Here is a 115343-nt window from a genome sequence, read left to right on the forward strand (position 1 = left end):
CTTGGTTTGTTTGTGGTTTAAATTTCTAACAAAACTTACATAGTCTTATTATTATTTAAACGATTAATCAATTTGCTCTTTTGAGCTTATTGAATTAACCTGCTGTTCAATTTTCAAAGTTCATTTTTGTCTTATAAAATTACGACTAGAAAATTATATCATTTTTTTTATTCTCTGTCAATACTTTTATTTTTTCTTTACTTTTCCATTTTCTAACTAATTTTAGTAAAAGAAATATAGTTTTTCTTAAAGACAAGTAATATAATATCATCATACACTCCGACTGTCAATAACTTTTTACATTTTTTTTATTACTTTTTTTCTTATCAAAATATTATTCTTTTTTATCATTTTTTTGTTCGTTATTTTCAAGATTACTTCGTTTTTTCCCCTTATTTTTATAATAAGGTTCGTATTTTAATATTCTTTATGATAATTTTCAATCTAATTTCACTATACAAAACTTCATCGTTGTTATAAAATAAATACTATAAATAATGTAATATATATGATATGTACATATATTCTCGTATGATAAATATATCTTTTTATATATTAATAGATATATTAATATATATATTAATATATAATTATGTATTATCGTATGTCAATGATATGTTTCTACATAATTATGTATTATCGTATGTTAATGATATGTTTCTACATAATTATGTATTATCGTATGTTAATGATATGTTTCTACATATTATGTATTATCGTATGTTAATGATATGTTTCTACATATTATGTATTATCGTGTGTTAATGATATGTTTCTACATATTATGTATTATCGTATATCAATGATATATCTCTACATAATTATATATTATCATATAGCAACGATATCTTTTTACATATCATATATTAAAAGCGTGCTTGTTTATATATCATAAACACAATAAACATAGGCAAAACATTGTTAGGAGGAGAAATATGTTATCATCAAGATTAAAAAACGTGACTCCATCGGTCACTGTTGCAATAAGCTCGAAAGTCAAAGAATTAAAAGCAAACGGTGTTGAAGTTATAAATTTGAGCATCGGTGAACCTGATTTCACTATACCAGATAAAGCAAAGGCATATGGAAAGAAGTCACTAGATGAAAATAAAACAAAATACGACCTTGTTCCTGGATTAATTGAACTAAGAAAAGAAATATGTAAGAAATTAGACAGAGAAAATAATATCTCATATACTCCAGATCAAATCGTTCTTTCAAGTGGTGCTAAAAACTCAATCACAAATGCTATTTTAGTACTGACAGATCCAGGCGACGAAGTTTTGTTGCCATTACCTTACTGGGTTAGTTATTCTGAGATTATTAAAATTACCAATGCTGTTCCTGTAGAAGTTCCTACTTGCAAGGATAATAATTTCAAAGTAACAGTCGAGGATATAAAAAAATATGTAACTGAGAAAACAAAAGCCATTGTAATTACAAACCCTTCCAATCCAACTGGTTGTGTATATACAAAAGACGAATTATACGAAATCGCAAGCTTCTGTTTACAGAAAGGTATATATATTTTGGCAGACGAAATTTACGAGAAAATTAGGTTTAACGATTCTTTCGTTTCTATCGCTTCATTAAACGAAGAAATTAAAAATATCACTATAACTATTAATGGCTTTGCAAAGTGTGCTGCTATGACTGGTACTAGACTTGGTTATACCGCTTCTAATACAGAGATAGCAAAAGGTATGTCTACAATCCAAAGTCACATAGTGTCGCATCCATCACTTACAGCTCAATACATTGGTCTTGGCGCACTATTAGAGTGTGAGGAAGATATGCAGCATATGGTTGAAACATACAAGAAAAGATGCACCTTAATAACTGATAGATTGGACAAAATAAACAGCATTAGTTATGTTGAGCCATCTGGAGCATTTTATATATTTATTGATCTTTCCAATATAAAGAAGAATTTTGACTACAAAGAAAGTTTTTCTGTTGAATTTTGCGAGAAATTCCTAGAAGCAGAAAAAGTTGCAGTCGTTCCTGGAAAGGCATTTGGTATCGATGAATACATACGAATATCTTATGCTTGTAATGAATCAGAGTTTATGGAAGGAATAAATAGACTAGAAAAATATATTAAGAATTTCATATAACACTTATATAACACTTACATATAGCCCAAAACTATACTTTAATTTATTTATACTTATTGTAAATAGATTAATAAGTAGCTTTTTAGGGCTATTTTTTGTAGAAAATCTTTTATTCCGACAAATTTATTTCATTTTTTTAAGAAAAATAGAAACCACCATACGAATATTATCGTAGAAGGGAGGCTGATGAAAATGCAAAACATTGATGATAAGGACATATATAAAAGACTTTTAAATGGCGACGAAAGTGCTTTGGTGGAAGTAATTGATTGTTATGGATCATTAGTCAAAAAGATCATAACATATAAACTAAATGCACACAAAGACCTGCAGGATGAATGTTTAAATGATGTGTTCTTAGCAATTTGGACAAATATTTCATCTTATGACTATAAAAAAAGTAGCCTTAAAAATTGGATTATCGGTATTACACGTTACAAAACAGTAGACTATCTCAGAAAGATTTATACTATCAATAAAAATCATTGTTTAAGTAAATCAACATGGTCAAACGAAAATTTATCATATACTGATGAAAATTTAGAAAAAATACATAGTTCAATAGAAAAGGAACTTGAACAAATTTTATCTCCATTATCTGAAATGGAAAAAGAAATTTTCATATCTAGGTATTTGGAAGGAGCTTCAATTGATGAAATATCTGTAAAATCATCTTTGACTAGTAAAGAGATTTATAACAAACTATTTTACTCAAAAAAGAAAATAAAACGCAAGTTAAAAAATGTAGTAAATTTTAGAAGAATAACAGGAGATGAATCAAATGAAAGACAATAAAAACATATACAAACTTATCAATGAAACTAACCATCTTAACAATATTTTAGACGAAATTGAATCATACAATAAAACAAGAAAAGATAGTGATTCAAAAAATTTCTTAGAAAATGATGATTCAAAATTTGCCCTAACTGCTGAACAAAGAAATAGAATACTCCAAGATTTTAGGAGCAAAAACAAATATTTTCAAAATAGGAACGAAAACAAAACTACTAAAAAAAACATTGCAATAATTGGCACTCTGGTGGCATCATTAATTGCGGCTTTTTACATTCATGGTAATAATAGTGTATATGCTTTTATTCAAAATACCATAGACAATATACAATTATCACTGAGCCAAGTATTTCAAACATCTAGTTCTTCAGACGAATATTCAATAAAATACATGGGAAATTCTGAAAAAATAGAAAAGTATAGGATTAAAGTGGATAAAATTTTGGTGGATTCTCATAAGGTATATGTCAACACACTAATAGCTATTCCCTATGATAAAAATACAGTCATACATTATGTATCTTTAAATGGTATAGATTTTCTGATTAATGGCAAACATCTTGGAAATGACAGTGGTATGAGCGAGAATAATAAATTCATTTGCAATACCGACGACGGATACCAAATATTTTCACACAATATAATTATAGATTTATCTGAAAGATATAACGAAAAAATAGATAATATCACATTTAACACCAACGGAATCCATGTGGAAAGTTACAGTAAAAATGTACTCACAAATGCTATGAAAAAATATATTGAAAATAATGATATAAAAGCCTTAAATAAGACTACAGATTCCGACAAAATTATCATTAAAAAAGATAAATTTATAAGTTTTAAAATAGAAAATAAAAATATAGAGTTAAGTACTGATACAAAGGAAATCAGAAAAGGTATTGTCTTTACCAGCTCAGATAATAAGTTCATTTTTAAGAATATATCCTATAATAAGCTTGGAGCCCAAGCTGTACTTTATCAATATTCTAATAACAAAAAATCCTCTTCACATCCTTTTGTTATCGCTTCCGATGATAAAGGTAACAAAATTGAGTTAAAATATTATGTCGGCAACGGAACTGATAATAATGCCATTAAATATGTTATGTCAGCAGATAACAATAACACTGATGTGATGCTATCCACTTTTATGATGAGTGAAAAAATAACTTTTCACCTATTTGAAGAAAAAGAATCACGTAAATTTGAAGACTATGATTCAATAGATAGTAAAGAATTTTATAAAAAAACACTGAAAACTATTATTGATGAAAATATCTTTGTAGATTCTCTTGGTCCGGAAATTTATAAAACATCAAATACTAAACTGGATAAAAGAGCAAGAAATTCAAGAAAAATAGGTGAAATTATTATTGACACATCAACAGGAGATTATAAAATAAAATATTTTTAATAATTCTATTAACTCATCGCTTTTTATGTTGCAATAATATAAATAGATTACTATTCGATAATTTAAAAGACCCTCAATTGTTAGAATTAAATCCTAACCTTTGGGGGTCTTTCTAGTCAAAAATCAAGCTCGCTATCTTCTACAACAAAAGCGCCTATCTATTTAGACAAAAAATCTATTGCAAATTGAGCGTATAGGTTCATTCCAATCTGAAGGGAATCTTCATCGATATCAAATCTATCATTATGATGTGCCGCATTAATACACTTTTCATCATTTCTAATCCCAACAAAGGCAAATACGCTTGGTACTCTCTGGGAAATATACGCAAAATCTTCCCCACCGGTAGTTTTTTCATACTTAACAATAGAGCTTTCTCCATACAATTTTATAGCAGAATCTCTTAATATGTCAGACATTTTTCCATCATTTACCAATGGTGGTGTTGCTCTATCCATTTCAAGAACGCCTTTTGCACCATAAGCATCACAAGTACCTTTTATTACCCTTTCTAATTTCTCTGGTATACCTTTCCATACTTCATCACTAAAGGATCTAGATGTACCCTCCAAAACAGCCTCGCCTGCTATTACATTAAATCTAGTCCCAGCTTCCATTTTTCCTATTGTAACCACCAATGAATCTAGAGGATTAGTATTCCTACTAACTAAGTGTTGAAGATTCATAACAACTGATGATGCAACAACAACTGCATCTATTGTGTCACTAGGCATAGACCCATGACCTGACTTTCCTTCTATAGTTATTTTAAAAAAGTCAGCCGCCGCCATCCTCGGACCTGATTCTAGAGAAATTTTACCACTCTCAACACCTTGCCAAAGATGAATACCAAAAGCACCTTCCACTCCATCTAATAATGGGTAGTTATCCAATACGTCCTTTGCACCCTTTGCAACTTCTTCGGCATGCTGGAAAAATAGGACTACCTCTCCATCAAAATAATCCTTTACCTCATTTAATATATGTGCAGCACCTAGCAACATTGCAGTATGTCCATCATGACCGCAAGCATGCATTAAGCCTTCCTTTTGAGATTTGTAGACAACATCATTTTTTTCAACAACTTCAAGTGCGTCCATATCAGCTCTCAAAAGAATCTTCTTTCCGTCATTTTTACCCTTTATTCTAGCAACCACTGCTACATCACAAACAACCTCATACTCAATCCCAAGCTTATCTAGTTCACTCTGCACAACCTTTGAAGTATTAAATTCACAAAAACTAGGCTCCGGATTCATATGAAAATATCTTCTTTTTTCTACTACATAATCTCTATATTTATCAGAAATACTCTTTATATCCATAATATCAACTCCAATCCATAATCATAAAATCACACAATCAATATGCTACATTACAAAAATTGGTTAATTCTATCCCAACATTCCGGCGAAAATCCCGCCTATTATTACTGAAGCAATTGTAACTGAAGTGAATCCACCTATCAACATCTTTGGCATCATAATATCTGTCAAATATTTAATTTCATCTTCATCATCCGTCAAAGATTTAATAGCCTCAGTTGTTAGAATAAAGTTTGGAGGAAATCCGTATAAAGCATTTAAAGCTATTGGCAACGACATATACTTTGATTCCTTCAATAGTTTTCCTGCAATAAAGGCAAAAATAACCAACCCAACTACACCTATTACTATTATTCCAATAAGTGGTGCTGCAACAGATGCCAACATTTGCGGAGTAGCCTTACTCAAGCCTTCAAAAATAAATGCCATCAAACAGGTCATTGTCCATCCAAAAGCATTTGCTTTATTCAAAGGCTTTCTATCCACCAAACCTATTTCCGCTGCTATAACGCCAAACACCAAGCAAGTTACAAGTGGCGATAATGCTTTTGGATTATTAAATACATTAGTATTGATAAACTTCGTAAATATATCTGCCAACCATGCAACAAAAGACAACTTTAACAACACCATATATGTCGTATCATATTTTTCTGGTAGCTGTGGGATCAACGTTTTTTTGATAGTTTGGTCATCACTAACCGAGCTTATTTGTTCACGCTCTCCTTTTCTATAACCCTCAAGAAGTCTGTTTCCTTCCTTTTTTAGTAAAACTGCAGTTAAAGGATAACCCACAAACCCCTGTACTACATAAACAAGAATTGCAACAACAGCCAAATTTGTGTTACCCACAGATTCAGCGGCTTCCTTCATAAGTATCGCTGCGACAATACCACCCGTCAAAGGAGGCGCTCCAACTATTGCCGTATCTCTACCCAACACCATTACACCAACAGTCATCAAAATAGCAAGTATACCAACTATACCTGCAAGTGATATGAGTACTGTTTTCCATTGTGCAATAAGCTCCTTGATATTCATCAATGTTCCCATATGCACTATCAACAAATACATAACTAATCCGGCAACAGGTTGCCCAAGCGTGGCTATTGTAATCATGTCCTTAGGAAACACAAACCAAAATCCAACTAAAAAAATAATCGCAGTTGCAAATACCGATGGGACAAAGGCCTTTGTTTTTGCAGACACAACATCTCCTATAGCCATGGAGAAAAGAACACATACAAATGCTAATATTGCTGTCATCGTCATAAAAATACCTCCTCTTATTTATATATTACATAATATATTAACGCTAATATAAATAATTTTCAAGAATTTTCAGGACTAATGTTTTTATTTTTTTCTTTCATCTTTTATTATTTTTCCATCACTTATCGTAATAACTCTATCCGCTTGTTTTGCAATATTTTCATCATGAGTAATCATAACTAATGTTTGATTTAATTCGCTTACTGTATTTCTTAAAAGCCTCATTACCTCTTCTGTAGTCTTGCTATCCAGATTTCCAGTTGGTTCATCAGCAAATATTACAGCTGGTTTGTTTGATAATGCCCTTGCTATAGCAACTCTTTGCTGCTGTCCCCCAGATAATTCATTTGGAAATTTTTTGAGCTGATTTTCTAAACCAACCTTTTTGATTATATCCATGATATATTTTTTATCTTCCTTTTTACCATCTAGTTGTATTGGCAATATTATATTATCGTAGACATTAAGAACCGGAATAAGATTAAAGCTCTGGAATATAAAGCCAAATTCTTGCCTTCTTATTTTTGATAATTCATCATCATTTAGGCGATATATATTCTTGCCACCCAACATAACCTCTCCATCTGTTGGTTTATCTAATCCGGCTAAGCAATGTAGTAAAGTACTTTTCCCAGATCCACTTGTCCCCACGACCGCCATAAATTTACCTGGCTCAATTTCTAAACTAACATCATTTAGTGCTTTTACAAGATTACTATCTTTCCCATAATATTTTTTTAAGTTTTTTGCAAATAAACTCTTCAAATCAATCCCTCCCTTTATTTTTTATATTTTTATATATTAAAATTATTTATGGTACGAAAACTCTCTGTATTTTTCAGCCGTTGCTATAAAGTAGCATCCAAAAAATATTATAAAAGGAACAAAAGAGAGTACTACTAATTTATAATAATTTATGTATAGCTCTGTATTACTAAAAACTTTTTTCAAAAATAAATAATCGTCCAGTATTTTGTACAGTGTTAATGATAAAGTAATAATTGATGAGATAAGCCCATATTTCAAGCCTTCTAAAATATACATTTTTCTTACAGTAGCTCTTGAAGCCCCTACACATCTCATCACTAAATTTTCATTTTTTCTCATTAAAAATATTATTTTCAGTGATGAGAAAATTGAAAATACTGATACCAAGCCAGTATAAATCAAATTTGTATATATTTCAAAAAAAATCTCTTTTTCACGGTTTTGTTCATCTCTTTCACTATTTATATCATTAAATTCATACTCACTGCCTATTAATTTTCTTAAATTTTCATAAATTATTTTCCTATTATCATCTGAATCAAAAGAAATACTATTGTATCGTATGTATCCATACATCTTTTCATATTCTTTTGGCTCAATGTAAATACCCGCTACCAATTCTCTATTTCTCAAATATGTACTTAATTTTGCTGAATCAACAAATCCAGCAACTTGAACTTTAATATCACTATATTTAATATTATCACCTCTTTTAATCGGTATCCTTAGGGTAATATAATCTCCAGCATTCATTTTTGTGTATATATCTTCATATTTATTATTATATCTATAATAGAACTTATCTTTCAAATATACCTTTGGGAAGTTACTATCATCCTTTTTTATCGTATTATATATGATACTATTTTTTGTTAAATAACTTTTGTCAAAACATAATAAAGAAAACTCAAACTCTTTATTTCTATTGAAATCGTTGTTGTATAATTTGCTAAATTCTCCTCCTTTACTTATATAAATAATATTAGAACTATTTATAGGTAATAAATTTTTAATTGACCTCAATTTGCTCATTCTCAATATATCATTAGATGTAAAACCATAATCTGGAATATAATAATCATATTTATTAATTGAATAATTTCTATTTGCATACATCGTTGATATTCCAGATTGGCTTGCATTACTATAACTATGTTCATACGCATTTTTCACATAAATATAATTTGATATCGGTAATGCCAAAAGTATTACCGGAACAATTAAATAAACGATATATTTTCTTAAATTAATACTAGAAACTTTTCTTATCACAGATTTCCTATTAATTAAAGAAACCATTATTATTCTATCAATCATTTTTTCAATAGAGCTTTTATTATTTGCAGCCATTCCACGATTGACTTTTAATAACTGGTAGATAAAGGCAATTAAAGCTGGTATCGTAATTATCTTAAGTGTATATATAGAAAAATAAATATCGTAATGAATATGCTTAGGTATTATTTTAAACAAATCTGAACTCGCTAATGTATAGTTAGCATTATTAATTAGAAATAATGATAAAAGCAATCCCAAAATTGTTCCTATTAACAAAGCAAATATACCTATAACAATGCCTTCAGATGCCAGCAATAGCATTATTTGATTTTTACTTCCTCCAACGACTCTCAACAATTTCATATCATCAATTCTTTTTTTTGAATAAATAATCATAGTGATTGTACTAAATATAATTCCTGAAAAAACGAGATTTTCAAATCTTGGGTTATCAAGCTTTCTGTTACTTATGAAAGTAGTCGTCTGTAAAATATCTCTGTTAAAATTTAATTTTTCTGGATTTATGCCTAATAGAGCAATTAGTTTGTTAGTTTCATAATCCAAATTTTTATATTCACTATTAAAATTAATAAATACCTTGAATAACCTGTTTTTTTCTGAAATTATATCACTATCGAGATTTACAAAATACTTGTCTTTTGAAGTATATCTCATTAATTTATTATCTAAAATCCCTACTACTTTTATCTTAACGCTCTTTTTATGTAAATTGGTAACGCCATTGTCATTTGTTTTGTAATATATGTCACCTTTTAAAACATCTCCGACCTTATATTTATTATTAATATTAAAAACTAGTGCTTCATTTTTATTTAATGGATACTTACCCTCTATTAATTTAATTTTATTTAAATCTAGAATACTCTTATTATAACCTTCAATCTCAGTAATTTTTCCATTATTTTCATCAACAAAATTTTCGAACGATAAGGCATAAAATATACTTTTTACATTATCGGTGTTACTAATTTTTTTCAATTCTTCACTTGTAATACTTTCTCCTTTACAGCCATATAAGGAACTATATTTTTTTTGAAACTGGTAGTGGTTTATATATTCACTATGCTCTGATAGCATTATTGCAAATGAACCAGCAACTGATATACTCATTATAAATATTACAAGTGAAATAATTTTTATATTACTTTTTAAATATGCCTTTAATAACTTTTTCATAAGATTTATGTCCTTTCTTATTTTTAAAACAAGACTCCGATAAAATCGATTTCCAAAAATCTTGCTGAAATTATTATACTATTTTTTTTAGAGTAAATTATCAATCTGTTATGAATGGTATAAAAAGTGTCACAAACGGCACATTAGGATTTCTATCACAATTTCATTCTTCAAAATAAAAAAGGGATTGCTTCTAATTAATAATAGTTGCCATCCCTTTTGTCCTGCCTTAATATTTAATTTGGATAAATCAAGAAAGGACCTCTCATGAACAATAATATCATAGAAATAATATTAAATAAAGACAAAAACACTAATTATCAACGTGATTTTGACGACATTAATAATGAGTATATAATAACTGTCGAAAAAGCTGTAACACCGAAGTACTGACCGGTTTGCAATACAAAAATATACTATAAGGGAATTAGAACTCGAAGAGTTAGACATCCCATTTTAAAATGGTAATGTTGAATATCTAATCTGTGATATGTATAAACCATATTTTAACTATGTAAAAAAATGTTAATCCTAAAGATTGATACATATTTGAAGGGTTTATACAGGAAATATAATGATATTTATCAAGATAGGCTGTTTGAATTGAAGAAAGATAATCCTTATGCAAAGCTACGAATAGAAAAATAAAGGATTTAAAGAGGCATTCAAGAGGATTTAATGGCTTTACACATATTAGAAATAGATTTCTATTCTCTGAAAATGAAAATTCCACTATCAGGAATTGTTCTCTTAAAATGAAGGATATTAGGCGATCACCTGGTAAAAAACGTGGAAAATATAAAAGAAGGAATATATAATATATTTATATTATTAACTAAAGTATGATTTATCCCTAAATTACTTAATAACCTGCAAAAATGCAGGTTATTAAGATAATAAAGTATCATTTTTTTGATTAATTTCTCAAAATTAAAACACTAAAATATATTTTTTTACAAAAACCGATGTTTTTCTGTTTTTATTTTAGCCAAACCCTCAAAGTTGTCCCCCAAAGTTTTTGGAGTTTCCCTCAAAGTGTTTGATTATCCATTTTTTTTAATAGCGCTGATGGTGTAGTTCTTAAAACTGGTGTATTAATTATACTGTTTTCTTTATCACTAATTAAATTTTTTAAATCTCTTGAAGTATTTTCATTATCATTTAAGCTCTTAATATCTTAATCAGAAAAATTTGATGAAATAATCTGACTCATTATATCAAGTAAATCTATCTTATCAAAATCCACATTTTTAGTTAAATCATTCAAATTTTCAGATAAAAATTTAATATTTTCTTTCTTTGAAACCTGACCATTTTTTTTATTATTTATCAGATAATTACTAAGCTGAGCTTCCTTAAAAACTGTATCAACGAAACCTCCATCAAAATCTATTAATGCTTTTGACCTATTTAAATATTCTAATAAAGAAATTTGCATTTTCAGCTTATCTACATCTGATAAATTAGGATACTTTTTATCAAAATATGAAACCAAACCATCTTCACGATTAAAAGCTTCATCCCATAAAATATTGTATTTTTTACCAATATCATATAAGGTTAGATTTTCTTTTAATAGTTCATCTCTTTGCTTTTCATACTTATATACCTCAGATGTGTCCAAGCTTTGATTTAATGTTTCACGAGATTCTATTTCATCAGAATAGGAAATAGAAAAAAAAGAAACCATAGAAATCAATATGCTCACAGAAACTAACGAACCTACAATCTTGTTTTTCATATTTATTCCTCCTTATCACAAATTACGATAGAATAAAATAAATTTTAAGCAATCTATATTTTGACGCTAATTTATCATATTAATTTATATTTGTCAATATTTTTTTTAAAAATGTAGTGTCAACTTTTTATGGAGTTTTTTCATCCTAATTTCCAAAACAGCTAATTTTCGTTCCTCCTATTGATTTAACTACTTTTTATGATGGACTAGATTCGTCGAAGATGAAGTTTGGATTATCGAAGATATCCCAAGTTATTTTTCCTCTTCTATCTACAATATTTTCTAATTCTTTATTTTTTTCCCTCAAAAATTCTTTTATCTATTTTTTTTCCCATTCTTCTTATACACTCTTAAATAGCTTAATTTTCCAAGTGTTTCTTTTCCCCATCCCATCGGAGGCCTACTAAATCGTTCTGATAATACATGACTTATTTGACCCTCTGTACAGCTTCCTGGCACTTCTAACGTATATCTCTATTCACTATCCCTTCCCAGTTGTTTATTATGTATTTACATACATTTTCAAATCTTTTCTTTGAACTTTCATCTTCAAATGCTGGTTTTTAAAAAATATATGTCCAAGGTTTATCCCTGTATCTATTATAGCTACTTTCAATTTTTTCATACTTAGTTCTTACTCCTATTAGTTTTATAAAATAATACAAGTAAAAGTGGTATAATATTAACTAAACATATACCTATGAAATTTGTATAATTATATATATTTTTTATACCCTCATAGGAAATACCTCTACTGTAATACACAAAATCTTGTGATAATTTAGATAGAACAAATGTCCCTAATATTAATAAAACAGACAATAGTATCCATTCTAATATCAATATTTTATATATCTGCTTTTTACTAGCACCTAATTTTCTAATGGTTAATATATCATTTTTATTTATCTCATATAGTGATGATATACTATTAGCTGCAAAAAATAATATTGCTACAACTAAAGATACAATAACGGATATACTGAACACCATTTTTCTACTATTAATTTGACTTATTTGATTAGTTTCACTTCTTACATTTCTTGTTATTATGTTTTTTCTACCAATAAAAACTTTATCAACCTCTTTATACAAGTTGTCTATGTTATATCCATTTGACATATATATATTCAAATTTCTATAATCATATGTTTTGTATATATCATTGAACTTATTATCTGTTATAATTATATTCAATGATGGATTAGTTCTTTCTCTAGTGTTTTCAAAATATGAGCCATATGCTATTCCCACAACTTTAAATTGATTTATTTTATATTTATTAAAATCATCGTTTAAATTATAGTAACTATTTTCAATAATCTTAGACTTTGGAGTCATAATCTTCAAAGTATCTCCAACCTTTATGTCTATTACATTTTCTCCATAAGGAAGATTTTTAAAATTATTTTTATCTGTTTTTGGTATTACTAGAATTGCATTATTCCCCTTCTTCAAAGCTTCTAGATTAAAATTGCCACTCGTTTTAAAATTCTTCAACTGTTTAAAAGAATTGTCATTATATGCCCTTACACTTCCTTTAACAATTCTTTTATGAAGATTTTTATTTGTTCCCATATACTCTTTCCAATAATTATCCTTTGAATTTTCATTGAGATTAGAAAAGTATTTATTGTTTACTTTCCATTGATCTTGAAGTATAATTTTTCCTGGTATTAATCTGCTATGATCGATACTCTTTATACCATCAACTTTTTTAAGTTTATTTAAATCTTCTCTTGATATTGATTTATTTAAATTATTATCTGTTGCCGCAACCTTTATGTCAGAATAGGAATACATATCCCACACCATCATTTTTTCTTGTTCTGCACTTAAGAAATCATTAAATCGAATTAGCAAAAAATAAGAGGATAGCATGGATAGCGTTACTACCATAATTAATATTGTAGATATATCCTTAATAATATAATTTAGATATATATTCCTAGTAAATTTATATTTTTTCTTCAAATTATAACTAGTTATTATTCCAGAGACTATATTATTATTTTTAATCTTTATATAAATAAGGAAAGAAATAATAACTACAAATAATAACATTACTAAAAGACTTAAAAAAATCTGTTTATTGTTAACAATTAAATTTAGGTTTGCAGTACTATTATGTAGATATATATTCTCTGTATTGATGAATTTTATTTTTCTAACAACGGCTTTGGTAAAGATGTCGTTTATTAAAAATCCTAATGGAATAGCAGATATATATAGCATAATCAATTCATACAAAATGCTCTTAAATACAAAAAATTTATTTGCACCTAATGCTTTTATAAGCGAATATATCTTAATTCTTTCTCGAATACTCATATTAATAATAGAATAAATAATTAATATGCATAATATTGAAAAAACTATTCCTTTAAAAATATTATTGATATCCAGAGAAGTGCTTAAATTCTCATTCATTTCTTCTGGTGAAGACGCATTCATAATAATATTTCTTTTATCTATTCCATATTTCTTCTCATATCTATTCAAAACTGAATATAAATCCGTCCCTTTCTTATATTCTAATTTTATTTTGAATTTGTTACTTTTATTAAAATTAATATCTTTATATATGACTTTTAGTCCAATATTTTTATTTGCAGGTATATCATTGATTATCCCACAAATATTACATTTCTCATTTATTATATTCCCTTTTTCATTTTTATAAACAACATTCACTTCTTGATTAATATTTGGCTTTAAACCCAAATATTCTAATGTCCACTTTTCTAAAATGATATCGTTTTTCTTTTGGAAAAAGTTGCCAACAATAAATTTTGATGTTGATAATAAGTTATCATAATTAGTTCCAATTACTTGATATAAATATTTTTCATCCTTCGATACTCCTATAAAATTTTCTAAGCCTAAATTACTAATATTTTTATCTTTTTCTATATTAGAATATTGTTTGGAATTTGAATTAGCTATTATAATGTTGTATGGACTATTCTGATATTTTTTTTGCAGCGTTTCTATATTAGATATAGTTTCTATTAGAGAGTTAGAAATTATAATAATAGCAATACAAACTAAAAAAGAAAAATAAATAAAAAACGATTTAATTTTATTACCACGAATATATTTTAATACAAAACGCATATATTTTTACTCCCCCATTCTATTTTTTTAATTATTTCCCTACCAATTTTTCACACCTAGAATTTATATCAAATAAAGAATTAAATATCGCCAAGATTAGCAAATTCTATTATTGACTTAAATATAACGCATAAATTAATGCATGTCAATTACTGCTCTATTTTTTTATTTCAAAAACTCCATACTTATTTTACACTAACTCTTATTCGAGGTGCATAACTAAAATCTATGTGCGAAGTTTAAGTAATTTATTCAAAAATACTTCTCGATTATTTATAAACAGTTCCATTTTCACCAACAAAAAAAGTAATTCTATTATTAAAACTAAAATCTTCTAGATGTTTTAATGCATCTATATTTCTTAAATACGAATCTTTGGGAATTATATCCCAATCAATATGTACTTTCCGAATATAATTATCGTTCAATTTGTTCTCCTTTTCAATAGCTACATAATTTATTGATATAAACTTAATATGTAATTTACCATATTTTCATCAACCAGTTTCTTATATCTAAAAACTTTATATCCTATCAGTTGCTTCAATGTTTCTTGATAAAAATCTTCGTTATCCATCTAATTTTAATCACCTCAAGAAAATTTTTTTATATTTGAAAAAGTGGCATGAATAAATCCATACCACTTTAACGCTATTTTTTGACCATGAATTCGCTTTTAATTTGCGTAGGTGTAATCACCTCAATGACGAAAACTCAAGTGATTTATCAGACGAACAACCCATTATTCCATACTACTAAATACTCTTTGTGTCAAAAATGTTGTCTTTTTGATTTACGAAGTCCTACAAGTCTTGATTTTCCTCATCTTTTTTGCCTATAGGCTTCATTGTAGGAAATAACAGCACATCTCTAATAGATGGTGAATTAGTAAGTAGCATTATCACTCTGTCGATTCCTATTCCAAGACCACCAGTTGGAGGTAGTCCAACTTCCAATGCATTCAAGAAATCTTCATCCATTTCAAATGCCTCATCATCCCCAAGCTTTCTCTTTCTTTCTTGATCTTCAAATCTACCTCTTTGGTCGATTGGGTCATTTAATTCTGAGAACGCATTGGCCAGCTCCCATTTATTTGCAAAAGCTTCAAATCTATCCGTTCTTCTTGGATCTTCCACATTTCTTTTTGCCAACGGAGACACTTCCACTGGATGATGAGTTATAAAAGTAGGCTGTATCAATTTATCTTCTCCAAATTCTTCAAAGAAAGCATTGATTACCTCTCCACGTCTCATTCCAGGAGTAATTTCAATCCCCTTTTCTCTGGCGATTGCCAAAGCATCTTCATCAGTATCTATTTTTGAAAAATCCACTCCAGTGTGCTCAAGAACACATTCTTCCATAGTCATTCTCTTCCATGGAGGAGTAAAATCAATTTCAGTACCCTGATAATTAACCTTCATACTACCTGTTGCAACCTCTGCCATATGAGATATTACATTTTCTGTAATTTCCATCATATCTTTATAATCGGCATATGCCTGATATAGCTCAATCGCAGTGTACTCTGGATTATGCTTCATGTCCATACCTTCATTTCTGAACATTCTTCCCATTTCATATACCTTGTCGAATCCACCTACTATCAATCTCTTTAGATATAGCTCGTTTGCAATTCTCAAATACATCGGTATATCCAGTGTATTGTGGTGCGTTATGAAAGGTCTTGCGTTTGCACCACCTGCAATAGTATTTAGTATAGGAGTTTCGACTTCTAAGAATCCCAAATTATCCAAATAATTTCTCAGTGCTTTCAAAGCCTTTGTTCTTGTTAAGAACGCTTCCTTTACTTCTGGATTCACTATTAAATCCACATATCTCTGTCTATATCTTAAATCTATATCTTTCAATCCATGATATTTTTCAGGCAATACTTGAAGTGATTTAGACAATAAAACTATCTTCTCTGCGTGAATAGAAACCTCTTCAGTTTTTGTTTTGAACACAAAACCTTCTATTCCAACTATATCACCCATATCATAAGTCTTGAATAGTTTATAGTCGTCAACACCAACGTCATCTCTTTTTACATAAACCTGTATTCTTCCATTCTGATCCTGAAGATGCATAAATGAAGCCTTACCCATTATTCTTTTTGACATAATACGCCCAGCCACACAGACTTGCTTTCCTTCAAGAGCTTCAAAATTATTCTTTATTTCATCTGAATGATGTGTAACATTATATTTACTTATCTTGTATGGATCATTACCTGATTCTTGAAGATTTTTTAGCTTGTCTCTTCTTACCTGTAATACTTCACTCAGATTAATTTCTTCTACATTTTCTGGCTTGTTATTTTCCATTTTTCCCTCCATAATACTATCTCTTTATCTCTAGTACTTTTAACTTTATTATTCCATCAGGAACAGTAACTTCAACTATATCTCCAACACTTCTATTTAACAAAGCTCTTCCAACTGGAGATTCGTTTGAAATTTTAAATTCATATGGATCTGCTTCTGCACTACCAACGATTGTATATTCTATCTCTTCATCAAATTCTTCATCATAAATTTTTACAATTGACCCTATTGTTATTACATCCAAGTCTACGCTGTTTTCATCTATAATAACAGCATTTCTAATCATATTTTCAAGAACTATTATTCTTTCTTCAAGTGTAGCCTGTTCTTTTTTAGCTTCATCGTATTCTGCATTTTCAGAAAGGTCACCAAAAGAAATAGCTTCTTTCAATCTCTCTGCAACTTCTTTTCTTCTAGTCGTTTTTAATACTTCTAATTCTTCTTCTAATTTATCAAAACCCTCTTGAGTAAGAATAAACTCTTTGCTCTTATTTTCCTCCATGTTATACCTCCGTACCTATACTAAAATATCCGATATATTATATGCTAAAATTGACTATTTGTCAATATTTTTAACGTTTTTATCACTTCTTCTGGATCCTCCAGCTTATTTATTTTGTCTCTTATTCTAGCCGAATTTTTCATGCCTTTTAAATACCAGCCAATATGCTTTCTCATTTCTCTAACTGCCACATACTCACCATGCTCCTCTATAGCCAATTTCATATGGTCAATAGCCACTCCAATCTTCTCGTCTGTAGTAGGCGGTGGCAATATTTCTCCTGTTTTTAAATAATGATTTATCCTTTCAAAAATCCAAGGATTGCCTTGAGCACCTCTTCCAATCATAATTGCATCACAGTTAGTATCATTCTTTATCTTAATTGCATCCTCGATACTTGTAACATCACCATTTCCAATAACAGGTATATCCAAATTATCTTTTATCAGCTTTATTATGTCCCAGTCAGCATTCCCCGCATAATATTGCTCACGAGTTCTACCATGAATCGTTATAGCATCCACACCTACCTCCTGAGCTATAAGAGCAATTTCAAGAGCATTTACAGAGTTATCATCCCAACCCTTCCTTATTTTCAGGGTCACCGGCTTGGAGGAGTTTTCAACCACACTGCTCAATACTTTCTTGGCTAATTCAGGGTTTCTCATCAATGCCGAGCCATCTCCATTTTTCACAACTTTTGGAGCAGGACATCCCATATTTATGTCTAGTATCTCATTAGGATAGTCGTTGAGTATTTTTGCTGCCTTTCCCATAAACTCTGGCTCAGAGCCAAATATTTGCACTGCTACAGGATGCTCCTCATCCATTATATTCAGCATTTTTTTTGTGTTAGCATCATCGTAGCATAGAGCTTTTGCATTTATCATCTCAGTATACAACAATCCACAGCCAAATCTCTTACAGATTAATCTGAAGGGCAAATCAGTTACTCCAGCCATCGGTGCCAAAAATACCTCATTTGATACTTCAAAATCTCTAAATTTCATCAATACCTCTTTCTTTTATATTTTTCTACTTTTATATTAGCAATCATCATCAATAAAATTTTATATTTCTACATTAACGATCATCACCCATAAAATCATATAGCAATTTATTTGTTTTTCTCGTGAATCAATCTCAATCCATCTAGTGAAAGATATGGATCAACCACATTTATCACATTCGTCTCAGAAGCTATAAAATTTGCAAGTCCACCAGTAGCAACTACAAATGTATCCTCATTGCCCAATTCATTCTTCATCATCTTGACAATCTTTTCAACCTGACCAGCATAACCATAAATAACGCCAGCCTGAATTGATGATACAGTATCTTTGCATATTATAGTCTCTGGTTTTATTAGTTCAACTCTAGGAAGCTTTGATGCCTTTTGAAACAATGCTTCACTCGATATTTTCACACCAGGAGAAATCGCACCTCCAAGATACTCTCCTTTTTCAGAAATCGCACAATAAGTAGTGGCAGTTCCAAAGTCGATTAATATCAGCGGGCTTCCATATTTAGATATCCCAGCCACTGCATTTATTATCCTATCAGCCCCTACCATTTTGGGATCATAATATTTAATATTAAGACCAGTCTTTATTCCAGGTCCAACTATCAATGGAGTAATATTGAAGTATTTTCTACAAAAATTCTCCAAAGAATGCATCACAGCGGGAACTACTGAAGAAATAATAACATCTGTAACTACACCCAAAGACAGTTCACTCGCATCAAACAAGCTTTTTATTATGACTCCGTATTCATCAGAAGTTTTATTAAGATCGGTATTTATTCTCCAATCTCTAATAAGCTTTTTATCGTGGTATACGCCAAGAACCATATTTGTGTTCCCGACATCTAATACTAATAACATATTTATTTCAATTCCTCTCAAATTATTTCAAAATAACCTATAACAGTACTATTTTATCATCATAACCTAACAATAGCAAGCATCTTGACTTATTTGTTCAGATTTTTGACACGATAATATTTTTACCAAATTTTCATAAATCTTCATTTCAAACACAAATTCTTTAATATGGTATTCTAATAAAGTTATAATTGTCAATCCAATATGATATAATAAAGAAAACGGTATAAAAAATATTTATGATTTTTTTATCAATTAAATAGACTAAAATAAAGTATCTATTAACATTTTTACACTAGACTAATACTTACTAAAGGAGCTGATTACTAAATGAAAAATACCAAAGACTTGATAATGGAAGCACTACTCAAAAATTCGGATAAATATATTTCTGGAGAATCCCTTTCAGATGAAATTGGAGTTTCAAGAGCTTCAGTTTGGAAAGGTATTAACTCTCTAAAAAAAGAAGGCTATGTGATTGAATCAAAATCTGGTTCTGGCTACAAGCTGATAAAATCAGTGGAAGATAGTGGTTTTTCGACTTACGAATTTATTCATTGTCTAAATACGAAATATCTTGCTCAGAACATTCTCTTTTTTCAAACCATAGATTCTACAAACACCTATGCCAACAAAATTGCAGAAAAATCAGAGGAGGGTACTGTTGTACTGGCTAATGAGCAAACAAACGGTAAAGGCAGAACGGGAAAAAAATGGATTTCTGAGGAAAATGTTGGAGTTTATTTCAGCATAATATTAAAGCCAGAAATACCTCTTTCAAAGGCGAGTTTTTTGACACAAATAGCTGGTGCTTCATTATGCCTCGCACTGAACAAAAACAATATTCCAGCAAAGATAAAATGGCCTAATGACATTATTGTAGGCGGAAAGAAAATTTCCGGAATTTTAACTGAAATGAATGCCGAAATAGACAGAATCAACTTTATTGTCGTTGGAATCGGCATTAATCTTTACAAAACGAGCTTTGACGAACTATCTAATGTTGCAACTTCAATTGAAAATGAAGGGTTTGAAATAGAAAGAGAAAAACTATTAAAGGATTTCTTTGAAATATTTGAGAGGTTGTATTCAGAATTCAGGAAAAATTCTATAGTAGAAACAAGAAAAACACTGAGAGATTACTCCGCAGTTTTGGGAAAAGAAATATACTTAATAAATAATGGCGAAAAAGAAAAAGTATTTGCTGAAAACATAGATGAAAATGGAAATCTAATCGTTAGAGATCAGATGGGTATTATAAGGACAGTATTTTCTGGAGAAATATCAATTCGTGGGCTAAATGGTTATATATAAATTTTTATAAATACTATTAAAAAAACTGTCAAATTTCTGTTTCCACAGAATATGGCAGTTTTTTAGTAGTATTATTTTCAAATATAAATTTATCATTTAATTTCATCAGGAATAATATTATACAATTCATCACCTATAAATTCTTCCAATTCTGCTATAAATCTCACAAACTTTTCTATAATGCTGTCCAAAAAATCCTCGCTTTCCTGTCCGTATTTTTTCAAAGCCTTGCTCTTAATGTACTCCATTCGCCTTTGTGGTCCAACAAAATTACTTTGCAAAACCACTCTATCTGCAATACATAATACATCTTCTTCGTCTAAAGAGAATATATCTGTGTTGATTTTGTGTTTCGTATGGTCATTTATTACCTTCGCTACATTCTCCAAGCCAATTGAATACAGGTATTCAGCACCAACCTTCTCGTGATTTTTATGAACTCTAGCTATATCGTGCAAGTATCCAGCAGCTGCTACCAGCTGAGAATTTATTTTCAAACCCTTTTTGTTCAATTCAATCGCTATAGATTTTGCGGCTTCACCCACAGCAAAGCAATGTAATTGCACGTGTTCAGGAGTTTGATACCTATTAAGTATATCCATACATTCATATTTTGTAGGACAGTAATCCTTTGGAAAAATAAAATCCTTGTTCATATCGACTACCTTTTCCAAACCATACTATTTTCTATGAATATAGCTAACCACATCACAGACAATAATCTGATCATCCTCCTCAGGGTTATTAAATCTCACACTCTTCGTTCCAGACAAATGAGAATCCTCAGATAGGAAATTTGAAATTACAGAATAAATCCAATCCATTCTCCAAGGTGTTTTTAGTTCGCCCTCAATCAATTTCCCATTTACATCAAAAACTAATTTTTGATTTTTTAGATCGCATGGTATACTGTCGACGTCTTTAATGATTACATCATATAGCCTATCGATAACTACCTCTTTATCAGTAGGTTCGTCAATTATATAGCTAATATCATTTCCCACTGACTGTGCCAATTTCCTGCTACAACTAGTTTTACATGCTGTTGAGCAATTTGCACACATATCATCTTGACCAACTGGATCCAAACGATGATAGTTTTTTTCTACAATATGCTTACCCATTATAAAACTCTCCTTCGCCTTCTTCTACTTCAGCGCTGAAATAAATGCACTGCCACTTACCATTCAAATACTCTTTTGCACCCTCAAACATTTCGTCAATGGAATTGTATTCATATCTATCTCCACTACAAAACATATTTATCTTATTGACTTCCATATTCCATTTTTCTGTTTGTGAATCATACCAAACCAAAGTATCGTCTGGCTTATTAAAAAACTGAGTGATACCATTAGCAAATTCTTTTTCAAAATCCTCTTTGTTTGGATTAACCAATGGTACAAACACCCTATTTATTTCCAAATCGAAAACCTTACCGTCCTCTATCCTCGACGCAGTAAGTCTTCCATATTTTTCTCCAATTTTTAATTTTTCACCGGCAATTTTCAGCATATGGCTGACAGCATCTATAACCATAATAAATCTGTCGTCCCCCTCAACTGATATTTTGCCTTCTATTTCAAACATATCATCTTCCAAATAGAAATCCACAGATTTCCCATCTGCTTTTTCAAAAAAATTCTTGTCTTTTATATCCAACATCATACGCTTCACATTATACACTAAAATCCAAAAGTTCCGGATTCTGGTATATATTTCCCTTTAACTTAAATGTTTCTGACATATACGGACCACCCATTGCAATAGAGCCGTCATTGCCAATTAGTACAAATCCTGCAATTTCTTCGCTCCACATTATCTGGTAAATCCCATTATCTCCCTCTACAATATCAGCTTCAAATATTTCATTTTGCTCATTATCATACCAACCAGTACTTTGTAGTGGGACTAATTCTACTGGCTCATCAGGATTCTTAAAATCATAAATCAAAACTGTACCAAACGAAAGATAACCATAGATAGTCTTGTCTAGTTCCGAAGCACCTTGTTGCTCAAGTTCGTCTGGCGAATACATTATTTTGTTTTCATCATCCCATGCTTTAAATTTTATTTCACGCATCAAATTACCTCTCATCTAACATATACCGGTGCCACCATTACAGTGACACCGACATAACCATTTATTAATTTCAATTCTAAATGTTTACATACCTCTTACATAAAAGTATTAAAAGATTTAGAAAAATTTATTGTAAATTTCTAAATACCCTCGTATTAGAATACACCCTTTGCTTTTTGCTCTTTAATTGCATTAAGCACCTTTTCAGGAGTCAAAGGCATTTCAGTAAATCTGACACCTATTGCATCGTAAACAGCATTGAATATGGCTGGAATAGTTGGCTGAATTGGTCCTTCACCTGATTCCTTCGCTCCATATGGTGCTGATGGATCATATGCATCTACTATATTCGCATCTATTTCAGGCATATCTAGCGCAGTCGGTATCTTGTAGTCATGTAATGAAGGGTTCAAGAAAGTTCCATCTGGAGCGATCTTCATTTCTTCATACAAGGCTTGTCCCATACCCATTTGTATTGAACCATGAACCTGACCTTCAACACTCTGTGGATTAATAGCAACACCACAGTCTCCTGCTTCTGTAATCTTAACTACGTTTATCTTTCCTGTTTCTAAATCTACATCTACTTCTGCAATCTGAGCACTAAATCCAAATGTTGGAGAGTGTCCGATATTACCACCTTGCTGAATTCCCTTTCTTCTTGGAGGAGTAAACTGACCAGTCTTAGTCAATGGTCCATTTGTTTGAATATATGCTGATACAACATCTCTCCAAGGGACTCTCTTATTAGGCTTGTAAATATTGTAGAATTCTCCACCTTGAACCTCAACTTCATCACCACGAATTCCAAGCATTCCAGCTGCAACTGGTCTAAGCTCTGCATTTATTTTTTCTGCCGCCTGTCTAATAGCCCAACCTGTAGCAAATGTCAAACGACTGGCAAATGTACCCAAGTCGAATGTTGAAATCTTTGTATCTCTTGGAACAACAGTGACGTCTTCTGTCTTAACACCCAATGTTTCGGCTGCCATCTGAGCCATTACCATATCGACACCCTGACCAATATCTGTAGCTCCACAGTATACTGTTACATCATTTTCTTCATCGACTTTTATTGTTGCAACAGTATGTGGTTTATATGATAGGTAAAGTGTATATGAAGTTCCTGAAATGTAATATCCACCAGATAGACCAATACCCTTACCAAAAGGCAATTTACCATGCTTTTCTTTGTATCCTGATTTTTCAACACATTCAGTTAGACATTTTTTGTATTCTGTATGAGGAACATACATCTTACTCATAGCTGTATATCCTGATTCAGCAGCATTTAGCATTCTTATTTCATATGGATCCATACCAAAGTGTGCCGCAGCTTGATCCAACATCTGTTCCATTGCAAATCTTGGCTGAACCCCACCCAAGCCTCTGAAAGCTCCGCAAGTAGGTTTGTTAGTATATATTCTCTTTCCGTCAAATTTTACGTTTGGAATCATATATGGAATGTGTACCATTGATGCAGTATAGAATAGAACAACTATACCCCAACCAGCATATGCTCCACCGTCCATCAAGTTATTGAATTCACAAGCTGTAATTTTACCAGTCTTATCAAATCCTAGCTTCATCTTCATATAACAAGGGTGTCTACCGTTGTTTGTAGCAAATACTTCACTTCTTTCGTAAGTTATCTTTACAGGTCTACCTATCTTTCTAGATAGTAACGCCGAACAGAAATCCGCCTGAGAAGCGACTCCTTTACCACCAAATCCACCACCGATTAGAGGTACTGTAATTCTTATTTTGTTTAGTGGCATTTCAAGAACCTTGGCTAACTGCTGATGAGTGTAATGTGGTACCTGACAAGTAGCATATAGATGAAGTTTTCCAGTTGCAACATCAAAATCAGCTATTGCAGATTGAGGCTCAATAAATCCATGATTTACATATGAAGAATAATAGTCTTGCTCCAAAACATAATCAGCTTCTTCAAATGCTTTATCAGGATCTCCATAAACCTGAACACCTTCATAGCTTATATTGTTTGGACAATCCTCATGAATTCTTAGATCATCTCTCTTCACAGCTTCTCTAGGATCGACAAGAGCTTCTAGCACATCGTACTCAACTTCTATTAATTCCAAAGCCTTCTCAGCAATTTCTTCTGTTATCGCCGCTACAGCTGCTACTGGTTCTCCCCAGTTTCTAACCTTTCCAACTGCCAACGCATGTTCGTTTGCATTGTGAGGTACTATACCATAAGGAATTGGACAGTCTTCTCCAGTTATAACGCCCAATACACCATCCAACTCCAATGCCTTACTATAGTCAATTTTCAATATTTTGGCATGAGCATGCTTACTTCTCAACAGCTTACCATAAGCCATTCTTGGCAAAGTGATATCATCAGTGTAACGAACAGCACCCTTTACTTTATCCGGACCATCTGGTCTACGAATACTTCTACCTACTTCAGTAAACTCTTTTGTATAATCTTTATAATTGTTATATCTGTTAGATACTTCGTACATCTTTCCCATCTTACTTAGCCCCCTTTTCTGCAACTAAATTCGCATAAGACTCAATAGCTTTAATGATATTGATGTACCCAGTACATCTACAAGTATTTCCAGATATAGCAGTCTTTATCTCTTTCTGAGTTGGATTTGGGTTTCTATCAATTAAAGCCTTTGCTGATAAAATCATTCCTGGAGTACAGAATCCACACTGAACTGCACCATGATCCAAGAATGCGTCCTGAATTGGATGCAATGAACCATCTTCGTTTGCTATACCTTCAATTGTAACTATTTTTTTATCAACACAAGCGATTGCAAGCTTCAAACAAGCTAATTCTGGATGCCCATCGATCAATACTGTACAGGCTCCACAGTCCCCCTGACCACAACCTTTCTTTGTACCTGTTAAACCAACAGTCTTTCTAATAACATCCAACAAAAGATCCTTTGGTGTAACAATGACATCATAGTTTTGATTATTAATATTTAATGTGATTACTTGTTTCATTTTTACACCTCCATTGCCAAATCATATGCTTCTTTAGTCAATCTTCTGGCTAATGCTCCGACAACATCTTTTCTGTATTCAGCAGATGCTCTGATGTCAGAAATCGGCTTTGCTTCACCCATTGCTGCTTCGCCAACGCTTTTAATCAACTCGTCATTCAATTCTTTACCCACAAGCAATGCAGGCACAGCTTCAGAAACTATAGGCTTTGGAGATACCGAACCCATTACGAGCTTAACACTCTTAATAGTCTTTTTGTCTGCTTCTAGTTCAATATTTACTGCCATATTTACAGCATCAATTTCCATTGCATTTCTCAAACCTATGTATCCATAAGTCGCTGCCGAATTTATAGCTGGAGCAGGAATTATGAACTTTGTAAGCATTTCGTCTTTTTCTAACACATTTTTACGGTTACCAAGAATAAAGTCTTCTGCCTTTACGACTCTTTCTCCTCTCACACTTTCAATAACTACACTTGCATTCAATGCAGCCAAAGGTGTTGGTGTTTCACCAGCAGGAGAAGAATGTGAAATATTTCCTCCCAATGTAGCCATCGATCTTACCTGATAAGAGCCCAGTTCACCTGCAGCATGAACCAATGCATTATATCCCTTTGCTGTTAACTCTTTAGAATTTTCGATTTCTGCAATCTTTGTACAGGCACCAATCTCCACGCCATTTTCTGTGAACTTAATGCCTGATAATTCTTTAACATCAGCAATATTGATAAGGTTTTCCGTTTCGATCATCTTCTCTTTTAACATGATAATTAAATCAGTGCCTCCAGCAAGGATCTTTGATTTTTCACCAATTTCAGCCAACAACGCTAAAACCTCTGCCTTAGTTTTAGGTGCATGGTACTGAAAATTACTTAAAATACTCATTCTTAAGCCTCCTTTAAAACTTTACGCCTTAGATTTTTTTGAATGAATTATTTCTTCATTAAAATGAATTTGTGCTAATAATTCACTATCATTATATAATATTACAGAAAATATTACAATTGAGTTTTTCTAAAAAATTTTTTGTAAGTAAAAATACTATTTTTACAAATATATATTTCAAACAAATGGAAAATCATAAAAAATAATAATATAAATAAATAAAAATGCTTGTTTTTTTAAGAAAAACTTTACAAGGACATATAAAATCTTTTTAAATTTTTACTTAATATTTTGAAATTACCGGTATAAAAATAATAAAATCACGATTTTTTTTGACAAAAAATAAAACAGACAGTTACAAAATTAACTGTATTTCTGTCTGTTTTTTTAATATGAAGCTCATTCTTCTAAAGGTATTACTTTTTCCTTGTCTATTGATATTTTTAACGAAGATCCCTCAACTATATCAATCTTTTCTTTCGATTTACTTAGTCTTGCTATGAATATATTTTTTGTAGCTTCAGATGTTTCAACAATATCTGGATCTTTTTTTATCGATAATAGTACTTTTATATCCTCTATACCCTCGTAAACTTTCTCAATATTCATATCAAAGCTATTTTCTGATACTTCATCGGGTTTCATTATTTTAATATCAATATCCTTTATCCCTACATAATTAATATTTCTTGAGTAAGCTAACTCTTTTTTATCCAACTTAATATCTAAATTTATTTCTGGTATATTTAACATCAAATCATCTTTAATTTTTGCAGATAATACATTGTTGATACCAACCATTTTTGCACCTTGGATTGTTTTTGGAAAATCAAATACATTTTTTGTTTTACCATATTCCACAATTCCGCCATTATCAATAATTATCAGCTCATCGCTAAATCTGTATATTTCATCTCTACTATGAGATACCATAATAATTATTCCATCATAATCTGCAACCATATCCTCTAGCTCCATTTGTAGCTTGTCTTTCAAGTCACTATCCATAGCCGAAAATGGTTCATCCAGTAATATCAGTTTGGGCTCATAAGCCATAATTCTAGCCAATGCAACACGCTGTTGTTGCCCCCCTGAAAGATCTCTCGGCATTTTGTTTGCAATATTATCTATACAGAATCTTTTCATAAGCTCAGATGCCTTTTTTTCCCTATATTCTTTGTTGCCCTCAATAATTATCTCTATATTCTCTCTGACACTCATAGTTGGAAATAATGCATAATTTTGGAACATATGTGCCACATTTCTCTTCTGTGGCTTTATATTTATTTTTTTCGACGAGTCGAATAGGATCTCATCATTCAGTTTAATAACTCCCTCATCTGGAGCTATTATTCCAGATATATATTTCAACAACATACTTTTACCTGAACCTGATGCACCAAGAATACCAATCCTCTTCGATGTGGTTTTTAACGAAATATCCATTTCAAAAATATTCAGTTTTGATTTTATTTCAACTGATAGGCTCATTTTTTCCAATTCCATTCAAATTTTTTAAAATATTATCTCTTAAAATATCTACAGACTATTTTTTACTCAAAGTCACATTCACCGAATATATTATCACAAAAGATATCATCAAAACTATTACAACCCAGATGCCCGCCTTCAAATAATCGCCATCATTAATTACCATTGCAATAGTTTGGGATATTGTACCCGTCTTCCCTGGTATATTTCCAGCAATCATTGAGGTAGCTCCATATTCTCCCATAGCTCTGGCAAAACACAAAATTGATCCTGCGATTAGCCCCGGTCTTGCCACTGGCAAAAGTATCCTGTAAAATATTTTTCTCTCACTCATGCCAAGAGTTCTAGCTGCATAAATCAAGTTTTCATCAACCTGTTCAAATGCTGCTCTTGCATTTTGATACATTAGCGGTAATGCAATCACGGTTGCTGCCAGAATACATCCCAGCCATGTTTGTAATACCGAAATATTAAAGTTATCCAATAAAAAACTTCCCAAAAATCTCCTCTTGCTAAATACAATAAGCAAAATAAAGCCTGCTACAGTTGGTGGCAAAACTATCGGCAAAGACATTATTCCATCCAAGAAAGCTTTCTTTTTCTTATTACACGTCATCGCCTTTTTTGCTAACAGTACACCTATAAAAAATGAGATTATAGTGGCAACAATGGCAGTTTTTATTGATATTATTAAAGGACTCCAGTCCAGATTTTTAATTATTTCAAGTGATTCATTCAATATATTCCCACTCCTCAATTTAAAGTGACATTCCAATGCAAAACGATATGTTAATCCACCTTAAATCCATATTTTTCGTATACTTTTTTCGCCTTATCATCTGACAACGCTTTATATAATTTGTCGATAATCTCAGCCTTATCCTTAGTATCTTTCTTTGATTTTACCTTTGCAATTGGATATGTTATTTTTCCAGTTTTTTCTACATCTATTGTACTTACTATTTTAACATTTTCATTTCTCTTTACATCACTGACGTAAACAAATCCAATTTCAGTTGATTTTTCTGCAACAGAACTCAAAGCCACGCTGACATTCTCTTTTTCACTAATCGTAATTCCACCCAATGCCTCAGATACAGTCTTTCCTGTAATTGCCTTTACTGCTTTATTGTCTTGATTTTCGACCTTCAATATACCATCTGCAATCAGTGCTTTTCTAGCATAAAAGCCCGCTGGAACACTTCCATATGGTAAAGCAATGCTCTTTGCATCCTTAACACTATCCAACTCTTTTACTGCGCTGTCGTAATCCTTGTAAGCTATGATAGCCAATTGGTTTTGTAAAAGATCCATAGTACTGTTGTCGACTAGCATTCCCTTTTCATTTAATTCTTTAATTTCCTTAGTTGATGCACTTAAAAAGATGTCGCAGTCAAAACCTTCCATAATTTGGGATTTTAGCTTTCCAGAGCTATCTGCATTTACAACAACTTTTACATCGGCATTTTGTGCTTCAAAATCCTTTACCAGCTCACCAACCGCATCAGAAAGACTTGCCGCAATAAAAAGGTTTACTTCTTTTTTGGCTTCCGTTGCCTTTTCATCTGTAGTATCCTTCTTTGTACAGGCTGTAAGCGTTGTCCCTGCAATCAATGCCAATAACAGACATAATACTTTAAATTTGTGACCTAATTTCATACGTCTTTTCCTCCCCTGAATTAATACAGTTAAAAATATTTATTTTCTAGCGCACTCCGAAGATGTGCCCTTTAAAATCTTCAATCCGTGTTCCAAATTTGGCAATAGAAATTCCAATGACTCTTTTACAGCCTTTGGACTGCCTGGCAAGTTTATTATCAGAGTCCTATTTCTAAGACCACTCACAGCCCTGCTAAACATAGCCCTTTTCGTGTAGTTCATTGAATAGGCTCGAATTGCTTCAGAAATACCATTCGCCATTCTATCACATACGGCATTTGTCGCCTCCGGAGTTACATCTCGCATGGCAAAGCCAGTCCCTCCAGTCGTAATTATCAGGTTTACCTGCCTCTGATCTGCAAGTCTCTTTAGTTGCTGTTCGATTATTTTCTGTTCATCTGGTATTATTATCTCTTCCTTAACAACAAATCCATTTTCTATTAATCCATCTGTAATTATAGGACCGCTCTCATCCTTTCGTTGACCAACTGATCCCTTATCGCTAACAGTTATCACTGCTGCTGTCAGTGATGCATCTGGATTAACTTCAATAAGCTCTACTTCATCCCCTACTTTTATTTCTCCCCCTACTATGACCTCCGTAAAAACACCCTCTCTTGGCATTATGCAATCTCCAACAGCATGAAATATCGCACAATGAGAATGGCACTCCTTACCTATTTGACTCAGCTCTAATACAACCTCACCTATTTTAAATCTTGTACCAACTGGCATACTTCTAAAATCATATTCATCTATTATTAGATTTTCTCCAAACGCACCAAAATCAACATCGGCACCCTTTTCTCTAAACTCCTTTATTTTTTCATAGGAGAGAATGCTCACCTGCCTATGCCATTTTCCAGCATGAGCATCATTTTCTATCCCAAAATTTTCAATCAACTTCACACTAGGCACTTCATTTTTTTGAGTACCTTTCTTTTCACTTATACAGATTCCAATTATTTTTGCCATCTTGCAATTCCTTCCCTATATCTAACCGCCAATTTGCGTCATCTTCTTCGTTTCTGTAATATTTTTTATATCCTCAAAGCAGTGCTTTTCAGGCTTTTCAAGGATACTTTTTGAAAGTGCTTCATAGACACCCTCTGCATCCTCCATTTTTAATAAACCCTTTAATTTTATTGATTTATCAAAGCACAAGCATGACTTTATATCACCTGTCGAGGTCAATCGAATTCTATTACATGAATCACAGAATTTTCCATGAATGGCACTTATAAACCCGACACATCCTAAAAAACCACCAATCTTATAGTATTGAGCAGGTCCATTTCCATGCTTTGATTTGTCAGATATCACATTCGAAAAAGAGTCAAATAATATTTTGATCAAATCCTCATTTGACACCAGCATCGATTCTGCGCCCAAACCAATCGGCATCATCTCGATAAATCTTACATCAATGGGATATTTTTGAGCCAGTGCAATCAAGCTCAAAAAATCATTCGCAAAGTCCCTATCATGTAAAACGGCGTTTATCTTTACTTTTGCTCCTTTTTCTATCGATTTTTCTATTGCTTCAAGCACTCTGTCAAGCTCGTCGAATCCAGTAATTTCTCTATACTTATTTCTATCGAGGCTATCAAGACTTATATTTATCGACTTTATACCCGTTTTCATAAGGTCGTCGAGCTGATCTACAAGAAGTATGCCATTTGTAGTAAGTGTAACCTCTTTTACACCGTCCAACGCATATATTTTTTTTATCAGCTCATGACAATTTCTTCTGACTAACGGTTCTCCACCCGTAATTTTAAAGTTGACTATACCTAGCTTTATTGCTTCTCTGCACACCATAACAATTTCATCAAACGACAAAATATCATCATGAGAGCACAGTTTTATTCCATCTGGCATACAGTATCTGCAACGCAAATTACATCTGTCAGTAATAGAAATCCTCATATAGTCAATATTTCTGTTATATGAATCAATCAAGATAATCTCTACCTTTCCCAAACTCCACTCTTACCGCCGGTCTTCTTCATCAGCTTAATTTCCAATATTTCCATACCTTTATCTACAGCCTTGCACATATCGTAAATCGTCAAAAGACATATATTTACACCTGTCAACGCCTCCATCTCTACTCCAGTTTTTCCAACTGTCTTAACCACACAAGAAGCCATAATCTTGTTCTCATTGTCATCAAGGTCAAAATCAATCTCCACTTTGCTCAGATTTAAAATATGGCAAAGAGGTATTAGTTCAGCAGTTTTCTTCGCCCCCATAATACCAGCTACTCTTGCTATACCTAACACATCGCCCTTTTTCATTCCACCAGCCTTGACTTTATCAAAACATTCTTTTGACATCTTGATACTACCTACTGCAACTGCCTCCCTTATAGTTTCATCCTTATGGCTGACATCTACCATAACGGCATTGCCGTTTTTATCAAAATGTGTAAAATTGCTCATATCGTCTCCTATCAAATGTTAAATTATATTTTATCTTTAGAACTAATTATATTACTATCTTCCAAAGCTACATTTAGGGAATACACAAACATCACACTCCAGGCATAATCCCCCTTCGCCAAGCTCTGCCATATCCTCTGCTGTTATCACATCGTCAGCCATAACTCTTGGAAGAACCAAGTCAAATATCGTTCTCTTCGCATACATAACACATCCTGGCAAACCTAGTATTGGAATAGTTCTATCCTCGTCTTTTTTACTATAATACGCTAGCAAAAACATCGCTCCTGGTAACACTGGTGCACCATAAGAAATAATATTTGCACCTGTATTCTTGATTGCCAAAGGCGTTTTATCATCTGGATCTACACTCATTCCACCAGTACAGACCACCATATCTGCACCTTTTTCAATCAGCTCTAGTATTGCATTTGTGACTTTTTTGTCATTATCCTCTAGAACGATATTTTCAAACAACTCTCCACCAAATTCCGCTATCTTATCAATGATAACCGGAGTAAATGTATCCTTTATTCGCCCATAGAAAACCTCGTTACCTGTAGTGACAATTCCTACCTTTTTCCCCTTAAATTCCTTGATTTCAAATATCGGTTTTCCAGAAGTAATACTCAATGCTTGCTCCTTTACATTTTCCATCTTATCCTTCTCAATCACCAATGGAATTATTCTAGTACCTGCAAGTTTATCGCCCTTGTTCACAGAAAAATTACCATGAATACTTGCGATCATCATCTGACCAAAGCTATTTACAGCCTTTAATGCCTCTCTATTTATTTTTAGCAACCCATGACAATCGGCAAAAAGATTTATTTTACCTTCTTTTGGTTCAGATCTTTTCATATTATCATTTAGACAGAGAGAACATAAAACCTCCGCAGCTTCATTTTCATGAAGCATATTTTCGTCATTTTCCCAAATGTATATGTGGTCTTTTCCAACACTCAGCAATACTGGTATATCCTCTTTTGTAACAACATGACCCTTTCTAAAAACTGTGTCCTTTGTTACTCCCTTTATTATCTGCGTTATATCATGGCAAAGGACAGCCCCCTCTGCATCAACTGTTTTAATTATTTTCATGTCTATCTTTCGCCCTTTCATTTATCAATTGTCCAGCAATACTAATCGCTATTTCTGCAGGTGTTTCACACGCAATGGATATACCTATAGGTGCCGTTATTCTAGCCAGATCCTCGTCACCATACCCATCATTTCTTAGCCTTTCCATCACACTCGCAGTTTTTTTCCTACTTCCAATTACTCCAATATATCTGGCAGGAGATTTTAAAACTTGACGTTGAACGATATAATCGTCCTTGTGTCCTCTAGTCATAATACAAATATAGTCATTTTTCGTAATCTCATCACAAAGATCAGTCAAGTTTTCCATATTCACTATTCTTGTAGACAAAACGCCATCGAATAATTCCTTTTTGGCGAAATCTTCTCTATCCTCCACCACAATACAATTAAATCCTATCCTATGTAATGTCGGCACCAATTGTTGAGCCACATGGCCACCGCCAAAAATATATACCTTTGAATTTCTATTTATTTGTTCGACATAATATATCCTTTCGCCTATAGTGTACTTTCTCGATTTTCCATCCAAGCTATTGATTATTTCTTTTGGTATATCTATTCCAACACAATGGTTACTTCCACATACGACTCCCATTGAAGCTTGAACACCATCTGTAATATCCAATATCAACCATATGTCTTCATTTCTTTCAAAAGAATCTAAAATGTCACGAACCAATTTTTTCGTATTTTCATCCTCGCTTGATATATATTGAAAAAAGCATGCCACATCTCCACCACAAATCATTCCTAAATCCTGAACCTCGTTTTGTCTCAGAATATATTTTTCATTAAACGATCTTTTTGTACTTAGAACTTCCTGCGCCTTTTGTTGACAGAGATACTCAACTGCACCACCGCCAATAGTTCCATAAAGCCTTCCTTTTTCTCCTACAATCATTCTAGCACCAGCACCTCTAGGTGTGGAGCCAGAACTGGCAGTAATGCTCACCATAGTAACATCTCTACCACTATTTAATTCTTCATCCAATAACTTAAAAAACGTTTTCATATTATTTCAACTCAGACTCCTTTTCAGGTAAAATTCCAATTTCCAGACACTTAAACTCGAAATTTTCATACTCAAAACAGCTGTAAGATGCGTATGGCTGCCTTATAGCTCTAGAGGTCTTAATATCTGCACCTATCACCTTTGCAATAAATGCACAATTAACACCAGCATGAGCAACACAAATAACATCTCCAGCTGTACTATTCATTATCTCTATAATAGCATTTTCCATGCGTTCCAAAGCATCTACACGCTTTTCGCCATTCAAAGGTTCATCTCCAAGTTCTTTGACGATATCTTTAAGAGGTATACCCTCCCATTCGCCCATGTCAATTTCCATAAGCCCTGCATCAATATTTACTTCTAGCTTACCATCAGAAATTATTTCAGCAGTACTTACACACCTACTTAGCGGACTTGAAAAAATACTATTTATTTGCTTTTTCGAAAAAAAGTCTCTCAATTTTTTGCTTTCATCTATTCCCTTGTTGCCGATATCTATATCGGTTTTTCCGATACATAACTTGATATCGTCCTTGAAATCAGGTGTCGCATGTCTAACAAGATATAATTTTCTCATAAACTCACTACCCTCTCAATCCCATGGCAAAATATTTTTTATACTTTTTTTCTAGATCTTTATACATTTCACTCATTAGCTTAGAATAGCTATCAACCAATCTCAAGCCCTCTTTGGTAAGCGAAGACCCACCGCCACCTGCTCCTCCGGTCCATTTTTCAACGACCGGAAAACCAAGCTCTCTCTCAATATCCTTGATAATCTTGCTTCCCTTTGAATATGAAATGCCCACGCTAACACACGCTTGCTGTATAGATTTTTGAGAGTCTATATCTCTCAGTAATCTATATGCAGTTTCATCAAAAAAAACTTCTCTAGCCTTCAGTTTGACCTCTATTTGAGGTCCTATGGGATATCCCTTTCCTCTTTGGTAATTCCACTCAATAAGCTCAGAATATTCCTCTGGCGTATCTATGTCGAAATATACAGCCTCATCATCAACATCTACATTGGTAATGGGAGAGCCATATGATTCCATTGCTCCTCTAAGCCCATCCTCTCCGCAGTAATTGCCAAGAGATTTTGCAAATTCATTACTCACTATTATAGGATGTCCTGGTTGTCCATTGTATGTCGTTCTCACTAATTCAGCATCAATACTCAAAACCTTTTCCAATGTTTCTTCTAAAATGGCAGGTAAGTCCATAGGCATTATTAAAATCCGATCGCACAAATTCATTATATCCTCAACGCCAAGGACAACAGAATCAAACATCTGTGTTTCTGAGTATTTTTTATTTTCGACATACCTGATATCATCGAAAAAAATACTTTTTTTCAATTCATCTGACTTATGTCCGACAACAACAGTAATAGGATAAATATCCAGTTTTTTTAATTTACCAATCGTACAATTCGCTACTGTAGAATCCCCAAATGGCAGAGAAGGTTTAAAAGCCTTCATTCTGGAAGATAGTCCAGCAGCTACTATAACAGCTCCAGTTTTTTTCATATACGCCACCTTCAAACTATTTTTATCGTTCGTTTTTTTATTAGCTAACGCTCTTTAATTATATCACGCATAAATTATTATGTAAATATAATAAAAAAAATTAACCACCAAATACAAATTTGTTTTTGGTGGTTAAACACTACAATAGTTAGTAATAAGCATTCAAGCCTTATTAACAACTATTTAATATTTTATTTATTCTCCATCAGTTTCATTTTGATCGATATTCGAAATCTCATCATCAATTTTTTCGTTATCAATTTTTTCCTCATCAATCTCCACATCAATTTTTGCCTCTTGATTTAATGGAAGTCTCATCTCAAAGGCTTCGACAAACTGACTTTCATTTAGTGTTTCAAATTCAAGCAACGCTTTTGCAATATAATCCAATCGCTCCTGATTTTCCCTCAGCATAATCTTAGTTTTTTCATATGCATCAGACACTATCGCTCTAACTTCAACATCTATCTCAGCAGCAACCTCCTCAGAATACTCTTTCGCATGACCAAAGCTATTTCCTATAAATACTTCATCCTGTGAAGCGAAGTTTATTGGACCAAGCTTTTCGCTCATACCATATTTGGCAACCATATCTCTTGCCAGTTGAGTAACTCTTTGAAGGTCGTTCGATGCTCCAGTAGAAATATCATCCAAATTCAACTCTTCAGATACTCTTCCGGCAAGAAGCACAATCAACTCCTGCATCATTTCGCCCTTAGTTGCATAATATTTATCTTCCGTTGGTAGCTGCAATGTAAATCCACCAGCCATGCCTCTTGGAATAATAGTAACCTGATGAACTGGATCCATCAAATCCAACAGATGAGCACATACTGCGTGTCCACCCTCGTGATAAGCTGTCAAAATTCTTTCCTTTTCACTGATAACTCTTGATTTTTTAGCAACACCGACAATTACCTTAGTAATTGCTTCCTCAATATATTCCATAGATATTTTATCCTTGCCATTTCTAGCAGTTAATATGGCAGCTTCATTCATAATATTTTCTATATCAGCTGGAGTAAATCCAGGTGTACTCTTTGCTAAAACATTCAAATCAATATCATCAGCCAGAGGTTTATTTTTTGAGTGAACCTTGAAAATTTCTTCTCTACCCTTTACATCTGGTCTTCCAACGACAACTTGTCTATCAAAACGTCCAGGTCTTAAAAGTGCTGGGTCGAGAATATCCGGTCTGTTAGTAGCAGCCATTATAATAATACCTTGATTTACACCAAATCCATCCATTTCAACAAGAAGCTGATTTAATGTCTGCTCTCTTTCGTCATGTCCTCCACCAAGGCCAGCACCTCTTTTTCTACCGACGGCATCTATTTCATCGATAAAAATAATTGCTGGCGATTCTTTTTTTGCCTGCTCGAATAAATCTCTTACTCTTGAAGCACCCACACCGACAAACATCTCGACAAAATCTGAACCACTGATAGTAAAAAATGGTACTCCAGCTTCGCCGGCAACAGCTCTTGATAAATATGTCTTACCTGTTCCTGGAGGTCCTACCATCAAAATCCCCTTTGGAATTCTAGCTCCCAAATCTATATATTTCTTAGGATTTTTCAAGAAATCAACAATTTCCTGTAGCTCTTCTTTTTCCTCTTTTAGCCCTGCAACATCTTTAAATAATACTTTATCTTTACCTGATTTATGTTGCTTTGCTTTCGATTTGGCGAAGTTCATAACCTTTCCTCCACCACCCTGCGATTGGTTCATAATCACGAAGAAAGCAATAACCATAAATGCCAAAAGCAATAATGTCGGCAATAGCTCTATCAACCAAGGAGTCTTAGGAGTCGGTTCAGCAGTCAATTTCACCTTATCTTTTTCAATGCTAGTCAAAAAATCCTGTGCCAATTTGTCACTCTTAATTTCACTAGGAATATAAGACTTAAACTTAGTTCCATCCTTCAACGTTCCAGAAATACTCGTATCATCGACAATTTTTATGTCCTTAATATTTCCATCTTTCAATGTTTGATACAAAGTTGAAAACTCCATATCAGTGTATTTTTCTTTTTGATTTCCAGTGTACCGAACGATTCCTACGATTAATAGCAACATTATCAAATAAATTCCGGCACCTCTCAGTGTCTTATGCAATATACCTACCTCCTTATTATTATTCAAGCGTGAACATCAAAACCTTCTCAGTTTTTTCTTCGATCTTGTAATCTATGCTCATCCTATAGTCACAAACTGCAACCACACTATCTCCATCAACCAAAATTGGTACTTTATCTCTATTTTCTCTCGGGATTTTTAGACCTATGAAAAGCTCTTTTATCTTTTTAGTTCCTCCCGATAATCTTATTTTATCACCTTGTCTTCTATTTCTCAATCTGATACTACTTTTTATTTTACCCAAATCTAAAAATTGTAAGCCTTTTTTTAATTCATCGCTGTTAAAATTTTCTAGCGACACAATTTCTGACTTAAATGTCTTTCCTAATTCAGATATAAAAACATCCTTTCCAGGCTCAATCGTGTACTCATACTCAATATTGCTATCCTCTAATATAGATTTGCTCAACAGAATATAGCCTTGCTTTCTATAGACGAAAATACCTCTTGGAAGATTGATTTTTTTATTCAATTTGTCATCTTTTGACATTTCCAACACTTCGTCGATATGCTTTTTCTCTATTCCATTTACATCTCCAACCAAATCCCTTATGCCTCTAATTACAAGTCTAGATTTGATAGCATTATGTAATGTATTAAACTTTTCTACAAATAAATACACTCCATCCTCATAAGCTCTTGCCAGCTCCGAGTATTCTTTGTCTACTTCATTCAAAATGTAGTCACTATCGCTCCTTAGGTTTTGAACCATTCTAATTGCACTATCTATAAAATTCTCGTTGAACTCTTTTTGAATATAGGGTATCAATTCCAGTCTAATCTTGTTTCTAGAATATATTGATTCAAGGTTTGTCTTATCAATCCTTGGATATAGTTCATGCTCAACACAATACTTTTCAATATCTTTTCTGTTCAAATCCAAAATAGGTCTAATGATACCATCATTTCTTTTGTACTCAATTCCTCTCAAGCCCTGAAGACCTGTTCCTCTCATTATTCTCATCAAGACAGTCTCAACCTGATCATTTTTATTGTGACCAATTGCAACCTTATTAGCACCGACCTTTGCTTTTATTTCGTTGAACATTTTGTACCTTTGCATCCTTGCACCATCTTCTAGTCCAACTTTATTATCCTCGCAATATTTTGGAACGTCAATCGACTTTATAAAGCATGGTATATTTAAGCTATCACAAAGCTTCATAACATACAAGGAATCCAGATGAGCCTCGAGACCTCTAATTTGATGATTTAAGTGAGCAACGAATAGGCTTATATCCATTTGGTTTGATAGCCTATGCAAAATATGTAGCAGACAGACGGAATCTGGACCACCTGAAACTGCCACTACTATTTTATCACCTGTTTCTATCAAGTTTTTTTCAGCAATAGTTTTTAAAACAGAATCAAATACCATATTACGCCTCCGCAATAGCCTTTATTTCTATTCTATTATTAGCTTTCATCAATCCCTTTATTTCTATTTTATAATCTAAATTTAGCTTTACTTCATTTTCTAGAATTTTTTTCCTTATCTTGTATGTGTAAATAGACATATCAAAATTGCCATAAGGTGTTCTATAAATAGAATTATGAATTTCATTTTCCACAAACTTCATTTTTGAGCTAGAATCACCTGAGTTAATAATGACAACCTCCTCGTCACCTATCTTTATGACTCTATGACATTTTTTCATACTGCCATTTTCTTCAAAATCTAGAAATACACCAGTGCTTTTAAGAGTTTTTTTTCCACTGTAAAAGCTCTCAATGGTTTGTATATCACCATCTTCTAAAACTTGAGAAGTCTTTATTGTAATCTTAACATCCATATCACACCCAAATTCTATTCGAATCCCTTTCAAATCCTAATCAATACCTATGAATCTCAACTTTTTCCAAGTCTGTTATCTTTCTCTTCAAAAACTCTCCTGCAACTTTTGAAAACTGCTCGTTGATATCAGAAACAAAATACTTGCAATTACCCTTTTTTTCTGAAGTGTTTAACAAATTATTGTCCTCTAATTTTTTCTTTATATCTAGAGCCGTTTCTTTCGCAGGATTTATTAACTTTATATCAGAACCAACTGCCTCACCGATAGTTCTTTTGAGTATCGGATAATGCGTGCACCCCAAAACCAGCGAGTCAACGCCTCTTTCAATCAACGAATCCAAGTACATATGTGCAGCAGTCGATGAAATTTCCTTGTTTGCCCATCCTTCTTCAACCAAAGGTACAAATAGTGGGCAGGCTTTACCAATCACCTGTATTTTTTTGTCTATACTCTTTATTGCTTTATTGTATGCCTTTGAATTTATTGTACCAGCAGTACCAATAATTCCAACCTTTTTATTTTTAGTAGTTTTGGCAGCAGCTCTCGCCCCTGCTTCTATCACTCCAATAATTGGAATGTCATAGCTTTCATTTGCCTCTACCAAGGCTCTGGCTGTGGCTGTGTTGCAAGCAATGACTATCGCCTTAACATTCTTTGACTTCAAGAAATTGATAGCCTGAAAAGTATATTTTATTATTGTTTCCTTCGACCTCGGTCCATAAGGCACTCTGGCTGTATCACCAAAATATATTGTATCTTCATTGGGAAGGTATCTGTTTATCTCTTTTAGAACAGTCAAACCACCCAAGCCGGAGTCAAAAACTCCTATCGGTCTTCTATCCATATATTTTCCCCTTAATTAAACACACATATTTCCACACCCTTACTCGAAGGTCTGGTTACATATGTATTGATGTATTCATTTCTCAATATTTTACTGCATTTCTTTAAAGCTTTATTATCCGAAAAGAAACCAAAAACAGTCGGTCCACTTCCACTCATCATACTTTTTATGGCTCCTGAATCATCCATGATTTTTTTTATTATATCTATATCAGAGCATAGAGTTCTCGTAACAGGCTCCAACACGTTGCCCATAGCCTTAACAATGTCGCTTATGCATTTTCCATTGTTTATAAATTCGACTAACCTCTCGTTATTTGGAGTATAATTCATCAGTCTATTATCGGAAAGTAAAATTTTGTTTTTTTCGTCCAAGAACATCCTGTCAAATTTGCTATATATTTTCCTTGTGGATGCAGACTGATTCGGCTTGCACACCAAAATATTGATATCTTCATTCAAAGCTTTAAGCTTTTGTATGTCCGCACCTTTTCCATAAGCCAACGAAGTACCACCAGAAATACAAAATGCAATATCAGAGCCTAGTGCTTTTGAATCCTCAATCAATTCTTTTTCATCAAGCCCCAAATCAAATAATTTATTAATTCCAACAAACATCGCAGCAGAATCAGCACTTCCACCTGCCATGCCTGCTGCTATCGGTATATTCTTTTCCAAAAAAACTTCTATACCCTCTTCAATTTTGTATTTTTCTTTCATATATTGCCATGTTTTGTATATTATATTTCTTTTATCAGAAATCAAATTTGAGTTTGATATTGTCAGCTTGTAGCCTGAAGACTTTTTTCTGATCAGTATATAGTCAGATAGGTCTATTGACTGCATTACCATTTCCACATCGTGATATCCATCCTCAAAAACTCCATTAATATTAATTGATAAATTGATTTTCGCTCTTGCCCTCAATTTAATTGTTTTCATCAATAATAAACCTCCGTAAAAGAATTACCCAAAGTACATGGCTCCCACAAGAGATGTACAAATTTTAGCATATCTATAATTATAACATAAAAAAGAGCCGTTGCAAAAATAAATGCTCACAGCTCCTAAATATTAGTATCCAATTTTATTAACTTGCGTTGTTACTCTTAAAAACCTTAATTTTTACAGTCTCAGTAAGTAAATCAGAATAGCTGTATGCCACTCTCTCAAACCCACTTTCATCATCGCCAATTTTAATAACGAAAACACTTGGATATAAATTTTCAAGTATACCTTTTTTAGTAACAATGTGTTTTCTTCCTTGATCTGCCTTTAGTAATATTTTGTTCCCAACATACTTTTCCAACGTATGTCTAATATTATCTAGCGTAGCTGTTGTTGCCAAAAATATCACCGTCCTTTTGTATTATACTATAATATAATACCACAAGGATGGTATTTTGTCAAGATAACATAATATTTTACAATATCTCAATAAATTTGTCAATTATTTGCCACAACATTTTTTATACTTTTTACCACTTCCACATGGACATGGGTCGTTTCTTTTGATTTTTTCTTCCTTAACAACAATTTTTGTTTTCTTAAATTCTTTCTGAATTTTTTTTCTTAAATCTTCAGGTAGTATATCTTCCCAGCCTTTTAGCCCATATAACCAATGTGCTTCTACATTAACCATGTTGAAATATAATTTTTCCCAGTCGATCTTAATGCTGATTTGAGTATCTTTTTCAATCTTTTCAAGCTCCAAAGGCATTTCTATACTTTCATTTATACCATCCAAAAATCCCATAAAGAATTCCGGCGTAGTTTTGTACTGACTTGCCAAATCACTCAATTTTCCAGCAATAATCTGTGTTTTTTCTCTTAATACTTCATCATATATTGTTGTTTCATCTTTCAAAAAAGCTTCCCAAAACTTCACTTCAGCTTCTTCGCTTTGATGATTTTCGCTCATGCTTCTCCATGCCTCAAATAACATAAAATTTACCTCTCTTTATCAATATAATGTTAATTTTAAAATTAAAAATTCATTTTAACCATTTTTTCATATCTAATTAATTCTAACTACACTATTTTATCACAAATAATAGCCAATTTCCACATTATTTTAGCAATCGTTCAAACATATCAATCGCTCTTTCCTGTTCAATAAAATATGGACTTGTAGCCACTGTAATCAAATCCGTCTCCTGTATATACTCTTTTACCCTGTTAATTCGAAAATCCAGATCTATATAGTCCATGTCCCTCGAAAAAAAATCCAAATCTAAGTCGAGTATATAATCAGAAGGCATATCCAAATCCAGACCGTATTTTGAGTCTACTATTACAAGCTCCGAAAATATTCCAAAATTCATGGCTGGCTGAATAAAATTACCAACATTCAGCACTCTATTTGTATAATTTACCACATCATCAATATTGCTGATATCTACATCAAAATCAGATGGAAACCTCGTATCCTTATGCTGATCAACGTGTAGTAATGACTTTCCTTTTTTCAAATGCCCACTGATTATTGATCTACACCAAAAGTAAAATGCATGATTGTGATTATCAAACAAAAATATTTTCTTCTTTTTCTCTGCATCGATGATAAGATCTATTTCGTACATATGCTCAAGACCATAACAAACACGCTCTACGCCATCTTCAATCTCAATAAAGCTCGGGATTTCGCCAAGCTTGACAAAATCCAAGTTGAAATTGTCAATATGAATCTCTTTTCTTATCAAGCTCGGCACATATATTTTTCTGTTTTCTCTCTCGTTAAATGAAAACTCATTATTTCCAATCGGATCACTTAAATAAAACCCACCATAGCTCATAATCTACTCTCCCCATAAAAAACAAAACTTTATTCCAATTCGTGTTTAATCCAGTTCAAATATACTCTAATCTAAATTTGTTCTAATTTAAATCCGTTCTAATTTAAATTTGCTCTTATTTAAATCTACTCTAGCTTGAATTTAGCCCAAACTATATTTAATCTATCTATACTACTAGAAAATATTCCACGGATATTCATTTGGAGGCAACAACTCAAAAGTCATCTTCTCCTTTGTAGTAGGATGAATAAACTCTAGCCTTGTAGACCACAAAGCTATCTGCTGACCCACCGATGAGTATTTTGAGTATCTCTGATCGCCATACAAAGGAATTCCTCTACTAGAAAACTGCACCCTTATTTGATGAGGCCTACCAGTCATCAAATCAATTTCAACAAGTGAATAGACCTCTTTTTCATTATTTTTACAGCTTGAAATTTTTTCAAATGACAATTTTGCTAGCTTTGCATCTTTCGTATTTTTGTCTACCACTCTTACAATATTTGTCTTTTTATTTTTTTGAAGATAGTCCTCGTAATATCCTTCTTTTTCTACGTTCCCAACAATTACTGCCCTATATGTCTTATTCATTAATCCACGTCTTATTTGATCCGATAGCCTAGAGGCAGCCTTTGAGGTTTTTGCAAAAACCATCACTCCACCCACTGGTCTATCCAGCCTATGAACCAATCCTAAATATACATTTCCCGGCTTATTATATTTTTCTTTTATGTAATCCTTACAGATATTGATCATATCCAAATCTTCAGTGTTATCAGCCTGTGACAATATATTTCTCACTTTTTCAACCACCAAAAGATGATTATCTTCATAAATCACGTTTAGCTTTATCCTTGACATCGATCGCCTCCGTATTATGCTTCCCAACGTCCGAATATTCCACAAGGAAGAATCATTCCTGTTCTTGACGCTGGAATACCAATTTCTCCAGCATAAACCTTACCAGACTTAACCTGCCTTCTAACAGTAGTCTGCAAAATATTCTCAAGCACTATTGGAGAAAATCCTGTTGTATATGAGTTGATTAATACAAAAAGAGGCTTATCAGACAGCACCTTCAGACAAAGCTCAAGAAACTCATACAGCTTATCCTCTATTTTCCATACCTCTCCCTTTGGTCCTCTTCCATATGAAGGTGGGTCCATAATAATAGCATCGTATTTATTTCCTCTTCTGACCTCTCTTTCGACAAATTTGAAAACATCGTCTACAATAAATCTTACTGTTCTATCCCTTAGTCCTGAAAGCTCAATATTCTCTTTTGCCCAATTTACCATACCCTTTGCAGCATCTACATGGCAAACCTCTGCACCCGCATAGGCACAAGCCACTGACGCCCCTCCTGTATATGCGAATAAATTGAGAACCTTAATAGGTCTCTTTGATGATTTAATCTTATCTATCATCCAATCCCAGTTCGCTGCTTGCTCAGGAAATAAACCAGTATGCTTGAATCCAGTAGGCTTTATTTTAAACTTCAATGGACCGTAATTTATATTCCATTGCTCAGGGTATTTTTTCTTCACTTCCCAGCTACCTCCACCTCTATTGCTTCTGTGATAATGTCCATGAGGATTTTTCCATAGAGGCCATTCCTTATTTATGGGCCATATAACTTGTGGATCAGGTCTTCTCAAAACAACATCTCCCCATTTTTCCAATTTTTCACCATTTCCCATATCTATCAGCTCATAATCTTTCCATTTATCCGATAATAGTATCATTATTTATTCCTTTCTCTTTAACAATCTATTCTGTATTGTATTTGCTTTAAAGCATACACTTATTTACCTTATACAAATTAAAAATAATTATATCATATAATCACGATTCGTGATTAAAAAAGTGTTATATTTCCCTAAAAATGGTATAATATAATTATATTATTTAATTGGAGGTAAAAAAATATGCTAAGTAAAAGTTTAGAAAAAGCACTTAATGAACAGATTAATTTTGAATACTATTCTGCATACACTTATCTTGCTATGGCAGCATATGCAGAGGATATTGATTTTTCCGGAGCAGCAAACTTCTTTACAATCCAAGCTGAAGAGGAATTGAGTCATGCGAAAAAAATATATGACTATGTAAATCAAAAAGGTGGACGTGTTAAATTAGAAGGAATTGAAAAGCCTAGATTCGAATATGAAGGTCTTGTAAATATATTTGAAGAAGGACTAAAACACGAACAAGAGGTTACAAAAAGAATTTATAAGATAGCTGATCTTGCTCTTGAAGAAAAAGAGCATGCTACAATCAGTTTCTTAAAATGGTTTATTGATGAACAAGTTGAAGAAGAAGAAAGTTTTACAAACTTAGTTAAAAAAATCAAAAGAGCAGGAGAAAACGAAGCAAACTTGTATATGATTGACGATGAGTTAGCTACAAGGACATTTGTACCTCCAACAAAAGATTCACTATAAGAAACACGTTTTTATACAAAAAAATATCCAAGCATTCTTTTTTAACAAATTAGAATGCTTGGTTTTTTTTTATTGTCCTCTTTCCATTTCCTTCATAGCTTCAAGAGTTTCATTTAACAGTTCATCCAATTCCCAACCTAGATTTTCTGCACCTTGCTTAATTACATCTCTTGAACATCCAGCAGCAAATTTTTTATCCTTAAATTTCTTTTTCAAAGATTTTAGCTCCATGTCCAGAGTACTCTTCGAAGGTCTCATAAGAGCTGCTGCTCCAACTATACCTGTCAATTCATCAGCTGCAAATAGAATTTTTTCCATTTGTTTTTCCGGCTTTGACTCCGTACCAGTCAATCCGTAACCATGACTAGTTGTCGAGTATATTATACTTTCATCCAGCCCCTCAGATTTCATCAATTCAACCTGCTTTACGCAATGTTCCTCTGGATACATTTCAAAATCTAAATCATGTAACAATCCCACGATTTGCCAAAAATCCACATTGTCTGGATCATATTTCTTCGCAAAATACCTCATTACATACCCAACAGTTTCACCATGCTGAATATGAAAATCTTCCTTGTTATACTTCTTTAATATCTCCAATGCTTCACTGTATGAAGGTATTTTTCCCATTTGAATCACTCCTGTCTATAATATTTCTCTACATTATACACCAAAAGCAAACATTATGGTATATTTTTTGTTGCTATGTGCTGATATTCTACACAGATTTCTTACTTATTAGATTGTACAGTTTGAAAATACCTAATAAAAGCAATGTACCCAGCGAAACTATCAGTCCAATTTTTTGATAAGGTCTGTCATAAACAAATCTCACTCTATGCCTTCCTTTTCCAAGATGAATCGCCATAAATCCAATATTCGCTTTCTTTATCTCAGCTTCTCTTCCATCCACAAATGCTCTCCAAGAATCGCCATAAGGTATGGAAACAAACATCAATTTATCCTTTGACACATCTATTTCACCTTCAAACCCACGTGAATTTGTTGAAATTTTTTTCAAATATTCCTTCGATAAAACTTTAGATGCTTCTTCAACATATTTTACATCTCTAATTTCAAAAGACATATCTTTCGTATCAAATTCAACTCCACTCGGAATACTTATTTCGACCTTATGAGTTCCTTTTTTCAGATAGCCCAAATTAATTAACGAATCCGTTTCGCCCGAGTACCATCTAGTATTCTTTTTTGTAAAATTTGTCCTATTGGATTCTCCATTTACCCTTGCCTCTAGCTTATCCATATTTTTGAAGCTATCCTGACTAGGCAAATGTAAGTACAGTTCACCATTTTTATTTGCCTTCAAATCAGCCACAAGGTTTATTTTTTTACTTGTTTTTATCTTTCCTGATAAGCTTAGCTTTACAGACAAATTATCTCCTATTTTTTCAACATTCCTAGCAATATTGCCACTTTTTATCTTATTTTTGATATTTTTGTCCACACCTTCAACAACGCAGCTTCTCAACATCAGCTCTTGCAAGTCAAGACTAGAATAATCTCTAACCTGCTTATAATCAACAAAGCTATCATATGTAAATCCGAATGGTATATAATTGCTATTCACATACACATCCTTCATATAGGTTTGCTCGTATCCATAAGGAATCTTTTTCCTTCCAACATAGAATTTGACTGACATCAGATTATCTAGCGCCACTCTTGAATCCATGTTGTTCATAAGAGTTACCGGAGCTGCCTTTGAATTTTTCATAATCAAGTTAAACATCGACAAATTTTTATTCTCAATACTATAATAGATTGACGAGCTACCATAACCATAAATATCGGAAAAATTCATGCTTCTTGGATCACTGTTATCTACTCTCTCAAAAATACTACCACTCACATTTGATAGCTCTATCAGCTCCCTGCTGGTTATCATATTTCTAACGGATTTCGTTTTTGCCAATACCCCTGCAATTGATGCTTTTCCAACATAGACGCACATAGACATACATATTGTCACAACTGTCATAGCAATCAAATAGCGTCTTTTTTTATTACCGTTTTTATATACCAGCACATATGTATACGATAGAAAAACTATTAATCCACTTACATCCAGCATCGCCAAAACAAGTGACTCTGGATAGCTCTTTTTGAAAAACAAATGAATGGCATATACTACATACAAAAACATATATGCATAACATACGTACAACATCTTTTTATTTTCCTTATTATTCAACCCTGTCAGCTCATCAAACATTTCCACAAATATGTAAGAAACCAATAATGCAACAGCAAAGGTCCACCTGTAATTGGCATATGAAAAACCGGTCATTGCACTTTGAAATTTTGGAACGAAAACTGCCACAACTACAATGGCACACAAAAGCTTTAGTTTTGTCCTTCCTTTACTGCAAAATAATAAAGAAATCGTGAACAAAGTAACAATGGCAATTCCCGCAGTAACAGCATCGCCTGCTCTTGGAATTTTAAAAAAATCGAAAAAATATCTCAAAACAATATGTCTTTGAGTAATTATTGGTAGATCTATGCAAATCGAATTATTTCTGATACTGTTTACTATTCCGTATATCATCGGAAATATAACGCAAGCCGATAACAGTACTGCAATAAGATAGCTGTATATACCTCTAAAAAATAATCTAAATCCAACTATAAATCTTTTATTTTTGCCCTTTGTAACCTTAATTATATACACGATAGCGTATATTAATATCTGAAACGCAATAATATATGCAAAATAGAAATTGACTACTATGGACAAAAAGCTTGTTATAACGAACATCTTTTTGCTGTTATCACGTATCAGTTTTGAAGCTCCTATTATCATCAACGGTAGCAATATGGTACTATATCCGAAGTATGGATGAGTTACTCCACTTGATAAAGGATAATTTGAAAAAACGTAAATAATCGCACCTAAAGAAATAGAAACAACTGACCTATCCTCATGTCTTATACGTAAAAAATATCTGCACATAATTATAAAACAGACACCTGAAGCATATAGCCTAAAGATTATCCTGATTGAATATACAACTACTGGATCCACATTTTTTAACGGAATCAATAAGATATTCAATGGATCAAATAATCCATAATGATAGTATGTGAAAAGAGAATCACTACCAAATCCCAATTTGAAATTAAAAGACTCAATATTCCTAGCAAAATCGAAGAAAAAGTCATTTATCGTCTTTATCAGATAAAACTGACTCGGAAAATGTTGAGATAGTGCATCTCCCTTATAGATTAAGCTCAATCCATTGAATTTTAGCATCACTAAAATTATAAAAGCCATTAATATAAAAATATATGTGTATATCGTAAATGGATTGTTTTTATTTAATACCTCTTTTTGAAATCGTCTAAAAAACCCTCTATTTTTTCCTATAAACATATTCGTAAACCCCCACTAACAAGATTCTCACTATATTGTTAGAATCTGAAAAACAAAAACGCCCCCAATAAAATTAATTTTAAAAAGTTTTGATATAAATATTATACTATATTTTTTAGAGTAAATCATTAATATGTTATGAATGGTACAAAAAGTGTCACAAACGGTAAAAACAGCCCCAGCCAAATTCAACTGGAGCTGTAAAATTAAGAATACATTTCAATTATACGGCAATTATTTCCAAATTATAATCATTTTTTAAATCAATTTCCTTAATTATTTTAAAGCTATCATCTAACAGATACAGTTTATTTCTTAATACCAAAACATATCTATCGCCTATCCTTTCGACTGAATAAAAAGATTTATCTAGTGTCTTTATCATTTGAAGCTTATCGTTTTTTGTATCAAATTTATACACTATTCCCTTATTAAAAGAAACATCGTTCGTTTCAGTCGTGAAAATATATATGTCATCGCCAACTAAAAATGCACTATTAGCTTTATAATCCATCTTATATGATTTGTATTCTTTTTTTACTTCATCATATACTTGCATCACACCGTTTTCTTTTTGTGAGTTATTTAATCCCCCAACCAAAAAGATGCGATTACCTTTTTTTATTATTGAGTTCGCACTCATAAAATCTCTCTCATCCATATAATATGAATACTCTTTTTTTAATGTATCTTTATCAAAACAGTATATTGCACTACGATCACTTTTACCTAATATTTTAGAATATGAAACATATAACTTATTACCAATTACTTTTGTATATGGAGAAAAACCAGACTCATCAAAGGTAAAAGATGCCTCTTTTTTTCCATCCATGCCTATTTTGAACAAATTACATTTTCCGTTCCAATTATATGTTGTGTATGTACTTTCTTTATCACAACTAACAGTGTCCGCCAGCGGAAGTGGTGTATTGATGTAGCTAATATCATTCTTTGTCGTATCATATTTCAATATTTTTTTTGAATTTTTCAAAGAATAAGCATTCATAAATTCAGTCGTAATATAAATATTCTTTCCATCGGAATCAATATTTTTAAAACCTTTGGCAATTGACTTGACATCTACTTTTTTCTCGGCAATCACATTCAAATCGGAATCCAATTTAATAATTTTTGAATCTGATTGTGACGGATCTGACTGTATTACATACAAGCTTTTTTCACTATTGTTATTCGCCACGTTACCTTGCTTGCAAGCGGACAATGAAAATATACATGATAAAGCTATGCTAATAGCCAGCAATTTGTTCTTCATAAAAAATACCTCCCTCCAATAATACTTAATTCCAGAATTTTTTCGATTAAAAATAAAACACCTTATTAATCCGAACTTTATCATAATAGAATCGATATGTCAATATATTTACTACACAATGCTATTGCCGATTTCAAGGGATTACTATTCTAATATTTGGATATTAACTTATTTTCTTCATTACAAAACAAAAAGGACCTCCATTATGGATTGGTCCTCTTTGTTTTATATAAAGAAATATTGTGTGAGCAACTTAAATGTAATACATCATTCGTTCTTCATTTTCAGCTATATTTATTTTATCGCTAAGCTTAATAATCTTGGAATCCTCTACTGTTCTTGTCCTGACTACCTTCGCTGGTATACCAACTACTGTAGATCCATCTGGAATATCTTTTAGCACCACGCTGTTTGCACCAATTTTTACATTGTTTCCTATATTAATAGGACCCAAAACCTTTGTTCCTGCACCAATAAACACATCATCTCCAACTGTAGGATGTCTTTTACCTGTATGATTTCCAGTTCCACCCAAAGTTACGCCATGAAAGATGACAACTCTGTTTCCAACCTCAGCAGTCTCACCAATTACAACACCCATTCCATGATCTATCATTATGCTGTGACCGATTGTTGCACCAGGATGAATCTCTATACCTGTCAAAAACCTTCCAATTTGAGATATTAGTCTAGCAATAAACACAAGCCCCAGCTTGTGAAGCGGATGAGTAATACTATGTATCAACAGTGCATGCACTGATGGATACAGTATAAAAACCTTCAATCTATTAAAAAACCTTATCTTTCCGAAATTTGCAGCAGCATCATTCTCAAGTATGTAATCTATATTTTTTATTAGTTTCATCACAAACACCTCTTAATTTAAATCTTTTTGTATTTTTGTACCATACTAGAATAGATTCATAGATAAATATTTTTCTGCTCCATCTGGTGATATTGTTACTATTTTTTTATCTGGGAATTTTTCAGCCAACTTCTTAGCCGCTGCCACATTTGCCCCTGATGAAATACCTATCATTATACCTTCTTTATTAGAAACCTCTCTAGCAGCATCAAATGCTTCATCATCAGTTATTGTCAACACTTCATCTACAATCGATCCATCATATATCTTCGGAATAAAGTTTGCTCCTATACCTTGTATTTTGTGCGGTCCAAACTTATTCTCGTTTATTAACGGTGATGCTGCTGGCTCAACACCAAAAATCTTAATATTTGGATTCTTCTCTTTCAAATATTTTCCAACTCCAGATACAGTTCCACCTGTTCCTATACCAGCCACAAAAATATCTGCATCAGGAACATCCTTTAGTATTTCAGGTCCAGTTGTCTTATAATGATAATTTGGATTATCCTGATTATCGAACTGTCCTAAAGACTTATATTCTCCAGTTTTTAATAGTTCGTTCATCTTGTCTATCGTTCCCTGCATTCCCTTTGCAGCTTCTGTCAAAATAAGCTCTGCACCATATGCTTTTATCAAGGCTCTTCTTTCAACACTCATCGATTCTGGCATTATGATTGTTACATCATAACCTCTGTTTTTTCCTATCATCGCTGTTGCAATACCTGTGTTACCACTTGTAGCTTCGACAATTTTATCTCCAGACTTTAATTCTCCTCTTTCTTCCATCCCAAGAATCATACCTAATACCGCTCTATCCTTTACAGATCCACCTGGATTCTTTCCTTCCAATTTTAAATATATATTTTCATTTACTCTTGCTATATTAACTATTGGTGTATTTCCTATTAATTCAACTACATTCTTTTTCATAATTCTTTTCCTTTCAAAATCATATTCAAAATTACATTCAAATTTTTATTATATTAAATTATTATTAAAGTATTTAAACCAATCTATGTACGCATGGATTTTTAAACATGAAAATCCAAATAAATGTACCAAAAAACATGGCAACACTGTACATAGTTGCAATCCAACACTAATTCACATATTCAAATTTTTACCTAATTATTTTTTACTTTAATTTTTTAATTCTAATTTGGGTTTATACATAGAACATTCAATAGATAGAATGTATGCTCAAAGACTATAACTATTCACCCAGCTCAGACAACTTATCAATTCAATTTGTTGTCATCGTCAAGGTAAACAATTATACAAAAGATTATCTACAACAACAGCAACAACAAGAAGAAAATTCTCCGAAAACAATGCTTATTAAATTTTTCGATACTATATTCTTCATGTCAACTTCTCCTTACTGTAAAATATTATTTTTAATTCCGATTAAATTACTAGGAATTAAATACAATTCTATACCTATTAAATTCTTTTGTCAATATGTTTTTTGTATTTTTTTTCTTTTTTATGATTTTTTTGAAAAAAAGCTATTATTATCAATAAATTTTATTAATCTAATATTAGCAATATCAAATGTTACAAACAAAAAAGGAGCTTGTAAATCAGCCCCTTAAATACAAACTATCTTTTTTTAGTTAAATTTGATATTGTGGTCTTAACACTCTCATGCTTTATTGCCTTTGGATCAAAGCCTATTATTTTAAAAGTATTTTGAACCAAAAAACCTATCGACAAAACTGCAATTACCGTTCCGACTCCTAACATTCCTCCCAAGAAATAACCTCCAATAGCTGCGACAAATTCAATTATGCTTCTGCATATACCTATTGATAACCCTAATTTTCTAGATAGAGCAACCATCAACCCATCTCTTGGTCCAGCACCAAATCCTGGCGAAATATAAAAATATGTTGCAAATGCTATAATTTCCAAACCGATCAGCAACATAGCTATCCCTTGTAAAAAGCTCTTTCCTACTGGCAAAAAATCTAGCTTAATAATTATGTCGATAAATACACCTATCAATATCATATTTAATATTGTACCAATACCAAATTTTTCTCCCAAAAGTGATGTTATTATCACTATTATAAATCCTACTGATATTGATATAGTACCTAGTGATAAACCAGTCGCTTTGGAAACCCCGACATGAAATACATCCCATGGAGAGTATCCTATATTGGCATTTATGGTCACCATAATTCCCAACGCATATAAAAATAGTCCTACAATTAGCTTGCAAAGTCTTTTAAAAAAATCCATAAAATGCCCTCCAAAAAAATATACTCGACAAAACAGCGGCATAAAAAGCCTAAATGCTCTTTATACCGCCACATTATATCATATTCACTTAGATTGTCAATACCGTACAAACAGTATACACACATAAAAAACAGTATACACACATAAAAAACAATATGCACACATAGAATTTAGAAAATACTATTCAGCACTGTTTATATCATTCAAGCTATAAACCTTCATCATCTCAGAGCTTACGTGTTTTCTATTTACAGCCACCATTGCTTTTAATGTGTCTAATGACGTCATAATTTCCGTCTGAAATTCTATCGCAGTTCTTCTTATTTTAAATCCATCTCTAGTTGAATCATTCCCCTTTGTAGGTGTATTTATCACCAAATCAACCTGTTTATTTCTAATTACATCCAAAATATTCGGTCTTGGTTCTTCAACCCTATTTACCACATCACAACTGACACCAGCATTTATTAGAGCCTTCGCAGTACCTTCTGTGGCAATAAATTGGTAACCCAACTCACTCATGCCCTTGGCTATTTCGATAAATTCTTCCTTATCGTTGTTGTTTATAGTTGCCAAAACCTTCTTGTTTTCATCTGATACTCTTTGACCTGATGCCAAAAATCCTTTGTATAAAGCCTCTTCTAGAGTTTCTCCTACACCCAATACTTCTCCTGTTGATTTCATTTCTGGACCAAGACTCACCTCTACCTTTGATAATTTTGACATTGAGAATACAGGTACCTTTACACATATATGCTTTGGAGTTTTATATACGCCAACTCCGTACCCCAAGTCCTGTAGCCTTTCGCCTAGCATACACCTTGTCGCCAAATCCACGATTGGAACACCACTGACCTTTGAAATATACGGTACGGTACGGCTCGCTCTAGGATTTACCTCTATTATGTACAGCTCATCCTTGTACTCAATAAACTGAATATTTACCATTCCTATTACATTTAGATTTAATGCCATCATTTTTGTATATTCATAAATCTTATCCTTTATCTTGTCAGAAATTCTCTGACTTGGGTACATCGTGATGCTATCTCCAGAGTGAACACCTGCTCTTTCAAGATGCTCCATAATTCCAGGTATCAGTATATCTTGACCGTCGCATATTGCGTCGACTTCTATTTCACGACCTGTTAGATACTTATCTATTAGAACCGGATTTATAGCATCTCTTTCAAATGCATCTTCAAGATATTGAGTTAGTCTAACCTCGTCATAAGTGATTTCCATTCCTTGTCCACCAAGAACATAAGATGGTCTAACCAACACCGGATAACCTAATTCCGTAGCTACTTCCACACCTTCAGAAACCGACCACACACCTTTTCCCTTTGGTCTATTGATATTTAATCTTTCCAAAAGATCGTCAAACTTTTCTCTGTCCTCTGCTGCATCTATATCCTTGAAATCTGTTCCAAATATTTTCACATTTTTTTCAGAAAGGAATTTTGCCAGCTTTATCGCAGTCTGTCCTCCAAACTGTAGTATCACACCATCTGGATTTTCTTTTTTGATGATATTGTAAACATCCTCCTCAGTTAATGGTTCAAAATACAGCTTGTCGGATGTATCAAAGTCTGTACTAACTGTTTCTGGATTGTTGTTTATAATTATTGTTTCAACACCTAGCTTTCTTAAAGATTTTACACAGTGAACTGAACAATAGTCAAACTCTATTCCTTGACCTATTCTGATTGGACCAGATCCCAAGACAATTATCTTTTTCTTATCAGATACTTCAACCTCATCAAACTGCTCATATGTTGAATAATAGTACGGTGACAGTGCTTCAAATTCACCACCACAAGTATCTACCATCTTATATGATGGTTGAATCTTGTACAATGATCTTAGCTCTAAAATATCTTCAGAATCGATTTTCATCAAATCGCTTATTCCCTTATCAGAAAATCCCTTTTTCTTTAGCTCCAAAAGATAGTCCTTTGAAATATCTTCAATACTCATTACCTTTAGCTTTTCCTCTTGCTCGACTATCCATTTAAACTTATTTAAAAACCATTCATCCATACCAGTTATTTGAGATATCATCTCTATCTTGTAGCCTCTTCTGATCATTTCAGCAAGGTCAAAAATTCTCTCATCATCTGGAACTACTATACTCACCTTTAATTCTGATAAATTTTTAAGCTCAGAGGCCTTGTGTACCAATGAGTATTTTCCAGTTTCAAGCGATCTAATTCCCTTTAAAAACGCTGCCTCAAAATTTGCCCCTATACTCATTATTTCACCAGTTGCCATCATCTTTGTTCCAAGCTTTCTGTTTGCGTGCTTGAACTTATCAAATGGCCATTTTGGAATCTTCACAACTACATAATCAAGAGTCGGTTCAAAACAAGCATTAGTTTTCTTTGTAACAGCATTTTGAATCTCGTCAAGTGTATAGCCAAGAGCTATTTTGGCTGCAACCTTGGCAATTGGATAACCTGTTGCCTTTGAAGCAAGAGCAGATGATCTGGAAACTCTCGGATTAATTTCAATAATCGCATATTCAAAGCTATCTGGATTAAGAGCTATCTGCACATTACAGCCCCCCTCAACACCTATGGCATCAATTATATCCAAAGATGCCGTTCTCAATAGTTGATACTCGACATTTGAAAGAGTCTGACTAGGTGCAACTACTATTGAATCACCAGTATGAACACCTACTGGATCTATATTTTCCATATTACAAACAGTTATACAGTTGCCGTTAGAATCTCTCATAACCTCGTATTCTATTTCTTTCCATCCCTTGATACTCTTTTCTATCAAGCACTGAGTTACTGGGCTTAGCTGAAGTCCATGAGTCAATGTTTCTCGCAACTCCTCTTCATTGTCAGCAATACCTCCACCAGTACCACCCAATGTATACGCCGGTCTGACAACAACGGGATATCCTATTTTTTTGGCATAGCTCAAACCATCCTCAAGAGTTGTAACAATATCACTTTCAATTACTGGCTGACCTATTTCATTCATCACTTCTCTAAATGTATCTCTATCCTCGCCCTTTTTAATCGATTCAACAGAAGTACCTATTATCTTTACGCCATATTTATCCAGAATACCCTTGTCATGCAATTCCACAGCCAAATTCAATCCAGTTTGCCCACCCATACCTGCAAGCAAGCTATCCGGTCTTTCTTTCGCAATAATCTTTTCAATAAAGTCTATTGTCAATGGCTCTATATATATGTGATCTGCTATCTCTTGATCTGTCATTATTGTCGCAGGGTTTGAATTTATCAATACGACCTCTATACCCTCTTCCTTTAAAGCCTGACAAGCCTGAGTTCCCGAATAATCAAACTCTGCTGCTTGCCCAATAATTATTGGACCTGATCCAAGTACTAATGTTTTCTTTATACTATCTATTTTAGGCATATTTTTTCTCCTTTTCTGTATCTCTAATTCTACTCTGCTAATTCCATAAATTTATCAAATACATATTCAGAATCATTTGGTCCTGGACACGCTTCTGGATGGTACTGAACGCTGTAGATAGGCAAGGTATTGTGTCTCATTCCCTCCACAGTATTATCATTTAAATTCACCTGAGTTATCGTCACATTTTCTGGGATTTCATTTACATAATATCCATGATTTTGAGATGTGATAAATATTTTATTTTCTTCAAAATCTTTCACTGGATGATTTCCACCTCTATGACCAAATTTTAATTTACCAGTCTTTCCACCCAGTGCAATTCCCAATATCTGATGACCTAGACAAATTCCTACAACCGGCTTTTTGCCTATCATATTCTTCACATTGTCTACAATATCTTGAAGATCAGCCGGATCGCCAGGTCCATTTGACAAGAATATCAAATCTGGATTAGTATTCAATATTTCATCCGCTGTTGTTTCTGCAGGGAAAATAGTGATATCACAATTTCTCTTCTTGAAGTTTCTTATTATATTTTCCTTAACTCCGAAATCCATAATTGCTACTTTTTTGCCAGTTCCTGGTATATGCTCAATTTTTTTTCTTCCAACTATTCTAACTGCCTGTGTATTGTCATACGCATCCAATCTACTCTGAACATCACTCAGCTTTGAATGTTCCGTTGTGATTATCCCTCTCATAGTACCTTTATTTCTAAGTATTTTTGTAAGAGCTCTCGTATCTATTCCCTCTAAGCCTATAACCTTACTTTGCTTTAGGTATGTATCCAAATCCATTTCGCATCTGAAATTTGATGGTAAATCACTCTTTTCTCTGACAATGAATCCACTTACTTTAACAGTTTCAGACTCTTTGTCTTCTAGATTGATTCCATAGTTTCCTACCAAAGGATAGGTAATCGTCACTATTTGCCCGTAATATGATGGATCAGTCAGTATTTCTTGATACCCAGTCATCGATGTATTGAATACTACCTCTCCAACACTGTCCTCAACGTATCCAAATACTTTCCCTACAAATATAGTGCCATCTTCTAAAATTAATCTGCCTTTCATTTGAGCCTCCTAATTATAATACTGATTCTATTTCTTTTACTATCTTATTCGCCGATTCACTAGGTACACTTGCTTGAGTTATCGGTCTGCCAACAACCAAAACACTTGCTCCATTCAGAATTGCCTCACTAGGAGTCACAACTCTCTTCTGATCCCCTACCTCAGCACTAGCTGGTCTAATACCTGGACAAACTGTGACAAAATCCTTACCGCAAGCCTCAACTATTTTACTCACTTCTCTTGCTGAACAAACTACTCCGTCAAGACCTGCCTCCTTTGCCAATTTCGCCCTTTTAATCGCCAAATCTTGAGTATTCATATCACAGCCGATATCTTTCAAATCATTGTCACTAAGCGAAGTCAAAACTGTTACACCAACAATCAGTGGCTTCTCTATACCCAACCTCTCAGACTCTTCCTTTGCAATGTTAGCACACTGTTTCATACCCTCCATATCTGAAACATGGATGGTCATCAGCCAAACTCCTTCTCTGATAGCCGCCTTGACAGCCGACTTCATCGTATTTGGAATGTCGTGGAATTTTAGATCCAAAAATATTTTCTTGCCCTTAGATTTAAGATAATCTACAGTTTTGCCCCTAGATGCAATATAGTTTTCAAGACCAACCTTGAAAATATCCACACTATCTTCCAATGAGTCTATTAGATTTACTGCTTTTTCATAATCATCTGTATCAATAGCTACTATTAACTTTTCCTTGCCGTTTACCATTTTTACTCCATTCCGATTAAGCCTAGCAAATTCACATAAAAAAACGTCCCCACACCAGAGTGTAAGGACGGTAATAACCTACATAAAGATACTCCAAAACAGTATAGAAAAATTCCATACGACGATATCTTATACAAATCTACAGTTTTATCCTTTCCAGTCTCTCTGGACCAGCTTAAAAGACTTAATCTATTAATTTTTATGCCGCCGTGTCACAGCACGACCCCTCTTGCATATATCTCAATTAGGATATCATAATATAATACTTTTTTCAAGTGATTATTTCTATTTTTTTAATCATTATTTCTTATTTGTCAATACATATGTTACACCAATAATATATTATAGAATAATCTTAAGGTGACATTATCACAAAATAACAACAAAAATAGCTAGAAACTATTGACTTGTTTTATTATTTATGCTAAATTATGCTCAACTTATAGCTCGTTAGTTATCATTTTTAAAAAGTGGATTCTATATGTATTCATATAGCTACACAAAACTAAATATAAGTTTTATGAATGTGAGGTTTTAGTTATGAAGAAAAAAATCACTGTGATTATTACGATTTTAATACTTGCCTTTATAATATCCCACATAAGTCCAAGTATTGCAATTAGAACTCGGCTTATTACTCTATTTAATGGGAGTGCTATCGAATTAGTTTTTTCAGACATTCATGAAATAAACCAAAAAGATACATCAGCTGAAAAAAAGTTCTTTATAATTAAGGAAGATGTAAAGCATAATTCATTCGCAAATGATTATGTGTGGGGTGTTACAAAAAAGGGATTTTTATATTTTGCATACCCTATTGGTAAAGGTTAGTATTTTTCGCCTATATTGTGAATAGCTATTGTAAAATATGAGTCGTTTATAAAATCAAAACAAATGGGGGTATCTACTTCTTCTGAAATGAAGCAAGTCAATACTCCCATTTTATCTACTAGGTATATTTAATCGGCTTTTTTGGTTCTTTCAGTTCTTTCAGTTCTTTCAGTTCTTTCATCACTTATTATCTTTCCATCGCTTATCGTGATTATTCTATCAGCCTTGGATGCGACTTTTTCATCGTGAGTTATCATAAGTAGTGTCTGATTAAATTCTCTTACCATATCGCCAAATAGAGTCATTACATCCTCTGTAGTCTTGCTATCCAAATTTCCAGTTGGTTCATCAGCAAATATTATAGACGGTTTATTCGCTAAGGCTCTACATATAGCCACTCTCTGCTGTTGACCTCCAGATAATTCATTTGGAAATTTCTTTAATTGATCGGATAAACCTACTCTCTCAACCAACTTCAAAATATATTCTTTATCCTCTTTTTTTCCATCCAGTTGAACTGGCAGTACTATATTATCATATATGTTTAAAACAGGAATTAGGTTGAAGCTCTGAAAAACGAATCCAAATTCTCTCCTTCTAATTTTTGACAGCTCATCGTCGTTTAGATCATAGATATTTTTATCTTTCAAGATTACCTCTCCTGACGTGGGTTTGTCTAGTCCTGCCATACAATGTAATAAAGTTGTCTTTCCTGAACCGCTTGTACCTATTACTGCTGTAAAATCACCTTCCTCTATTTCAAGACATATCCCATCAACAGCCTTTACTATACTACTTTCTTTTCCATAATATTTTTTCAATTCCTTTGCGATTAATACTGTCATAATTTCTCTCTCCCTATATAAATACTTGAAATAAACTAGCTTAAAGTTTTTTCAATTTTGATTGTGATAAAACAACAGAAATATATCCTATTAATACGAATACCACAAAAATTATAGCTATTTGGAAAAGTGGTATTTCATACTGAATAAATCTATTGTACCCAGCTGATTTCAATATATTGTTCAATTTCAAAATGCCTACATTATGAATTGTACAAGCAATAATACTACTAACTACAAATGCACTAACACAATATAGCTCACTCTCGAAAACAAACATCCTCTTCATTTTTTTATAACTCATACCTATATTTTTCAAAATATATAATTCTCTATACCTTACTAGAATTTTACTCCTAATTACAACTATGCCTTGAATTAGTAATATTCCAATTGTTATAATTTGATAGATAATATTTATATTATTATAAAATCTTTGTTGATTGTCAACAAACTTATCCTCCTCGCCTTTTCCTCCTATTGTCGTAAATGAGTGTTTATCTGTGATATCGTTCAATGTTTTGTCTAATTTAGTCAAATTACTATTTGTTGATTTTATAAAAACTGTATTATATTCACTTTGACCTGTTATTCTCCTATAGTCTTCTTCCTTTAAAATAACTTGTGCACCTCTAGTAGCACCTCTATTTCCATCTTGACTAGCAGAATACTCTTTATTCATAATACCACACACATAGATTTTTTCTTTTTTATAAACTATTCCATCATTTTCTCTATGTGGTATTTTGACTTCCAATAAATCCCCAACTTTCAAATCTTTGATTACAGTAGTATCGAAGCTATGATTCAATCTAGAATATGCATTATTCACTAAAATACAGTTTATGTAACCTGTTTTCTGCTCGCTTAGTATATTATTCCCTTCATGAATAAATCGTTTTCTATCAACCAACATCTTATCACTATAGCCTCTAACGTATAGAGGAAATTCAGTAGAGGAATCATATTTTAATCTATTTAACTCATCCTTATAATCGTTAGAAAGTCGGTCCTTCGAAATTAAAATATATGAATTTTTCAAATTAAAACATTTATCAATACTTTCAATTTCATCCATTTTATCAATTCTTTTAATAATACTCTTGTCCACACTATAGAATAAATCAAAGCTTGCTCTATCAGATCCATAAATTTTTTTATCTACCTCACCATATGACATTCCTGATACCCCACTAAGTATACCCAATTGTGAATTTTTTTCATTCATCTCTTGCTTCCCTAGAGAAACAATAAATACAGTGCTTACCAATGTCATAGCTAGTATAGTGATTATTGATTTAGCCAAATCATCAAAAATATTCATCTTTATTAAATTCAGAATGGCACTATTCCCAGTCAACGTTTTTCTAAATTTTGTATCTTTTTTTGCTTTAGAATTTCTTATTGCATCAACTATTTCCAACTTTAATATTTTAGAAAACAATATTATACTACTAATTGATATTGCAACTATTGATACGAAAAAAGATTGAATTATATTTTCCATACCTATTGATAAAACAGTATTGTATTCATATATAAATTTCAAGCTCATATATGATACAAAAACTCCAAACGCAATACCTAGAGTAGTCCCTACAAGAATAAATAGTAAACTATACGTAATTAACATTAATTTAATCGCTTTTTTCTTCATTCCAAGTGCTCTCAAAATACCAATTTCAGGTAGCATTTCACTTAGAATAATACTGAAAATGTTATAGATAACCATAGTTGATACCAATAATAATAAAATTGTATTTTTTAAGTTATCCATCTTAATAGTTGGATGTTCTTTAAGTGATTTGAGGTAGGATGATTCAATATTTTCATAAATGGTTTCATTATCTAACTTTAGTTCATCAATCATTTTTCCAATGAATCTATTCGTTTGTCCATTTCTCAAAAATATCACAGAATCGAAGCTACTTAGTGGTTTTATTGAAATTGATGAATCATTTAACACGAACCCTCTGGCTTCTATTCCTGCTATACTATTTCTATGTTGTTCATAATATTTTTGAGGCTTTTCAATTATACCTACAATCTTAAATTTTTTACTCTCATTATAAAATTTATGAATTCCATCTTCATTTATGTTATTTAATAGCATTAAGTTAATTTCTGTACCTATTAATTCATCGGCGCTTTTATCATTGAATTCTCTTTTTCCCATTTGAGACAATGCTTCTTTTTCGATAACTATTTCATCTTTTTTTACAGGCTTTCTACCCAAAAATCTGTACTTAAATGTATTTATATATCCTTGATCAAAGGAATTAATACAAATTTTTACACCACTTTTTTTATCAACCCCATAACATAAATTTTCTGTGTAATAGATATTTTTTATATTACTATCACTCTTTATACTATCAATTACATTTTTATTTACGTCATTCACAAAAACGTCATAATTTCCATTTAAGTCTAGTGCTTCCTTAATCTGCGAATCAAAACCAGAAGAAAATATTACCCTTACTGAAAATATCAGGACGACAGCTACCACGATACTCGCTAGAAGTGTGTATGTATTCTTTTTTTTATTAATAAAATATCTCAATGCTAATTTAATTCCCATAAAAAATCTCCTCCATATAATATTTTTTATTATTTATTAGCCTGTGCCACCATATTGCCCACTACCATTCCTCTCTTACAATATCCCAAGAGAAAAGAACTGCTATCAGACTCATAAATACATACACCAAAAATATTAATATTATTTGATTTAGTGGTATACCAACATCCATAGTTTTCGTAAATCCAGATGCTATCAAATCCTTATTTATATTTATCACCTTATTTACATGATAGATAGAAGCTAATATCGAAGAAATCAATGCAGAGATTATTCCATAATAAAGTGCTTCTATAAAATCAATTTTCTGTCTTACCTTCTTTGTCATTCCAATATATCTATAAATTTTAACTTCTTCACGTCTATTAATAAGATTGCTTCTCATAATAAATATGAAATTTACAGTTGCAAGAATCAAAATCAACACTTGATAGACAATGTTAAGCCTTGCTTCACTCTTTAGGTATGAACCAAAAAACTTCATGTCTTCTCCTTTACCGCCAATTGAAGTAACATAATTATCAAGTAACGTTTTCTCCAAAAAATCATTCAAGCCATTCACATCACCATTTTTCGTCGTAATAAATACCTTGTTGTACTTCTCTGCACCTGTTATTTTTTTATAATCATCTTCTCGAATAATAATTTGCCCACCTCTTACTCCAACACTTCCATCCTGTGAAGATGCATATTTTTTATCCATAATCCCACTAACTGTGACTTCTACCTCAGTTAAATTTGCAAGCTTATTGTCTACTGACGGAATTTTTATTTTCAATTTATCTCCGACACTTATCCTCGTTAAAACATTCAGGTCGAAGTTTCCATCTGCTTTTGAATATACATTATTGACAAATAAGCAATGAATATCTCCACTATTATTTCCAACAATGCTTTTTCCCTCGCTAATAAATGATTTTCTATCCTGTAGCATTTTGTCAGAATAGCCTCTAACTGCAAGTGGGTATTCCAAATTAATATCGTTTAATTCGTACATTTTTTTGTATTTTACATTGATATTTCTATCGTTATCTACAAGGAACGCATCATTTGAATAGAAACTCGGTTCAACTTTATCTACGTCCTTATATTGATGGATTTTCTCCATTACATCATCATCTATTGTATAGAAAAGTGAATCTGTACCATTGATACTTCCAGAGAGTGCCTTATCCACAGTACCATATGACATTCCCCAAATACCACCTGAAACACCTCTGTTGATGCTCTCAGTCAAAAACTCTGAGGAAGAAAAATTCAAGATAAACACATACCCTACAAGAGCAATAGTAAATATTGTTACTACCGTTCTGGACTTTCTTCTAAGTATATTACTCCATACAATTTTATATTTAATATTTACATTTCTAACAAGCTTAACCATTTTACTTTTATTTAGAGCTGAATTGTCCTTGCTATCGTCGATAAGCTCGACAATTGTCCTTTTTACCACTTTCTTATTCAATAACAGATAGCTTATATATAGGGTAATTACGTTCATGATAAAGGCAATCAGAATAAATATTGGTTTTATTGCTAGTTGAGCATTCTCTTTGTATACAAATTTTATTCCGATAAATGAACACAAAATTCCTAGTAAAATTCCTACAGTAGTCCCAACAATCCAAAACAAGCTCAAGTATGACTTGATGAATTTTTTTGTTTGTTTTCTTGACATACCAAAGCTTCTAAGAGTTCCAATTTCAGAGCTCATTTCAGAAATAATAATATTGAAAATATTGTACACAATCAACATTGAGACAAACAACAATAGCACCATACTAATTATACTCTCTACTTGATATTTAGATCTAAGCTTAAGCATTTCTATTGAACTAATAAAGTCATTTTGTCTAATATTGTCCCATCCCATTTTTAATTTACTCTGTAAGGTTTCTATATATTGGGTAACATTCTCGCTATCCTTTAAAAATATTACTCCATCATAAGTCGAGCTTTTTCCACGATTATCGCCCCCAGTAAATGCTTTAAATATTACACCACCAGTAGATACTGTAATATCATCATAGTACTTTGTAGATTTTGTCAAATACCCAACTATTCTATATTTTTTATCAGCAGAATCCATTATATTTTTGTTGTTTATAATTTTTTTGTCAATCTCCAATAGGGTTATTTCTTTTCCAATCGGATTGTCTATTTTCATATTATCTATAGCTTTTTTCTCGATAATTATTTCATTTTCATTTTTTGGATATGAGCCAACCAGTTTATATTTAAGAGAATCAATATATTCCTTGCTGTATTGATATTTGCTTAATTTTATGCCTGCCTCTCTGTAGATTGATGGATTTAACTTCTGAGCATAAGCCATTTTGGAAATATTACCTTCACCGCCAAGCTTATCAATGTCGGATATTTTGATATTATCAAACGAAATATCATAGCTTCCATTTATATTTTTCGATTCTTTGATTTGAGATTCATAGCCAGACTCCCTAATAGTATTAATACTAAAAAACAATACAGTACCGACAATTATACTTGCCAATAGTGCGGCAGTCTTATTCTTATTTTTCAAAAAAAATTGAAAACACAATCTATACATCATTATTCACTCCTTTAACTCCCATCATAGTCTTAACACTCTTATTTTAATCTTATAAAAAATATTTCATACAATCAATACATATATATTTTTTTTATAAAAAAATAATAAATAATATGCATAATTTACACAATTATCAAACTATGCTAAAATTATGACTATAAATAGATTCATGTGAAGGAGAGATTATATTAATTATGAGGAACAGCTGTATTTCATCAAAAAATACTAATTTAAATAGTATTCAAGACGCATACAAAGACTTTCTAAATGACCCTATTCTTGCAAAAAGAAACTCTTTATTGATTGAACTTTCTAATATAATCAAAAGCAATGACATAAGAGAAGAAACCGTAAATGAATTCCTAGCACATTCTTATAGCCTTATCGACTACATGAGCCAACATGATGCAAAAATTAGTAAATGCATAATAGATATTTCAAATAATCCTGAATCACCTACAGAGGTGGTCTCGTATCTATCATGTATATTGAATAAACACAGAATTTGGAAAAGGAATTTAAAAAATATCAATTACGTATTTGAGAACCTTGACAATATTTATAACGTCAAAATGCCAAAATACAAGAGTGTTCACTATTTGAAATTCTCATCTACAGAACTAATCAATGACTTTCCAAATATGTATTATTATAAAAATTATGATGTCAATAAAATCTTAAGTACCACAATAATGCCTAACGACTTATCAACTGACACATCTGATGGTATCAACTCATTCGATTTATTGATATTAAGAGCAATATTTTCTTTTTATGACAATAATATATTTGCTATTTCATATAAAAATCTGAGTAGGTATATATCCTTCTCTGACAGCTATATTATCACAAATAATCTGCTAAAAAAGGTTAAATCATCAGTGAGAAAATTGTTAAATACGAATGTTCTGATACGTGATAATTTATACAATCACATCTATGTTGAAAGATTGATATATGCGATAGATAATGAATACGGCTTTGTCGTTTTTCAAGAAATTCCGATATATAGCTTTTCAATTGAGCACAATCTGTACACAAAGCTCAATTATAAATTTTTTGATTGTCCTGTCTCAATGACAGACTTAAACATAGCAATCAGAGAATACTTGATTTACCAGCTAGTTAATATAGGTGAGGGTAACGATATCTTTTTTGAAGATTTTTACTCAAATATCAAAATAACAGATACCCAAATGAAAAAGAAGAGTCGAGAGGTTGTTATTAGAATCTTAGATTATTGGAAAAATAATAATTTGATTTATAATTATTCGATAAACAAGATTCAAAATAAGTATATAAGCTTTAGTTTTTCTAGATAAAAATACACTACAGTACCAAGCATGGCTTGATACTGTAGTGTAAAACATTCTTTCATTCATCAACTGCTATCTCTAGCATCACAAAAAATAAACAATACAATTATTTTCTGTCAAAGCGTATTTTTCTCCCCTTGTTTTTTACCAGAATACTTTTTTTCTTCTTTGTTCTCATTTCAAAATCAGTCTTTAGAAATAAGCTAAAAATGCTAGACAGCTGTTCTCTTCTCTCCTGTTCCAAGCTAGACATTTCTTTAATTATTTTAATAGCTGACTTTAGTTTCTTATTTGTTATATCTCCAGTTCTCACAGCATTTGTTGAGTTTTTTATTATCTCGTAAAACTCATCCACAAAGATTACTCTTTCCTCATGCGATAGATTCTCCAGCCATGTTTTAAGAGTAATATCAATTCTATTTGATTCATCAGACAATTTTTTGGCTCTCACAAATGATTTTCCAACAACTTTCCAATTCATTCCATTATGCTGAATAAATCCATTATTTCCGATGGCTTCTACTACAGAATACTGCTCATTATCATACATCAAAATACCCACCACAGAGTCCACAGGAAGTATTTTACTGACCTTTTTTACGGTATCTCTATAAGAATCTGATTCAATCATTTCCTTAGAAAATCCTGGTCCATCATTATTGAAAACACACCTTATTCTTTCCCTATCCTTCTCCGGTAGTCCTACTACGGAATAAACAGCAAAATTACCTCCTTTAGAGTGTCCGCCAACATATATATTTTTATGAGAGTTGCTTTCGATTATTCTTTTTAAGTATTTCACCGATTCTATTTGCCCAAATACCGGAGTCGAAAAGCTCATATTAAAATCTTCCTTAAATCCCAGTATGGTGTCATCTGTTCCCCTAAAAGCGACGAAGATATTGTCTTCATCAATCACAAAACACATCGCACAAAACTGACTCTGATTTATTTCGTCATATTTGCTGATATATTCAGTCAGGATAATATCCTTAAACCTATCAGATTTAGCTGCCTTTCTCAGTAAGTTTTCAACCATAACTATCATATCTGAGTAGGATTTTTCCTTTTGAAGCTTTGAATCGTCCATTCCTCTTGAGGCAAAATATTTCTTTGACAGCTCCTTTATAGATATTCCATTTTTAGGTGCTCCAAAATTCAAATACGACAACATAGAAAATATCAAATTATCTACTTCATTTAATCTATCAACCTGAAACGTAATATCGCCTCTCCACGTCATATACTCTAGTACACTTGACATCAATTCACCTCATTTCATTATCTATCACAAAACACAACCAAAATTACTACCTGTTATACCAATGCAATTACTTATTAAATAATATTATAATACTTAAATGGACATTTTTTCAACCAGTTACAGTCTTATTGTTATACATATCTTCAGACATTTCAAAGCTCCCTTTTATAGTTATTTGCAATACTTATTATGCGTATAATAGTTTTTATCTATACTATACTTCATTCTCTCTCATCCATATATATTTTTCTTTCTGTTTAATATATAATGGTATTGTTAGAAAAAAATTAATTTAATAAAAATTTGGAGGTAATATTAATGAAGTTAAAAAATTCTAAGTATCTACTACTTGCACTTTTGGTTGCATCATCTGTAGGTCTATCTGCGTGCGGTCAGAAAACTGAGGAAAAGGCTGCTACTCAGACAGAAGAAAAGGCTGGAGAAACTAAGGTTGCTGAAGTAAAAGCCATGAAGGGTGATGAATTAGCAAAGATCGAAGCTGATAAAAAAGAAAAGGAAAACTATCTTGTTATCGACGTAAGATCTCCTGAAGAGTATAAGGCTGGTCATCTTAAATTTGACATCAATATGCCAATAGATACTTTTGAGGCTGACTACAAGAAGATAGAAGCTTTCAAAGACAAAGACGTAGTTCTATACTGCAACTCTGGTAAAAAGAGTGCAAAGGCTGCTGAAGTTCTTGTAAATAACGGATTCCAAAAAGTTTACAACGCTGATGGAGTAAAGCAATTTAAATACGAGCTTGTAACTTTTGAAAGCAAAATGGGTACTGATTTCATTCAGGACATAAAGGGAGGAAAAGCTGGTCTTGTTATAGATGCCAGAGAAGCAAAAGACTTCGAGGCTGGTTCTTTCGATAAGGCTGTTAATATAATGCCTGATGATTTTGAATCTAAGAAAAGCTCACTTCCAACAGATAAAAACACAGCAATATATGTATTCTGCTATTCTGGAAACAAATCTGCAACAGTTGCTGAAAGCTTGACAAAAGAAGGATACACTAATGTAGTTAACTCATTAGATGGAACAAAGGAAATTGATTTCGGATTCAGCAAATAATTAGTGCTTATATAAATTTGTATATCAAGGGCTAACTCATAAGAGTCCCAAATAAAAAGGCATACCCCACATTCTCCATGTATGAAAATGAATGTTGATGTAGGGTGTGCCTATTTGTGTCTTTTTATCCTTGCTATATTTACAGATTTTGTAAATATACTTAGTTCTATCCAGTGATATTTTTTTATTATATTTTATTTTTTATTATATCATTTTATCGGTTTATCAAGTATCATCTGATTATATTCAAGAGTCTCAAACCCCAACTCTCTGTACAATTTTTCAGCTCTTACATTTCGAGGGGAAACCTCCAATCTAAATCTTGAAGCATTTTTAAATTCATTCATGATATATTTGAAATATAGCCTTGCAATTCCCTTGCTTCTATAATCTGGACAAATATACAAATCCTCTAGCTGAACATTTATTCCGGCAACTTCGGAAGTGTAGTAGGTAGTTACCACACCAAACCCTACCAAATTTCCCGAATAATGCACCTCATAGCCATTTACAGAGAATCTTTTAGACATTATGTCATCTAATAGGCGCCTTATTATTTTTGTATCTATGGGATGGTCTACGGCGTCAGATCTATAAAACTCGACCATCATATCATATAGCTTGTCGTAATTATCATCTTGATACTCATAAAATTCAATCATAAATATTCTCCCAAAGCTCTTAACACATATATCAAAAGGCACCTAAGAACTATCCTAGGTGCCTTACAAAAGTTTCAATTAGATTTTATTAAGCCTGTTCAACTTCTTCAATCTCAATTTCTTCTTTTTCAATAGCAATATTTCTGTACTTCTTCATTCCAGTACCAGCAGGAATTAGCTTACCAAGAATTACATTTTCTTTTAGACCTATCAAGTGGTCCTCTTTACCCTTGATTGCTGCATCCGTTAATACTCTTGTAGTTTCTTGGAATGACGCCGCTGATAAGAATGACTCTGTAGCAAGAGAAGCCTTTGTTATACCAAGCAATACTCTCTTCGCAGTAGCCGGTCTTTCGCCTCTTTCTTCTGCTATAGCATTGCACTTGTTGTAGTTAAGTACATCTTCATATCCACCTGGCAATAAATCAGTATCACCTGGATCCTCGACTTTAACCTTTGAAAGCATCTGTCTAACTATTACTTCTATATGCTTGTCATTGATATCAACCCCTTGAAGTCTATAAACTCTCTGAACTTCCTTCACTATATAATCCTGTACTCCGCCAATTCCATTGACTCTGATTATATCGTGTGGATTGATAGAACCCTGTGTAATAGGTTCTCCAGCCTTTATGAAAGCACCGTTCTTTACTCTGATTCTAGAACCATATGGTATCTGATATACTTCTGATTCGCCTTCTTCAGGAGTTACGATAACTTCCTTTCTCTTTCCAGCCTCGTCAATTTCAACTGTACCAGTGATTTCTGATATGATGGCAAGCCCCTTTGGTTTACGAGCTTCGAAAAGCTCCTCAACTCTAGGAAGACCCTGTGTGATATCTCCACCGGCAACCCCACCTGTATGGAAAGTACGCATTGTAAGCTGTGTACCTGGCTCACCAATTGACTGAGCAGCTATAATACCTACTGCCTCACCAATATTTACTGGCTTACCTGTTGCAAGGTTTCTACCGTAACACTTTGCACAAACACCATGTTCAGTCTTACAATTCAATACAGTTCTAATTTTTATTGACTCTATTCCAGCATCTACAATTCTATCTGCATCATCTTCAAGAATCATTTGATCAGCACCTACGATCTCTTCGCCTGTATTTGGATCTACAATTGGTTCAATCGTATATCTACCAATAATTCTATCTCTCAATTCTTCAATTACTTCGTTTCCATCCTTAATTGCGAAAATTTCAGTAGTTTCAGTAGTTCCACAGTCCACATCTCTCACGATAACGTCCTGACTTACGTCTACCAATCTTCTTGTCAAATATCCAGAGTCGGCAGTACGAAGTGCTGTATCGGCAAGACCTTTTCTGGCACCATGAGAAGATGTAAAGTATTCCATAACTGAAAGACCTTCACGGAAGTTAGATTTAACTGGGATTTCCACTGTTTTACCAGAAGCATTTGCCATCAGACCACGCATACCTGCAAGCTGTCTAATCTGGTTCTTAGAACCTCTGGCTCCAGAGTGAGCCATGATGAATATATTGTTCATTCTATCAAGACCATCCATCAATGCATCTGTAACCTTGTCTGTAGTGGCTGTCCATGTTTCAATAACTTTTTCATATCTTTCGTCATTTGAAATAAGACCTCTTCTGTAGGCTTTTTCATATTTATCTACCAAATCTTCTGCTTCCTTCAAGTAAGTATACTTCGCTTCTGGAATATCCATATCTGCAACTGCAACAGTGATTCCACCAACAGTCGAATACTTATATCCCATGCTCTTCACATAGTCAAGAAGCTCCGCAGTCTTTGTATTTCCATGTTTTCTAAAGCACTTATCAATTATCTTTCCTAATTTCTTTTTGTCAGCCAAGAAATCAACTTCCAAGCTGAATGGATCTTTTTCTCTATCAACAAATCCTAGATCCTGAGGTATACCTTCATTGAATATAAATCTACCAACTGTACTTTCTATCAATGAACTTCTACCATCTGGCAATGTCTTTCTCATCTTAACCAAAGCGTGTAGCTCAACCTTGTGATTAAAATATGAAAGCAATAGCTCATTATAATCCTTAAATATCGATCCAGTACCCTTTGCTCCATCTTGGGCTTCTATAGTCAAATAATATGAACCAAGAACCATATCCTGTGAAGGAGTGGTAATAGGTGCACCGTCTTTTGGCGCAAGTATATTATTTACTGACAACATCAAATATCTAGCTTCAGCCTGAGCCTCAACAGACAATGGAACGTGAACAGCCATCTGGTCACCGTCGAAGTCGGCATTGTATGCTGTACAAACCAATGGATGTAGCTTTATCGCCTTACCTTCTACAAGTACTGGCTCGAATGCCTGAATACCAAGTCTATGTAGAGTAGGGGCACGGTTAAGTAGAACTGGATGGCTCTTAATAACCTCTTCCAACACATCCCATACCTCTGGCTTTACCTTTTCTACAATAGTTTTTGCACTCTTGATATTGTGTGCATATCCTTTTTCTACCAATTTATCCATAACAAATGGCTTGAATAGCTCCAATGCCATTTTCTTTGGAAGACCACACTGATAGAATTTAAGCTCTGGTCCAACTACGATAACAGAACGACCTGAATAGTCAACTCTCTTACCTAGCAAGTTCTGTCTGAAACGTCCTTGCTTACCTTTTAGCATATCTGATAAAGATTTAAGTGGTCTGTTTCCAGGACCAGTTACCGGTCTACCACGTCTACCATTATCTATCAATGCATCAACAGCTTCTTGAAGCATTCTCTTTTCATTTCTTACGATGATTTCTGGAGCACCCAATTCAAGAAGTCTTTTCAATCTATTATTTCTATTGATTACTCTTCTGTACAAGTCATTCAAATCAGAAGTCGCAAATCTACCACCATCAAGCTGAACCATAGGTCTTAGATCTGGAGGTATTACCGGAATAGCTTCAAGAATCATCCATTCTGGTTTATTTCCTGACTTTTTGAAAGCCTCAACTACTTCAAGACGTCTGATTGTTCTCACTCTCTTCTGTCCAGTAGCATCCTTCAAATCAGCTCTCAATTCAACAGATTGAGCTTCAAGATCGATATCCTCCAAAAGCTTCTTCACTGCTTCTGCACCGATACCCACTTCAAACTCATATCCATATTTTTCCAAAGCATTTCTGTACTCTCTTTCAGTCAAAACCTGCTTGTACGCCAATCCAGTTTCTCCTGGATTAGTTACAACATAAGAAGCAAAGTATAATACTTTTTCAAGTGATCTAGGTGACATATCTAGCAGCAATCCCATCCTAGATGGTATTCCCTTAAAATACCAAATATGAGACATTGGAGCTGCCAATTCTATATGACCCATTCTCTCTCTTCTTACCTTTGACTTAGTTACTTCAACACCACATCTATCACAAACTACGCCTTTATATCTGACACGTCTGTACTTCCCACAATGACACTCCCAGTCCTTCGTAGGTCCGAAAATTCTTTCACAGAACAAACCGTCTTTTTCTGGCTTTAAAGTTCTATAATTTATTGTTTCTGGTTTCTTTACTTCTCCTCTTGACCACTGTCTAATTCTCTCTGGAGAAGCCAAACCTATCTTTATCGACTCAAAATTGTTTAATTCAAACAAGGAGTTCTCTCCTTTCTTTCGATACATATATTATTAAAATTTATTTTTCAACCCTTTGCCTATTTACTTACCTGATAATTAAAATTCTTCATCATAGTCGTCATAATCATCTTCTATGAATTCGTCCATTTCCTCGTCCATACCATTGTCGATTTCCTCATCATTGAACATATCGTCTTCGTTTTCGTCAAATTCATCAACATCGACCTCTTCAATCATATGAGTATCTCCAATATCATCTGGTATTACGCTTTCTATTTTAAATTCTTCAAGTCCTTCTTCATCTACAGATTCCTTGATATCTATAGCCAAACCATCTTGGTCTAACGCACTGACATCCAAGCATAATGACTGTAGCTCTTTCATAAGAACTCTAAATGATTCTGGCATACCTGGTTCAGGAATATTTTCTCCCTTAACTATCGCTTCATAAGTTTCAACTCTACCCTTAACGTCATCTGACTTAACTGTCAGTATTTCCTGAAGGATGTGAGAAGCACCATAAGCCTCCAATGCCCAAACTTCCATTTCACCGAATCTCTGACCACCAAACTGAGCCTTACCACCAAGTGGCTGCTGAGTTACTAGAGAATATGGTCCCGTACTTCTTGCGTGTAGCTTGTCATCAACCAAGTGATGCAATTTCAAGTAGTACATATATCCAACAGTGATTCTATTGTCGAAAGTTTCACCTGTACGACCATCGAACAGCTGCAACTTACCATCTCTTGGATATCCTGCAGACTCAAGGGCATCCATTATGTCATATTCATTCGCTCCATCAAATACCGAAGTAGCAACATACCAGCCTAATTTCTTGGCAGCCAATCCAAGATGAACCTCAAGAACCTGACCGATATTCATACGAGAAGGTATACCCTGTGGATTAAGAACTATATCCATAGGAGTTCCATCTTCCATAAACGGCATATCTTCCTCAGGTAATACTCTTGAGATAACCCCCTTATTACCATGACGACCAGCCATCTTGTCTCCTACTTTAATCTTTCTTTTCTTTGCTATATAGCATCTTACAAGCTCGTTTACACCCGGAGATAAATCATCTCCATTATCTCTAGTAAATATCTTGATGTCAACTATGATACCAGACTCACCATGAGGAACTTTAAGCGATGTATCTCTAACCTCTCTGGCTTTTTCACCAAATATGGCTCTCAACAATCTTTCTTCGGCAGTAAGCTCTGTTTCACCCTTTGGAGTAACCTTACCTACCAATATATCTCCAGAATCTACTTCCGCACCTATTCTAATAATTCCTCTTTCGTCCAAATTCTTTATTGCATTTTCACCGACATTTGGTATGTCTCTTGTGATTTCTTCTGGACCAAGTTTTGTATCTCTGGCTTCACATTCATATTCCTCGATATGAATTGTAGATAATCTATCTTCCTTTATCAATCTCTCGTTGATCAAAACGGCATCTTCGTAGTTATAACCTTCCCAAGTCATAAATGCGATCAAACAGTTTCTACCAAGTGCTATTTCACCAAGATCAGTTGCCGGACCATCTGCAATTACATCTCCAGCTTCAACTCTTTCGCCCTTGCTGACGATAGGAGTTTGATTTATACAAGTACCAGAGTTTGATCTCTTGAACTTTAATAGCTTATATCTATCTTTGTCTCCGTTATCCTTCTTGATAATAATCTCATCTGCTGAAACTCTATCAACAATACCGCTATTCTTTGAAACTACAACAGCACCAGAGTCCTTTGCCGCTCTATATTCGATACCAGTACCTATAATAGGTGCTTCTCTTCTAACAAGAGGAACCGCCTGACGCTGCATGTTTGATCCCATCAACGCTCTGTTGGCATCGTCGTTTTCAAGGAAAGGAATCATAGCTGTCGCAACGGATACAACCTGCTTAGGCGATATATCCATGTAGTCAACTCTATCTTCTGAAACCAATTCAACAGCACCAAGAACAGTTCTACAGATTACTCTGTTGTTTACAAACTTACCATTTTCATCAAGTGGTTCATTTGCCTGTGCTCTAACATAAAGATCTTCTTCATCTGCTGTCAAATAATGAATTTCATCAGTAACCACCTTGTTTACTTTGTCATATTTTCTATATGGAGATTCAATGAATCCATATTCATTTATCTTTGCATAAGTTGACAGTGAGTTTATCAAACCTATATTTGGACCTTCTGGCGTTTCTATCGGACACATTCTTCCATAGTGTGAATGATGAACGTCACGAACCTCGAATCCAGCTCTTTCTCTTGACAAACCACCTGGTCCAAGAGCAGAAAGTCTTCTCTTATGTGTCAATTCTGACAACGGGTTAGTCTGATCCATGAACTGTGAAAGCTGTGAGCTACCGAAGAATTCTTTGATAGCAGCAGAAACAGGTCTAATGTTTACAAGAGCTTGAGGAGTAATAGTATCCATGTCCTGAACAGTCATTCTTTCCTTTATCACTCTTTCCATTCTTGAAAAACCAATTCTAACCTGATTTTGCAATAATTCACCAACACATCTGATTCTTCTGTTTCCAAGATGGTCGATATCGTCAACGTTACCAACTCTATCCTTACCGTCTATCACATAGAACAAACCAAATTCATAGCTTATAGATGCTATTATATCATCAAGAAGTATGTGCTTTGGAATCAACGTCTTTATATTCGTCTTTATTACTTCTCTTATTTCATCTTCTGTTTCATATCCTTCAAGTATTTCTTTTAGAGTAGGATAGTGAACATCTTCTTTTATTCCCAAATCAGAAATATCAAAATCCACATGAGATTGAATATCTACGAAGTTGTTTCCGATGACCTTGATTTCTCTTTCATCATCTATCTTTATCCAAGCATGATTAATACCTGAATTCTGTATCTCTCTTGCAACATCTAGAGTAATCTTATCTCCAGCCTTTACAAAAACTTCTCCTGTTTCTGTATTCACAATATCTCTAGATGCTATTTTATCCATTATTCTATAGCGTAGAGCCAATTTCTTATTGAATTTGTATCTACCGACCTTAGCAAGGTCATATCTCTTGTGATCAAAGAACAATGAGTTTAGTAAAGATGAAGCACTCTCAACAGTTGGAGGCTCACCTGGTCTTAGCTTTTTATATATTTCAATCAAGCCTTCATCTACATTTGTAGTGTTATCTTTTTCAAGAGTCAATCTCAATCTTTCATCATTACCTAATAGCTCAAGAATCTCTGCATCAGAACCAATTCCCAAAGCTCTTAGTAATACTGTAACTGGTTGTTTTCTTGTCCTATCAACTCTTACAGAAATAATTCCTGATGAATCAGTTTCATATTCCAACCAAGCCCCTCTATTTGGGATTACAGTAGAAGATATCAATCTATTACCTGTTTTATCTCTTTCCTCTGAATAGTAAACACCCGGAGATCTAACCAACTGAGAAACGATAACTCTCTCAGCACCGTTTATGATAAATGTTCCTCTATCAGTCATTAGAGGGAAATCTCCCATAAACACTTCCTGTTCCTTTATTTCTCCAGTTTCCTTATTGATAAGTCTAACCTTGACTTTCAAAGGTGCACAGTAAGTTGTATCCCTTTCTTTACACTCTTCAATGTCATACTTTGGCTTTTCATCAAGTGAGTAATCAACAAACTCCAAAATCAAATTACCTGTGTAATCTTCTATCGGAGAAATGTCTGTAAATACTTCCTTTAGCCCTTCTTTTAAAAACCACTCGTAAGAATCCACTTGGATCTCTATAAGATTTGGTACGTCGGCTATTTCCTTTATTTTGGAAAAGCTCATTCTTTCCCTTTTTCCAATCGTGACTGGATGTGGTATCACTACTTTCACCTCACTAAATTAAATTTATTGCATTTGTTAATTTATGAGTTATACAGTAAAAAATCCACCTCGCTAATGTAATTAAATGCAACAGAAATTTACCCTCGCAAGCCCACTTTATTTACTGTAAATTTTTAACAAAATATCTGTCTTTATTGTCATTTATCACATATAATCACATAAATTAATTAAATGACATACAGAATTAACCATAAAAAAGTTAATAGAAATCGTAACTGTGATTTTTTGTTAACATTAAAAAAATGCACAATTACTCACTATAAAGCAGTATAATATTTTATCACATTATTGCTCTAATTTCAAGATTTTTCAAGTTTTTTATAAAAAAATTCCTGCTAGATTTTTCTCAACAGGAATTTTACATTAATTTATCAATATTTGTTTTAATTTATTAATATTTTTTCAAAAAAGTTTAAGCAAAAACCTAACGTTTTATGTTTATATCCATCTCAAGAACTCCACTAAATGGATCTCTTTCAAAATCATCAATCTTAAAGTCTATACATATTGTTTTTTTCTATCAAAATATCTGGAAATATCTTGATCAGATACTTAAATCAAACAGTATCCTGTCCGTATTATCTTTTCAATAAAAAAGCTATATACCTAATATGAATAAATCAATATATCAAGTACGAAAGCATCTACTCATAAGAAGATATAAATATTTTCCCCAATGCCTTTGCACCCACAATTACTATATTTCCATCCAGCGATTTAAGGCACATATTATTATCAAAATTATCAACATCTTCAACCTCGAACACATCTCCCAATTTTATATTTTTTCTATCCATATATTCGAGTAGATCCTTATCATCCGAAAATCTCTCTATTTTGATCATATCACCTTTCTTTATATCATCGATACAGAGAAAGTTCGTTTTTTCATCTCCGCTATTTAAGTAAATCTTTCCTCCATGAGGACAACAAACAGGGCACCCCAAGAACACGTTCAACCTATCCATGAGGTCATCTGAGGTTATGTACTGCAATGATTTGGCTTCATCATGTACATCAACCCACGAATAGTTCAGCTTACTCCTAAGAAAATACTCCCATAATCTATGCTTGGATATTATTTTCTTTGTTTCTTCATACCCAAAATCTGTCAATACTACTACTCCTTTGTCCACCGAAACCAGTCCCTCTAGTTTCATTTTTTTTATCATATCAGTAACAGATGGCGGAGAAATACCCAACTTCTCACTTATCAGTTTATTCGTTGCAATATCCTCAGTTTCATTAATCTCAAAAATAGCCACCATATAATCTTGCCAACTCGCATTCATTAGAATACCTCCTGTTTATCTAGCTTGTAATGCTTTTGTAAAAAATCGTATCTTTTTATTCCCTCATCAGTCAATTTATATTCATCATCACTTATGTATATTATACCATTATCTATAAGATATCTAGTTGTATCCTTTAGTTCTTTTTTGCTCCACACTAAATGGTTGTGTATGTTGGATACCCCATTCTCAGAAACACTTGTTCCATCACCCAAGTGATTCCCAATATGTATAACAAACATATCACATCTCACTCTCGACAGTATTTTTTTATTTCTCATATAATTAAACAATATACCTTTCTTGTTCAACACAACTACGATAATAAATATCATCATACCTACAAAAGCACACATTCCAGTCAATGATGAGTTTAAATAAATGGCTAAAACAGTTCCTATTGTACAATTTATTATAGAAAATATCACACTGAAAATTAGCATTCCTTTTAAATCCTTCGATACTATATAAGAGGTTGCCGCTGGTGTTATAAAAAACGACAAAACTAGAATACTTCCCACCGAATCAAATGCCATAACAGCCGTCAGCGATGTCAAAGTCATAAACCCGTAAAAGATTATACCGATTGGTATTCCCAATAAAATAGCATACTCTTCGTCAAAGCTAGAAATTTTTAACGGTTTGTAGAATATCAATATAAAGATAATATTTATAATTGTGATAATCAACATTTTTATAAACCCTGTTGGAAGCATAATTCCTCCTATTTCCACTGTATCAAGCGACGTAAATATCACCTCTCCCATTAATACTACATCGGTATCAATATGAACATTCCTTGCATACCTACTTATCAAAACCACAGCAAGTGAAAAAAACATCGGAAAAACAACACCAATTGCATCACTTCTTGCAACTCTTCTGCTTTTTCCAATCAGTTCGATAACAGCCACAGTAATAACTCCAAATATTGCTGCACCCACTAATAGCCACATTGAGCCAATGTCCTGAGTTATAAAGAATGCAATCACAATTCCCAATAACACTGAATGTGCAATTGCATCTGCTATCATGGACATATCCCTCAAAACTAGGAAAACACCTAGTAAGCTACAACAAATCGACGTTATCAGTAACACCAAATACGAATCTATCATCTTTCATTCTCCAATCTATATCTACCTCTCAAGACGCCATATTTCCCGACAACCATCGAAATCAATGTTATAGTTCCCATTATCAAAATTATTGTCGGACCTGTACTCAACCCATTGTATATGGAACTAAAATATGCGCCAACAATTGCTGAAATACCTGCTACAAACGAAGAAATCACCAATACAACACCAAATTTCTTACTCCAGTGATTCGCTGCCACACATGGCAATATAAGAAATGAGCTTATCAATATCGATCCCACCGCCTTTAATCCTACACTTACAAGTGCGATTGTCATCAACAGCAAAATCGAATCGACTAGCTTTGTGTTTACTCCTATAGTCTTTGCAAACTCTCTATCAAATATCACAGCAATCAACTGCTTTCTAAACAACACAAACAATGTAATAACAAACAGAGATACTACTATAATAAGCTTTACATCCTTCTCCAACATATATGCCGCCTGACCAAAAATATAATTTTCCAGACCGGACTGAGATGCATTTTGATAGTTAGTATTCCCTTGAATAATACTTTTAAGAACCATTCCCAAGCCAAAGAAGCCTGATAAAAAAATAGCCAAATTTGCATCTAGCCTTACTTTGGAATTTTTTGATGACAATTGAATAAGAAAATAGCTTATCCCACCTGTAACCATAGCCCCAATGAAGAGCATAAATGGCTCTCTTGACTGAAATATCATAAACGCCAGGACTACTCCAGGAAATGTAGAATGTCCAATCGCATCACCTATTAGACTCTGCCCTTTGTACAAATTCAACGCCCCTATTATGGCTGAAGAAATTGCCAAAAATATCGTTCCAACGGATATTACCATAAATGAATAACTTGCTAACACTTCCATATTATTTCCTCCTAGTCATCCACTCCATCGGTGTTACATCCTTGAAAACTTCACTACATAACCCCTGACCTTTTATTACCTTATCTACAACGACCACATGATCAAAGTACTCCATCAAGGTATTCATATCATGATGAACCACTATTACAGTCTTTCCATTTTTTTGGAATTCCTTGAATTTCTCCATTATTATCTGTTCCGTATTTTTATCGACACCAGCCAAGGGCTCATCCATTATATACAGATCCGCATCTTGATTGATTGCTCTTGCTATAAATACTCTCTGTTTTTGACCTCCCGATAGATCTGATATATGTCTATCAGCAAATTTCTCCATTTTCATTTCTCTCAATGAATTCATCGCTTTTTCTCTGTCTGACCTACTGACCCTGTGAATTATGCCTCTGCCAGCATATCTTCCCATCATTACCACGTCAAGCACTGATATTGGAAAATCCCAGTTAACAGATTCTTTCTGCGGTACATAAGCCACCTTATTTCTAATCTCTCGGAACTCCTTTCCCCAGAAATATGTACTTCCTGTTATCGGCTTCATCAAATTTAGCATTCCTTTTAATAGAGTGGATTTGCCTGCACCATTTGGCCCTATTATCGCCGTTATTGATCCGCTTACAAAATCCACATCAACATCCCATATGACAGGTGTATCTGAATACGCCATAGTCATATCTTCAACCTTTACTACAATTTCTCTTTCTGACAAATTATTACTCTCCTCTTCACTATATAGAACAAGTTCTCCTTAGAAAGGAGAACTGTCTACAAATAATATATTTACTTTAAATTATCATGAATCAACTTCACATTGTGTCTATACATATCTATAAATGTGCTTCCATCACTTCCTTTTGGACCAAGTGAATCTGAATAAAGTTCTTTACCTTCACCACTTACTATTTTTACATCATATCCTTTTGACTTTACGATTTCCTGAAGCTTTTTCATTCTCTCAGGGTTTGTTGTACTTTCAGAAAAAATTGCCTTTACCTTATTTTTAACTATAAAGTCTGCAGTTTTCTCAATATCCTTGTTTGCTACCTCAGAGCTTGTGCTCACTCCCTGTGGCGCAACCACCTCTATATCGTACATTCTTGAAAAATAATTGAATGCGTCATGAGGAGTTATTAAAAATCTGTGTTCCTTAGGAATAGCTCCAAGAAGAGTCTTATTTTCCTCATTTAATTTATCAAGCCTCGCCTTGTACTCAGCAGTATTTTTTTCAAATTCTGCCTTGTATTCTGGCAATAAGCTAGACAATTGCATATTCGCTTCGTCTACGGCTTTTTTATACAAATTTAAATCAAACCAAAAGTGAGGGTCTATTACCTCATGACCATCTTCTTCCATCTTTCCTACTTCACTATCGCCAAAGTTCTTTGCAACTGCAGCTCCCTTTTTTTCCAAAACCTCTTGCATCTTCCCTTCAAAATGCAAGCCATGGTATAGTATCAAATCTCCATTTTTTATTTTGTTCAAATCCTCTGGTTTTGCCACATACAAGTGTGGATCCTCGCCTGTAGGTATAATAACATCAACATTGACCTTGTCTTTTGCTATTTGTTCTACCATGTCTCCCAAAAACGATGTTGTGACGACCACATTTTTCTTTCCTGAAGCATCTTTGCTTTCAGATGCTTTGTTGCCACACCCTACTGCAAATACCAAAACCATACAAAATACCATTACTAATGATAAAACCTTTTTCATAATTAGCCTCCCATAATTTTATTTTTTAGTTTAATCTAATAATAACATTTGTTATAACTAAAATCAATACTTTATTGAAAATAATTTTCATTCAATCTTAGATTTATATGATTTTCTAATTCGATATAAATAGCTTGGGTAATCAATTAACAGGCAAAGAAATACAGTAGTATAGTATTTATAACATATATTTATTTCAGATCTTGTTGTGAAGAATAAATAAACAAGAAAAACAAAAATGAGTGAATTAAAAAATACCGATTCTAAGAGTATCTGTAGTAGACATATATTGAATATTATATGCCTCTTTTCCAACTTCATAGATATCGGTATTTTTAATAGTTTATTTTTATGATTTTTAAAATTTCTAATTACTGCATATTTAATGCTACCAGTAGTTTCGTTTACAATACTATACTTCTTCTAAATTATAGTATTGCGAATTTTCACTTTCATTTCTTAATCTTAATTAACGTCAAAGCATTACATAGTACTTCCAAACCTGATATAAACATCTATTCCTGCAATGATACAAGACAATACTATAGCAATGACAACTGCCCATGCATTTGTGCCTCCCAAGGCTCCTATTTTTTCTTTTCTTTCCTCTTCATTCACAATCCCATCACAAGTTTCCACTTTCTTTTTCGCAAATTTATAGTAGATATAATTTGCAAAAAGAGGGAAAACCAACCATATTATAAGGGTTAGTTTTGATATTATTCCATTCTCAATAAAATGCTCCGATTGTAAAATTAAATTTGTCAAAACGAAATAACCTACAGCATACGCATACATTTTTCTGTAGCAAAGCCACATTACTGGGAAAAATAATGCAACCCAATTCCATCCAACCTTTGAGTCTGTATCACTATACTTTTCAAATTTTGGTGCATAGTATTGAGTATTCTTTCCAACAAATAACTCTAGGTCTTCCATTTCCCTCACCCTTGATTTTGGTGTCGGTGTGTTACCTCCATAATAATTTTCGTTGTTCATCCTGATCCCCCCAATCACATTAAAAAAATATTTAATTTTTAAGGCTAATATCCTTACACTCTCATTATATCAAATTTAGCAAATAGCTACAACATTCAGATTTATATATCCTAATCAGTTCCTAATTAGTTACTAAAATATTTATCCAACTTCAAATAGTTACTATAAAATCACTTTTTATATCTTTTATAGTAACTATTTAGGAACTATAAAAGATATTATTCATAAAAGTGTAGCTATATAGGTACTAATATGGTATAATAATAAATGGTAGGAAAATAAATATAAATTTCAATAAATATAAAAATAGAATATGCTAATCGTAATGAAAAAGTTAAATGAAAAGATTAAGCAAAATATTTTTACAGAAAGAGAGCGCTATGACAAAAGAAACAATTGAAAACGAAATCGAAAGCATGGAAACAGAAAAAGAAGAAGAAAAAACAGAAGAAAAAACAGAAAAAGAAGTAAAAACGTCTAAAAATCGAAAAGAAAATACAAAAAAGAGGGAGGAAGAAAAAATGGACACACAAATAATAGGATTAGATATCGGTAGAGGCTATGTAAAAGGCTACTCACTATATAATGACAATGAATACACTTGCCTGTTTAAAAGCGTTTATGGCGACGGAAGAAATATATCATTGGAGGACTACAAAGAATCACCAATATACATAGAAATAGACGGAGCAGAATATTTTGTAGGCTCTCTATCAGAAAAGGAAAGCATGAAGTGCATTAGAAACGCCGGAGACAGCAAGACATCACCGGTTGTAAGAATTTTAATAACAGCAGCATTAAGTGAAATAGCAGTCTCAGATAACGTATCACTGGTTATTGGAGTCCCATACAAAATATTCAAAAAAAGTACATTAAAGGAAATACAAAAAGAATATAGAGATACAACAATTGTAGTAAAAAACAAGATAAACAACAGTGTAAAGACAATAAAAATAGAAAGCGTCAATATATTTAGAGAAGCAGATGCTGCCTTAATATTTGCGATGAACAACAGAATAAACGAAGATAAGCCAGTTGGCATGGTAAACGTAGGCTTTAGAACAACAGAGTTAAGCTACTTCGACAAGGGGTTTAAATTTAACGACAAATTGAGTACGACAATAGAATCAGGAAATCAAAATGCGCTAAAAATAGTTCAAAAGAAGCTTGTAGACAGCGGTATAACAAAAAGTCTACCAGAAATCGATTCATCTGATGATTATGATGAATACAAGGAATTGGCATACAAGCTAACTTCAGACGATACAAATGAAATCATTGAAGAAACATGGAATAACCTAGACGAGATGGATATCTACGTATCTGGTGGAACAGCTCTAAATCTAGAATTAGACGAAAAATATAAAAAGGTTGAAAACAGCCAAATGGCAACATCTATAGGATTATTCGAGGTTGGTGTGAAGCTTGAAAAATAACAGAATTAGACTTACATCTTATATAGGACCAGACTTGGATGAGCTATTACAGGTCTACATGGACGAAAACAACATTCCGACAAAAAGTCAGGCACTAGAGAGAATATTGATAGAATTCAAATATATGAAGCAAGAAATTGAATTTTTAAGAGCGATTATCTCAGGTAGAAGCTATGAAATAGATGCTCCTAAAAGCCCTGTAAACGCCTCTAAAAACGATTTTGTGGTCATTGATAAGGTAAAGAACAGTATAGACGAAATTTTTTCTAATATGCCCGATTAAAGGCTCAAAAAGCTCGCAGTTTTGATTATAATATAATCGAACCTGCGAGCTTTTAAAATATAAAGTATTCAAAACAAAAATTAATCATTTACACTAAGAATAGACGAATCTGTGTTAAAGGTATTAATATTATTCAAAAACAACACATCAGTCAATTCATTATTCTGAATCACATCCTGCAAGCTTCCAGTAAAGTATCTCAGATCGACAACGGTAATTTCAGAAAAATTATTCACAAGAAACGGCAACATTGCATTAGCATAGGAATCTTTAACAACAAGCAACTTCCTCTTGGTATCAATATTTGTCCTAATCTTAATCTGTGTATGATTACCACCTGTAAATACTTCATATGGATCTCTTCCTTGAAGCTTTGAAACATCATATAAGGTTGGAACTTTCTTCAAATCATCATAGTATTTTACCAATACAGGCTTGTCTTCATTTTTATTTAAATAAAGATACAGCTCATCGGGAAATCCTATTTCAGCTCCATTTTTGTAGTATAGACTACCTTTGAAGCTATCCGAAGCCAAATTTCTTTCCAGCATATTCTCATTTATAGGCTCAAGATTCAATGCCTTACAGTATTCAACATAAGCAAGATACGCACCGTCAGTCGTCCAATGATGATCCGTCTTAAAATACAAATCAATATTGTTCTTATTCTTTTCAAAAACATCGAATAACTCTACAACCTTAATTTTTGAATCCAAATTCTTTTTAACAAAATTGACATATTCCTTCTGCGAATTATTAGGATTGCTTTTCGGCAACAAATTACTATATATCTCAACCTTGTTTGGAACAAGCATCATCGAAACCTTTAAGCCTGTATTATTGTTTGTAAACTTATTTATTTCAGAGAGCTTGGACAAAGTAGAATTATCATCACTCCTTTTAAAACCCTCCATCAAATAATCGTTCTTAGCAATATAAACGCCATTTATTTCTTTTTTTCCAGTCATTAGGTCAAACTTTGCCTTTATCTTTATCAATCCATCTCTATTTATAAATTGGTCAGACAAAAACTTTGTGTATTCACTGGCGAACTTACCATCAAGAAGTCTTGACAACGACATACTCGGACGTTGCTGAAGCTCTCTATTCTCAGCGACAGAAGTTTTTGAGGTCGGTGTTATTATATTTAAAAACATCACTACGAATAACAATACCACAAAACCAACAGACAAGACCCTAAAGAATTTAAAATCAAGTGCGTCTTTTCTACTCTTTGAAATATATCTTTCCTTATCACCTCCGGCAAATACAAATCCTAAGAATATTGAGATGAAATAAATAACCGGATACAGTAGATTAGTACCTCTCTTTTTCCTTTTCTTAGCCTTTTTTGGTTTTTTTACACTCGCCGTCTTCACGTTTTGAGCTTTAACATTGCTTTTTTTCGTAGAATTTAGCTCAGCTCTTTTATTTCTCGAATAAATACCATCTATATCGTTCTTACTACCCTTACCAACATAAGGATTTCTATAATTGCTATTTTTAGAACCAGAGTTCTTAATCTTCTTTGTGCTATTTTTACCAAGACTCTGCTTTGGAGAGCTTGTCACAGAAGCTTTCTTCTGAGTCCTCTGATTTGTCGCTAGAGGAGTTTTCGCTTTTTTTGCACTTGTAGATGCTTTTTTTGGACTAACTTTTGGCTTTGCACTACTACTAGATTTCGCAATAGACTTAGACTTTGGATTGCTATTAGAGTTTGGATTTGCTTTAGACTTCACATTACCCTTCGTCTTAGCTCCTGCTCTAGTCTTAACATTGCCATTACTAGATCTTTGACTCTTTCTAGGTTGATCCAATCCAAGATTTTTCTTTAGATATTCAGGCATTACAGGTTCATATTTATTATCTTTTTTCATCTAATCACCTCCACCTAAAATTTAAAGTATAAAAATGGACTGTAGCTTTCGCCAACCAGAGATGCCACAGACAACACAATTATGACAATATAGAAGATGGATACAAAGAAATACCCATTTCTTCCAAATCTGTGTTTAACATTGTCAATCAGCTTCAAAGCGAAAGGAGTCGAGCCTATAATAGCAGGAACAATGATTTTCCAGTTAGTTCTCAACAAGTAAATAGCTGTACTGTCAACAACTCCATTTGCTCCGAGAACAAATAAATTAGAGTAGAACTTTAGAATTTGTGTGACACTCTGAAAATCGAACAATACCCATCCAAATACTACGATAAGCAGGCAGTAAACAGTTTTTATCTTTGATCCAAGCTTACTCATAACATTGGCTAAAACAGTCTTTTCCAAATAAATAATTATTCCAAAATAAAGTCCCCAAATAATAAAATTCCAATTGGCACCATGCCACAAGCCCGTAACCATCCATACAACAAATATATTTCTAAATTGCATCGCAGGCGAACACTTGCTTCCGCCAAGCGGAAAATAAATATATCTTTTAAACCAGTTTCCAAGAGAAATGTGCCATCTTCTCCAAAATTCGGTAGCACTCTTAGAAATATAAGGATAGTTAAAGTTTTCTTCCCACTTGAAACCCAACATATATCCCACACCTATAGCCATGTCTGAATACCCGCTAAAGTCAAAGTATATCTGTAGGGTAAATGCAACAATACCAATCCAAGCAGTCAACGAAGACATTTCTAAATTTGGCATACCCTTTACCTGAGCCCAAATCAAAGCCATATTGTTAGCGATAAGAACCTTCTTTCCAAGCCCAAAAATAAATTTTTCGACTCCGAATCCGAATTTATCAACGGATAACTTTCTAGCTACTAATTCTTTCTCCATATCGGCATATTGCACTATAGGTCCAGCACCGATTTGAGGGAATATAGTCACGTAAAGCGCAAAATCCAAAAAGCTCTTTTGTGGCTTTGTACGCCTAGTGTAAACATCCGCAATATACGAAATTATCTTAAAGGTATAGAACGAAATACCAAAAGGCAAAGGCAAATCAATAATGCTCAAGCTCGTTCTGAAAATTGCATTTACATTATCGATCAAAAATCCGTAGTATTTGTAAAACGCTAGTATCGCAACATTCAGCACAATCAAGCATACCATATAGAACTTCGCTTCTTCACGCCTATTCTTAATCGCATACATTCTATTGACACCAAACCATGTAATCGCAACGGAAAACAGGATTAATATCAAATATCTCGGATCGCCCCAGCTATAGAAAAACAAGCTCAGCAACAATAAAACATTATTCTTGACCTTCTTTGGCGAAATCGTATGAATAGCTATCGCAATCGGGAAAAATAAGAATAAATATATCAAACTAGTAAAACTCAAATCCATCCCTCCTTACTTGTAGCTATTACTAATGGCATCATACACTACATTTAAATCCTTGTAAGAAATAAAGTAGATGTACTGCCCCTTTTCAACGAGATCTGCCTTCTTCAAAATCTCATATTGTGCAGGAGCATAATTTTTAAAACTACTAGACTGTGCATCTATTCTCTTTTGAATCCTATTTACATAATCACTCGTGTCGCCCTTGACCTTAAGAATCAATATTTCATTAGCTTCCATATTGCTCTTAGGAGCGAACAGAGCATAATTATCCACTTCTAATTTATTGATACCATACATCTTCTTTAAGTCGATATCATTACCTTTTACAAAATTTGCCATATCGACACGCTTTTCGATATTTGAACTAAGCTTCGTAAAATCCAAATTCTTGACTTTCACGAACTGATAAGCCAACACAAATGCAAAAAAGACTATCAAAGCAAGTATCGTATACTTTTTTTTGTAAATAGAACTGGTCTTTAGAGGTTTTCTGACCATTTCACTGATCACTTTTTTCCCTCTCCTTTTCGACTCTATGTCCTCGCTCTTTATAGTTCTCAGACGAGCCGTTTGCTCCAGATTAATGTCCTTAAAGACGTCTTTATTGCTATCTACTTCAGTGCTTTCTACCTTCACTGAATCTTTTTTCACTGAATCCTTCAATTTATCATCGATGCTCGGTGTATTTTTTTCGTTATCTTTTTCCAATTAAACACACCTCCTAAATATTCTCACTCAAGAAATACAGCCAGTTTTTATAAAACTCATATTTGAAATGAACACCGTCCTGTTCAAATAAGCTGTCCGAAGTTACCAATCCATCAGAAGACAAAAATTTCGCACCAGTTATACTCGCAACCTGCTTTGTCTTTTGCGTTAGTAGCTTTACATTTTCATTGTTTATCCTAGAATCTTTATTGACAGTTTTTGCCTCATTTACTGGAAGAGGCGCTTGAAGGTATATTGTTGAACTCGGAGACACTTTCTTTATCTCATTTATCAATTTTACATACTCCTCCTTGTACTTTTCAGGAGAATATGCATTGATATCATTGGCTCCATATAGAACCACAATTTCCTTAGGCTTTAAATTCTTAATTTCACTCAAATGCTTATTCGCCTGATTGACATGTTCACCCTTTTGAGCCAAAACACTTGAAGGATTAAGAATATTTGCCTCTCTTAAATACTCAGTAATAGAGTCTCCCAAGAATACAACATCTTCAAACCTACTCTTCGCTTTATTCATATCAAATTTTACTATGGATGTATCTTTATTGACCTTATTAATTTCAGCCTCTACCTCATCGATATTTTGAGATTCTTGCTTTTTTAGAAAATTAATAGTCCACTGAATTTTCTCATTTTTAGTCTGAGATGAATCAGCAGCAAAAATACCATTTCCAACCATAGCAACACCTAATACGAGAGTGGTTACAGATAAAATTATGTTCGGTTTTTTCATATGTATATCCTCTCAAAAAATATTTTTACCTATGCATACATTACATCAGTACAGATATACTACATCAGTACAGATGCTTTTGACATAAAAGTCTCTATCATATAGATTATATCACAAATACAATTATAAAAACTCACTTTTTTTCAACAATATTAAAACTAAATGAACCTCATCATTAAATCTAAATAAACACCTTCATTTAAATTAAAATAAGACTTTTAATAAATACCTCATAAACATATCGGAATCTAAGACACAACACATACAATTTCAGAATAATCAAGGCTTTTTTCAATGTTATCTACTAGCTTCCCGCTATTCCTATCAACTCGATAAATATCCACGTAATCATCGTCCTGAAACCCTACGATCAACAAAGTTCCATCAGCATTAAAGTTAAAATCTCTAGGTATCCTTCCCCTTGTCATTAATGACTGAACGAATTCCAGCCCTCCATCATCCAACACAGCATATACCGAAATACTATTATAGCCTCTATTGGAAACATATATAAATCTACCATCGTTAGACAACCTAATTGCAGATGATGAATTTGCTCCTTTAAAGCCATCAGGAACTGTTTTTATCCTATCTATGAGCAACATTTCCCCATTCGCACTATCAAAGCTTAAAATGTCAATATGAAAGTCAAGTTCTCCAAGTAAATACGCAAAGCTTCCATCTTTACTGAAAACTATGTGTCTTGGCCCCATGCCATTCAAGGACTTGTTAACACCCACTAGTCTAAAATCTTCATCAACTCTATAAATATACACCTCATCCATCCCTAGATTTACCACGATCAAGAACTTATTAGATGGATCTAATATTGCCATATGACACCTTGATATCGGCATCTCATATTGAAATGTTTTGAATAGATGTATACTTTCGTTCTCGACCTTGAATATGTCCAATCTTCCAAGATGGTAATTGCTAGAATACAATAGGCTTCTTTCATCATCAAAATATATATGGCAAGGAGCTTTACCAAAGCCAGTGAAACTGTCAATCTCAATATATTTTTCCAAATCGCTGTCCGTATCCAGCTTGTAATATACCACACCGCCACCATCTCTTGAGCTAATAGAGAACATTTTTTTTCTGTCTATCGAAAAACAGATGTACGTCGGATTTTCCTCAGCGACAGACCAAATTTCATCAACAGAAATACCCTCGTGACAATCGAGCTTCACACAATGAATACCGGTATTACTCTTTTTTGTATAACCACTTAAATAGATTTTTTCACTCATACTTAATACCTCAGTTAAAATAAACAATAATAAAAAAAGAGTCGCCCGACCCAAATGATACAGACAACCCCCTGATAGCTTTATTATAAATATAGTTAATTAAGAAAATTAATTACTTAACTTCTACAGATGCTCCTGCAGCTTCTAATTTTTCCTTAATCTGTTCAGCTTCTTCCTTAGATACGCCTTCCTTAATTGTCTTAGGAGCGTTATCAACTAATTCCTTAGCTTCCTTTAATCCAAGACCAGTTATACCTCTAACTTCCTTGATTACTCCAACCTTTGAAGCACCAGCTGAAGCAAGAACTACATCAAATTCAGTCTTTTCTTCTGCAGCAGCACCGCCAGCAGCAGCACCACCAGCTACCATTACTGGAGCAGATGCAGATACACCGAATTTTTCTTCTGCAGCTTTAACTAATTCATTTAATTCTAAAACTTTCATATTTTCTATAGCTTCTAAAATCTGTTCTATTGTCATTTTTTTGCACCTCCGTGTTAATATTCAAAAATTATTTTTTACATGACCAAGATCATTTCTGACCTCAAATAGCATCAACTAAGCTTCAGTAGCTTCGTCCTGCTTTTTCGCAATAGCATCCAATAAGTAAACAAAGTTTGACATTGGAGCTTTAAGACTTCCAAGAAGTTTGGCGATAAGTTCTTCTCTTGATGGTATTTCAGCAAGAGCAACTATCTTCTCTTCATTATAGAATTCACCTTCAACTACACCCATTTTAAGAGTAATCTTCTTTGGGTTCTTGTCCATGAATTTCTTAAGAATTCTAGCTGGAGCAACTGGATCTTCATATCCAAAAGCAATAGCATTAGGACCAACCAATAGTTCGTCATTAAAGTTAGCAAAAGCATCTCCTTCAATTGAACTAGCAGCACGTCTTACTAGAGTATTCTTGTAAACCTTGTAATCCACACCAGCTTCTCTCATCTGACTTCTCAATTCTGTAACCTGTTCAACTGTTAATCCCTTGTAATCAACAACTATAACAGATGCAGCTTTTTCAAGCTTTTCAGCTATTTCAGATACAACAGCTGATTTCATTTCAATAGCTTTACTCATCTTTTAGTGCACCTCCTTCACAAAATAAAGTTTAGCACTTACCGTATATAAAAATAACCCCTACTATCAGGTAGACAGCAGGGGTACAAGTATCACGTATATCGCAACCTCGGTGGGAAATTAAGCAATCTGCACCCACTGTCTACGGCAAATCTATTCTTTTTCAACATTGACAATATTATCATATTTGTCAACCTGTGTCAACAGTTAATTAATAAAAGACTTATAATATTTAATTAAAATTATTCTGATATTCTAACTGGATTAACTCTAACACCAGGTCCCATTGAAGCAGCAACTGTTACGCTCTTCAAATACTGACCCTTTGCAGCTGATGGCTTAGCCTTTACAATAGCTTCCATCAACACTTTGAAGTTATCGAATAATTTTTCTTTTCCAAATGAAGCCTTTCCAATTGGAACGTGAATAATATTAGTCTTGTCCAATCTGTATTCAACCTTACCAGCCTTGATTTCATCAATTGCCTTTGCAACGTCAAATGTTACAGTACCAGACTTAGGGTTTGGCATCAATCCCTTAGGACCCAATACTCTACCTAATCTACCAACTACACCCATCATATCTGGAGTAGCAACTACTATATCAAAATCGAACCAGTTTTCACCCTGAATCTTCTGTACTAATTCTTCAGCACCTACAAAATCTGCTCCTGCAGCTTCTGCTTCCTTAGCCTTTTCACCTTTAGCGAAAACCAAAACTCTCTTAGTTTTACCAGTACCATGTGGTAAAACAACAGCACCTCTAACCTGCTGATCAGCATGTCTTGAGTCAACACCCAACTTGATATGTGCTTCTATAGTTTCATCAAACTTTGCACTTGCAGTATCAACTGTCAATGCAAGAGCTTCTGAAGCGTCATAATATACACTTCTATCTACTTTTGCGAACGCTTCTGCGTATCTCTTACCTTTTCTTGCCATTTTAAAATCCTCCTTGTGGTAATACGGTAATAACCTCCCACTAATCAAGGCAATGCCTTGCATAGCGAATAAAACTTTTAATATTGATCTAATTGTTGTAAATCGTTAATTAGTCAATTACTTCTACACCCATACTTCTTGCAGTACCTGCGATCATTCTCATTGCAGATTCTACTGAAGCAGCATTTAAGTCATTCATCTTCAATTCAGCTATTTCTCTAACCTGTGCCTGAGTTATCTTACCAACCTTCTTCTTGTTTGGCTCTCCTGAACCTGACTGTAGGTTGATAGCCTTCTTAATAAGAACAGCAGCTGGTGGAGTCTTAGTGATAAAACTGAAAGATCTATCCTGGTAAACACTGATAACTACTGGTATCAACATACCTGCTTGATCTGCAGTCTTAGCATTGAATTCCTTTGTGAACGCCATAATATTAACACCGTGCTGACCAAGTGCTGGACCAACTGGTGGAGCTGGAGTAGCCTTTCCTGCAGGTATCTGTAATTTTATCTGTCCAATAATTTTTTTAGCCATTTTATTGCACCTCCTTATACTTTTTCTATATTTTCAAGCCCTAATGTTACAAGAGCTTTTCTACCAAATGCATTAACATAGACTTTTACTTCTTTTTTCTCGATATTTACATCTTCAACTTCGCCGATATTATCGACAAAAGCACCACTAATTACTTTTACTGTATCGCCTGGATTCAAATCTATTTCACCACTGACAATCTTTGATGTTGGCAACTCTATTCCCATCGCCTTTACTTCATCAACTGTCAATGCAACAGGCTTTGAACCTGGACCCACAAAACCAGTAACACCCTTGGTATTTCTAACAATATACCAAGATTCATCTGTCATCTCCATTTTTATGATTACATAACTAGGAAATATTTTTCTCTGACTAACTTTTTCTTTACCAGTTTTTGTAGTAGTCACAACATCTTCAGTCGGAACTATTACCTGTTCAATAATATCTTCCATACCTCTGTTTTTTACAGTATTTTCTATTGTGGTTTTCACCTTGTTTTCATGACCTGAATAAGTATGAACAACGTACCATTTAAGATCTCTGTCTTTTCTGTCGTTTAATTCAACCTCATTAGAACCATCTAGAGTTTTGTATTCTGACATTATGTATTCCTTTCAAACTGGTATAGTTACCCTTTAATCAACAACGCAAGTAGCTGTGATAATCCTGTGTCTACCAACCAAACAAAAAACGTAGCCAAAATTACTACTGCAAGTACAACTGATGTCTTCCTCGCCAACTCGCCTTTTGTAGGCCATGTAACCTGTTTAAGTTCCTTAAAGGTTCCTTTGACGAAACCTACCTTTTCTTCTGATACTTGAACATTTTCTTTAGCCAATAATCTCACATCCTTTGCGCTAAATTACTTTGTTTCCTTATGAGTAGTGTGTTTCTTACAGAACTTGCAATACTTCTGAAGTTCAATTCTGTCAGGATTGTTCTTTTTGTTCTTTGTAGTATTGTAGTTTCTTTGTTTACATTCTGTACATGCTAAAGTTACTTTTACTCTCATCATTACACCTCCAAATTAATATTTTAATATATGATGATATAGCTTCCTGAAAAAATCAAGTAACTATTACCTTCCAAAAGTATTTTAATCACTTAGCAAGTTGTATTTTTACAACTTAAAGAGACGACCTCGCATAGTCGTCCCTAATAAGTTATCATATTTTGTTAAATAAGTCAATATTTTTATATCATTTAGCGTCTACATTTCTGACATTTTTTGCCCTCTTGTTGTAATATATTGATAATCCCAAGAAAGCCAAAGAAATAATACTATAACAATAAATATAGCTCATTGGTTTCAATAGCATAAATGACACTATACTAGCCACTACAAACATAATAACACCATAAATCATTACATTTCTCTTATTGATCCAGTAAGCATAACTCCCCCTTTTAACTTTTCCCATAACGATACCTCCAAAATATATCAATACTACAATTTAATAAAACTAATATAACCCAAATATATTTTTTGCCTTTCTATAAGTATGCACTGCTTTTATCAATATTGAAGCTTCGGACAAAGCACATATTTTATCAGCAACACACACCAACCACGACTCTAAATTTTTGGGTGGTATGACTGTTAAAGGAAACATATGTCTGACAATAATATTTTCTTCAATTTCACCAATTTTGTAATCCTTTTTAGCATTGCTCAATGCTCTGTAGGGATGTGTAAATCCATGAAATTTTGCATCCTTCTCAGAGTCGTGCCAATCATACAAAAAGTAGTCATGCAATAATGCACCTCTAATCATGGCTCGATAATCTACTTCTAAGTTGAATCTCGTGGCAATTTGACAGCTGTATTTAGCCACCTGTATACAATGATCATATGTCGTTGTATCTCCATGCTGTATAAAATCATGAAGCTTTAAAAACTCACCACCAGCTTCAAATTCGTTTAATATCTCATCTATTAATATCTCATAGTTACTCATAATTTAACACCTCTAATACACTACCCCAGACAGACAACATGAATAAAAATCACAAATAGCTTGTCTATCCTTTTACAAAATCCTCACAATCATCTTTCTATCTAATATATATTATGAATACACTAAAAATCAAGTTTTTTTACAAAACTTTACGAATATACATTTTATAAAGATTTACAAGTATGCATTTTATAAAATATTACAAATATACATTTTATAAAATGTTACAAGCTTACAGAATTTAATTCTAAAAGAGATAACCCTCGGCATAAAAACCAAGGGTTATCATTTATCTATCATATTAAGTATTTTATTCATAATCAAATGCATTCGCTTTTGATTATGCGGGTATCAAACATTGCTTTTGCTATTTCTTAGCAATCAAGTCTTTAATCTGATTAAAAGTTGAGTCGTAAACTGTACTAGTTCCACCAATTACAACAGCTCTATTAATCTTTGATTCTTTAGTATATTTTGCGATGCTTGTTGGTACTCTATCCTTGTTTACCAATAATACTGGCGCTTTATTAATTCCAGCGTAAGGACCTGCAACCAATGCGTCTGCAAATACTTCACCACTTGTATAAACACCCAGTGTTGAATCTGGTACCGCTGCCTTTGCAATTATAGCAGATGTTTCATATCTATCTGCTCCACCTAATCTAGATGTCTTCTTTATAACATTTGTTACGTCTTTTTCGACCATTGCAGAAATTGTGTTAGTTTGACCAGCTATTGTTGCTTTTTCTATCTTCCAGTCAGAAATTGCTTTCTTTGTTACTGGTGTTAAGTCATTTTTCTTAGACAATAGTATAGGTGCATTTTCCTTTACTGCAAGAGAAGATATTGAAAGTGCATCTGGGAATGTTTCTCCTGAAGCAATTTCAACCACATCCTTGCTACCATTTGCCCTTACTCTTTCGCCTATTAGTTTTGCAGTGTCATACCTATCCACACCATTGAATCTAGTAACTGATTTACCTTCCTTCTTCAATGTGTCTTCAATAGACTGCGTAACAGAAGATGTTCCTCCGTTGATGTATACCTGAGTAGCTCCCAATCTCTTGATTTCATTCTTTGTTTCCACTGGAATAGAATCAGTATTTGTAAATAGTATTGGTGCTCCTATCTGCACTGAGAACGGTACAGCTGTAAGTACATCTGAGAATTTATCCTTGTTTGCCAATATAACTGCCTTTGTTCCATTTGGATATGATTTCTGGCTTACTTTTACAGCAGTTTCTATTCTGTCATTTCCATCGATTCTTTCAGGCTTATTTGGAACTATTGGATCAGTAGTAGAACCACCACCAGGGTTTACTGGTGTAGAATTCTTCTCCCAAATTGCATATACAGTTAAATCATTATTGACAACAGTTTTACCTGTGAAGTCTGGTGTTTTTGCGTCCTTCTTTGTCGCCCATCCCTTGAATGTATATCCAGACTTAGTTGGATTAGTTGGCATTGACTGGTCAGTTAATGAGTCTTCATCAATACTCTTTCCGTTTTCTACCTTTACAGATTCATATCTATCACTACCGTTTATAAATGTCACAGTACTAGTAGCAGGTTTGTTTACTTTAAAAGTATATGATATTAAGTTCGGTTTATTTGCATCTGCTGTACTATCTCTACCAGATTCACTCTGTTTAGCTGCCATCATATAATACTCTCTGTATATATAATCCCCAGCAACTTTTTTACTCATATCTCTACTCTTTATCACTGCTTCATTTGTGCCATAAGACAAATCATATGCACCATATGAATATCCTATAATTTTCAATTCTTTTTCTAACTCAACAGAATCTGTCATCTTTAAATTAGAAACATTAAGAGAAATACTATCTAAATTGTTGATTATTTCATATATTTTTTTAAGTGATTTTTCAGACTTACTACTATCCTTACGAACGCTAACTACTAAACGTTGACCTTCAACCTTAGGAGTAATATTAAAACCATTTACTCCAGAAATAGAATACTTAGTATTCGAATCGACAATAACACCGCTAGGTAAGTCTAACACAAATACAAGCTCAGTATCTGAATCAGCAAAATCTTTTTTCCAAGCCGAATTCATAGGTGTATCCCATGATTGCTGTGGTGTTCCACCATTATTTGCACTATGAGTCCAAAGCAATATAGCATTCATTGCCTTTTTCATTCTTGAAGTATCAAGACTAAATGTAAGGTTGATGGACTCTCCCTTTGATATGTCTGCAACTTTCTTATCTTGTGTGTCCCCAGATACTGATATATCTCCATAAATATATAAATCATCATCTAAAGGCATATTTTTGTTTATGTCCAATTTAAATGCTTTATATAAATCCATGTTAAACTGTTGCAAAACATCTGAAGTTTCCATTAATCCAGGGTTATCTGCCATCATTTTATATGCAGAAATCAAAGTACCAAGATAATCTCCACCACCAACATCCAATAAACCTGTACGGTCGGTTATAATACCAGTATTTCTATAAAGTGACTTATCATCATTGGTTGAAGATTTAATTCCATTAAGCGAACTTTGCTCTGGTGTCATCAAATATTTTGGAATAGGATTGCTGCTTTTATACTCCAGCTCAGCCCAATAATTATCTTTTACAAGATCTTTCATTGATTCTGGCATCCCAGTAAGATTACTTTCTGCAAATACAGTTCCTATTGAAGAAACCGTAAGCAAAAAAGCCATTAGTGCCATACTTATTCTATTTTTATTTAAAAATTTTCTCATAATCAATCACCTTAACGAATAACATCTAAGTTTAATTTAGTAGCTGTAATATCAACAATCTTTTGCTCCCAGAATAGAACCTTTTTATAAAGTTCACATTTACCATCAGAGGAAATAGTTCCTAAATTGCTGACTGATGAGTCCTTAATTTCAACTGAATATGGTATGTTGATTGTTATTGAATGTCCTGTTTCCCCTTTCTCTTTTTCATATAATTCAAAAAATCCTTTGTAATCATTCCAGTTTCCAAGATTGAAAGTGAATGTTACAGAGTTATTAGCTGGGTTATATGATTTTTCTATCTTACTAACCATAACTGTATTCTCTGAAAATGTGATTTCATCAGAATTCACTTCAAAATTATTTGGTAAATAAACTGTGAATCTTGCTGTAGGAAATTTCTGACCTTTATCAAACATAACCAAGTGATCCCACTGTTTTCCACCAGTTGATTTCCCCTTAATATCGGCGATATACTTATCATATGCACCCTCAAATAGGTCACTAGCTTCAACACTTCCAGATACTATTCCTTCATAGTAAAGTTTGCCGTCCTTAGTGACTTCACTACCTTCTGATTTAACAGACCTAGACAGGTCAATAACTCCAGTAATCAAACTACTACCCTGTTCATAAGAGCTTGGCACATTATCATTTGCAGCGAACACTTTTGTAGTCCCAGCAATTATTCCAAATACCATTAGTATAGCCACCACTACACTCATAAATTTTTTCATCATTTTACCTCCTAAAAAGTTACAATAAAAATTTTTTCAACATCGCTAAAATACTGTAAATACATACATTTCAATTAAAAACGACATCTTCCTAAGGCTATTATATTCCTCAAATAATTTTTTTGTCAAATCATTAAAACTTATCTTATTGCTGTTCTTTTTTCAATTTTCCCTTGATTTTTATCATTATTTGTCTTAAATCTTACTTTTTGTTAGTACATTGAAATTTATTTTATTAAAACTTAATATTAATAGAATTTATTTAAATATAATATTTTTTGCAACGGATAGAAAACCACTCAGAATCACTGATATCAATATTATTAAAACAAAATGAGACCAGTCTGAAAATCACCTTTCAAACTGGTCTCGAAATAAAATTATACTTTATTTATTTAGCAATATTGTTTATTATTTTTAACATTATTCATTGTAGTGAATTTATATTTCTGCTGTGTATTCTTTTAACCATTCTCTTTCTTCATCAGTTAGATGTGGTCCTATCAATTCAAACACTTTCTTGTGATATGAATTTAACTCAGCCTTATCTTCAGCAGTCAACATATCCGGATTAATAGCATCCTTATCAAATGGAACATAAGTAATAGCTTCAAATTCCATAAACTGTCCATATTCATTCGCAACAGTATTTCTGATTAGCAGCTCATTTTCAAGTCTAATTCCATGTGATCCAGCTATATATATTCCTGGTTCATTAGTTATTATCATACCAGCTTCAAATGGAACCATTTCATTTTTTCTGAATGTCCATCTAAAACCAATTGGTGGTTCGTGTATATTACCTAGATATCCAATACCATGTCCAGTTCCATGATTGTAATTTTGCGCCTTATCCCAGAACGGCTGTCTAGCAAGTATATCAAATACCATGCCTGTGCAACCATATAAGAATTTCGCCTTACCTAACCTTAGGTTAGATTGAAGAACTGTAGTGTAGTCATCTTTCATAAACTGTGGAATTTCTCCCAAAGCAGTTGTTCTAGTAATATCTGTTGAGCCCTGCATATAGTTTCCACCTGTATCTGTCAGGAATAATGTTCCTGTATGAAGATTTACATTTGTTTCCTCTGTTGAAGAGTAATGAACTATTGCTCCATGCTCACCAAATCCTGCTATAGGCTCAAAGCTTGGACAAATAAAATCTCCCTGTTCAGCTCTAAATGCCTCTAATTTATCTGATGCAGATATTTCAGTTTCATTCTGGATTTTACCTTCTTTTACAAGCTGTTTCATCCAGTAGATAAACTTAGTATGAGCCACACCATCCTTAATATGTGCTTCGTATATATTCTTTATTTCAGTTTCGTTTTTGATTGACTTCATCAAGATAGTAGGATTTTCAGCTTTTACGATATTTACTTCTGATGGAATATTCATGTACATTGCATAGTTCAATCTTCCAGCATCAACTAAAACGCTACCTTTCAATGCTTTTACATCCTCATATATATCATTGTATGCTCTCAACTCAACATTGTCTGCATTCAGCTTTGATTTAATTTCATCACTTAGTTTTCTTTCATCAATGTACAGCACTACCTTGTCATTATATACAATTGAATAGCAAAGAAGTAGTGGGAAATATTCAACATCTCTACCTCTGATATTCAATAACCAGCCTGTATCGTCGAGCGTAGTTATGATATGTGAATCTGCTCCTTGCTTTTTCATTTCTTCTCTTACTCTTTGTATCTTACTTGAAGCAGTCTCTCCACTAAACTCTACATCAAGGTAGAAAGCCGGTTCTTCTGATAGAGGTGGTCTATCTTCCCACACTGCATCAACTAAATCCAAGCTGTACTCGATTCTTCCACCCTTTTTCTTAACTATTTCTGCAAGCTCAACGCCTTCTCCAAATGAAACTGATCTACCATCAAACGCTAAAACTCCTCCTTCAGGTAGGTTTTGTTCTATAAATTTGCTAATTGTAGGCACTTCAGGTTGACCCATTTTGAATAATTCGACACCTGATCCTTTCAACTGTTCTTCAGCCTGTAGAAAATATCTACCATCAGTCCAAAGACCAGCCTGACTGTCCATCACAACGGCTGTCCCTGCAGAACCTGTAAAACCTGTGATAAATGCTCTTTCTTTAAAATGTTCTCCGACATACTCACTGTTGTGATAGTCAGCAGTAGGAATCATATAAATATCGATTCCTCTCTCTTTCATCAATTCTCTTAATTTTGAAACTCTGTCAACAACTTTCATAATTACTTGATTAGAAAACCTCCCTAAAATGAATTCTAATCCTACCTCCTTACCGAAAAATCTAAAATTCTAGAATTAATATTTCTTTCAAACCATACAGTCAATTTGTAGATGGCGAAAATTATGTATGATTAGTTGGAATATATCCAAACCAATCTTCATATTAGAATAATTCTTTAAATTCGTCTGTTGCCTTTACCAGACAATCTATCATTTCTGGTTCACCAGAAGAATGTCCACATACCAATGGATAAAGCTTACAGTTATTCAATTTTTTGCTTAGTAAATATGCACCTATATATCTACAGTCCATATCATATCTACCATGTGCAATTATAGTAGGTATATCTTTGATTATATCGGACTCATCAAGAATGTAGTTCATATTTTCTCTAAACATATTGTTCATCCAGAAATGACATTCTATTGTAGCCATTGAAATTGCATAATCCTCGTCACCAAAATCCTCCACTACTTCATCATTTGGATGAAGATTTATTATACTACCTTCCCACATACTCCATGCTCTTGCAGCTTCCACTCTCACTGCTCTATCTTCACTTGTAAGCCTTTTGTAGTAAGCAGTTACCATATCATTTCTTTCTTCTTCAGGAATTATTGAAACATATTTTTCCCACTTATCTGGAAAAATATTAGATGCTCCGCCCTCTTGGTAAATCCAATCAATATCTTCCTGTCTACCTAAGAATATCCCTCTAAGTATCAGTCCAATAACTCTTTGAGGATGCTGTAATGCATAACTCAATGCCAAAGTAGATCCCCAGCTACCACCGAATACAAGCCACTTTTCTATCCCTAACTTTTCTCTAATCATTTCTATATCACAAATTATACTATCTGTATCATTTCCCCTTAGTTCAGCATGTGGTGTACTCTTTCCACTACCTCTTTGATCAAATAATATTATTCTATAAAATTCTGGATCAAAGAACTGACGGCAAGACGGTGCTGTACCACATCCGGGACCTCCATGTAGAAAAACAACTGGTTTTCCATTTGGATTACCAGACTCTTCATAATAGATATTGTGGATATCGTCAACCTTGATAAAATCCGTAAAGTTAGCCTCTATGGCTGGATAAAGCGTTCTTAATTCACTCATAACAAATCTCCTTTTTTTATAGCTTAAAATCGATGCATACGTTTATCCGATTAATGAATAAATTGCTGTATAATCTAGAAATTTACAAATATACATCCTCAATGTGATTATAGCATATCGGCTATGATAATGCCATAAACTATAACTAAAATAATAAATAAACAATCGCAATTATTTTATAAAATCAATTGATTTTATTTAAGTGAATGCTATAATAATATTGAGGGCGAAAAGCGCTTAATTTATACTTATTTTGGAGGGCTTGTTATGAAAGACAATAGAGTGAGTCAGGTTTTAAAGAAGATGGAGGAAAACAATATTCCTCAGATGTTGGTAAGTGATCCACTTGCTATATTTTATTTGACAGGATATTTTCTAAATCCCGGAGAGAGATTATTTTCATTATATCTAAACACTAATGGAAATCACAAATTGTTTGTAAATGCATTATTCCCGATTGAAGAAGATTTGGGTGTTGAAAAGGTTATTTTTACGGATACAGACGACTCTGTGGAAGTCGTATCAAAATATGTAGATAAGTCAGCTACTATCGGTGTTGATAAGAACTGGCCTGCCAGATTTGTTCTTGCATTGATGGAACGTTGCCCAGAAAGCAAATTTGTCAATTCCTCTTTTATAGTTGATACTATGAGAATGTATAAGGATGAAGAAGAAAAAGAATTGATGAGAAAAGTTTCTCTAATGAATGACGAGGCTTGTGAGATAATAATAGGTAGAATAACTGCTGATAAAACTGAGAAGCAAATCGCCAATGAATTGATTCAATTATATGAAGAAATGGGTGCTGAAGGTCTTTCTTTCGATCCGATAATAGGAATGGCTGCAAATGGAGCAAATCCTCATGGAGAACCTGGAGATAGATTACCTAACCCTGGTGATGCCATAATAGTTGATATCGGTTGCAAAAAGAATATGTATTGCTCAGATATGACGAGAACAGTATTCTGGAAGGAAGTTAGCGATAAGGGAAGAGAAGTTTTTGAAATAGTTCTTGAAGCAAATAAGAGAGGTATTGCAGCTTCAAAGCCAGGAGCTAGATTCTGTGATATTGACGCAGCTTGTAGAGATTACATTACTGAAATGGGATACGGAGAATATTTTACTCACAGAACAGGTCATCATATAGGTCTTGAGGATCATGATTATGGCGATGTTTCTTCTGTAAATACTGCTGTTGCAGAACCTGGAATGATTTTCTCAATAGAGCCAGGTATATACCTACCAGGAGAATTCGGAGTTAGAATTGAGGATTTGGTATTGATAACTGAAGATGGATGCGAAGTGTTGAATAAATATAATAAAGAATTAGTTGTAATAGGAAACGATTAATAAATATTATACAACATTAGTGCTTAAGTATCCTTATATAACAAATGCTAACAACAAAACTTCAAAATGTTTTGTTGTTAGCATTATTTTAATTTCTATATACTAATTATTCTTCATCTTCTCCAAGTAGCTTAGTTAATTTCTTAGTCATTAAGAATATTATTGCTGCAGTGATAAATGATACAATAGCAAATGTAACGAAAATTGAGTATATACCAAGTTTTTCAACAAATATCTGTAAGTATCCATTTATTATTGAAGCCGCAAATGAAGCGAACAACCAAACTCCTAGCAACAATGAAAGATACTTCTTTGGAGCCCATTTACTTATGAATGAGTTTCCTAATGGAGAGAAGCAAATTTCACCGATAGTAAGGAATGTTCCAAACAAGAATATCCATAATACTGATGCTTTTGATGCTTCTGATGCACCGATACCTCTAGTTATTTCCATTGCCATAAGAGTTACATAAGAAACTCCCAAGAATAAGAAAGCAAGCGCAACTTTGTGGAACATTGAAAGATCGCCCTGAGGTCTTTTTGCTAATGTAGCCCATAACTTAGCTGCTGCTAAACTAAGGAAAATACATAACAAACCATTCCAAGTAGTCGTTACATGCTGTGGTGCAATTTCAATACTACCAAGATTCATATTTACAAACTTAGTCATGTATATTGTAAGTGCTATTTCTTGCTGATAATAGAATAACCAGAAAATGATAGATATAAATGACACAAATACTATAGCTACAACTCTATTTCTTTCAATCTGTGTCAAAGGCTTAACTGCCTCTTTCTTTAATTCTTCATCTGATTCATTTTCAGATTCACCTATAATGTTACCATTTACATCTGTTAGATACTTAAATGGCTTCTTTCCTTGCCCTTGCAAAGTTCCCCACATCAAAGTAAAGAAAATACCACCAATAATTACCAATGCCGCACATACCAAGAAAACAGGTCTAAAACCTAATACCTCTCCAGCTTTAAATGTATTCAAATACAAATAACCAGTTATTAGTGAACCAAAGAATGCACCAATATTTACGAATGAGTACTGAACTGAAAAGGCTGTATCAAGCAACTCTTGATCTTCAAATAATCTTCCTATAATTCCTGAAAGGTTACCCTTGAATAAACCAGACCCCATTGATACAACACCTATCATGGCATATATACCTGCAGTACTAGTTGCTTTCCAGCCAAAAAGATACCCTAATCCCATAAGTAAGCAACCTAAAGATACAGCATACCTAGCACCAAGAAAACGGTCACACACCCATCCCCCAATAACTGGTGCTATATAAGTTATAGCAGTGAAGTTCGCAGCGATCATCGCACCTTGAGCTTCAGAAATTCCCAAACCACCTTTATTAACCGCAGTGATAAGGAAAAGAACTAATAATGGCTTACTTCCATAGAAAGCAAATCTTTCAAATGAGTAAGTAAGTGAACAAATCCAAAATCCTAAAGGATATTTTGGTTTTCTTTCAACTGCCTGTTCCATAAAAAATACCTCCAAAATAAATAAAATTCACAATCTCAAAATTGTGTTGTTATAATATATTATAGAAAAACTCTATACAAATAACAGTTTATAATCTTATTAAGAAATAGTCAAGGTATTAGCTGTAAAATTGTTATTTATTTTTCTTCTTTCTTTTATTTTTTTTGTGTCTCTCTTTTTCTTCATAATAACTCACTTTACTATCATTAGTTTTCTCTGGTTGAATACTATTTTTTCTTTTTTTATATTCCAAAATAGCAATAGAAACTAAAAGCCAAAATGAAAAAGTAGCTGAAAGCGTGGCAGCTATTGTAAATCCTTCATTATCCATACTACCCCCATTCGAATAGTAGGTATATGCCATACCGATTACTGATGCGACCGTCAACAATATCATATTTTTTCTAAATTCCAATAAATGTTTCATATTCATAATAAGTCCCCACAAATTCCTTTCAACATAATTTACTAAAAAAATAAGAAGCACTTTAATAAATGCTCCTTAGATTATATCACATTATTATTTTTTATTTCTATATTTGTTGACAATATCTCTTATTATCTCCACTCTGTTGAATGGTGTGATTAAATATAGACCATCTACATATTCCTCGATTTGCTCAATAAATTCAAGACTCATACTTACTGCCAGCTCTGCAGCTTCTTCTCGAGTTAAATTTTCGTATGCAGCAATAATTTTCTCATCAACATTTATACCAGATATCTCCTCATTCATAAAAACTGCATTCCTATGACTGACTATCGGTATTATTCCACCCATTATCTTTGCCTTTAGCTCTTTTTTGGCAATTTTTATATTTTCTATGGCATTTTCTGAAAGCACTGGCTGAGTATAGAAAACCTCTACGCCATTTTCAACTTTTTTTCTAGCCTTATTCAGCTCTGCCAAAAAGTTTTTGGCGTTAATATTTAATCCGCTTGAAATCACCATTTTATTTGAAAATACATTTTCATTCAGCTCTCCAATATATTTTGCAAGTAGTCTTGAATTGAAGTTGAACACCGGTTTAATTTCATCTTTTTCTGCCGTCGGAATCGGATCGCCTGTCACAACAATCAAATTTCTGATATTTTCTATATTTAATCCAAGAAGTAATGCCTTTGTTGCATTTAAATTTCTATCTCTACACGTTAAATGAACTACAGGCTCTAGCCCTACTTCATTTTTGATCTTGTATGCCATCAGTGAGCTGTCTATTCTGGCTCGCCCAACTGGACAGTCAGCTATTGTTACAGCATCTACATCGAGTTCTTTCAGGCGCTTTAGTGAATTCATATATTTTTCTATATCGACATCAGCCGGTGGATCAAGCTCTACTGCTATCACCTTTTTCCCACCACAGAGTTTATCATAAAACACATTTGAAGACGGCTTTGTTCTCACTTTGAAAACTTGTGGTTTTTCATCTTTTAGTGACTGTATCCTATGCTTTTTTAGGTTATTTGACAGCTTTTCAATATGGCTAGGCGTAGTTCCACAGCAACCACCTATTATTTCAACGCCTCTATCCAAAAAATCCAGCATAGTATTAGCAAAATAATTTGCGTTGTCAGAATAGAAAATCCTATTATTCACAACTGTAGGATAAGATGCATTTGGCATTATTGAAATCGTCTTATTTGGTATTTTTATCTTATCTACAGTTCTAAGTATATATCCAGGACCAGAAATACAATTAAATCCGACAGAGTCAACATTTTTATCCAAAGCAAAATCTTCCAATAGCTTTTCTCCTGAATATCCCTTTCTGGTATATCCATCTGGATTTATCGCAAAAGAAACGATAATGTAGGAGTCATCACACTTATTCTTAATGTATTCGCTAACCTCATGCAGTGCTCTACCTTCGTCAAACGTCTCAAAAATAAAATTCTTCGCTCCTAGATTTAAAAATTTATCCACAATAGCCACATATTCTTCAACAAGAGTAGAAAAGCTATCATCATCTGAGCTATCATAAGGAACAGGTCCTATATCTGCGAAGATAAATTTTTCCGAGCTATCATTATTTTCTTTTTTTACATTATCGACTGCTTCCAAAGCAATTTTATAGCCTTGTTCAATTATTGTATCAAGAATCTCTCTCGTACACCTTAGAGATCTTCTATTAGCACCAAAAGTGTTTGTTTTCAATGCCGCTGCTCCAGCACGCAAATACTCTTTATGTATATCTAAAATCTTATCTCTATCGAAAATATTCGCCATCTCACACTCTGGTAGAGGTTTTTCCGACTTTTCTATATAATATGTCCCCATCGCCCCATCAAACAAAAGTGGGAAACTGGACCTTATTTTATCCACATTACTCATTTCTTTTCCTCTCTATATATTGAAAATTTCACTACCTGTTATCCCAGTACAAGCTTTGCGTATTCAACACTTTTTTTTGCGTCTTTGCAATAACAATCTGCGTCTATCTTCATTGCATATTCTTCAGTCAAAACAGCACCACCAACCATTATTTTACAGCTTGGTGCATTTTTTCTAAGGCTCTTTATTGTATCTTCCATACTCTTCAAGGTTGTAGTCATCAAGGCACTTAATCCTACAAGCTTTACATCATTTTCTATCACAGCGTCGACTACTTTTTGGATATCCACATCTCTTCCCAAATCTATAATTTGATATCCGTAGTTTTCAAGTATCACTTTAACTATATTTTTACCTATGTCGTGTATATCGCCTTTTACTGTCGCCATCACTATCTTGCCCTTAGATACACTTTCTCCACCGACACTGGCAATTCTTTTTTTGATAACTTCAAATGCCTCTTGTGATGCCGTCGCTGATTTTATCAGTTGCGGAAGAAATATCTCTCCTTTTTCATACCTCAAGCCCACCTGATCCAAAGCTGGTATTAATTTATCATTTATTATCTCTAATTCGGATTTTTTTTCCAATAATTCTATTGTTAAATTTCTTGTTTCCTCTTTTAATCCCTTTGAAATCGCCTCTTCAATAGTAATATCCTGTGTGCTTCGTGTTTCAGATGATGCTTTTTCTCTTGAATAATTTGCGTACCTTTCGACATATTCTTCTGAATCTCTATCGTTTAAATTAAGCACTCTAAATGCAGATATCACATCGCACATTGAAGATATATTTGGATTTATTATAGCCAAGTCCAAGCCCTTTTGCATTGCCATTGTCAAAAATGTAGAGTTTATTAGTTCTCGGTTTGGCAATCCAAAAGAAATATTTGACACTCCAAGTATCGTTTTTAATCCCAGTTCATTTTTTACCAGTTCTATCGCTCGCAGCGTTTCTCTGGCACCTTTCTGCTCAGCAGAAACTGTGAGAGTCAGACAGTCAATGTATATATCCTCTTTTGGTATTCCGATAGAAATAGCCTCGTCCATTATTTTTTTTGCTATTTCTAGTCTGCCTTCTGCAGTCGGTGGTATACCATTCTCATCAAGAGTAAGACCTATGACTCCAGCACCGTACTTTTTTACAAGTGGCAAAACATTCTTCAATGATTTTTCCTCACCATTAACTGAGTTTACAAGAGGCTTTCCATTATATGCTCTCAACCCATTTTCCAATGCTCTATAATCAGAGCTATCTATTTGAAGTGGAACATCAGATATCGACTGTATTGCCTTTACCACATCAGTCATCACTCTTGGTTCGTCAATCTCCGGTAGACCTACATTGACATCCAATATGTGAGCACCGGCATCCGTCTGTTCAATCACCTGTCCCAGAATGTACTCCAAATCATTTTCTATCAGGGCTTGTTTGAATCTCTTTTTACCAGTAGGATTAATTCTCTCTCCTACAATCTTTATTTCATCTATCTCCACGACATTTGTGGCTGAACAGACAACCGATCTTCTCCTATTTCTATTAATCTTCAGAGTCCTATCTCGTAATATCTCTACTATCTTGCTGATATAATCCGGAGTTGTACCACAGCAACCACCTATGTATTTTACTCCCAGTTGAGCTATTTTGTCAGCCCAAACAGCATAATCATTTTCATCAATATCATATTTTCCAGTATTTAGATTCGGAAGTCCTGCGTTCGCCTTAACTATAAGTGGTGTCGATGAAATTTCTGAAAGTACCTTTGCCATTGGAAAGATTTCATCAGGACCTAAAGAACAGTTTATACCAAAAGCATCTACACCCAAGCCTTCCACTGTAGCTGCAAAAGCCTCCAAGCTACATCCAGTGAACGTCCTTTTATTTTTCTCAAATGTCATAGTGCAAAACACTGGTAATGAAGTATTTTCCTTTGCTGCCAAAATCGCAGCTTTCACTTCATATAGATCTGTCATCGTCTCTATTACGATTAAATCTGCTCCACTCTCTTCTCCCACTACCATTTGCTGTTTAAAAATATCATATGCTTCCTCAAACGACAAGGTTCCGTTTGGCTCCAGTAATTCTCCAATTGGACCAATATCTAATGCGACATAAGATTTTTTACCAGATTTTTTTACAGCCTTTTTTGCTGCTTCTACGCCTGCCTGTACCACCTCTTCCACAGAATATCCAATGCCCTCTAACTTGTGAGCATTTGCTCCAAAGGTATTTGTATAGACAATATCTGCACCACTATTTATATACATCAAATGAATATCCGTGATAGAATCCTGATTGGTAATATTTAGGATTTCTGGTCTTTCTCCTAGCTTTAGACCAGATTTTTGGAGCATCGTCCCCATAGCCCCATCTAGTATTACGAATTTTGAATTTTTTAGTACCTCTGAAATTGACATCCCATTACCTCCATTAAAATCTACCACAGGATATACCCGATTTTCTATACTCGCAATTCATAAACATCTTGCAATTTTCGCATCCCGCAAAACGCTTGATCTGCTTTTTATTTGAAATACCAATAATAGCAGTTACAGATTTTCTCGGTATCATAATACCACTCGAACTGACATTCAGTCCTATTTTTCTCTGGGCATCCAACACTCTCAAGAAATCTGGCTGTTGGCTAATTGGCATATCACCATAACCAGGGCTAAATCTATCAGTTAGAAATAGCCCTATGGCATTATATTCTTTTTCTATTCTTTCATTTATTTCATTGCAAACAGACTCTATTGCACTGCTTGCACAGCTATCTAATATTATTGATTTTGTCAAATCTCGTATCTGTTGAACCCTGATTTTGTTGTCAACCACAACACCCAAAGTTACAGCCATTAGGACACATCTATCGCATTCTGATAGCATTTCATTAATATCATTTCCAATTAGGACAAAATCTGTATCTTTAAGAAACACTCTATCTCTGTGTTTTGATGTTTTTTCTCTGTCGATTTCAAATATTTGGTATATATATTTTGGCTTTGAAAACGACTTTATATCTTCAATACACTCATAAATTAGGGCGTCTACATCCGATGGAATCTCATGCCCTCTAAAGCCAAGATATTTTAACACTTCTTGTCTATTAACTTTTTTTACCGATATTTCAGACACCTCCATCGGAATCACCCCCTTTTATATTACTATATAATATACCACATAACATCGATATTCTGTATACTATATTGCTTTTTCTTCTATTTCGCTGATATTATAAGGAGTTCTCTGATATACACAGTAATTTAACCAGTTTGAGAACAGCAAATTGCTATGTGCTCTCCATTTCACAGAAACACCTTTATTTATATCATCGTTTTTGTAGTAATTTTTCGGCAATTCTATTGGAAGCCCCGCATTTTTATCTCTCAAATACTCATTTTCCAAGGTATCAAAATCATATTCTCCATGCCCAGCAACAAAGATAAATCTCTCATCCTTCGTAGATGCTATATTAAGACCGACATCACAGGATGATGAGATAATATCTATATCATCAACTTTTTTTATATCTTCAAGCTTGCAGTATGTGTGTCTTGAATGAGGAATAAAAAATGATTCATCAAATCCACTTGTAAGTATTGTATTCTTGTTTAGATCACACTCGTAGACACCAAATAATTTTTTATCTAACTTATGCTTTTCAATACCGTAATAATGGTATAGTGCAGCCTGAGAAGCCCAGCATATAAATAGTGTGGAAAAAACATTTTTCCTTGCAAAATCAAGAATTTCTGTCATCTCTTTCCAATAGTCTACCTCTTCATAGGATATCTCTTCTACTGGTGCTCCTGTTATAATCATCGCATCATACTTTTTGTCTCTGATATCATCTAATGAAACGTAAAATTTCTCCAGATGCTCCTTGCTTACATTTTTACTATCATGGGTTTTCGTCTGAACAAAGTCAACATTTACTTGAAGCGCCGTATTTGATATCCTTCTCAGCAGCTGTGTTTCAGTTTTTTCCTTTGTAGGCATCAAGTTTACTATCGCTAATTCCAGAGGTCTAATATCCTGAGTATTAGCCCTCTGTTCATCCATGATAAAAATATTTTCATCGGTAAGCGTCTTGTATGCTGGCAAATCTTTGGGTATAATTATCGGCATTTTTATTACCTCCTCGCAATACTAAAGCTTGCTCAATGCGTTTTCTATGTCTGCCAGCAAATCTTCAATATCTTCAATGCCGACAGAAAGTCTAACTAATGTTTCTGTGATACCACCCTTTTCAAGCTGTTCCTTTGAAAGCTGTCTATGAGTAGTGCTCGCTGGGTGAATCACACAACTCTTTGCATCTGCAACATGTGTCACAAGAGAGAAAACTTCAAGATTGTCTATAAATTTCTTTGCATCTTCGGAACTACCTTTTACTCCGAACGCAATAACGCCACTTGCTCCCTTTGGTAAATATTTTTGCTTTAATTCATAAGTTGGATTACTCTTCAATCCTGGATAACTAACCCACTCAACCTTATCATGTGATTCCAAATATTCGGCAATTTTCTGTGCATTGCTACTATGTCTTTCTATCCTAAGAGCAAGTGTCTCTAATCCTAGAGTTGTTAGAAATGCATTAAAAGGCGCTTGTACAAATCCAATATCTCTAATATATGCCACTCTCGCTTTAACTGAAAATGCTGCATTTCCAAATGCTTCAACAAAGCTTAATCCATGATAGCTTGGATCCGGCTCGACGAAATCACTGAATTTACCATTATTCCAATCGAATTTTCCACCATCAACTACGATTCCTCCCAATGCTCTTGCATGTCCATCTATATACTTTGTTGTAGAGTGAAGTACGATGTCTGCACCAAATTCAAATGGTCTACACAGAATCGGCGTTGCAAAAGTATTATCTATTACTAGAGGCACTCCATTTTTGTGAGCCACATTCGCAATTCTTTCTATATCCAACACTTCCACTCTTGGATTTCCGATAGTTTCACCATATACAACTTTTGTATTTTTCTGTATTGCCTCTTGAATCACTTCATCAGGTGCGTTTACTGGTACAAATGTTACATCTATTCCATATCTCTTTACTGTATTTGTAAAGAAACTTACTGTTCCACCATAAAGATTTGATAACGCTACGATATGATCACCTGATTTACAAAGTGTAAAAATTGCCAATGCTATTGCTGACATACCTGATGAAGTTGCCACTGCACCGACACCCCCCTCAAGATCTGCAATTTTCGCTTCCAAATCTGCAACAGTTGGATTTGCAACTCTTGAATAAAAGAATCCTGCCTCTTTTAAGTCAAACAAATCTCCTAAAAAGTCTGCTGAATCATATTTGAATGTCGTTGACTGCACCAATGGAAAAACTCTTGGATCTCCATTTTCTGGTAAATTTCCTGAATGAATACATCTTGTTCCTACACTTAGCTTCTTTGTCATAATATTTTCCTCCTAAATTTCAATAAATCTTTATATTTAATATTTATTGATAAATAAAAAAGCCCCTTTCAACTATATAGTTGAAAAGGACGAAATGTTCGCGTTACCACCTTTTATTTATGGTATTTTCACAAATACCACCTCATCAAGTACACCAAGTACCCTAGATATAAAAAGTTATCTTCAAGTACCATCATACTCTAGCGCTATAACAGGCGCACCCGTCTGAATCTAAAATATTCGATTCAACATCTCCAAGACCATATTCACTAAATTCATAGATGCCCACTCTCACCAAATGTGGGTTCTCTGTAAAATAATCCAATAGCTACTCTTCTCTTCACTGAATTTTATTTATCGTATTAATATTATGAATACTATTATATTAACCTAAATGCTAATTGTCAATAGTTTTTTTATTTATTACTAATTTTTTATTATTATTTATGAGATATTGTTGATTCTGTTTATCTTGTAAGGCACTTTTCTAATTAATACAATCACTATTTCAATTGCAAAATATCATTATTTAATTTTTCTAAATTTTTAGTCCTTTATTCTTGACTTTTTCCCCCCTACTATATAATATAAACTATATAGTAGCTATTTTATGATGTGAGGTAAAAAAATATGGAGGGTAAATATGCATAATTACAAGAAAAAAACAAAATTATTTGGGTCTTTAGGTCTTTCTATGTCACTCATTGTTTCCTTATTTTCAAATATTACATTTGCAAATGAAACAAAAAATTCCTATGGAATGTATAAACTGAATTTAAATGATTTTTTCTCATGGATTGATTTGATTCCAATGACATATTTTATCATTTTTGTTCTGTTAGTAGTATTTTTAGAAGACACAGTTTTTAGCGATGTGAAGATTTTTAAAAAAGTTCGAAGGATATTCTTCGTAATATTATTAATCATTTTTGCTTTAAAGCAAATTTTGACCTAATATAACACTTTATCTAAACTTTCCTCAAAAATCATCTCCTTTTTTATTTGTTTAATCACTTACATTTTATCAGGGAGATGTTTTTTATGCAAATCTTCCAACACTGTAGAAATATCATAATTTATACATATCGAACGCTCTTTTATACTGTCTGGACATACTGCCTCACCTTTATTTATACAAATATACGTGGAATCAGTATTCTTATCAGTCATCCGCCAAAACGGATACTTAATTATAACTGGAGTATTCCCACCAACACCTAATTCAAGAAATACTATCTTCTTATCACTGTACTTCTTCAAAAATTCTGTATATCTTCCTTTCGCTTCATTCCAGCCTTCATCCTCAACAAAGGTTGAATCAGCTCTCAAATTCATTGTCATAGGAGCATTACATACTGGACACTTGGGAATTAAATCAGTCGGAATCTTCATTTCTGACTGTTTCGCAATCATTTCTCTTACTTCTATTTCGTTGTCATATGTTTTATTGTGACAAGGTACAGAGCACTGCCACAAGCCATAGTCACCTTGAGTATAAAAGAGTCTCATTTTGTCAAATCCTGCAAGCTGAACTTGATGATCCACATTCGTTGTGATTACAAAATAATTTTTGTCTTTTATTAATGACAACAGTTTCAAATACGGTTCTCCAGCCTTTATATCGTATCTATTGTAATAAATATGCCTACTCCACCATCCCCAGTATTCTTCAAGTGTTTCAAAGGGATAAAATCCCCCAGAATACATATCTGTAATTCCATACTTTTCTTTAAAATCATTGAAATACTTATCAAATCGTTCACCTGAATA

100 protein-coding genes and 2 other annotated features (1 of these 102 running past the window's edge) are annotated in these 115343 nt (G+C 33.2%); of the genes, 13 read left to right on the top strand and 87 right to left on the bottom strand.

From position 1 onward, the window contains the following. Positions 1 to 935 precede the first annotated feature (935 nt). The 3 genes from FYJ71_RS07200 (at position 936) to FYJ71_RS07210 (ending at position 4329) form a co-directional block, all read left to right on the top strand. Positions 936 to 2117 (top strand): pyridoxal phosphate-dependent aminotransferase, encoded by a 1182-nt coding sequence (locus tag FYJ71_RS07200; protein ID WP_154538124.1) that lies wholly within the window; start codon positions 936 to 938, stop codon positions 2115 to 2117. Between the two features lie 192 nt (positions 2118 to 2309). Next, the gene (locus tag FYJ71_RS07205; RefSeq protein WP_195836915.1) at positions 2310 to 2912 is read left to right on the top strand and encodes a sigma-70 family RNA polymerase sigma factor; all 603 of its coding nucleotides are present in this window, start codon (positions 2310 to 2312) and stop codon (positions 2910 to 2912) included. Further along, on the top strand, positions 2899 to 4329 hold the full coding sequence (locus tag FYJ71_RS07210) for a hypothetical protein (protein WP_154538126.1): 1431 nt from the start codon (positions 2899 to 2901) through the stop codon (positions 4327 to 4329). Before FYJ71_RS07205 ends, FYJ71_RS07210 begins: the two co-directional genes overlap by 14 nt. 158 nt (positions 4330 to 4487) lie before the next feature. Here FYJ71_RS07210 and FYJ71_RS07215 read toward each other — a convergent pair whose 3' ends face one another. The 4 genes from FYJ71_RS07215 to FYJ71_RS07230 all read right to left on the bottom strand — a co-directional run bounded on the left by FYJ71_RS07215 (position 4488) and on the right by FYJ71_RS07230 (position 10169). Next, on the bottom strand, positions 4488 to 5654 hold the full coding sequence (locus FYJ71_RS07215; RefSeq protein ID WP_154538127.1) for an amidohydrolase: 1167 nt from the start codon (positions 5652 to 5654) through the stop codon (positions 4488 to 4490). Positions 5655 to 5723: 69 nt separating this feature from the next. Continuing rightward, positions 5724 to 6920 carry a hypothetical protein gene (locus tag FYJ71_RS07220; protein WP_154538128.1) on the bottom strand — a complete coding sequence of 399 codons (1197 nt, stop codon included), beginning with the start codon at positions 6918 to 6920 and terminating at the stop codon, positions 5724 to 5726. Positions 6921 to 7010: 90 nt separating this feature from the next. Beyond that, positions 7011 to 7691 carry an ABC transporter ATP-binding protein gene (locus FYJ71_RS07225; RefSeq protein ID WP_154538130.1) on the bottom strand — a complete coding sequence of 227 codons (681 nt, stop codon included), beginning with the start codon at positions 7689 to 7691 and terminating at the stop codon, positions 7011 to 7013. A 42-nt stretch (positions 7692 to 7733) separates the two neighbouring features. Then, positions 7734 to 10169, bottom strand: a complete 2436-nt coding sequence (locus FYJ71_RS07230; protein ID WP_154538132.1) for an FtsX-like permease family protein — start codon at positions 10167 to 10169, stop codon at positions 7734 to 7736. A gap of 267 nt (positions 10170 to 10436) precedes the next feature. Between FYJ71_RS07230 and FYJ71_RS10065 the strand changes: the two genes are divergently transcribed. After that, complete coding sequence (locus FYJ71_RS10065) at positions 10437 to 10562, top strand: hypothetical protein (RefSeq protein WP_268878340.1); 126 nt, start codon at positions 10437 to 10439, stop codon at positions 10560 to 10562. A 784-nt stretch (positions 10563 to 11346) separates the two neighbouring features. On the opposite strand, the gene FYJ71_RS07235 is transcribed toward FYJ71_RS10065, so the two are convergent. The 8 genes from FYJ71_RS07235 to FYJ71_RS07265 form a co-directional block, all read right to left on the bottom strand. Then, the gene (locus FYJ71_RS07235) at positions 11347 to 11910 is read right to left on the bottom strand and encodes a hypothetical protein (protein WP_154538134.1); all 564 of its coding nucleotides are present in this window, start codon (positions 11908 to 11910) and stop codon (positions 11347 to 11349) included. A gap of 315 nt (positions 11911 to 12225) precedes the next feature. After that, positions 12226 to 12369, bottom strand: coding sequence for a hypothetical protein (locus FYJ71_RS07240; RefSeq protein WP_154538136.1), 144 nt, complete (start codon positions 12367 to 12369; stop codon positions 12226 to 12228). Between the two features lie 43 nt (positions 12370 to 12412). After that, positions 12413 to 12535 carry a S8 family peptidase gene (locus FYJ71_RS10010; RefSeq protein WP_235899100.1) on the bottom strand — a complete coding sequence of 41 codons (123 nt, stop codon included), beginning with the start codon at positions 12533 to 12535 and terminating at the stop codon, positions 12413 to 12415. A 2-nt stretch (positions 12536 to 12537) separates the two neighbouring features. After that, positions 12538 to 15027 (bottom strand): ABC transporter permease, encoded by a 2490-nt coding sequence (locus tag FYJ71_RS07245; RefSeq protein ID WP_154538138.1) that lies wholly within the window; start codon positions 15025 to 15027, stop codon positions 12538 to 12540. Between the two features lie 803 nt (positions 15028 to 15830). Then, entirely contained in the window at positions 15831 to 17351 is a 1521-nt protein-coding gene (gene lysS, locus FYJ71_RS07250) for a lysine--tRNA ligase (RefSeq protein ID WP_154538140.1), read from the bottom strand. 16 nt (positions 17352 to 17367) lie between these two features. Beyond that, the gene (gene greA / locus FYJ71_RS07255; protein ID WP_154538142.1) at positions 17368 to 17853 is read right to left on the bottom strand and encodes a transcription elongation factor GreA; all 486 of its coding nucleotides are present in this window, start codon (positions 17851 to 17853) and stop codon (positions 17368 to 17370) included. 44 nt (positions 17854 to 17897) lie between these two features. Further along, positions 17898 to 18863 carry a tRNA dihydrouridine synthase DusB gene (dusB, locus tag FYJ71_RS07260; protein ID WP_154538144.1) on the bottom strand — a complete coding sequence of 322 codons (966 nt, stop codon included), beginning with the start codon at positions 18861 to 18863 and terminating at the stop codon, positions 17898 to 17900. 107 nt (positions 18864 to 18970) lie between these two features. Continuing rightward, positions 18971 to 19738 (bottom strand): type III pantothenate kinase, encoded by a 768-nt coding sequence (locus FYJ71_RS07265; RefSeq protein WP_154538145.1) that lies wholly within the window; start codon positions 19736 to 19738, stop codon positions 18971 to 18973. A gap of 330 nt (positions 19739 to 20068) precedes the next feature. Between FYJ71_RS07265 and FYJ71_RS07270 the strand changes: the two genes are divergently transcribed. Then, complete coding sequence (locus FYJ71_RS07270) at positions 20069 to 21052, top strand: biotin--[acetyl-CoA-carboxylase] ligase (RefSeq protein ID WP_154538147.1); 984 nt, start codon at positions 20069 to 20071, stop codon at positions 21050 to 21052. Positions 21053 to 21144: 92 nt separating this feature from the next. Here the strand turns inward: FYJ71_RS07270 and FYJ71_RS07275 are convergent, their stop codons facing one another. From FYJ71_RS07275 to FYJ71_RS07405, 27 genes are all read right to left on the bottom strand, one after another. After that, complete coding sequence (locus FYJ71_RS07275) at positions 21145 to 21708, bottom strand: HD domain-containing protein (RefSeq protein WP_154538149.1); 564 nt, start codon at positions 21706 to 21708, stop codon at positions 21145 to 21147. Positions 21709 to 21732: 24 nt separating this feature from the next. Continuing rightward, positions 21733 to 22176 carry a hypothetical protein gene (locus FYJ71_RS07280; RefSeq protein ID WP_154538151.1) on the bottom strand — a complete coding sequence of 148 codons (444 nt, stop codon included), beginning with the start codon at positions 22174 to 22176 and terminating at the stop codon, positions 21733 to 21735. Beyond that, positions 22169 to 22720 (bottom strand): hypothetical protein, encoded by a 552-nt coding sequence (locus FYJ71_RS07285; protein ID WP_154538153.1) that lies wholly within the window; start codon positions 22718 to 22720, stop codon positions 22169 to 22171. The genes FYJ71_RS07280 and FYJ71_RS07285 overlap by 8 nt, the downstream gene beginning before the upstream one ends. 10 nt (positions 22721 to 22730) lie before the next feature. Continuing rightward, positions 22731 to 23135, bottom strand: a complete 405-nt coding sequence (locus tag FYJ71_RS07290) for a YopX family protein (protein ID WP_154538155.1) — start codon at positions 23133 to 23135, stop codon at positions 22731 to 22733. A 155-nt stretch (positions 23136 to 23290) separates the two neighbouring features. Then, on the bottom strand, positions 23291 to 25636 hold the full coding sequence (locus FYJ71_RS07295) for a xanthine dehydrogenase family protein molybdopterin-binding subunit (RefSeq protein ID WP_154538157.1): 2346 nt from the start codon (positions 25634 to 25636) through the stop codon (positions 23291 to 23293). 1 nt (position 25637) lies between these two features. Next, positions 25638 to 26123, bottom strand: a complete 486-nt coding sequence (locus FYJ71_RS07300; RefSeq protein ID WP_154538159.1) for a (2Fe-2S)-binding protein — start codon at positions 26121 to 26123, stop codon at positions 25638 to 25640. A gap of 2 nt (positions 26124 to 26125) precedes the next feature. Continuing rightward, positions 26126 to 27010, bottom strand: coding sequence for an FAD binding domain-containing protein (locus FYJ71_RS07305; RefSeq protein ID WP_154538161.1), 885 nt, complete (start codon positions 27008 to 27010; stop codon positions 26126 to 26128). Between the two features lie 399 nt (positions 27011 to 27409). Then, complete coding sequence (locus tag FYJ71_RS07310) at positions 27410 to 28516, bottom strand: sulfate/molybdate ABC transporter ATP-binding protein (protein WP_235899101.1); 1107 nt, start codon at positions 28514 to 28516, stop codon at positions 27410 to 27412. Positions 28517 to 28556: 40 nt separating this feature from the next. Then, entirely contained in the window at positions 28557 to 29240 is a 684-nt protein-coding gene (modB, locus tag FYJ71_RS07315; protein WP_154538163.1) for a molybdate ABC transporter permease subunit, read from the bottom strand. A 50-nt stretch (positions 29241 to 29290) separates the two neighbouring features. Beyond that, entirely contained in the window at positions 29291 to 30160 is an 870-nt protein-coding gene (gene modA / locus FYJ71_RS07320) for a molybdate ABC transporter substrate-binding protein (protein ID WP_154538165.1), read from the bottom strand. Positions 30161 to 30199: 39 nt separating this feature from the next. Then, positions 30200 to 31135: an MOSC domain-containing protein gene (locus FYJ71_RS07325; protein ID WP_154538167.1), complete on the bottom strand. Its 936-nt coding sequence runs from the start codon at positions 31133 to 31135 to the stop codon at positions 30200 to 30202. A gap of 21 nt (positions 31136 to 31156) precedes the next feature. Further along, positions 31157 to 32143 (bottom strand): GTP 3',8-cyclase MoaA, encoded by a 987-nt coding sequence (gene moaA, locus FYJ71_RS07330; RefSeq protein ID WP_268878341.1) that lies wholly within the window; start codon positions 32141 to 32143, stop codon positions 31157 to 31159. Then, positions 32131 to 32604: a cyclic pyranopterin monophosphate synthase MoaC gene (moaC, locus tag FYJ71_RS07335; protein ID WP_154538169.1), complete on the bottom strand. Its 474-nt coding sequence runs from the start codon at positions 32602 to 32604 to the stop codon at positions 32131 to 32133. Before moaC ends, moaA begins: the two co-directional genes overlap by 13 nt. A 54-nt stretch (positions 32605 to 32658) precedes the next feature. After that, positions 32659 to 33705 carry a molybdopterin-binding protein gene (locus FYJ71_RS07340; RefSeq protein ID WP_154538170.1) on the bottom strand — a complete coding sequence of 349 codons (1047 nt, stop codon included), beginning with the start codon at positions 33703 to 33705 and terminating at the stop codon, positions 32659 to 32661. Beyond that, complete coding sequence (locus FYJ71_RS07345; RefSeq protein ID WP_154538172.1) at positions 33692 to 34720, bottom strand: XdhC family protein; 1029 nt, start codon at positions 34718 to 34720, stop codon at positions 33692 to 33694. Before FYJ71_RS07345 ends, FYJ71_RS07340 begins: the two co-directional genes overlap by 14 nt. 1 nt (position 34721) lies before the next feature. Continuing rightward, the gene (locus FYJ71_RS07350) at positions 34722 to 35300 is read right to left on the bottom strand and encodes a histidine phosphatase family protein (protein ID WP_154538174.1); all 579 of its coding nucleotides are present in this window, start codon (positions 35298 to 35300) and stop codon (positions 34722 to 34724) included. A gap of 7 nt (positions 35301 to 35307) precedes the next feature. After that, on the bottom strand, positions 35308 to 36252 hold the full coding sequence (locus tag FYJ71_RS07355; protein WP_154538176.1) for an NTP transferase domain-containing protein: 945 nt from the start codon (positions 36250 to 36252) through the stop codon (positions 35308 to 35310). Positions 36253 to 36447: 195 nt separating this feature from the next. Continuing rightward, positions 36448 to 38370, bottom strand: coding sequence for an ATP-dependent zinc metalloprotease FtsH (gene ftsH, locus FYJ71_RS07360; RefSeq protein ID WP_154538178.1), 1923 nt, complete (start codon positions 38368 to 38370; stop codon positions 36448 to 36450). A 19-nt stretch (positions 38371 to 38389) separates the two neighbouring features. Further along, a complete protein-coding gene (gene tilS, locus FYJ71_RS07365; RefSeq protein WP_154538180.1) occupies positions 38390 to 39769 on the bottom strand; it encodes a tRNA lysidine(34) synthetase TilS in 1380 nt (459 codons plus the stop codon). A 1-nt stretch (position 39770) separates the two neighbouring features. Continuing rightward, positions 39771 to 40184, bottom strand: a complete 414-nt coding sequence (locus FYJ71_RS07370; protein ID WP_154538182.1) for a DUF1934 domain-containing protein — start codon at positions 40182 to 40184, stop codon at positions 39771 to 39773. 40 nt (positions 40185 to 40224) lie between these two features. Beyond that, positions 40225 to 41031 carry a glutamate racemase gene (murI, locus tag FYJ71_RS07375; protein ID WP_154538184.1) on the bottom strand — a complete coding sequence of 269 codons (807 nt, stop codon included), beginning with the start codon at positions 41029 to 41031 and terminating at the stop codon, positions 40225 to 40227. 11 nt (positions 41032 to 41042) lie between these two features. Beyond that, complete coding sequence (gene ispE / locus FYJ71_RS07380) at positions 41043 to 41972, bottom strand: 4-(cytidine 5'-diphospho)-2-C-methyl-D-erythritol kinase (protein WP_154538186.1); 930 nt, start codon at positions 41970 to 41972, stop codon at positions 41043 to 41045. A gap of 148 nt (positions 41973 to 42120) precedes the next feature. Beyond that, complete coding sequence (locus FYJ71_RS07385) at positions 42121 to 42378, bottom strand: Veg family protein (protein ID WP_154538188.1); 258 nt, start codon at positions 42376 to 42378, stop codon at positions 42121 to 42123. 102 nt (positions 42379 to 42480) lie between these two features. Further along, a complete protein-coding gene (locus tag FYJ71_RS07390) occupies positions 42481 to 42975 on the bottom strand; it encodes an SEC-C metal-binding domain-containing protein (protein WP_154538190.1) in 495 nt (164 codons plus the stop codon). A gap of 124 nt (positions 42976 to 43099) precedes the next feature. After that, positions 43100 to 43825, bottom strand: a complete 726-nt coding sequence (locus tag FYJ71_RS07395) for a peptide arginase family protein (RefSeq protein ID WP_154538191.1) — start codon at positions 43823 to 43825, stop codon at positions 43100 to 43102. 174 nt (positions 43826 to 43999) lie between these two features. Next, positions 44000 to 44686: an RluA family pseudouridine synthase gene (locus FYJ71_RS07400; RefSeq protein WP_154538193.1), complete on the bottom strand. Its 687-nt coding sequence runs from the start codon at positions 44684 to 44686 to the stop codon at positions 44000 to 44002. 14 nt (positions 44687 to 44700) lie between these two features. Then, the gene (locus tag FYJ71_RS07405; protein ID WP_091994806.1) at positions 44701 to 45570 is read right to left on the bottom strand and encodes a class I SAM-dependent methyltransferase; all 870 of its coding nucleotides are present in this window, start codon (positions 45568 to 45570) and stop codon (positions 44701 to 44703) included. Positions 45571 to 45753: 183 nt separating this feature from the next. Here FYJ71_RS07405 and FYJ71_RS07410 point away from each other — a divergent pair, with 183 nt between their 5' ends. Further along, on the top strand, positions 45754 to 46269 hold the full coding sequence (locus FYJ71_RS07410; RefSeq protein WP_154538195.1) for a ferritin: 516 nt from the start codon (positions 45754 to 45756) through the stop codon (positions 46267 to 46269). A gap of 69 nt (positions 46270 to 46338) precedes the next feature. Here FYJ71_RS07410 and FYJ71_RS07415 read toward each other — a convergent pair whose 3' ends face one another. From FYJ71_RS07415 to pyrF, 9 genes are all read right to left on the bottom strand, one after another. Continuing rightward, complete coding sequence (locus tag FYJ71_RS07415) at positions 46339 to 46902, bottom strand: hydrolase (protein WP_154538197.1); 564 nt, start codon at positions 46900 to 46902, stop codon at positions 46339 to 46341. A gap of 88 nt (positions 46903 to 46990) precedes the next feature. Next, the gene (locus FYJ71_RS07420; protein ID WP_154538199.1) at positions 46991 to 49666 is read right to left on the bottom strand and encodes a YfhO family protein; all 2676 of its coding nucleotides are present in this window, start codon (positions 49664 to 49666) and stop codon (positions 46991 to 46993) included. Between the two features lie 223 nt (positions 49667 to 49889). Beyond that, complete coding sequence (locus FYJ71_RS07425) at positions 49890 to 50942, bottom strand: hypothetical protein (protein WP_154538201.1); 1053 nt, start codon at positions 50940 to 50942, stop codon at positions 49890 to 49892. A 253-nt stretch (positions 50943 to 51195) separates the two neighbouring features. Further along, complete coding sequence (gene epsC, locus FYJ71_RS07430) at positions 51196 to 51807, bottom strand: serine O-acetyltransferase EpsC (RefSeq protein ID WP_154538203.1); 612 nt, start codon at positions 51805 to 51807, stop codon at positions 51196 to 51198. Between the two features lie 45 nt (positions 51808 to 51852). Beyond that, positions 51853 to 52740, bottom strand: a complete 888-nt coding sequence (gene cysK, locus FYJ71_RS07435) for a cysteine synthase A (protein ID WP_154538205.1) — start codon at positions 52738 to 52740, stop codon at positions 51853 to 51855. 672 nt (positions 52741 to 53412) lie between these two features. Further along, on the bottom strand, positions 53413 to 54057 hold the full coding sequence (locus tag FYJ71_RS07440; RefSeq protein WP_154538207.1) for a YczE/YyaS/YitT family protein: 645 nt from the start codon (positions 54055 to 54057) through the stop codon (positions 53413 to 53415). A gap of 180 nt (positions 54058 to 54237) precedes the next feature. Beyond that, entirely contained in the window at positions 54238 to 57459 is a 3222-nt protein-coding gene (gene carB / locus FYJ71_RS07445) for a carbamoyl-phosphate synthase large subunit (RefSeq protein ID WP_154538209.1), read from the bottom strand. 29 nt (positions 57460 to 57488) lie between these two features. Next, positions 57489 to 58538: a glutamine-hydrolyzing carbamoyl-phosphate synthase small subunit gene (gene carA, locus FYJ71_RS07450; RefSeq protein WP_154538210.1), complete on the bottom strand. Its 1050-nt coding sequence runs from the start codon at positions 58536 to 58538 to the stop codon at positions 57489 to 57491. Between the two features lie 13 nt (positions 58539 to 58551). After that, the gene (pyrF, locus tag FYJ71_RS07455; RefSeq protein WP_154538212.1) at positions 58552 to 59271 is read right to left on the bottom strand and encodes an orotidine-5'-phosphate decarboxylase; all 720 of its coding nucleotides are present in this window, start codon (positions 59269 to 59271) and stop codon (positions 58552 to 58554) included. Between the two features lie 540 nt (positions 59272 to 59811). Here pyrF and FYJ71_RS07460 point away from each other — a divergent pair. Next, positions 59812 to 60102 (top strand): hypothetical protein, encoded by a 291-nt coding sequence (locus FYJ71_RS07460; protein ID WP_154538214.1) that lies wholly within the window; start codon positions 59812 to 59814, stop codon positions 60100 to 60102. Positions 60103 to 60230: 128 nt separating this feature from the next. On the opposite strand, the gene FYJ71_RS07465 is transcribed toward FYJ71_RS07460, so the two are convergent. The 3 genes from FYJ71_RS07465 to FYJ71_RS07475 all read right to left on the bottom strand — a co-directional run bounded on the left by FYJ71_RS07465 (position 60231) and on the right by FYJ71_RS07475 (position 66070). Further along, positions 60231 to 60947: an ABC transporter ATP-binding protein gene (locus tag FYJ71_RS07465; RefSeq protein ID WP_154538216.1), complete on the bottom strand. Its 717-nt coding sequence runs from the start codon at positions 60945 to 60947 to the stop codon at positions 60231 to 60233. Positions 60948 to 60987: 40 nt separating this feature from the next. Beyond that, positions 60988 to 63528, bottom strand: a complete 2541-nt coding sequence (locus tag FYJ71_RS07470; protein ID WP_154538218.1) for an FtsX-like permease family protein — start codon at positions 63526 to 63528, stop codon at positions 60988 to 60990. Between the two features lie 61 nt (positions 63529 to 63589). After that, complete coding sequence (locus FYJ71_RS07475) at positions 63590 to 66070, bottom strand: FtsX-like permease family protein (protein WP_207707227.1); 2481 nt, start codon at positions 66068 to 66070, stop codon at positions 63590 to 63592. 224 nt (positions 66071 to 66294) lie between these two features. Between FYJ71_RS07475 and FYJ71_RS07480 the strand changes: the two genes are divergently transcribed. Beyond that, positions 66295 to 67422: a hypothetical protein gene (locus FYJ71_RS07480; protein ID WP_154538222.1), complete on the top strand. Its 1128-nt coding sequence runs from the start codon at positions 66295 to 66297 to the stop codon at positions 67420 to 67422. 100 nt (positions 67423 to 67522) lie between these two features. Here FYJ71_RS07480 and FYJ71_RS07485 read toward each other — a convergent pair whose 3' ends face one another. Continuing rightward, a complete protein-coding gene (locus tag FYJ71_RS07485) occupies positions 67523 to 68680 on the bottom strand; it encodes an Mbeg1-like protein (protein ID WP_154538224.1) in 1158 nt (385 codons plus the stop codon). Positions 68681 to 68998: 318 nt separating this feature from the next. On the opposite strand from FYJ71_RS07485, the gene FYJ71_RS07490 reads away from it, so the two are divergent. Next, positions 68999 to 69760 carry a rhodanese-like domain-containing protein gene (locus FYJ71_RS07490; RefSeq protein ID WP_154538225.1) on the top strand — a complete coding sequence of 254 codons (762 nt, stop codon included), beginning with the start codon at positions 68999 to 69001 and terminating at the stop codon, positions 69758 to 69760. Between the two features lie 209 nt (positions 69761 to 69969). On the opposite strand, the gene FYJ71_RS07495 is transcribed toward FYJ71_RS07490, so the two are convergent. The 9 genes from FYJ71_RS07495 to FYJ71_RS07535 form a co-directional block, all read right to left on the bottom strand. Further along, positions 69970 to 70422: a GNAT family N-acetyltransferase gene (locus FYJ71_RS07495; protein ID WP_154538227.1), complete on the bottom strand. Its 453-nt coding sequence runs from the start codon at positions 70420 to 70422 to the stop codon at positions 69970 to 69972. Positions 70423 to 70510: 88 nt separating this feature from the next. Further along, a complete protein-coding gene (rpoC, locus tag FYJ71_RS07500; protein WP_154538229.1) occupies positions 70511 to 74020 on the bottom strand; it encodes a DNA-directed RNA polymerase subunit beta' in 3510 nt (1169 codons plus the stop codon). Positions 74021 to 74098: 78 nt separating this feature from the next. Next, positions 74099 to 77836, bottom strand: coding sequence for a DNA-directed RNA polymerase subunit beta (gene rpoB, locus FYJ71_RS07505; RefSeq protein ID WP_456299529.1), 3738 nt, complete (start codon positions 77834 to 77836; stop codon positions 74099 to 74101). Between the two features lie 668 nt (positions 77837 to 78504). Continuing rightward, entirely contained in the window at positions 78505 to 79152 is a 648-nt protein-coding gene (locus FYJ71_RS07510) for a metal-dependent transcriptional regulator (RefSeq protein WP_154538231.1), read from the bottom strand. Continuing rightward, positions 79152 to 80270, bottom strand: coding sequence for a metal ABC transporter permease (locus FYJ71_RS07515; RefSeq protein ID WP_154538233.1), 1119 nt, complete (start codon positions 80268 to 80270; stop codon positions 79152 to 79154). The genes FYJ71_RS07510 and FYJ71_RS07515 overlap by 1 nt, the downstream gene beginning before the upstream one ends. Then, entirely contained in the window at positions 80267 to 81139 is an 873-nt protein-coding gene (locus tag FYJ71_RS07520; protein ID WP_154538235.1) for a metal ABC transporter permease, read from the bottom strand. Before FYJ71_RS07520 ends, FYJ71_RS07515 begins: the two co-directional genes overlap by 4 nt. A gap of 1 nt (position 81140) precedes the next feature. Next, on the bottom strand, positions 81141 to 81863 hold the full coding sequence (locus FYJ71_RS07525; RefSeq protein WP_330683367.1) for a metal ABC transporter ATP-binding protein: 723 nt from the start codon (positions 81861 to 81863) through the stop codon (positions 81141 to 81143). A gap of 71 nt (positions 81864 to 81934) precedes the next feature. Then, positions 81935 to 82867 carry a metal ABC transporter solute-binding protein, Zn/Mn family gene (locus FYJ71_RS07530; protein WP_154538236.1) on the bottom strand — a complete coding sequence of 311 codons (933 nt, stop codon included), beginning with the start codon at positions 82865 to 82867 and terminating at the stop codon, positions 81935 to 81937. A gap of 483 nt (positions 82868 to 83350) precedes the next feature. Beyond that, positions 83351 to 83866, bottom strand: a complete 516-nt coding sequence (locus FYJ71_RS07535; RefSeq protein ID WP_154538238.1) for a DUF2628 domain-containing protein — start codon at positions 83864 to 83866, stop codon at positions 83351 to 83353. A gap of 380 nt (positions 83867 to 84246) precedes the next feature. On the opposite strand from FYJ71_RS07535, the gene FYJ71_RS07540 reads away from it, so the two are divergent. Then, positions 84247 to 85302: a ParM/StbA family protein gene (locus FYJ71_RS07540; protein ID WP_235899102.1), complete on the top strand. Its 1056-nt coding sequence runs from the start codon at positions 84247 to 84249 to the stop codon at positions 85300 to 85302. Beyond that, positions 85292 to 85585 carry a hypothetical protein gene (locus FYJ71_RS07545; protein WP_154538240.1) on the top strand — a complete coding sequence of 98 codons (294 nt, stop codon included), beginning with the start codon at positions 85292 to 85294 and terminating at the stop codon, positions 85583 to 85585. The genes FYJ71_RS07540 and FYJ71_RS07545 overlap by 11 nt, the downstream gene beginning before the upstream one ends. Before the next feature lie 80 nt (positions 85586 to 85665). Here FYJ71_RS07545 and FYJ71_RS07550 read toward each other — a convergent pair whose 3' ends face one another. The 18 genes from FYJ71_RS07550 to pip form a co-directional block, all read right to left on the bottom strand. Next, positions 85666 to 87462: a DHHW family protein gene (locus FYJ71_RS07550; RefSeq protein ID WP_154538242.1), complete on the bottom strand. Its 1797-nt coding sequence runs from the start codon at positions 87460 to 87462 to the stop codon at positions 85666 to 85668. A gap of 14 nt (positions 87463 to 87476) precedes the next feature. Continuing rightward, positions 87477 to 88883 (bottom strand): MBOAT family O-acyltransferase, encoded by a 1407-nt coding sequence (locus FYJ71_RS07555; protein WP_154538244.1) that lies wholly within the window; start codon positions 88881 to 88883, stop codon positions 87477 to 87479. 12 nt (positions 88884 to 88895) lie between these two features. Beyond that, on the bottom strand, positions 88896 to 89597 hold the full coding sequence (locus tag FYJ71_RS07560) for a DUF4358 domain-containing protein (RefSeq protein WP_235899103.1): 702 nt from the start codon (positions 89595 to 89597) through the stop codon (positions 88896 to 88898). A 13-nt stretch (positions 89598 to 89610) separates the two neighbouring features. Then, positions 89611 to 90354, bottom strand: coding sequence for a GDSL-type esterase/lipase family protein (locus FYJ71_RS07565; RefSeq protein ID WP_154538245.1), 744 nt, complete (start codon positions 90352 to 90354; stop codon positions 89611 to 89613). Between the two features lie 248 nt (positions 90355 to 90602). Further along, positions 90603 to 91610: a lactonase family protein gene (locus tag FYJ71_RS07570; RefSeq protein ID WP_154538247.1), complete on the bottom strand. Its 1008-nt coding sequence runs from the start codon at positions 91608 to 91610 to the stop codon at positions 90603 to 90605. Positions 91611 to 91722: 112 nt separating this feature from the next. After that, positions 91723 to 92091: a 50S ribosomal protein L7/L12 gene (rplL, locus tag FYJ71_RS07575; protein WP_154538249.1), complete on the bottom strand. Its 369-nt coding sequence runs from the start codon at positions 92089 to 92091 to the stop codon at positions 91723 to 91725. A gap of 78 nt (positions 92092 to 92169) precedes the next feature. Continuing rightward, complete coding sequence (rplJ, locus tag FYJ71_RS07580; protein ID WP_154538251.1) at positions 92170 to 92688, bottom strand: 50S ribosomal protein L10; 519 nt, start codon at positions 92686 to 92688, stop codon at positions 92170 to 92172. A gap of 42 nt (positions 92689 to 92730) precedes the next feature. After that, positions 92731 to 92854: a sequence feature (ribosomal protein L10 leader region), on the bottom strand. Between the two features lie 76 nt (positions 92855 to 92930). Then, positions 92931 to 93629, bottom strand: coding sequence for a 50S ribosomal protein L1 (gene rplA / locus FYJ71_RS07585; RefSeq protein WP_091994587.1), 699 nt, complete (start codon positions 93627 to 93629; stop codon positions 92931 to 92933). 109 nt (positions 93630 to 93738) lie between these two features. Then, the gene (gene rplK / locus FYJ71_RS07590) at positions 93739 to 94164 is read right to left on the bottom strand and encodes a 50S ribosomal protein L11 (RefSeq protein WP_091994588.1); all 426 of its coding nucleotides are present in this window, start codon (positions 94162 to 94164) and stop codon (positions 93739 to 93741) included. Between the two features lie 14 nt (positions 94165 to 94178). Next, a complete protein-coding gene (nusG, locus tag FYJ71_RS07595) occupies positions 94179 to 94769 on the bottom strand; it encodes a transcription termination/antitermination protein NusG (protein WP_091994590.1) in 591 nt (196 codons plus the stop codon). A gap of 26 nt (positions 94770 to 94795) precedes the next feature. Further along, positions 94796 to 95005, bottom strand: a complete 210-nt coding sequence (gene secE, locus FYJ71_RS07600) for a preprotein translocase subunit SecE (protein WP_154538253.1) — start codon at positions 95003 to 95005, stop codon at positions 94796 to 94798. 24 nt (positions 95006 to 95029) lie between these two features. Beyond that, positions 95030 to 95179 carry a 50S ribosomal protein L33 gene (gene rpmG, locus FYJ71_RS07605; RefSeq protein WP_091994593.1) on the bottom strand — a complete coding sequence of 50 codons (150 nt, stop codon included), beginning with the start codon at positions 95177 to 95179 and terminating at the stop codon, positions 95030 to 95032. Between the two features lie 187 nt (positions 95180 to 95366). Next, the gene (locus FYJ71_RS07610) at positions 95367 to 95588 is read right to left on the bottom strand and encodes a hypothetical protein (RefSeq protein ID WP_091994594.1); all 222 of its coding nucleotides are present in this window, start codon (positions 95586 to 95588) and stop codon (positions 95367 to 95369) included. A gap of 42 nt (positions 95589 to 95630) precedes the next feature. Next, positions 95631 to 96125: an HD domain-containing protein gene (locus tag FYJ71_RS07615; protein WP_091994596.1), complete on the bottom strand. Its 495-nt coding sequence runs from the start codon at positions 96123 to 96125 to the stop codon at positions 95631 to 95633. A gap of 367 nt (positions 96126 to 96492) precedes the next feature. Then, positions 96493 to 98865 carry a cell wall-binding repeat-containing protein gene (locus FYJ71_RS07620; RefSeq protein WP_154538255.1) on the bottom strand — a complete coding sequence of 791 codons (2373 nt, stop codon included), beginning with the start codon at positions 98863 to 98865 and terminating at the stop codon, positions 96493 to 96495. An 11-nt stretch (positions 98866 to 98876) separates the two neighbouring features. Further along, positions 98877 to 99602, bottom strand: a complete 726-nt coding sequence (locus tag FYJ71_RS07625; protein ID WP_207707228.1) for a hypothetical protein — start codon at positions 99600 to 99602, stop codon at positions 98877 to 98879. Between the two features lie 441 nt (positions 99603 to 100043). Then, positions 100044 to 101834: an aminopeptidase P family N-terminal domain-containing protein gene (locus FYJ71_RS07630; RefSeq protein WP_154538259.1), complete on the bottom strand. Its 1791-nt coding sequence runs from the start codon at positions 101832 to 101834 to the stop codon at positions 100044 to 100046. Between the two features lie 163 nt (positions 101835 to 101997). Next, positions 101998 to 102957 carry a prolyl aminopeptidase gene (gene pip / locus FYJ71_RS07635; protein WP_154538261.1) on the bottom strand — a complete coding sequence of 320 codons (960 nt, stop codon included), beginning with the start codon at positions 102955 to 102957 and terminating at the stop codon, positions 101998 to 102000. Positions 102958 to 103224: 267 nt separating this feature from the next. On the opposite strand from pip, the gene FYJ71_RS07640 reads away from it, so the two are divergent. Then, a complete protein-coding gene (locus FYJ71_RS07640) occupies positions 103225 to 104307 on the top strand; it encodes a M24 family metallopeptidase (protein WP_154538263.1) in 1083 nt (360 codons plus the stop codon). 106 nt (positions 104308 to 104413) lie between these two features. Here FYJ71_RS07640 and FYJ71_RS07645 read toward each other — a convergent pair whose 3' ends face one another. The 7 genes from FYJ71_RS07645 to FYJ71_RS07675 all read right to left on the bottom strand — a co-directional run bounded on the left by FYJ71_RS07645 (position 104414) and on the right by FYJ71_RS07675 (position 113573). Then, complete coding sequence (locus FYJ71_RS07645) at positions 104414 to 105814, bottom strand: peptide MFS transporter (RefSeq protein WP_154538265.1); 1401 nt, start codon at positions 105812 to 105814, stop codon at positions 104414 to 104416. A gap of 133 nt (positions 105815 to 105947) precedes the next feature. Then, positions 105948 to 106247, bottom strand: coding sequence for a hypothetical protein (locus FYJ71_RS07650; protein WP_195836917.1), 300 nt, complete (start codon positions 106245 to 106247; stop codon positions 105948 to 105950). A gap of 87 nt (positions 106248 to 106334) precedes the next feature. Beyond that, on the bottom strand, positions 106335 to 108146 hold the full coding sequence (locus FYJ71_RS07655) for a bifunctional homocysteine S-methyltransferase/methylenetetrahydrofolate reductase (RefSeq protein ID WP_154538269.1): 1812 nt from the start codon (positions 108144 to 108146) through the stop codon (positions 106335 to 106337). A gap of 38 nt (positions 108147 to 108184) precedes the next feature. After that, complete coding sequence (locus FYJ71_RS07660; RefSeq protein ID WP_154538271.1) at positions 108185 to 110563, bottom strand: homocysteine S-methyltransferase family protein; 2379 nt, start codon at positions 110561 to 110563, stop codon at positions 108185 to 108187. A gap of 13 nt (positions 110564 to 110576) precedes the next feature. Then, positions 110577 to 111287, bottom strand: coding sequence for a vitamin B12 dependent-methionine synthase activation domain-containing protein (locus FYJ71_RS07665; protein ID WP_154538273.1), 711 nt, complete (start codon positions 111285 to 111287; stop codon positions 110577 to 110579). Between the two features lie 60 nt (positions 111288 to 111347). Continuing rightward, positions 111348 to 112274: a homoserine O-succinyltransferase gene (locus FYJ71_RS07670; RefSeq protein ID WP_154538274.1), complete on the bottom strand. Its 927-nt coding sequence runs from the start codon at positions 112272 to 112274 to the stop codon at positions 111348 to 111350. A 21-nt stretch (positions 112275 to 112295) separates the two neighbouring features. Further along, entirely contained in the window at positions 112296 to 113573 is a 1278-nt protein-coding gene (locus FYJ71_RS07675; RefSeq protein WP_154538276.1) for an O-acetylhomoserine aminocarboxypropyltransferase/cysteine synthase family protein, read from the bottom strand. An 82-nt stretch (positions 113574 to 113655) separates the two neighbouring features. Further along, positions 113656 to 113926 (bottom strand) — a binding site (T-box leader). Positions 113927 to 114216: 290 nt separating this feature from the next. Between FYJ71_RS07675 and FYJ71_RS07680 the strand changes: the two genes are divergently transcribed. After that, entirely contained in the window at positions 114217 to 114528 is a 312-nt protein-coding gene (locus FYJ71_RS07680; protein ID WP_154538278.1) for a hypothetical protein, read from the top strand. Positions 114529 to 114587: 59 nt separating this feature from the next. Here FYJ71_RS07680 and FYJ71_RS07685 read toward each other — a convergent pair whose 3' ends face one another. Continuing rightward, positions 114588 to 115343 carry the 3' portion of an SIR2 family NAD-dependent protein deacylase gene (locus FYJ71_RS07685; RefSeq protein WP_235899104.1) on the bottom strand. 162 nt of this gene lie beyond the right edge of the window, so the window shows 756 of its 918 coding nt (coding positions 163-918); the start codon falls outside the window, past its right edge — the gene reads right to left on this strand; the stop codon is at positions 114588 to 114590.

The organism is Peptostreptococcus porci (assembly GCF_009695815.1).
Taxonomy (GTDB): domain Bacteria; phylum Bacillota; class Clostridia; order Peptostreptococcales; family Peptostreptococcaceae; genus Peptostreptococcus; species Peptostreptococcus porci.

Coding starts and splice junctions, on each gene's coding strand:
- FYJ71_RS07565 (WP_154538245.1), bottom strand. CDS start 90,354: ATGAAAAAACCGAACATAATTTTATCTGTAACCACTCTCGTATTAGGT.
- FYJ71_RS07610 (WP_091994594.1), bottom strand. CDS start 95,588: ATGGGAAAAGTTAAAAGGGGGAGTTATGCTTACTGGATCAATAAGAGA.
- murI (WP_154538184.1), bottom strand. CDS start 41,031: ATGGATAGAAGACCGATAGGAGTTTTTGACTCCGGCTTGGGTGGTTTG.
- FYJ71_RS07325 (WP_154538167.1), bottom strand. CDS start 31,135: ATGGCAAAAATAATTGGAATCTGTATAAGTGAAAAGAAAGGTACTCAA.
- FYJ71_RS07670 (WP_154538274.1), bottom strand. CDS start 112,274: ATGCCGATAATTATACCCAAAGATTTGCCAGCATACAAGACGCTTACC.
- FYJ71_RS07395 (WP_154538191.1), bottom strand. CDS start 43,825: ATGAGCTATGGTGGGTTTTATTTAAGTGATCCGATTGGAAATAATGAG.
- FYJ71_RS07305 (WP_154538161.1), bottom strand. CDS start 27,010: ATGAGTATTTTAAGTAATTTTCAGTACCATGCACCTAAAACTAAGGCA.
- FYJ71_RS07630 (WP_154538259.1), bottom strand. CDS start 101,834: ATGAAAGTTGTTGACAGAGTTTCAAAATTAAGAGAATTGATGAAAGAG.
- FYJ71_RS07675 (WP_154538276.1), bottom strand. CDS start 113,573: ATGACAAAGAAGCTAAGTGTAGGAACAAGATGTATTCATTCAGGAAAT.
- FYJ71_RS10065 (WP_268878340.1), top strand. CDS start 10,437: ATGAACAATAATATCATAGAAATAATATTAAATAAAGACAAAAACACT.
- FYJ71_RS07350 (WP_154538174.1), bottom strand. CDS start 35,300: ATGAGAAAATTATATCTTGTTAGACATGCGACACCTGATTTCAAGGAC.
- pip (WP_154538261.1), bottom strand. CDS start 102,957: ATGAGTGAATTAAGAACGCTTTATCCAGCCATAGAGGCTAACTTTACG.
- FYJ71_RS07205 (WP_195836915.1), top strand. CDS start 2,310: ATGCAAAACATTGATGATAAGGACATATATAAAAGACTTTTAAATGGC.
- modA (WP_154538165.1), bottom strand. CDS start 30,160: ATGAAATTAGGTCACAAATTTAAAGTATTATGTCTGTTATTGGCATTG.
- rplL (WP_154538249.1), bottom strand. CDS start 92,091: ATGACAATAGAACAGATTTTAGAAGCTATAGAAAATATGAAAGTTTTA.
- FYJ71_RS07295 (WP_154538157.1), bottom strand. CDS start 25,636: ATGGGAAAGATGTACGAAGTATCTAACAGATATAACAATTATAAAGAT.
- FYJ71_RS07405 (WP_091994806.1), bottom strand. CDS start 45,570: ATGATACTATTATCGGATAAATGGAAAGATTATGAGCTGATAGATATG.
- FYJ71_RS07540 (WP_235899102.1), top strand. CDS start 84,247: ATGACAAAAGAAACAATTGAAAACGAAATCGAAAGCATGGAAACAGAA.
- FYJ71_RS07265 (WP_154538145.1), bottom strand. CDS start 19,738: ATGTTATTAGTATTAGATGTCGGGAACACAAATATGGTTCTTGGCGTA.
- FYJ71_RS07280 (WP_154538151.1), bottom strand. CDS start 22,176: ATGGGTAAGCATATTGTAGAAAAAAACTATCATCGTTTGGATCCAGTT.
- cysK (WP_154538205.1), bottom strand. CDS start 52,740: ATGAAAAAGAATGTAGTTGAATTAATAGGAAATACACCAATAGTTAAT.
- greA (WP_154538142.1), bottom strand. CDS start 17,853: ATGGAGGAAAATAAGAGCAAAGAGTTTATTCTTACTCAAGAGGGTTTT.
- FYJ71_RS07210 (WP_154538126.1), top strand. CDS start 2,899: ATGAAAGACAATAAAAACATATACAAACTTATCAATGAAACTAACCAT.
- FYJ71_RS07470 (WP_154538218.1), bottom strand. CDS start 63,528: ATGGGAATTAAATTAGCATTGAGATATTTTATTAATAAAAAAAAGAAT.
- dusB (WP_154538144.1), bottom strand. CDS start 18,863: ATGAAATTTAGAGATTTTGAAGTATCAAATGAGGTATTTTTGGCACCG.
- FYJ71_RS07655 (WP_154538269.1), bottom strand. CDS start 108,146: ATGAGTAATGTGGATAAAATAAGGTCCAGTTTCCCACTTTTGTTTGAT.
- FYJ71_RS07615 (WP_091994596.1), bottom strand. CDS start 96,125: ATGAGTAACTATGAGATATTAATAGATGAGATATTAAACGAATTTGAA.
- FYJ71_RS07425 (WP_154538201.1), bottom strand. CDS start 50,942: ATGAAGAACAAATTGCTGGCTATTAGCATAGCTTTATCATGTATATTT.
- ispE (WP_154538186.1), bottom strand. CDS start 41,972: ATGAAAACAATTAAATTGAGGGCAAGAGCGAAAATCAATTTATCAATT.
- FYJ71_RS07340 (WP_154538170.1), bottom strand. CDS start 33,705: ATGAAAATAATTAAAACAGTTGATGCAGAGGGGGCTGTCCTTTGCCAT.
- FYJ71_RS07465 (WP_154538216.1), bottom strand. CDS start 60,947: ATGACAGTATTAATCGCAAAGGAATTGAAAAAATATTATGGAAAAGAA.
- FYJ71_RS07400 (WP_154538193.1), bottom strand. CDS start 44,686: ATGTCAAGGATAAAGCTAAACGTGATTTATGAAGATAATCATCTTTTG.
- FYJ71_RS07440 (WP_154538207.1), bottom strand. CDS start 54,057: ATGGATTTTTTTAAAAGACTTTGCAAGCTAATTGTAGGACTATTTTTA.
- moaC (WP_154538169.1), bottom strand. CDS start 32,604: ATGAGCAATTTTACACATTTTGATAAAAACGGCAATGCCGTTATGGTA.
- FYJ71_RS07530 (WP_154538236.1), bottom strand. CDS start 82,867: ATGAAAAAGGTTTTATCATTAGTAATGGTATTTTGTATGGTTTTGGTA.
- FYJ71_RS07645 (WP_154538265.1), bottom strand. CDS start 105,814: ATGGAACAGGCAGTTGAAAGAAAACCAAAATATCCTTTAGGATTTTGG.
- carB (WP_154538209.1), bottom strand. CDS start 57,459: ATGCCTAAAATAGATAGTATAAAGAAAACATTAGTACTTGGATCAGGT.
- rplA (WP_091994587.1), bottom strand. CDS start 93,629: ATGGCAAGAAAAGGTAAGAGATACGCAGAAGCGTTCGCAAAAGTAGAT.
- FYJ71_RS07200 (WP_154538124.1), top strand. CDS start 936: ATGTTATCATCAAGATTAAAAAACGTGACTCCATCGGTCACTGTTGCA.
- FYJ71_RS07220 (WP_154538128.1), bottom strand. CDS start 6,920: ATGACAGCAATATTAGCATTTGTATGTGTTCTTTTCTCCATGGCTATA.
- FYJ71_RS07535 (WP_154538238.1), bottom strand. CDS start 83,866: ATGAACAACGAAAATTATTATGGAGGTAACACACCGACACCAAAATCA.
- carA (WP_154538210.1), bottom strand. CDS start 58,538: ATGAAAGGCAGATTAATTTTAGAAGATGGCACTATATTTGTAGGGAAA.
- FYJ71_RS07355 (WP_154538176.1), bottom strand. CDS start 36,252: ATGAAAAAAACTGGAGCTGTTATAGTAGCTGCTGGACTATCTTCCAGA.
- tilS (WP_154538180.1), bottom strand. CDS start 39,769: ATGGTATTTGATTCTGTTTTAAAAACTATTGCTGAAAAAAACTTGATA.
- FYJ71_RS07520 (WP_154538235.1), bottom strand. CDS start 81,139: ATGGAAGTGTTAGCAAGTTATTCATTTATGGTAATATCCGTTGGAACG.
- FYJ71_RS07495 (WP_154538227.1), bottom strand. CDS start 70,422: ATGATTGAATTTTATGAGTATCAAGATGATAATTACGACAAGCTATAT.
- FYJ71_RS07235 (WP_154538134.1), bottom strand. CDS start 11,910: ATGAAAAACAAGATTGTAGGTTCGTTAGTTTCTGTGAGCATATTGATT.
- FYJ71_RS07285 (WP_154538153.1), bottom strand. CDS start 22,720: ATGATGTTGGATATAAAAGACAAGAATTTTTTTGAAAAAGCAGATGGG.
- FYJ71_RS07270 (WP_154538147.1), top strand. CDS start 20,069: ATGAAAAATACCAAAGACTTGATAATGGAAGCACTACTCAAAAATTCG.
- FYJ71_RS07275 (WP_154538149.1), bottom strand. CDS start 21,708: ATGAACAAGGATTTTATTTTTCCAAAGGATTACTGTCCTACAAAATAT.
- FYJ71_RS07485 (WP_154538224.1), bottom strand. CDS start 68,680: ATGTCAAGTGTACTAGAGTATATGACGTGGAGAGGCGATATTACGTTT.
- FYJ71_RS07640 (WP_154538263.1), top strand. CDS start 103,225: ATGAAAGACAATAGAGTGAGTCAGGTTTTAAAGAAGATGGAGGAAAAC.
- FYJ71_RS07290 (WP_154538155.1), bottom strand. CDS start 23,135: ATGCGTGAAATAAAATTTAAAGCATGGGATGATGAAAACAAAATAATG.
- FYJ71_RS07245 (WP_154538138.1), bottom strand. CDS start 15,027: ATGCGTTTTGTATTAAAATATATTCGTGGTAATAAAATTAAATCGTTT.
- FYJ71_RS07510 (WP_154538231.1), bottom strand. CDS start 79,152: ATGAATGCGAGTTGGCAAGATTATATGGTGGCTATTTTTGAGATTAAT.
- FYJ71_RS07625 (WP_207707228.1), bottom strand. CDS start 99,602: ATGAAAAAATTTATGAGTGTAGTGGTGGCTATACTAATGGTATTTGGA.
- FYJ71_RS07410 (WP_154538195.1), top strand. CDS start 45,754: ATGCTAAGTAAAAGTTTAGAAAAAGCACTTAATGAACAGATTAATTTT.
- FYJ71_RS07660 (WP_154538271.1), bottom strand. CDS start 110,563: ATGTCAATTTCAGAGGTACTAAAAAATTCAAAATTCGTAATACTAGAT.
- FYJ71_RS07460 (WP_154538214.1), top strand. CDS start 59,812: ATGAAGAAAAAAATCACTGTGATTATTACGATTTTAATACTTGCCTTT.
- FYJ71_RS07570 (WP_154538247.1), bottom strand. CDS start 91,610: ATGAGTGAAAAAATCTATTTAAGTGGTTATACAAAAAAGAGTAATACC.
- FYJ71_RS07420 (WP_154538199.1), bottom strand. CDS start 49,666: ATGTTTATAGGAAAAAATAGAGGGTTTTTTAGACGATTTCAAAAAGAG.
- FYJ71_RS07370 (WP_154538182.1), bottom strand. CDS start 40,184: ATGGATGTTAAGATTACAATAAAGACTTCTCAAGTTTTAGAAGATGGT.
- FYJ71_RS07480 (WP_154538222.1), top strand. CDS start 66,295: ATGAGGAACAGCTGTATTTCATCAAAAAATACTAATTTAAATAGTATT.
- pyrF (WP_154538212.1), bottom strand. CDS start 59,271: ATGGTAAACGGCAAGGAAAAGTTAATAGTAGCTATTGATACAGATGAT.
- FYJ71_RS07300 (WP_154538159.1), bottom strand. CDS start 26,123: ATGAAACAAGTAATCACATTAAATATTAATAATCAAAACTATGATGTC.
- FYJ71_RS07490 (WP_154538225.1), top strand. CDS start 68,999: ATGAAGTTAAAAAATTCTAAGTATCTACTACTTGCACTTTTGGTTGCA.
- lysS (WP_154538140.1), bottom strand. CDS start 17,351: ATGGAAAATAACAAGCCAGAAAATGTAGAAGAAATTAATCTGAGTGAA.
- FYJ71_RS07665 (WP_154538273.1), bottom strand. CDS start 111,287: ATGGAGGTGTCTGAAATATCGGTAAAAAAAGTTAATAGACAAGAAGTG.
- FYJ71_RS07620 (WP_154538255.1), bottom strand. CDS start 98,865: ATGAGAAAATTTTTAAATAAAAATAGAATAAGTATGGCACTAATGGCT.
- FYJ71_RS07345 (WP_154538172.1), bottom strand. CDS start 34,720: ATGAAAACGTTTTTTAAGTTATTGGATGAAGAATTAAATAGTGGTAGA.
- FYJ71_RS07650 (WP_195836917.1), bottom strand. CDS start 106,247: ATGAATATGAAACATTTATTGGAATTTAGAAAAAATATGATATTGTTG.
- FYJ71_RS07415 (WP_154538197.1), bottom strand. CDS start 46,902: ATGGGAAAAATACCTTCATACAGTGAAGCATTGGAGATATTAAAGAAG.
- FYJ71_RS07310 (WP_235899101.1), bottom strand. CDS start 28,516: ATGGAATTGGAAAAAATGAGCCTATCAGTTGAAATAAAATCAAAACTG.
- FYJ71_RS07680 (WP_154538278.1), top strand. CDS start 114,217: ATGCATAATTACAAGAAAAAAACAAAATTATTTGGGTCTTTAGGTCTT.
- nusG (WP_091994590.1), bottom strand. CDS start 94,769: ATGTCAGAATACAAAACTCTAGATGGTTCTAATGAGGTTGAATTAAAC.
- FYJ71_RS07550 (WP_154538242.1), bottom strand. CDS start 87,462: ATGAAAAAAGATAATAAATATGAACCTGTAATGCCTGAATATCTAAAG.
- FYJ71_RS07230 (WP_154538132.1), bottom strand. CDS start 10,169: ATGAAAAAGTTATTAAAGGCATATTTAAAAAGTAATATAAAAATTATT.
- rpmG (WP_091994593.1), bottom strand. CDS start 95,179: ATGAGAGTAAAAGTAACTTTAGCATGTACAGAATGTAAACAAAGAAAC.
- FYJ71_RS07390 (WP_154538190.1), bottom strand. CDS start 42,975: ATGTTATTTGAGGCATGGAGAAGCATGAGCGAAAATCATCAAAGCGAA.
- rplK (WP_091994588.1), bottom strand. CDS start 94,164: ATGGCTAAAAAAATTATTGGACAGATAAAATTACAGATACCTGCAGGA.
- epsC (WP_154538203.1), bottom strand. CDS start 51,807: ATGAAACTAATAAAAAATATAGATTACATACTTGAGAATGATGCTGCT.
- rplJ (WP_154538251.1), bottom strand. CDS start 92,688: ATGAGTAAAGCTATTGAAATGAAATCAGCTGTTGTATCTGAAATAGCT.
- FYJ71_RS07215 (WP_154538127.1), bottom strand. CDS start 5,654: ATGGATATAAAGAGTATTTCTGATAAATATAGAGATTATGTAGTAGAA.
- FYJ71_RS10010 (WP_235899100.1), bottom strand. CDS start 12,535: ATGAAAAAATTGAAAGTAGCTATAATAGATACAGGGATAAACCTTGGA.
- FYJ71_RS07515 (WP_154538233.1), bottom strand. CDS start 80,270: ATGATAGATTCGTATTTGGTGTTACTGATAACGTCGATTTGTTGTAGC.